Raw genomic sequence first — 115,343 nt, forward strand, 5'->3', positions numbered from 1 at the left:
AATAAGCAATGAAGGACACCGCTGAATTCAATAGTCCATAGCTCCCTATAGCCAGTTCACTTCCCGTTTGTACAAAGATGGTGATGGATATGATGAACATGAACGTTCCTTCCCGAAGCCCCTGAAAAAAATGGGCACGGGTGATCATACGCCAGTTCTTATCATTTTTTCTTTCTTTCCATACTCTCATAAAAAAGTATTTTCCGTGAGCAGGGCGTCTATTCAAGGAAAAGCTCAGAAAAACGGCAATGGTAAACAGTAATAATGATAAACCAAAAATGATTGTATACCCCGTGAACTTTTCGAGCCTTGATATAATAAACCCTGAAAGGATAGGACCAATCATGCCCCCAAAGGAATGTAGAGCCCCTAAAACACCGTTGAAGAAGTCTCTCGTATCCGGTTCAGTAATTTCAAAAGTCAAAACATTAAACGCTAGCCAATAAAACCCATAGCCAATCCCTAGCAAGGCCCCCAATAGAAAAAGAAAATCCGTGGCCCTCGTTCCTACCAAAAGGACTGTCAAATAAAACAAAGCCATGAAACTTACGCCTAACCTTAAAACGATAATTCGGTCGACCTTTTTGGCTAACCGTCCGGCAAATACAAAAGTAATTGGTTGGAAAAGAACCACACTTAAATTGTAAACGGCAATATCAATAATTTGACCGGATTGTTTCCACAGATACACATTAACAAATGTATTGGATAAAGCGACACTCAGGCTATATAATCCGCCAATCAGCAAGAGAAGCTGCAAATCCTTCTTCGCTCCCGCCTCTCCCTTCCATTTTACTAAAATACCCATTGTTTTAACTCCCCTTCAAATTCCACTCTAGTGTTTGAAAAAACAATGGCATTTATGTGAGAAAGGGAAAGAAAACTGATGAATCGGCGTTCCCAATCAGGCCTATCCCTTTAGATTATCCAAGAGGAATAAGTAAGTTGTAAACGATTAGTTCCCATAAAACAAATAAGGCGGAAATCCCCGAAAGGATTTCCGCCTTATTATTAGTGCGTATAATTATTTAGCTGCGCTGTAACGTTTTGCAACTTCATCCCAGTTAACAACATTCCAGAAAGAATTGATGTATTCAGGACGACGGTTTTGGTAGTTCAGGTAATAAGCATGTTCCCAAACATCTAATCCAAGAAGTGGAGTCTTTCCTTCAGATAATGGGTTGTCTTGGTTTGGTGTGCTAGTAACTTCTAATTCACCGTTGTTAACGGCAAGCCATGCCCAACCAGAACCGAAACGAGTAGTTGCCGCTTTAGCGAACTCCTCTTTAAAGCTGTCAAAGCTTCCAAATTTAGAAGTGATAGCGTCTGCTAATTCACCAGTTGGTTGTCCGCCACCGTTTGGTGAAAGGATTTCCCAGAATAATGAGTGGTTAGCATGTCCGCCACCGTTATTGCGTACAGCTGTACGTACAGCTTCTGGTACTGCGTCTAGGTTAGCAACGATTTCTTCAACGCTTTTGCTTTGAAGCTCTTCGTTTCCTTCTAGCGCCTTGTTTAAGTTTGTCACATACGTATTGTGATGTTTAGTGTGGTGAATGTTCATTGTTTCTTTGTCAATGTGTGGTTCTAACGCATCGTATGCGTAAGGTAATTGTGGAAGTTCGAAAGCCATAATAAAATTCCTCCCTATGTAAGCTGTTTTTTGGGGCTCTAGTCATCTTCAGATTCCTAAAGCTCGTTAGCATTAGATTACCAAATTTTCTTATCCGTTTCAAATCTTATGCCTATATTTATTTTCATTTTATAGTTCCTTAGGCGAAGATCACGAATAAAAAGTACCCAATCATCAAAAGTTGGATGATTCCTTTAGTGAAAATGCTGCTTATGAAGCCTACCACGGAACCAAGGCCGATTTTTGATGCCGTAACCACATCTTTTTTATGGAAAAGGATCTCGGCTAGGAATGCTCCAATGAAGGGCCCAATCAATATTCCCACAAATGGAATCACAAAAGGACCGACAATGAGCCCGATTGTACTGCCCCAAACACCCGCCTTAGTCCCTCCGTATTTTTTGATGCCGACCATATTCGCAATATAGTCCGCAGAAAATAAAAGAACGACAAACAAAACTTGGACCGTCCAGAAAAACCAACCAAAAGGCTCAAAGGAATAAAAAAGTCCATATAACAAAATCCCTGCGAATATGAATAATACGCTTGGGATGATGGGGAAAATCAAACCGACAAAACCGATGATGAACATCAGGATAATGATGATCCAAAATAGCGTATCCACAAATAAAACATCCCTTCTATTTTATACACCTTACCTCTTCATATTTGCCCGTTTATATGCGGTTGAAACCATTGAATGCTGATACAGGTTGTTTTATTCCATAACTCTAGTTAAAATTGAGGGGAATATCATAAGATAGGTGCTGAAATCATGAACATATTCAAACAACTATGGGTGAGCCTCTATTCACCGAAAGATATCGGTTCCTTTCAAAACCAGGGAATTGGTAAGACAATTTTATATGTATTTTTCTTGAGCCTCATATTCTTCCTTCCTTCCGCATTTTACTTAGGTACAATGATTACGAATGGAATAAACGCGATTTCAGAAACTGTCTCGGAGGAAATGCCTGATTTTGAAATTAAAAATGGAACGCTAACCTCTGCTGACAAAGAGCCATTCGTCTTGAAAAAAGACAACTACCAAATATTCGTGGATGGCACTGGTTCCTTAACTCCAAAAGATGTTTCCGAAAAAACGGATGAAGCAGTGGCCCTTTTAAAATCCGAACTTGTATTTGTATCGAATGGCAATATACAAACTTCTCCTTATTCACTCTTAGAAGGAAACAATGAAGATTTATACAAATGGATCCATTCCGTGGAATCCGTCCTACCGATCATCCTGCCGTTGCTTCTCCTGACTTTATATTTATTCACGGCTGCTGGAACATTCTTGAAAGTGACCATTCTTGCTGCATTCGGGACGATATTCCGGAGCACCATGGGGCGTTCAATATCGTATAGGCACCTATGGAGGATTGCCGCATATAGCATCACGCTGTCCACTATTTTCTTCACAATCATGGACGCCTTTCAAGCAGAAGTCCCCTTCGCTTCCTTCATTAGCTGGTTCGTGTCGTTAATTATGCTTCACTTATCCATTAAAGAAACGAATGATAATTCTGAAGAAATAGGATCATAAGAATAAATCAAAACCAGACTTGCTCTTGCCTGTCTGGTTTTTTGTACAGGGCGTTATTCCATATGACACCCCTGCTCCCTAACCATATGTGACTGTAGTCATCATTTTTCCCGTTCACCTAAAATCGACAAACTATTCCCGAACATATGCCTATAATAAGAGTTTAATCAGTATATAAGGGGTGAAATGGCATGACCAAAGGGATTTTTGAATGAACTTCAAAAAGGACTGCCCAAACAAACTCTATTTAAAAGACACTCAGGAAAACCTGCCCAATTTCAGGCATAATACACCATCCTCCCAAATATATATGTATGAAAGACCATATTGGGGGATGAAATAATGAAAAGGTTACTGATGTTTTTCTCAATTTGTTTCATTCTATTTATCATTTATTTCGACATGACTACAGGAACTTTACCCACCTCCCCATCGTCAGCAACTTCAGTTCAGCCATCCAAGCCCGTAAGTAAACCTTCGGCCCCTTCAATCGCATATAAAGAAGTCCTCATCAAACCTGGAGATACCTTACTCTCCATCATGGAAAATGAAAGGGGAGCATCAAACAAGCCAATTGAAGAAGTCATATCAGATTTCCAAAGTTTGAATGAAGGGTTAAAACCTGAAAATATGCAGATTGGTAAAACGTACAAAGTACCCACATACTAATAAACCGTAATGATATATCTATCTTATCCGATGCTGGGATTGATGTCTTCTAGAAATAGCCGAACTTCAATCGAGAAAATCTCGACTGAAAAGAGTATACTTACTTCATAATAAAAAAGTAATGCGTCCTATTCCTTGTCAAGCGGTATGGACATTGATACAATATTTTAGTGAACTAAATGAAAAATCAAAATTGATTTTTTCCTAAAGGAGAGAATTCCACTTGAGTGAAATCATACATCGTACTAAAACGCGGCCAATTAAAGTTGGAAACTTAACAATCGGCGGCAATAACGAAGTAATCATCCAAAGCATGACAACAACTAAAACACATGATGTTGAAGCAACCGTTGCAGAAATCCTTCGTCTTGAAGAAGCAGGTTGTCAAATTGTACGTGTGGCCTGCCCGGATGAAAGAGCGGCTGATGCCATCCCTGAAATTAAAAAACGCATCCATATTCCACTTGTGGTCGATATCCATTTTGACTATAAGCTAGCCTTGAAAGCGATCGAAGGCGGAGCGGACAAAATACGGATTAACCCTGGGAATATCGGACGCCGAGAAAAAGTGGAAGCAGTAGTAACAGCTGCCAAAGCTAAAGGCATTCCGATTCGTATCGGTGTCAATGCAGGTTCTCTTGAAAAGAAAATCCTCGACAAATATGGCTATCCAACAGCAGATGGAATGGTCGAAAGTGCATTGCACCACATCAAGATCCTGGAAGATCTTGATTTCCATGACATCATCGTGTCAATGAAGGCATCCGATGTTACTTTGGCAGTCGAAGCTTATGAAAAAGCTTCAAGAGCTTTTGATTATCCATTACATCTGGGAATTACTGAGTCGGGCACCCTCTTCTCCGGTACGGTTAAAAGTGCGGCTGGACTCGGCGCCATCCTTAGCCAGGGTATAGGTAGCACACTCCGCGTATCGTTGAGCGCAGACCCTGTAGAAGAAGTGAAAGTAGCAAGGGAGCTCCTTAAAGTATTCGGGCTTGCTTCTAATATGGCCACACTAATCTCTTGCCCTACTTGTGGACGAATTGAAATCGACCTTATCTCCATCGCAAATGAGGTCGAGGAGTATATCCAGACGATTAAAGCACCAATCAAGGTATCTGTCCTAGGTTGTGCAGTGAATGGTCCTGGTGAAGCACGTGAGGCTGATATAGGCATTGCCGGGGCACGAGGCGAAGGTTTACTGTTCAGAAAAGGTAAAATCGTCCGTAAAGTACCTGAAGAAACCATGGTTGAGGAATTAAAAATAGAAATCGACAAAATCGCCGAAGAGTATTATGCAAAGCAAAGAGCTGAAGCAGAAGAAGCGGCTAATGCGGTCATTAAATAGGTAAAAAAGCCCTGATTCTAATCAGGGCTTTTTTGTTTCCACAAAAAAGCTGTCTCCGCTTACAAATGGAAACAGCAAAAACATGCTCCTTAAAAGAACGGCAGGATGAATATGCCCACAATGATGGAAACTGCACTTATACCTATAGCCCATGAGCCCATACTCGATCCCCTTTTACGGGCTGAAAAACCAATAATGATCCCAAGGATCCCCAATATAAAGGGCATCATGAACAACGAGAGAATGGAAATGATTAACGCAATGGCCCCTATACCTGTTCCACCCGATGCTTTACCAGAAGCATCCGACCGTCCATTCATTTTACTTTCATTAGGAATGGTGGAAATCTCGGCAGAAGTTTCTTCCTGATAACGACTATCCTGGACTGAAGTATCGTTTCTTTTTTGATAAGCCCTTTGCTCTACCGCATTTTCTTCTGTATAGTACCGCTCATGATGTTCATCATCCACGACAACCACTGGATCTTTTCCCGCTTCAGTTGAATGATCCTTGTCAATAATGGAGTATTGATCTTCTTCCATTGATCCATCACTCACTTTCGTTTTTAGGAGCATTTATAGTATATGTATAATAGCGAATAACCCTCATGATAAAGGTTGCATGTCTTGGTTTAAATATGTATTGTTTCCAATGGCTTGTTTGAATATGATACACTAAAATAACTGTTGCTGAAAATGAGGAGAGAGTCATCATGAAAAAAAGATTTGGTATCGATATTGACGGGACCATAACAAGACCCGATACCCTAGTTCCCTATTTAAATAAAGCTTTTCAATTAAATTTAGCTTATGAAGACATTAATGAATATGATTTATTCCCTTTCGTCAATGTACCCAAAGAAGACTTCACAAAATGGTTCATCGAAACCGAACCGACCATTTATTCGGAATCCTTAATGGCTGAAGGGGCAAAGGACATTCTCGAGGACTGGATGAAGCACGCTGATTTATATTTCATCAGTGCCAGGAGTGACCGCCTTCTTGATGTAACAAAAGACTGGTTTACGAAGAACCAGGTCCAATACAGTCATCTGGAGTTAGTCGGTTCCCATGATAAAGTCGCCACAGCCAAAAAATACGCCGTGGATCTCTTTCTAGAGGACAAGTATGACAATGCGGTCGCCATTTCTGAAGAATGTAATATCCCTGTCCTTTTATTCAATACACCATATAATCAAGGACCGGTACCAGAAAGGGTTTTCAGGGTGGATAACTGGATGGAAGCTTCTCAGTGGGTCAACCATTGGCTCTCCGATAAGCCGTTAAGCTTAAAATAGGATCGTAAAAAAACCATTGACAGGAGTCAATGGTTTTTTTTACGATCCTACCGATATACAGACGGGACAACGACCATAAATTTCGAATTTATGACCTGAAACCTCATAGTCCTTCAAACTTTCCTGAAGCTCCTGCATCGGGCATACTTCGATTTCCTTTGTCTTACCACAATTCAAACAAATGAAATGGTGATGATGGGAAGAATGTCCACAAGTGAAGCGAAAATGCTTTTCACCTTCCAATTCAGTTGTCTCAAAGATTCCAAGCTCGACAAACAAGGAAAGATTTCGATAAATTGTATCGAAGCTTAAGCCAGGATAATCTCGCTTCATATTCTCCAGTACATCTTTAGCGGTTAAATATTTATCACTTGAAGAAAAAAGAGCCAGCATTTCCTCTCTTTTTCCTGTATGTTTAAACCCTTTATCTTTAAGTAATTGCATGGCAGTTGTTACGTTCAAAAAATCACCCCACCTATCGATTTTTCCACTTATCCAATAAAATTGATAAGACAAGTATTAGCACTGCGATGATCACGATCGTTCCTCCTGGAGCAAGATCCATATTATAGGATATGAATAGTCCTCCCACGACAGAAATTTCCCCGAATATGACGGAAAAGGCAATCATCTGCTTAAAGCCTTTTGCAAAGCGAAGGCTTGCTGCCACAGGCAATGTCATAAGTGAAGATACCAGTAATATCCCGATAATCTTCATCGATGCAGCAATCACCAATGCCACCATCACGATAAAAATAAAATGAATGGCTTGATATGGGATACCTGAAGCCTTGGCATGTTCTTCATCAAAGGATAGTAAAAATAATTCTTTATATAACAAGGCTAACATCAAAGCGACTGCAATGCCCACTCCCATGATGAGATACAAGTCTGTACGGCTTACTGCACTGACACTTCCGAATAAATAACTGTATAAGTCCGTATTAAAACCATCTGCAACGGAAATGAAAATGACGCTAAGCCCCATGCCGCCAGCCATGATGATGGGTATGGCAAGCTCTTGATAATGCTTGTACACCCCTCTTAACTTTTCAATGAATAACGATCCTCCAACAGAAAAGGCCATCCCTATATAAAGCGGATTCAATCCGGCAAGAGAAAGAAAACTTTTCTGAAGCAATAAACTGAATGCAATTCCTGCTAGCGCTACATGACTAAGTGCATCGGAAATCATCGACATCCGTCTTACCACGACAAAAACGCCTACAAGTGGCGCAATCGCTCCGATGATGATCCCAGTCAAAAAAGCGTTCTGCAGAAATTCAAATTGCAATATCCCCGATATCATTGGGCTATCCTCCAAAACTTATTAATGATTATGGTTTAAAAACTGAACGCCATGTCCGTAAATGGAAGACAATTCTTCCTCATTCAGGCCATTGTATTCGACGGCATCGCCATGAAAATGAAGCACCTTGTTCAAACAGGCAACATGTGTGACTTTATCGGTCACAGTACCGACATCATGTGTAACCAATATTAGGGTAATCCCCAATTTTTTATTTAGCATCTCAAGCATTTCGTAAAACTGATGGACATTTTTTGAATCAACACCAACAGTTGGTTCGTCCAAAATCAACAATTCAGGCTCACTGACAATTGACCGCGCAATAAACACCCTCTGCTGTTGACCTCCGGATAATTCACCGATGTTTCGGTTTTGATACTCGAGTATATCCACTGATTCCAGAGCATCCTTCACCTTTTTCTTGTCTTCTTTGCTTGCGAATTTGAACAGGCCGATTTTTTTTGTCAAACCGCTTTGAACCACTTCAAAAACGGTAGCAGGAAAACCGGAATTGAAGGAATTTGCCTTTTGAGAAACAAACCCTATCTTTTGCCAATCCCTAAAGCGTCGGATATCTTCCCCAAATAAATTAATTTTTCCTTTTTGGAGTTTAAATACACCAAGTAACAACTTCAACAGAGTGGATTTACCGGATCCATTCGGACCGACGATAGCTAAAAAGGCCCCTTTAGGTATTTCAAGTGATACATGCTCCAGCACTAAATCTTTTGTATATTTGTAAGATATATCTTCTAATTTAACGATGGGGTTGATTACATTGTCCAAAACTATCACCTTTTTTTTAAGAATCATTACGATTAACAAAGGTTAGTATAAATCAAAGATGTTCAGAAGTAAAGAATTCGCTCCAGACTTCACATGGTCTAACTGTTAACAAAAACCATACATCCGTAAATTTCCAACAATCCGTGAACTTTCGAGTTCACATACCCTATCTTTCTTCATATGTTTTAAAGGAGGAGGAGATCGTATGAAATTATTCGAAATGATGGTCAACCATAAAATAAATCAGATACGCCCGGATGAACTACTTTCCCTTGCTAAACAACATCAGATTAGTCTAACACAAAAACAGGCAAGTGATATTACTGCATTGCTGGCCGGTAGAAACATCAATATATTCGATATTCGCCAAAGGCAAAACGTTCTTGGTCAAATCACCCAAGTGGCAGGAGCGAATACGGCCCGGGCAATCGAAACCCTTTTCAACAACCTTACAGCCAATATGTAAACAAGGGTAGCCGGCATCATCTAATTTCCTATGTAAAATAAGGGACGATTCATCGACATGCCGATGGATCGTCCCTTCTACTACATTTGCAACATGATTTTTTCCAGTACACCCTCGTCGAATTGCTGGTTCTTAAGCATATCGATTTCGAATTTATACGGAGCCTTTTTATCCTTCTTGTCTTCTCCTACATAAGGAGTTTCCAGGATTTTTGGAACTTCGCTTAACTGAGGATGATGGACAATGTAATTCAACGCTTTAAAGCCGATATGTCCAAAACCAATATTCTCATGACGGTCCTTATGCGCACCACGGACATTTTTGCTGTCGTTGATATGGAGCACCTTGATCCGTTCAACGCCGATCAACTTATCAAATTCATTCAGGACTCCATCGAAATCTTCGACGATATTGTATCCAGCATCATGTGTATGACACGTATCGAAACATACAGATAGCTTATCGTTATGGATTACACCATCCATGATCATTGCCAATTCTTCGAAAGAACGGCCACATTCCGTACCTTTCCCTGCCATCGTTTCAAGGGCAATTTGCACTTTGTCATCTGTAGAAAGAACCTCATTTAAACCTTCAATGATTCTTTTAATTCCGATTTCAGTGCCTGCACCGACATGGGCACCAGGATGAAGGACGATCTGACCCGAACCGATTGCTTCCGTCCGATCGATTTCACTGCGCAAAAAATTGATACCCAAGTCGAAAGTAGCTGGATTTGTGGTATTGGCAATATTGATTATATATGGAGCATGTACAACAATATCCGTTATCCCATTCTCCTCCATATGCAGTCTACCTGCTTCAATATTCAAATCCTCTATTTTCTTGCGTCTTGTATTTTGCGGGGCTCCTGTATAAACCATGAATGTATTGGAACCATATAAAGCCGCTTCCTGACTCGCAGCAAGTAGCATATTTTTCCCGCTCATTGAAACATGCGACCCAATCTTCAGCATCTAATTACTCCCTTTTATTTCTTTCTTTGTATGCGGCGTTCGCGTTTTTTAAAGTTTTCCACGTCACGTTGAATTTTCTTCTTGTAACCAGGCTTAACTTTAGACGGCTTCTTAACATGCCTGCTTGCCTTTACATCTATCTCTGATTTTTGTTTCTTACGATTTTTCCGTTTGTTACGTTCGTCTATATCTACCCAATCGCCATTTTGAATATCGGCATCATGGAATTCTATCCCCATCTTTTCAAGGCGGTTCAATGCATCTTCATCAGATGTACCATATATCGTTGCTGCAATTCCTGAGTATCCGGCGCGGGCAGTTCTTCCCGTTCTATGAATGTAGAAGTCCAGGTCCGTCGGTAATTCATAGTTAATGATATGACTGACACCTTCAATATCAATTCCGCGAGAAGCCAAATCAGTAGCGACAATGAATTGATACTCCAGATCATTGATTTGCTTCATCATTTTCTTACGGTCACGAGGCGATAAATCTCCATGAATCCGGCCCACTTTCAATCCCTTTTCAATCAGGGAGTTGGCTACATGATCCGCCATTTTTTTCGTATTGGTGAAAACGATAGCCAAATACGGATTATAACGAACGATGATATCATGTAATAACTGCTCCCTGTTACGGTGACGAAGAGGTATCAGAACATGTTCAATCTTTGCGGCTGTCGCCTGTTTCGGATTAACTTGAACATATTTCGGGTTTTCCATATATTTATTCAAGAATGGCTTTAACTTTTCCGGAATGGTTGCCGAGAAAACAAGCATTTGAATTTTTTCCGCCATACGGGAAGCAAATTGGTCAACATCTTCAAGGAAGCCCATATCGAGCATAAGGTCCGCTTCATCAACAACAAGCATTGTAGCCGTATATACCTGAAGGGCTTGAGCCTCAACCAAATCCTTGATTCTTCCTGGAGTCCCAATGACCAACTGTGGCTGGGTCTTCAATTTATCGATCATACGCTGTTTATCGGTACCACCGATATAGCAACGTACTTGAATTTGCTCATCTTCAGGGAAATGGTCCGCAATTTTCAAAGCTTCTTTGTAGATTTGATTCGCTAACTCACGGGTTGGTGCGGAAATAACCGCTTGAACTTCATTTTTCCCAGCATCAAGCTTGTTCATAATCGGCAGCAAATAGGAATGAGTCTTCCCTGTACCTGTCTGCGACTGTCCAATTAAGCTACTTCCCTTTAAAAGCGACGGGAGCACGCGTTCCTGTATTTCCGTCGGCTTATCGAACCCTAAAGTACGAACTGCATCTAGAATGTAGCTTTTCAAATTAAATCGTTCAAATTGGTTTTGTTTCATCAAATATCTCCTTTATTCTTGTCTTTCATTAGACACGTCTTATTATTATAATAAATTTTATACAAAAAGCGCAAGCGTCTTGGTAGCTCGTGAAGAAAATAGGGATTGGCCCATAAGGCGCTTTTTGCCTTATGTGGTCCATCATCTTTTTCACAGCGAGCTAGACGCTGGAGCTGGATTATACAAAAAGCGCAAGCGTCTTGGTAGCTCGTGAAGAAAATAGGGATTGGCCCATAAGGCGTTTTTTGCCTTATGTGGTCCATCGTCTTTTTCACAGCGAGCTAGACGCTGGAGCTGGATTATACAAAAAGCGCAAGCGTCTTGGTAGCTCGTGAAGAAAATAGGGATTGGCTCATAAGGCGTTTTTTGCCTTATGTGGTCCGTCGTCTTTTTCACAGCGAGCTAGACGCTGGAGCTGGATTATACAAAAAGCGCAAGCGCCTTGGTCAGTTCTCTTAATGGACTCTTGCAAATGAAAAGCACCTGTCCTGGTCATAGCGTATCCCCCGCAGACATGGAGCAAAAAGACTACCGTTACCATCTTACCTTCTTTCCGACCACTTCACAACATTCCATCTATCCTTTCCTCAAACCTTTTTTACCATGCTGCATAATTTATAGGGAAGAACACATCAATACCTAAACCATAAAGAGGTGAAACCTATGTTCCAAGATAGAAACCGTTCCCCCGGTCCTGGATTCCAGCAACCTAATAATGGCCCAAGGATGCAGCAACCTAGACCCTTCAGGGGACCACAGTACCCAAACAGCAACCCTTTTCAGCCAATGAGGCCGCCTCAAGGAAGACCACAAGGACCACCGGGACCCCAACAAGGCTTCCGGGGAGGAGCCCCCTTCAATCAACAACAAAGACCAGAACAGCAACTTCCTAAGAAAGAAGGGATTTTAGCCAAGCTTCTAGGTAGGTCCAAACAACAAAATGCCGCTCCCCCAAACTTATTCGCACCAGCCAATTCCACTACCACTAGTTCTTCAAGAAGTAGTGGCGGCGGCATCCTGGAGAACTTAACCAAACCCGATTCACTCAACAATATGCTAAACAACACCCAAAAGGTATTGCAAGCGGCCGAGCAATTCACGCCAATGGTGCAGCAGTATGGGCCAGTAATTAAAAACCTCCCCTCCATGTGGAAGGTGTTCCGCAGCATATCATCAAGTGAAGAAACGGAAAAACCAGCAGAAGAAAACACCAATTTAACCACTTCTCCCAAGATTCAGGAACCCGAACCCGCTGTGAATAGCGATAAGCCAAAAATCGAATTAAACGTAGAACCGGCTGCCGAGGCTCTCCCCAAAAAGACAAGGAATCGATCATCCGGACCTAAACTTTATATTTAAACCATTATAAAATTGCGCCCGTGGCATCATTCATGAAATACGATATTTTGTAAAATCATCTATGGTCTTATATAATAGAAGGGAATACGCGTAAGTTTCTTGCCTTTGAAGGAGGACACATAGATGAAAGTAAATAAAATCTCCCCGCGGGGCTATTGCTATGGAGTAGTTGATGCCATGGTTATTGCCAGGAATGCGGCTTTAGATAAAACCTTGCCACGCCCTATTTACATTTTAGGAATGATCGTTCATAACAAGCACGTTACCGATGCTTTTGAAGAAGAGGGGATCATAACGCTAGATGGCAGTAACCGAAATGAAATCATCAATCAGGTGGAAACGGGAACTGTCATCTTTACCGCTCACGGCGTTTCCCCTGAGATTCGGAAGATTGCGAAGGAAAAAGGCCTTGTCACCCTTGATGCTACTTGTCCTGACGTTACCGCTACACATGACTTGATCAGGGAAAAAGAATCGGAAGGGTATCAAATCATCTATATCGGCAAAAAAGGACATCCTGAGCCAGAGGGAGCAGTTGGTGTAGCCCCTGATGTCGTTCACCTCGTGCAAAATGCTGAAGATGTCGAAGCCTTATCATTGAATAGTGAAAAGATCATTGTGACCAATCAAACGACAATGAGTCAATGGGATGTCCTGGACATCATGGAGAAGGTGAAGGAAAAGTTCCCCCATTCTGAGGTCCATAAAGAAATCTGTTTAGCCACACAGGTCCGTCAAGAGGCCGTAGCCCAACAAGCTGGAGAAGCGGATGTCCTTATCGTCGTCGGTGACCCAAAAAGCAATAACTCCAATCGGCTTGCACAAGTATCCGAAGAAATTGCAGGAACCACGGCTTATCGCATAGCCGATATTTCCGAGCTGAACCTCGAATGGGTAAAAGATGCCAAAACGGTGGCTGTCACTTCGGGAGCTTCCACTCCTACTCCCATAACGAAAGAGGTCATTAGATTCCTTGAACAATATGAACCTACTGACGAATCGACATGGGATACGGAAAAGAAAACACCCTTGCATAAAATCTTACCTAAAATCAAAGTAAAGAAAGCCTGAAAAAAGGCAGCCACAAATGGAAGTGGCTGCCTTTTTCTGTCCTTTTATATAAATGTAAAAGGATCTGTATTGAGCTCAGAAGGTATGAATTCTACATCCAAATTTTTATTGACGCACATCTCATTCAAGATTCGAGCTACACCTTTTTTCATCACTTTCTCAACATTATGGCCCGGATCCACGATATTCAATCCAATCATCATGGCGTCGTGAGCCGTATGATAATACATATCACCCGTTACATACACATCGGCACCTTTAAACTTAGCGGTCGTGAAGTATTTATTTCCATCACCGCCAAGAACGGCAACTTTTTTTATGGTACTGTTCAGGTCTCCAACTACACGGACATTCTCCACTTCGAGAGTCTCTTTAACATGCTCGGCAAATTGTCCAAGGGACATTTCTTCTGCAAGAACCCCGATTTTGCCTAGCCCCAAGGATTCGCCTTTGTTTTCCAACTTATAAATATCATAAGCCACTTCTTCATATGGATGGGCTTTGATCATCGCAGAAAGTATTTTTTTTTCAATGGGTTCGGGGAATATGGTTTCAATTCGCACTTCTGAAACCCTTTCAATCTTGCCTCGTGTACCAATCGACGGTTCACTGCCTTCCCCGGGTAAAAACCTGCCTGTACCCTCAACTGTAAACGAACAGTAGCTGTAATTCCCTAGCGAACCGGCTCCTGCCTTACCCAAGGCATCCCTTACCTTTTGTTCGTCCTCTTTTGGTACATACACCACTAATTTTCTTAGAGGGATTTCATGGGTAGGGACAAGGACCTCTGTATTTTGTAATTGCAATGCATCAGCAAGTAAATCATTTACACCGCCCTTGGCTACGTCCAAGTTAGTATGTGCGGCATAAACGGCAATATCATGCTTGATCAATTTCTCGATGATTCGGCCACTAGCCTGAGCTGTATCTATTTTCTTCAACGGCCGATAAATCAAGGGATGATGGGCAATGATCAGTTCGACACCTTTTTCTATCGCTTCATCCACCACTTCTTCCAGGACATCAAGTGCAATCATCACTTTTGAAACGGGCTTATTCAATTCCCCGACATGTAGTCCAATTGGATCCCCCTCCATTGCGTATCGTTTCGGAGAGAACTGTTCGAACATTTCAATAATCTGCATACCATTAGCTGTTTTCATCGTTTAAGCACCTCCTCAATGAATGAAATTTGCACTTCCATTTCCTTGCGCTTCGTTTCTAAGCCACTTCGGCCACTCGCATCCAATTGCTCAATGATTCTTTCGAAGTGCACCTTCTCATGTTGCCATTTCTTTATGAAAGTATCACTGAATTTCTTTAACAGGAATGGCCCGAACATAAGCCCAACTTGCTTATTTTCATGATAGGGCTGAAGAGGGTCCCCTTTTTTCGCAATCAAGATTTCATAGATCTTTCCATCTTCCTCCAGAATATCTTCATCGATTAATTCCCAACCGTTATCAATTAGCCAATTACGAACGTTTAGGGCTCCTACATTGGGCTGAAGAATGAGTCTCTCCACCTTCCCCAACTTTTTTTTCCCATTTTCCAATATACTAGCGATTAATGTACCGCCCATTCCTGCGATAGTAACACATGTAGCTTCATCCGGTTTTAATACCTCAAGCCCATCGCCTTTACGGACTTCTATGAGGTCCTCTAATCCCGTTCCCTTCACTTGTTTAAGGGCAGACTGATAGGGACCTTCCACAACTTCACCCGCTATCGCACGGTCACAGAGCCCATTGGATACAGCATAGCAAGGCAGGTAAGCATGATCGGAACCGATATCGGCCAGAATGCTCCCTTTCGGTATATGTAACGCGACATTTTCTAATCTCTTTGATAATTTCTCGTGATTCATTATACTATCAACTCTCTTATTTCAAATTCATATTTATATCATTTCATTTCCCATTCGATTATAACAAGTTCCAAGGAAAAATTACAGAACGAGGACAACATGGGGGGATCCATCAGGGAAAAGGAGGAGAATACCGAAGATAAAAGAAAAGCTGATTCAAAAACGAATGTACGTTTTGAATCAGCTTCCTGCTTATTTTAATCCGTGAATATACTTTGCCATGGCATCGAGATTCGATTCGTCAACTAAACCAGCAGGCATAGCTCCTCGTCCATTAGCGATGACTTCTTTGACTTCATCTTCGGATAAACGGTCGGCAACACCCTTAAGGGCAGGTCCGACTCCACCTTGATAGGCATCACCATGACATGAAATGCAATTCTGTTTATAAATGTCTTCAGGTGAGGATGAGGCACTTTCCGTTTCCTCTGTTTTTTCTCCGCCTTCTTTTTCTTTAGCAAGATCTTTGGCATCTCCTAAACCTTTGAATGAAAGTAAAAACATAAGTCCAATACCAAAAACCATGATAATAATAAAAGGCATAACTGGATTGCGATTCATAGTATTTCCTCCTCTATGTAGAACCTAAACTTACCATATTTAATATTATATACAAATTACTATATATTATTTTACTTGAAAAGAGTTTCAAGTAAAACCCCAAAAATAGAAGATATTATATTTTTTCTCAAATTTGTCAAAAATTTATGTATATTTACGAACAATTTTGACTTTTCTTGGATTATTTCCATAATACCCCTATTCATGATAAAACAAACAAGCATCTGTTTTTAATTATATCAATAAAAAGTAAGCTATTACAACTAATCCCAAAATTCCAGATATCGAAAAATAGAGCAGCTTATATTTTTGGCCAATCCATAACCATAACCCACAGTTGAAAAATAAGCCTATATACAGGATACTCCTCTTTCCAGCAGCGATTAGCTCGGTTACTTGCACTGTTTCCACTAACACTAACAATAACAATCCTATTAAAGATAATAGTAAAAGGAGTTTCGTGTTCTTAAAGCGTCGAAGAAAGAAAAGAAAAGCAAGGATGGAGAAAGTTGTCACGACTATTTGCATTGTGTTGGATATTTCAGTAAAATAATTCGAAAATATATTAATTAAAAAAAGAGCACCCATTGCAATCCCATTAATCCATTCTTTTTTACGGCTTTTGCTTTTCTGAGGGGTAACAGGTTGTGCCTCCCCCTGGCTATATAAGGCTAGTAAGTAATTGCAATATTGTTCTGGGAGCATGCGACTTTGCTTCCAAGAGTTAATTTCTTGAATGATGATTTTCTTTCTTGTTTCATCCATGAATACACTTCCTCATGCGTACTGTGCTTTTTTATTTTTCGGTTAATCCTGCCTGTCGGATTTGGTGTTGATTTCCTTTAAAGGATTATTCTCCACACCAATGGCTGAAAAAAAGAGCCACTCCCGAACGCTGGGCATTCAAAGAGGGCTCTGTAAAGGGCGTTATTCTATTCTAGGAAATCTTTCAAGCGTTTACTGCGGCTTGGATGTCTAAGCTTTCGTAGTGCCTTAGCTTCGATTTGACGGATACGCTCGCGGGTTACGCCAAACACCTTACCTACCTCTTCAAGAGTGCGTGTACGACCATCATCAAGTCCGAAGCGAAGTCTCAAGACATTCTCTTCACGATCAGTCAGTGTATCTAACACATCTTCAAGTTGTTCTTTCAACAATTCGTATGCAGCATGTTCAGATGGAGAAGTCGCATCTTGGTCTTCAATGAAATCACCTAAGTGTGAATCATCTTCTTCACCAATTGGGGTTTCCAATGAAACAGGCTCCTGAGCAATCTTCAAGATTTCACGAACCTTTTCCGGAGTTAAATCCATATCCTCTGCAATTTCCTCTGGAGATGGTTCACGTCCAAGATCTTGAAGAAGCTGTCTTTGTACCCTGATTAATTTATTGATGGTCTCAACCATATGCACCGGTATCCTGATCGTTCTTGCTTGGTCAGCAATCGCACGAGTGATGGCCTGACGAATCCACCAAGTTGCATAGGTACTGAACTTGTACCCTTTGCGGTAATCGAATTTCTCTACCGCTTTGATAAGACCCATATTTCCTTCTTGAATCAAGTCAAGGAAAAGCATACCGCGTCCTACGTAACGTTTGGCTATGCTGACTACCAGACGTAGATTGGCTTCGGCTAGACGGCGTTTTGCCTCTTCGTCCCCTTCCTCGATTCGCATCGCTAAAGAGATTTCCTCTTCTGCAGATAAAAGGTCGACCCGACCGATCTCTTTCAAGTACATCCGGACAGGATCATTAATCTTAACACCAGGAGGAACACTTAAGTCATTTAAGTCAAACTCTTCTTCTTTAGCAAGTTTTTTGGAATCCGGATCATCTTCATCCTCTTCTTCCTCACCATCCGTGAGAATCTCGATTCCATTTTCAGCTAGCACCTCATAGAACTCATCCATTTGATCGGAATCTAATTCGAAACCGCCAATTTTTTCGGCAATTTTTTCTAAGGTCAAAGAGCCTCTTTTCTTACCTAGCTCTATTAATTTTTCTTTAACCTGCTCAAGGCTAAATTCATTATCAACTTGTTTGGAACGTGCTGGTTTTTCAGCCATTAGTTCCCCTCCTTCCAGGTCTTACACCTAAACAACTACAACATTTTGCGCAACTTAATGATTTCCATTGCAATTCTGGCGGCAGCTTTAGGATCGCTGCGTCTCACTGCATCTTTTTCTTCTGCCTGTTTTTCTTTTATCTTTAACATCTTTTCATATTTCAACACTTGATTTATACAATCAGTCAGTTCTTTATCGGAAACTTCCTCATTAACTGACATCATTTCTATTTCCGAAACGATCCTTCTCAAGTTTGGATCCGGCAAATAAGTAAGGAAAAAGCTTGGATCAGGCTCGTGTCCATCTTCATAGAAAGCATATAAATAGGTGATGATGGCCTGATGTTCATCTACATGAAAGAGTGTTTGTCCAAGCAACTGTTGAATCTTATAAGTCATTTCCCTGCTTTTCAGCATATGGGCCATCAACTTAATTTCAGCATTGTGATGAGCAGGTTTTAATTTATGCTCATACTGAAGGGTCATTTTCTTTTGAGCAGCAGGTTGTGGCAGTGTACCCTTTTTACGTTCCGCAAAAAATACCTGTCGTTGCTGCTGTTCAAGCGCATCCAACGAAAGTGTAAACTCGGAGGATAGCTGCCTAAGATAATGATCCCGCTCCACTGCACTTGGCAAACGAGAAATTTCTTTAAGGACTTCTTCGATATATTGAATTCGATCTCCTTCATTATTTACATTTTTTCCTCGACGTAAATAATGCATCTTGAATGCCATGTAGGTTAAACTGGCCCCTATTACCTCAGAAACAAAGCTTTTCTCACCAAATTCCTTTATGTAGTCATCGGGGTCCATATTATCAGGCATAAGTGCTACCTTAACGGTAAAATCCGTTTCCTGTAGCATGTTAACTGCGCGGTTAGCTGCATTCAAACCAGCCGAATCCGAATCATAACAGATTAAAACCTGGTCCGTATTTCTTTTTAAAAGTTGAATGTGCTGATCGGTTAGAGCGGTCCCCATCGTAGCAACCGAATTCTCCACTCCGGCACGGACTGCGGAAATACAGTCGGCAAAACCTTCGAAAATTACAACTTGTTCCTTCTTGCGAATGTGCGGTCTTGCTTGATGGAAATTATATAAAGTTTTACTTTTATTAAAGATTGGGGTCTCGGGGCTATTCAAGTATTTGGGCTCATCGTCCCCCATTGCTCTACCCGAAAACGCAATCGTATTCCCTTGATGATCCATAATTGGAAACATGACTCTATTTCTAAAACGGTCAAAGTATGACTCATCTTTTTCCCTGTAAATAATCAACCCAGCCTGCTCCATAAATTCTGGCGGGAAACCCCTTTTTAAAAGAAACTTGGAAACAAAATCCCAAGAATCCAGTGAGTAACCAATTTGGAACTTTTCAATCGTTTCTTCGGTAAATCCTCTATTAAGGAGATACTCCAAAGCTTCTTGGCCTTCCTTGGTATTTACAAGAAGATGATGGTAAAACTTTCGAAGCAAGTCATGGGCTTCAAGCATCTGTTGAGAACCAGCCGGCATATTAGATCGTTGGGAGTCCTTATTTATTTCAATGTCCAAAGGTATATTCCCTTTTTCAGCCAGGACCTTTGCAGATTCCACAAAATTATACCCTTCGATATCCATTAAGAAAGTGAAAATATTTCCGCCTGCACCACAGCCGAAACAATGGAAAATCTGCTTCTCTGCGGAAACAGAAAATGATGGTGAGTTTTCACCATGGAAAGGACAAAGCCCGAAATAATTCCGTCCTTGCTTCTTCAGCTGGACATATTCTCCAATCAAGTCGACGATGTCCACTGCTTCTCGGATCTGATTTATCTTTTCATCTTCTATACGACCATTTGTCATTTTTTCACCTTGCGATTTTGGTGATAGTTTTTTAATTCGATATTGAATTCTGATTCCCTGCAAAATTCGACAAAATTTTCAAAAGTTTATTTGTAAAACATATTTTGTCATCCTTTGTAAAGGCTTTCGGTCCTTTCGTATGCTTCCCCTGCCTGCGAAGTTTCGCTGACTGGTAGCGCATATCGAGAAGCATGAAAATATTCTCATTTGTATATTCTTTTCCCCTCGGAGATAGAACATAAACGCTTTTAGGAAGCAGGGTACCAGCTAATCCAATATCAGCAGTAATAACAATATCACCCTTTTTTACAGAATTCACTATATAAAGATCTGCTGCTTCTTTATCTGCATCGACGTATACCCATTTGCCTTCAGGGTTGTTCATCATATTTTTATATGATGCAACAAAACAGACATCGACATCGCATTGTCTTGCACAATGAAGAATCTCATCTTTCACCGGACATGCATCGGCGTCAACATGTATTATTGGTTTATTTATCATACCTTTTAATTCTACATCATTCTGCATAATCCTTTTTTCTCCCCTAAACTTTATCGAGATATAATGAAACTTCCAAACACTTATCCTGAAGTCATTCGCAAGAATATACAAACGGTATCCTCTAAACAAGTGTTACACCCTATTTTGCCTCATCAATTATACTGAATGTGTCGAATTTTTTTATGATAAAAAACTTGACTTCTTATAATCCTTAGTTTATTCCTTAATAACCAAGTCTAAACCTCAAGATTACTTTTTTCTCACAATTTTTTATTATAATCTATTTTTTAAAAAGATGCTACCAATTAGATTCTGAATTTCAAACATCTAAAAAGTGGGTTGTGAATTGTTTAACAAAAGAGGAATTATGTAAGCGTCATCCATGTTTTACATTTAAAACCCAACAAACCTTGAGCATGAAAATGTGAGCCGACACTAAAAGTGTCCAGCTCACATTTTGATTAATCTCAATTTTAAGAATAAGAGAAATCTACCGATTTTTATTTTGAAGAATATTCATAATTAAGTTGGCCGTTTCTTCGACAGCTTTATTCGTAACATCAATGATTGGGCAGTCGAGCCTTGAAATAATTTTATCAAAGTATGTCAACTCTTCTTTGATTCGTTCCACATTCGCATATATAGCATGATCATTGAGTCCAAGTGACTTCAATCGCTCTTTCCGAATATGATTTAACTTTTCAGGACTTATTTTCAACCCAATGCATTTTTCAGGCGGGACCAGGAATAGTTCTTCTGGCGGCTCTACCTCTGGTACTAAAGGAACATTGGCCACTTTATAGCGTTTATGAGCTAAATATTGGGACAAAGGTGTTTTGGACGTGCGAGAAACACCAACCAACACGATATCCGCACGTAAAATCCCACGTGGATCCCGTCCATCGTCGTATTTTACAGCAAATTCAATGGCTTCCACACGTTTGAAATAATCATCGTCAAGTTTTCTTACGAGCCCCGGCTCATTAAGAGGTCCTTTAGATGTTCTTTCCTGAAGGATATCCATGAGCGGTCCTAAAATGTCATAAGCAGACAGGTTTTCTTTTTCCACCTGTGCTTTCATGTAGTCTCTAATAGCAGGCTTCACAAGAGTGTAGGCGATGATTGCCCCATCTAATTTGGCCAGTGAAATTACTTCATCCACGTTATGTTCATCTTCAATATACGGAATTCGTTTAATAGTAAAAGCGGAACTAGAAAACTGACTAGCCGCAGCTTTAGTAACTAACTCCGCTGTTTCCCCAACTGAATCCGATACAACATATATAATAGAACCGTTCATATTCTCCGTCATTCCTTTGCAAGCCCCCCTAATAGCCTTCATCAGCTAAAGCTACGAATGCTTTTGTTATATTGGTTTTCGTCACTCTTCCAATTACCTCATAGCCTTTTTCTGTTTCTTTGACGACAGGTAATGAATCAATTTGTTTCTCAATCAATTTTTTGGCAACATCGATCAATAAATCTTCTTTAGTACACATTGTAATGTTAGGCATCCTTGTCATGATGATATTGACCGGGATGGAATTCAGTTCTTGTTTCCCAATACTTGCACGGAGCAAGTCTTTTCTGGACAGTACCCCTACGAGTAAAGCATGCTTATCCACTACGAACATAGTGCCGACATCTTCTAAAAACATCATGACAATCGCATCGTAAACAGATATACCCTCGTCCACAACGACAGGGATCGATTGATGGTCCCGAACATACAGATGGTTCAGACTATCTGTCAATAGCTGTGTACCCGAGCGACCTGTATAGAAATACCCGACACGTGGACGTGCATCTAGAAAACCGGCCATCGTTAAGATAGCCAAATCCGGACGAAGCGTCGCCCTCGTTAAGCTTAACCTATCTGCAATATGCTCTCCAGTAATCGGTCCATTCTCTTTAACAATTTGTAAAATCTGTTCCTGACGTTTATTCAATTGAATTGTAATCACCACCCTACTGCTTTTCGCAGAGTAAAGTAACAAAGGATCTTCATATAACGATTATATACTATATCATTTGATAAAAGCAGTTTTCATCTCTATTAGTTGTAATAATCGGAAACCCTTCATAAAAAGGGTCCCGATCATTTCATTGGATTAAGAAAGGATTATTTTGTTCACAGCCCCAAAGCTGGAAACTAAATCACTAATTTCTTTCATAAGGGATAAACGATTATTACGTACGGCTTCATCTTCCGCCATGACCATTGTATGCTCGAAATAAGCCTCTATTTCGCTTTGAAGCGATATAAGCTGTTCGAAATGCTCCATCTCATCATTCGTTTCGGCATAGGCTGAAGCAACCGTTCCAAATTTCTCATACAACGCTTTTTCTTCTACATTTTCAAAAGCAGCCGGGTTCACTGTCACCTTATTATCGCATTTCCCAGCGATATTCATGACACGGCTTAACGCCTCAAGACTTTCTTTAAAGCCGGCTTCCTCTTTCTTTGCTTCTAATACCTGAGAGCGTTCAACAACAGAATGGATATAACCAATTTCATTAACCAAAACAGCATCGATTAAATCATAGCGAATGTGTAGTTCCTGAAGCAAATGCTTCACACGGGCTTTAAAGAATGTATGCATATCCGCTTTTACATCATCCATATCACGTTTCAAGAGGCCTTTTGCTTCAAGTCCTTTAAGACCCAAAGTGATAAGTTCCTCCAGTGTGATATCCCACTTTTTCTCCGCTAGAATTTGAACGACTCCACTTGCTTGTCTTCTTAAAGCATATGGATCCTGAGAACCGGTAGGGATCACTCCGATGGCGAAGAATGATGCCAGTGTATCAATTTTTTCCGCTACGCTCACAAGTGCCCCGATTAAGGATGGAGGTACATCGTCATCTGCATGTCGTGGCATATAATGTTCATTGATCGCTGTCGCCACTTCTTTCGCTTCACCTTTTAGAAGGGCATACTTTTCACCCATGTACCCTTGTAATTCAGGGAACTCATAAACCATATGACTCACTAAATCAAACTTGGCTATTTTTGCAGCACGTAGCGCCAATTCTTTATCCACTTTCAGTTTCAAGGCATCCACCAATGCTCCGGTTACCTCTGTTACACGTTCAGTTTTCTCGGCTAGAGTACCGATTTCTTCATGGTAAACGATGCTATCCAGCTTTTTCAAAGCATCAGCAATCTCTTTTTTCTGATCTTCTTTGTAGAAGAAAGCTGCATCCGATAAACGGGCACGCAATACTTTTTCGTTCCCTTTCGATACCATATCCAGGTGACGGTCATCCCCATTTCGAACAGTCACGAAGAAAGGAAGCAACTCTCCATCTTGATCTTTTACAGGGAAATACCGTTGATGTTCCTTCATCGATGTAATCAGCACCTGAGAAGGCAATTCAAGGAATTCTTCTTCAAAACGGCCAAATAACACCGTTGGATATTCAACCAAGTTATTTACCTCTTCCAGAAGATTTTCATCGACCGGGATGATCCAGCCATTCTCCTGTTCCAGGTTTTTGATTTGATCTAAGATCACGGTACGGCGTTTGTCTGGATTGACCATGACAAATTGTTCGTTAAGTGACTTTTCATACTGGTCAGGAGTTTCGATAACTGTACTTTCACCTAAAAAGCGATGACCTTTCGTTTCTCGGCCTGTTTCTACTTCAGCTATGGTAAAAGGTACTACTTCTTTACCGAACAAAGCAATTAACCATTTAATCGGACGGACGAAGCGAAGGTCCTGGTTGGCCCAACGCATATTTTTCGGGAAGGTCATGCCAGTTATGATCTCTTGTAGCTCCGCCAATAACTGAGCTGTCGGTTGCCCCTTGATGAATTTATTCACATGGACATATTCCACACCTTTAAGTTCTTTGAAATAAATATCCTCAGCCGTCATGCCTTGTCCTCTTACAAAACCTAACGCTGCTTTAGACCAGTTACCTTCGGCGTCCAAAGCGATCTTCTTAGCCGGTCCTTTTGCTTCTTCTTCAATGTCCTTTTGTGATTCCGCAACATCTTTTACCAATATCGCCAAACGTCTTGGTGTTGAAAATGCTTCGACTTCACCAAATTCAATCGCTTTTTGTGTCAACCACTTTTGTACTTTGTCGGATAACTGTTTCATAGAAGCTGTAACAAATCGAGCCGGTAGCTCCTCCAACCCAATTTCCAATAACAAATCACGCTTGCTCATTTGTTTTCTCCCCTTTCACTTTCAGGATCGGGAAGCCTAATTTTTCCCGCTCTTCATAAAAAGTTTTGGCAACCTTACGCGCTAAATTACGACAACGGGCAATATAACCCGTTCTTTCCGTTACTGAAATGGCACCTCTGGCATCCAGCAGATTGAACGTATGGGAACACTTCAATACATAGTCATAAGCAGGATGCACAAGACCTTCCTCCATTTGACGATGCGCTTCCTTTTCATACATCGTGAAAAGCTCGAACAGCATATCAAGGTTGGATGTCTCGAATGTATATTTCGAATGCTCGTATTCCGGTTGACCAAAGATGTCACGAACAGTAAATCCATCCGTCCATTCAAGTTCAAAGACATTTTCTTTGTCTTGGATGTAAGAAGCCAAACGTTCAATTCCGTATGTAATTTCGACGGAGACTGGTTTACACTCTAGTCCACCAACTTGTTGGAAATAGGTGAATTGGGTAATCTCCATTCCATCCAACCATACTTCCCATCCTAGACCCGCACAGCCAAGGGATGGATTTTCCCAGTTATCCTCAACAAAGCGAATGTCGTGCTCCAATGGATTGATGCCTAGCTTCCGTAATGACTCCAAATAAAGTTCTTGAATATTATCCGGAGAAGGCTTCATGATCACTTGAAATTGATGATGTTGATAAAGACGGTTAGGATTCTCTCCATACCGGCCGTCTGCAGGACGTCTTGAAGGCTCCACGTAAGCAACACTCCAGGGTTCTGGCCCAATTGCTCTAAGGAAGGTATAAGGACTCATCGTCCCGGCACCTTTTTCGACATCATAAGCATTCATTAAGATACAGCCTTGCTCAGACCAATGCTTTTGCAAAGTTAAAATCATATTTTGAATATTCATCGTACACCTCCAGATTATTTAAAGCGGCTTACTAAATTTCAGATTCAGGGGCGGGAAGCATCTTTTGCCTAGGATTCCTCAAGGCAAACAAAAAACTCCCGTCCCTATGCGTAATGCATAGGGACGAGAGTTTACCCGCGGTTCCACCCTAATTGCCGTTATGAAACGGCCTCTTTTCAAACCTAATCATGCTCCGGAACGCCCTTCCCTGTGTCTTCATATCCCGGCTTGCACCATCCCGGGTTCGCTTTTATGAATTAAAACAGGTACTCTCTTCCATCGACGCATTCTTCTTATTTTGATGATTAAAATTTTATACAAACAAAACCAGAATGTCAATAGTTCGAACCTAAAACATATCTTTCATCGAATCAATCTGTTTGAGAAACTTTTTGGACTTCAGATGTAATCCTGAATATTCCTCATAATAGGCATCAATGATTTTTGACAATTCCCTTTTAGTTTCCGGTTTAACAGATATGTTACCAAGCCTGGATAAATCAAAATAATAAAAGATCCTCAGAAGTTTCACCGCAGAAGGAGAAATTTTATAATGATAAGGGTCCTTGTCCAAACATCGGTGACAAATAAACCCGGCTTCCCTTAGGGAGAAAGCAAATTCCCCTTCGGTCTCCCCACAAACGGCACATTGGTTCAAAACCGGGTTGATTCCATTTACAGGAAGCATTTTCATTTCAAAAATGAATTTCAAAACCTCAGTGTCGTATTCTTCATTTATGTAATGTAAAGTTTGTGAAAGCAATTCAAACAGATATGGATTTGGTTTTTTATCGTCCACACTCTTATCGAGCAATTCGACGATATAGGAAGCATAGGCAGTGGCGAAAAGATCCTCCCTGATAAAACGAAGCGAGTCAACCATTTCCCCCTGCTGAAGGCTTCCAAGTCCACTAGATGTCGAAACAAGGAAATACCCGGAGCAAAAAAGCTGGGTCACGGCGGCAAGCCTGCTATTTGGCTTGCTCGCACCTCTAGCCATGACCCCTATTTTCCCTAGCTCTCGGGTATAAATCGTTATAATTTTATTGTTTTCTCCATATGCCGTCCTTCTAATGACAATGCCTTCACATTTCTGAAGCATAAAAGACACCACCCATACTCGCCTTAGCTAATCCTTAAGAAACAGGAAAATCAATATCAGCTAGCTCTTCATTCGATACTAATGGTCTTTCCTGCCTTTCGACTTCTATCTCCTTATAAAGTAAATAGGTGTCCACATTACCTGTCTCACTAAATAACTCCCAGGTAAAATCCAACATATAAAGCCCACCCTTCATTATGACTAGCAATATCAGATAAATATCCGTCCTTAATGATTAGCTTGACCGTTTTTCACACTTTCATGAAGCGTAAAATTTGTTAATTAATATTCTTTCTCATCAAATCCAAAATCACGTAGCTGACTAGCTTTATTACGCCAATCTTTCTGGACCTTGACCCATAGCTCAAGGAAAACCTTAGAGCCCAATAGGTTCTCAATGTCTACTCTCGCGCGACTACCGACTTCTTTCAGCATTTTCCCTTGCTTACCGATGACAATTCCTTTTTGGGAATCTCTCTCGACAATGATGGTCGCCATAACATTGATCGTGTCACTGTTATCCATTTTTTTGATCGAGTCAATCACAACAGCCACGGAATGTGGAATCTCTTCACGAGTCAAGTGCAGAACCTTTTCGCGGACCAATTCAGAAATGATGAAACGCTCCGGATGATCCGTTACTTGATCGGCTGGGTAAAACTGTGGCCCTTCAGGAAGATGTTCCTTGATTTGGGCAAGCAATGTATCGACATTATTACCTTCAAGAGCTGAAATAGGCACCACCGCTGCAAAAGGATACAGTTTTTGGTACTTTTCAATGATGGGCAGAAGGTCATCAGGATGCATCGTATCAATTTTATTGACTACAAGGAAAACGGGTGTATTAACCGATTGTAGCTTTTCAATGATGAACTCATCTCCACGACCGTAGCCTTCTTCAGCATTAATCATGAATAGAATCAGGTCGACCTCTTTCAAGGTATTCGTCGCAACCTTCATCATAAAGTCCCCAAGCTTATGCTTAGGTTTATGAATGCCCGGTGTATCAATGAAGATCATTTGTGAATCATTTTGTGTAAGTACACCTTGAACTTTATTTCTTGTCGTTTGAGGCTTGTCGCTCATGATTGCGATTTTTTGACCAATTACACGGTTCAAAAACGTGCTCTTGCCGACATTAGGACGGCCGATGATGGATATAAATCCTGATTTATATCCTTTTACCTGTGTATCGCTAACTAATTTATTCATTTAAATCCTCCGGTGAAAAAGCTCCTGGAAGCAATTCCTGTACTGTTAATTCTTTAGTATCACCATTCAAGTTGGTTAAAACAACCATCATATCCGGTTCACATAGTTCTGAAATGACTTGTCTGCAGGCTCCGCAAGGGGATACCGGTCGGTCCGTGTCCGCTACTACCGCAAGTTTGCTAAACTTCTTGTCATTATGTGCATAGGCACTGAATAATGCCGTTCTTTCCGCGCAGTTACACATGCTGTAAGCTGCATTTTCAATATTACAGCCATGATATACCTTACCATCGGCAGTCAATAAAGCAGCTCCCACTTTAAACTTTGAATAAGGGACATAAGCCTTTTCCCTAGCTTTTTTAGCTTCTTCAATCAATTCATTCGTATTCATTATACAATTCCCCCTCTACATTGGATGAATAAAAGAACCTACATACCCAACTTTGGTAAAAAAATAATCAATCCAACTATTATAGAAAATATAGCATATATGAATACAGCCCCGGCTGCAATATCTTTTGCCTGCTTGGCAAGAGGATGGATTTGGTCTGTCACTAAATCAACAACCCGTTCAATGGCCGAATTCACTAGTTCTAATGCAATCGTACCAGCAATTGCCGTCAAAATAAACAACCATTCCATTCCGTTCAATGAAAAATACCAACCAAAGAACACGACGGCTGCCATCACCACGAAATGGATCTGTATGTTTCGCTCGGTCCGTACCGCTTCCAAAATCCCTTGACAAGCAAATGAAAAGCTTTTTACGAGTGGATACCTTGGCTTACCCTTCTCTCGAGAGCCCATATTCCCCCAATATCTCCTTTTGTCTAGAAAACATCACTTTTTCATCTTCTTCAGTCATATGGTCATAGCCTAGCAAATGAAGAAAACCATGTAGGGCTAAAAAGCCAAGTTCACGGTCAAAAGAGTGTCCATACTCCTCGGCCTGCTCTTTTGTGCGTTCAATTGAAATGATGATATCACCAAGCATGCGAGGCATTTCCGCCCCGATAATCTCGACTTCTTCCTCCCCCATCTCTTCCAGTGCAAAAGAAATGACATCGGTAGCCGAATCCTTATTACGGTATTCTTTATTAATCTCCTGAATCCTTTTGTTGTCGACAAAAGTGACGGATAGTTCCGTACCTTCTTCGATCTTCTCTTTATTGGCGGCAAATTGCAAAATGCTTTCAACAAGCTGCTGCCCTTTTTCCGTCACTTCGTTCGTTTCATCGATTAAATCCATTGTTAAAATCATTTTTTCACCTTCTGTCCTAATTTATCCATGTCAGGATACTCGATCCTTGAGTGGAAGATACCATTCAGCGATTCACAAAGCGAATGCTTTACGATACTTAATTCTCTCATAGTAATGTCACATTCATCAAATTGACCGTCTTGAATCCGGTCACTGATTATGAAACTTACCAGTTCTTCGATCTTCTCGGGTGTAGGATGCTTCATCGACCTGACTGCAGCCTCAACACTATCTGCAATTCCAATGACGGCCACTTCCTTCATTTTCGCCATGGGCCCTGGATACCGGTAGTCGACTTCGCGTGTCGCTTCATCTTCCTTACATGCCTTATGATAGAAAAATTTCAATAAAGTCGTCCCATGATGTTGTTCCGCTATATCCACAATTTCCTTCGGGAACTTATGGTTGCGAAGCATCTCTCCGCCATCAACGGCATGGGCAATGATAATGTCCTTGCTCGTTACCGGTTGTAGCCTATCATGCGGATTTTCCTCATTTAACTGGTTCTCGATGAAAAAGTGCGGCCGCTTTGTCTTGCCTATATCGTGGTAATAAGATCCGACTCTTGCAAGTAACCCATTCGAGCCAATTGCTTCACATGCAGATTCCGCTAAATTGGCAACCATTACGCTATGGTGGTAGGTACCAGGTGCCTCAATCAAGATTTTTCGCAATAAAGGGTGATTGGGATTGGAAAGCTCGATCAACTTCATTGAAGATAAAATCCCGAATCCCGCCTCGAAAAATGGAAGCAGCCCCATCGTCAATACAGCAGAACCAAGCCCAGATCCTATAGCCGCTCCCGCATAATATAGATACTCCACTTTTGTGTAATGGCCATCCATAATGAAAATGAGCGAATAGACGAAAGCGATATTGATCACTGACATCATGAGACCCGCTACCAGTACTCTTGATTTGAAGTTGGAACGCGATAATATTATGATGGCCATCAATCCGCTAAAAATGATATAAAGCCCCATAGAGAAGTCAAGATTTCCTGGCGTATCGCCATTAAATATTATCGTACCATAAGATCCTAATAAAATTGTCATGGCAACAGCCAATTTATCATTTAATAATATCTTAATAAGCATCGCTGCCATGGCAGCAGGGAAAATATATTCCAAATTCGAATCTTTCAGTTCAGCGAATATGCTGACTGTTTTCATCGTTGCCATTGCAAAAATAAAAACAAGGCTGAAAACCAACAACTGATTGTACTTATTATCCCGTTTCGTTATGGAATAGTAAAAAAAGTAATAAAAAGCCGTAAAAGTTAAAAAGATATAAAGTAGGAGACCCACATATGGAAAGATTGTGGACTCAGTACTTAAAAACCCAGCCAATTCAAGCTGCCTGTACACGTCCCGATCCACTAATTGATTTTCTTCGACGATAATCTGCCCCTGTAGAATCCTGACTGGTTCCACACTTTCCACTGCTTTTCGGCGTTGTTCCTCCGTTTTATCTTTATCAAAAAAAACATTTTGAATAATCGCCGAACGGGCAAGTGATATGGAGACCTTCTTCATATCACTATTTATACTCATGTAGCTCAGTTCATCTACCACTTTTTTCTTTGCATTTTCAACATCGCTGGCCGAAATCCGCTCACTCATCACATTATTCACAGCGGTTATCGTGGAGTCCCTCGCTATCTCCAGTTCATCTTCATCCGCCTGAATCAATGCCATGAAAACAGATTCTTCTATATCTTTATTGACCTCATCCGTCAATTTTTCTTTCAAGATGGAAACCTTTTGGCCATCCGTCTTTTTAATTCCTTTTTTACCGCCTTTATTAGGATCTGTTTCTTTGTTCACTTCAATCGCAGAATCAAAAATTGAAGAGATCAAATCGACTTTATTTTTGGCATATTCCTTTTTTAATGTATAAACATCCGCCACCTGTTTTGAAATTTCTTCTTTTTCTTTCGTAGTCTTATATGTATCTTCTATAGTCTTGGTGGATCGTATCGTTTGTTCCGCTGGCTTAAAAAGCTCCACTTGGATCTTTTCAGGCTTAACGTTGGATAGCATTAACCCATATGCAAACAAACCAAGTACGACGAACAAGAGTACTTGAAAAAAGCGATGGACCAGCAGGCCTTTTATTTTGGTGAAAAATTTTTGGATACGGTTCAAAGAAGGTCCTCCTAAAAAAAGATGGTTAATATGCTAGATATGTAAAATGATAACAGTTTTCCCTCTACTTTTCATCATGTTATGATAAAACCCTTGCTTTTCACCACAATTTCACATTCCATTCATGATGGGCAAGCGAATCACCATGAAAAAATCCGCCATTTCATTGGCGGATTCCCTCTATTCTTTTGCCTGTTCATATGCGCTGATAATTTTGGCGACGAGCGGATGCCTGACTACATCACTCTGTTCAAAATACACAAATGAAAGGCCTTTGACATTCTTGAGAATCTCCTCAACCCGAATCAAACCTGACTTCATCCCTTTTGGAAGGTCGATTTGGGTACGATCTCCCGTAATGACCATTTTCGATCCAAAACCGAGCCTCGTTAAAAACATCTTCATTTGGGCTTCGGTAGTATTCTGTGCCTCATCCAAGATTACAAAGGCATCCTCGAGCGTACGTCCCCTCATATAGGCCAAGGGAGCGATTTCAATCGTCCCGCGTTCAATCATCCTTTGGGTCTGTTCCATCCCCAGTAGGTCATGAAGAGCGTCATATAACGGACGTAGGTACGGGTCTACCTTTTCTTTTAAGTCCCCAGGAAGGAATCCCAAACTTTCGCCAGCTTCAACGGCAGGTCTCGTCAAGATAATTCGTTTAACCTGTCCGTTTTTCAAGGCATTGATTGCCATCACTACAGCTAGATAGGTCTTCCCGGTCCCAGCAGGACCAATCCCGAATACTAAATCGAGCTTCTTTATGGCCTGAATATAATATCGCTGGCCAATTGTTTTGACCTTAATCGATTTACCTTTAGCCGTTTTAGCAATTTCTTCTTCATATAATTCTCCGAAATATTCCAATGTTCCCTTGCGAGCCAATTCTATAGCATACATTACATCCCTAGAACTTATCGTAATCCCTTTTCTGATCACAGATAACAGCGCCTTCAGGATATCCTGTCCCATCGTCACCCGCTCTAATTCACCGGCAACGCTTATACCTTCCCCGCGGGTGATGACCGAAATGCCCAGCTCGTCTTCAAGCACTTTTACATTAGAATCTCCATTGCCCAATAAAGCGACCGCTTCATTAGGTGATTCAATTTCCAACTTAATAACCTTCACTTCATCTGCCATTCGCTAGTCTCCTTGAATGATTGGTTGTCCTACAGCAATATCTTCAATAACTTGGTAATGTATAGATAATTTCACTTTACCATTCTCCATGCTTTCGTGCAAAACTTTTTCCCCTATAATTTGGTCTTCTTCTTCAAGAAGCTTCCGTAAGTCGGCCTGGGCCATCTTCTTCCCTTCCTTAATCGCTTCTTCCTTCGTATAACTCCGGACGATATCGTCTTTACTCCTTAATGTCTCGACTTTATAGGAAATGGGCAGTTCCCATTGCAGAAAATGAAACGGCCGATCAGTCGATTCTTTTTCCTGCTTTTTATAGCCCGGATCCTTAAACCCCCATATAGGTATAGATAAGCTGCTCACTTTTATATAATGCTTACTGGTTTCATTACCATTGTAGACGGAAAAATTGGTTTTCAGAGGGACTTCCACATTCGCCTTGTACCAAGTTTGCCCCATTACTTTCCCCTGCGCCGAAACAATTTCTGGTTTATCTTCCTTCCCAATCAACCCTGACACAAGAAGTTGTCCTTTACTTACATAATCATGCACATTGACTTTAGGTTGGCCTTTTTCAATGAACATATTGGTGATGACCGCCTTTTTTGAAGCAACCAAATTTTGTGAGGAGGTTTTCTCTATTTCCTTCGGCTGCCGTTTTTCCACCACCTGGAAATGGTAGGTTGTCCCCTTAAGCTCCACACCAACCCAGGTTAGGGCACCGATGCGATCAGAGAGCTTTCGCTGTATCGTATCCACATCGTCCACTAGAAATTGCACCTTTCCAATTTTCACGCCCATTTTGTCCAATTCTTTACGGATGGCATGTTCGGTTTCCGGTTTTGCCCCTTTAACTTCTATCCCCCACACCATATTGGAAAGTACAAAAATGCAAATAAGGAAGGCAATCAAACCCGCCAAGAATCCACTATTTTTCATCACCCGCTTCATGAGAAACGGAAACCCCCTGCCTTGGAGGAATTTCACTTTACAGTCGCTTTTTCGCAGGACCTGACGCAATTTTGAAATTTCCCTGAAATCCATATGGAAAATCAGGGATTCACTTCCTACACGCTTCACATCCCAGATATGAAGCCCTCTCCTTGTCAACATATTGATTAGCCTTTCGGTTCCTCTTCCATATGCCTTCACTTTTACATAGCCTGTATAATAGTTTGTCCATTGGTTTTTCATGGAAACCTCCCGGGATCATTCATTGATAAAATATACTTTGTCAATTTTGCCCTCTAACATGATTTCCTCCGGCAAGATGGTCTTGATGACAAAGCCAGTTCCCTTTATTAGCAGCTGGCCATTTTTAAGCATTAACCTCACTTCACTGTCAGTAAAGGCCAACAAGCCACGATGATTTTCAATATATATATGTAATTGTCCGATCATGGTAATTCGCGGCAGGTCCATCATGACATCTTGCGGAAGGTCCATTGTTTTGGTCATAAGCTGTTTCACTTTTTTTCCCCAATTGCGAGCCATAAAAAAGAACCCCCTTTCATCTCAATGTATGAAATGAAAGAGGGTTCTAGCACAAAATTATAAAGGTTCAATTTCTATTTTTTCATGTTGAACGAATGAACGCGGGATACAAGTTCTTCCGAATTATCTCCTTGACCTTTGCAAGCTACGCTTAGCCCTTGGAGGTCCGAGCACCTCAGACATAATGATTCCATCAATCAACTGTTTCTTAGTGAAGGAAGGACCTTTATGATAGACGGGACTGCTATCGTCAGAAATGGCTGTAGTAATTCGATCTGCCTTTTCTTTTTGTTCCACACGCTCTTGCTCATATTTCTGCTGCAGCCTTCTTAGTTCAGCAATCCTTTTTTCAGCCTGTGCTTTCGTTTCATCCACAGGCCCAGCAGAGTGTACGACACGCTTCTCTGCTTTTTGGGCAGATGCCGGAACAGGGGTTTGCCGTTGTTCCTTTTGTGGCATCTCGCCTTGAAGCTCCTGCATGATTTCCTGCCATTTCTTTTTCGGCGGGTTGTTTGGATTGTTTTGTTGCGGCTGTTTTTTCCTGCCGAACATGGATGTTGCAACAGCTATCAAGATAATCAGAAGGAATGGATTACTGAGAAAGAATTGAATGAGATCTCCCATTTAAAGGCCTCCCTTCTGGGAATTAATTGTTATCCTTGTCCTTTGGGTTATCCGATATCTTACTGATGGAATCCCGCATATCCGTATCCGCCGTGATATTTTGGATATTCATGTAGTCCATTACCCCTAGATTTCCGCTCTTCAGCGCTTCAGCCATAGCCAATGGCACTTCTGCCTCGGATTCTACAACCTTCGCTCTCATTTCTTGGACACGGGCTACCATTTCCTGTTCCAAGGCAACAGCCATCGCGCGACGTTCTTCCGCTTTTGCTTGGGCGATTTTCTTATCCGCTTCAGCCTGGTCAGTCTGTAGGATAGCCCCGATATTCTTCCCGATATCCACATCAGCGATATCAATCGATAGAATTTCAAATGCTGTACCTGAATCGAGACCTTTCGATAAAACGGTTCTAGAAATTAAATCCGGGTTTTCAAGGACATCCGTATGCCTTTTAGAAGCACCGATTGTCGAAACAATCCCTTCACCTACACGCGCGATGATCGTTTCTTCCCCAGCACCACCGACTAATCGTTCGATATTGGCACGAACGGTGATTCTTGCCTTTGCTTGCACTTCAATCCCATTCATCGCTACACCGGAGATGAATGGCGTTTCGATCACTTTAGGGTTAACGCTCATTTGAACCGCTTCCAGTACATCACGTCCTGCAAGATCGATGGCTGCCCCTCTTTCAAATGGCAATGCGATATTCGCACGTTCTGCTGCAATCAGTGCATTGACGACACGGTCAACATTCCCTCCTGCAAGGTAATGGCTCTCCAATTGATTCGTCGATACATTGATTCCCGCTTTGTGGGCTTTAATGAGCGGGTTAACTACCCTGCTTGGTATAACACGACGAAGCCTCATTCCCACTAATGTAAAGATACTGATTTTGACTCCAGCCGCTAAAGCTGAGATCCATAACATAACTGGTACAAATGTGAAAAATACCGATAAGATGATGATGGCCGCAATTACAGCCAACACGATAAATATTGTTCCTGAAGTTATCACCTAAACATTCACCCTTCCTATTTTCATTGATTTGATTCCGGAATTTGCCGAACGACTACTCTCGACCCTTCAGCTTTCACGACTTTGATGGATGTCCCTTTGGAAATAAAGCTTCCTTCTGTCACAACATCGACCCGTTCATCATTAATTAAAGCCGTTCCAGATGGCCTTAAGTCTGTCATTGCCTTACCTTCAACACCTAATAATTCCAAGCGATTCGGAGAACTGACATACCCTTGCTCTGTTTTTGTTGCATCGGTTAATATCATTTTTCTAAAAAAGTTCATTTTTTTACCAAGCACCTTTACAAATAGGATAGAAACCAAAATGGATGCGGTAATCGCAATTAACAAAGAAATGGTCATATGGACCGGATCTTCTGAAGCGAGAAATAAACTGCCTATAATTGCACTAAAGCCAAGCACCCCGATAATTCCTCCAGGGAGGAAAAACTCCAAGAGCACAAGGATGACTCCTAAGATGAATAGCGCTAACGACTCATAGCCCGTGATGCCTGCGACCAAATGTCCATAAAAGAACAATACGAGGCCAGTGATTCCAATAAAACCAGGAATGCCAAAACCAGGCGAAAACAACTCTACCACAATCCCGATGCCTGCTATCGTCAATAAGATGGGAATCACAAAAGGATTGGTCAAAAAGCGAGCTAACTTTTCTGGAAAGCTTTCCTCTATGGTTCGAATATCCGCATCTTCCACCCCGAGTATACTATATAACTCAGCTTTCCCCGAAACGGTCCCTTCACTGTAGCCGGCCTTTTTTGCCTGATCAGCAGTGAATGTCAGTAATTTTCCTTTTTCGGCTCCGTATTTTGGAAGGTCGATATCCTCATCAGCCATCGCTTGTGCATAAATGGGATCGCGTCCATTCTGTTCGGCTGCCGTTTTCATTGCAGCCAACCAATAAGATTCCGCTTTTTTTCCCGCTGCATTTCCCGAAGAGTCAATCACCGCAGCTGAACCCATTGTAGCACTGGGGACCATATAAATTTCATCGGCACTGAGCGAAATATAGGCACCCGCAGATAAAGCACGATTATTGACGTAAGCCACTGTTTTTACTGAGGAATTAGACAGTAACTTGGCTATCTCCCCTGCCGCATCTACGGCACCACCTGGGGTATTCACCTCGAAAATTACAAGATCTGCGTTATTCACTTCTGCAATCGATAGTGCCCGTTGCAAAAAGGCGGCCAAACCCTTTTCCACCGTTTCTTGAATGGGAACCTGGTAAACAATCTTCTCCTTTGCAGAAGCACCCGGCACCAAGAAAGACACTATAAGCAGCAATCCGAATAAGAGAACAGATAGACCACGCCATATTTTCAATGGAACGCCTCCTTTCCCGTATTAAGCGCCTGTAAGCCGGCCTTTCCATTACCTAAAAGGCATATTTCACCCTTGCTAATCGAATCCACTTATTATCGTCACTTACTTAGTTAATACGTATGTATATGAAAAAGGTTTCATTTAAAAAGCAATTAATTTATATAAAACCAATCGGCTGCCCTTTCACTAGTTACTATACGTCTAAAAGAGGCGAAATAATCACGTAAACACACAAAAACCACAGGCTAATGCCTGCGGTTAGGTTTCGAGTTTAAGATAGATGTTGTTGTACTAACTTGTTTACTAGAGAACCATCTGCTTTACCTTTAACTTTAGGCATTAAAGCTCCCATAACTCTCCCCATATCTGCTTTGGATGTTGCATTGACTTCCTCAATTGTTGATTTAACAATTTCAGAAATCTCTTCTTCTGATAGTTGCTCAGGCATATATGCCTCTACGTATCCCAATTCGGTGCGGACTTTATCCACGAGATCGGAACGACCTGCGTTTTCAAACTCCTGGAGGGAGTCTTTGCGTTGTTTTAATTCGCGAGAGAGCACTGTCAATTCTTCATCATCTGTTAAATCTTGTCTCTGTTTTAGGGCTTCGTTTTGAAGCGAAGCTTTCAACATACGAATAACAGATAGTTTGTCCTTTTCCTTGTTCTTCATCGCTTGTTTCATATCATTATTTAAACGCTCGAGAAGACTCATCTTTCCACCCTCTCTTAGAATTTACGTTTTCTTGCAGCTTCAGACTTTTTCTTACGTTTTACGCTTGGCTTTTCATAAAATTCACGCTTCCTAGCTTCCTGAAGCGATCCTGCTTTAGATACAGTACGTTTGAAACGACGAAGAGCATCTTCAAGCGATTCGTTTTTACGAACGACGGTTTTAGACATCTCTTTCCCTCCCTCCGAAAACAACACACTAACTCAAGTTGTCAACATGTTATACATGTACTAAACAATTATAATATATCATCTTTGACAGGTCAACCAATAAAACGAAACTTATTTGAAATATTATCATGTTGTTACCATATTTTTTTCTAATTGCAACTTTGAAGCTTTTTATAGCATGTCTCTCCCCTATGGGCCATAGACTGTTCAAGAGGTGTTGGTCATGTACGAGTTACTTTTATTCCTTTTATTCATCACTTTATTTTTAGCGGGTATGGCCGTTTTACGCATCGGCTTATTCAACCTGTCCGGCGCTAAATTAAAATCCTTTCTTTCTAAGGTGACCGATAAACCATGGAAAGGTTTTTTTGCAGGTACGATTTTCACAGGCATCCTTCAAAGCAGCTCGGCGGTCATGGTCATGACTGTGGGTCTCGTTTCCGCCGGCAGTTTATCCTTTCCACAGACGATTGGCATCATTTTAGGAACGAATATCGGTTCGACCTTTACAGCTGAATTCATGACCTTTTCATTGGACCGCTGGATCATTCCAGGAGTCTTATGCGGTGCCGCTCTTTGCTTTATGCCCAAAATCGCATTAAAAAGCGCCGGAATGTCCCTTATAGGCATCTCTGCCATTTTCGCGGCGATGAGCGGTTTTAAGATGCTCTCCAAGCCCATCGCTGCCTATCCATCGGTTCAGCATGTACTCAGTGGCATAGAAAGCCATCTTAGTTATGCTTTGTTGGCAGGTATCCTGTTAACGGCGCTGATTCACTCTAGCTCCGCGACCATCGGAATCGCCATGAGTTTTTTAATGAGTGGGGAGCTATCCGTCTCTTCTTCCATCATCATGATGCTCGGTTCTAATATCGGTACGTGTATCACAGGCTATATGGCTAGCATCGGTTCAGGTAGACAAGCTGCCTTTACAGCATATGCACATATATGGCTGAATGTGATTGGTGTGGCTGCCTTCCTTCCTCTTGTGGACGTTCTAGAACGAACGGCTGCCTTTTTCACTGAAAATAAAGCGACCCAGCTTGCACATGCTAGTGTCATTTTTAATATTACGACTTCTTTGATCGTTTTACCTTTCGCAAGCCAATTTTCCAACTTCATTTTAATGCTGCATCGTCCTCAAAAAAAATAAGCCGCATTCCTAAGAATGCGGCCATGAAAATTAATAATCAGAATCAGCTGTTAAGCCTTTTACAATGGATACACCAGCACTTGCACCAATTCTAGATGCTCCTGCTTCAATGATTTTCTCAGCATCGCTCGTGTTACGAACCCCACCTGAAGCTTTAACGCCGATATTCGGTCCAACCGTTTTTCTCATAAGCGCTACATCTTCAACCGTAGCACCACCTGTTGAGAATCCTGTTGAAGTTTTAACAAAATCCGTTCCCGCTTTAACAGCTATTTCGCAAGCACGCACTTTTTCTTCCTCTGACAATAATGATGTTTCAATAATGACCTTTGAAAGGGCCTTACCAGTCGCTGCAGCGACAACGGCACGAATGTCCCGCTCAACCAATTCATCATCCTTGTCCTTCAAAGCACCGATGTTGACTACCATATCAACTTCATGCGCACCGTTGCTGATGGCATCTTTTGTTTCGAAGGCTTTAGTTTCAGGAGTGGACGCTCCTAGAGGGAAACCTATTACCGTACAAACCTTTACCTCTGAACCTTCCAATAACTCACTAGCATACTTCACCCAAGTTGGGTTCACGCATACTGATGCGAATTTATATTCTCTTGCTTCTTCACATAAAACTTTTATTTGTTCTTTCGTTGCATCCGCTTTTAATAAAGTGTGATCGATTAAACCTGCTACATTTTGTGTCATTTAGTAATCCTCCTTAATATTCATAAAAAAACTAGTTGTCCGTACCTCTCATGATACCATAATAATTTCAAAATGACGATATATATAAACTATACCCTTATGTTCCGTTATCACTCTAAAAAGAAGAAAAAAAAGACAGCGATAAATCGCCGTCTTAAAGATTAGCTGCTTGTTGTAATGGAAGATCTTTCACAATAGTAACAAACTGTCCTTCACTATGTGGATAGCCGGATTGTGTAATTTTCACTTTTACGATTTCTCCAACCATTTCTTCAGTAGCCGGGAAAATAACCTTCATATAATTATCGGAGTACCCCTCATAAAGCCCATTTTCCAATGGTGTTTCAGGAATCACTTCCAGTACTTCTCCTTCGAATTGAGAAGCATACTCTTTTGCCAGCTGATCGGACAAAGAGATCAGGCGATGAACACGTTCGTTTTTCACATCTTCATCCACTTGATCATCCATGCGTGCCGCTGGGGTCCCTGTACGTTTCGAGTATGGGAATACATGTAATTCAGAGAACTTATATTTCTTGATGAAATTATATGTCTCCATGAATTCCTCTTCGGTTTCTCCAGGGAAACCTACAATGACATCAGAAGTAACGGCAAGGCCGGGAAGTGCCACTTTTAATTTTTCGATACGGTCCCCGAAGAAATCCATCGTATATTTACGTCTCATCCGTTTTAACACAGTATCTGATCCTGATTGAATCGGAATATGCAAATGGCGAACCACTTTTTTGGACTTCGTAAGCACTTCAATGATTTCATCCGTTATTTGACTCGCTTCAATGGAAGATATGCGGATCCGTTTAAGTCCCTCGACCTTTTCCAAATCACGCAAGAGCATCGCCAAATTATAATCCTTCAAGTCGTCACCATAACCACCTGTATGAATGCCAGTCAACACAAGTTCCTTATACCCTGCTTCGACAAGCTGTTCAGCTTGATGGAGGACTTCCTTTGGATCACGGGAACGCATTAAACCACGTGCCCATGGAATGATGCAGAACGTGCAGAAGTTGTTACAACCTTCCTGGATCTTTAAAGAAGCTCGGGTTCTGTCGGTAAAAGCTGGTACATCCAATTCTTCGTATACACGGTTTTTCATAATGTTTCCTACTGCATTAATCGGTTCGCGTTCCACCTTGAATTGTTCGATGTATGCTAACAGTTTTCCCCTGTCCTGTGTGCCCACCACGATATCGACGCCCGGGATTGCCATGATTTCAGCAGGCGACGTCTGTGCGTAACATCCTGTTACTGCAATGACGGCATTCGGGTTTTTACGGATAGCACGACGGATGACCTGGCGGCTTTTCTTATCGCCCGTATTCGTTACGGTACACGTATTGATGACATACACATCCGATGTGTTTTCGAATTCAACACGGTCATATCCTTCTGTCTTAAATAATTGCCAAATAGCTTCTGTTTCATAATGGTTTACTTTACAGCCTAATGTATGGAAAGCGACCGTTGCCATTTTTCATCACCTCAAAAGTTCTACATGATAAGAAACAGCGGAAAGTGCATATAAAGGTGCTGTTTCAGTTCTTAATATTCTAGGTCCAAGTCCACATGCTACAAAACCGGAAGATGTTAATTTCTCGATTTCTTTTTCCGCTAGGCCCCCTTCAGGCCCAAAAACGAAAAGAATCGACTGTCTAGCCCTGATGTTTTCCAACACCGACGCTAGCACGGATGTTTCACCGCGCTTTGCCTCTTCTTCAAATGCGATTAACGAATGATCGTATTCAGAAGCAAGCTCCGTTAGTTGAGCGATTGACATCGGTTCGGTCACGGAAGGGACAACTGTACGGTGGGACTGCTCGGCCGCCTCCTTAGAAATCTTTTGGAGTCTTTCTAGTTTCTTGCCGACCTTTTTGTGGTCCCATTTTACCACCGAACGAGCCGCAATAAAAGGGATAAACTTGTAAGCGCCCAATTCCGTCCCCTTTTGAACGATATACTCCAGCTTATCCCCTTTAGGCAGACCGCTCGCTATCGTCACCTGGACGGGAAGCTCTTTTTCTTCATTCTTCCATTCCAAAATGTTTCCTATAACTGTATCACTCGTAATTTCCGAGATTTCCGTGACTGCAGCCATGCCACTGCCCTTTACAGTTATGATTCGCTCTCCAGGTTCCATTCTCATGACTCTGGCAATATGGTGAAAATCATCACCTGTAATGGTCACGGTTTGTCCCTGAAAGTCCATTTCATTAAGAAAATATCGTTGCACAGTGCCACCTACTCCGTCTAGTCTAGAAAAACTCACAGGCTAGCAGTCAAAGGCATCTTCCCTTGAATGCTTTGTGCCTTGCCAAGGTTTGAGCGTAAAAAAAGGTACTCTGATTACCTGTGGATAAGATAATCAGAGTAACTCATCATTCAATCATTTCTTTTAGCAATGAACGCAACCCAATCTTCCATCTGGATGGTTTCCACAATTATGAATCCGGAAGCTTGAATCGCTTCCTTCACATCTTGTTTTTTAGGTTGAATGATTCCAGAGGCAATGAAATGCCCACCAGGTTTCACGATTTTCGCAACATCGTCCGTAAAGCGCATAATCACTTCGGCCAAAATATTGGCTACTACGACATCCGCCCGTTCATCTACTCCATCCAATAAGTTACCTTGCGAAACAGAGACCTTTTCCTGAACATTGTTCAGTTCAACATTTTGAATGGCCGACCGAACAGCCACTTCATCCAAATCAAGTGCCTGAACTCGTTTTGCATCCAACAATGCGGACGCTATGCTCAAGACTCCAGAACCCGTTCCAACATCCACCACAAGATCACCCGGTACAACAGTACGTTCGAGGGCTTGGATACACATGACGGTTGTCGGGTGGGTACCCGTCCCGAATGCCATGCCCGGATCCAGTTCTATGATCAATTCATCACTGCTTACTGGCGTATAGTCTTCCCAAGTAGGGACAATGGTGAATCGCTCGGATATCTTGACTGGATTATAATATTTCTTCCAGGCAGTTGCCCATTCTTCCTCATTCACTTCACTGATTGAAACAAGGTTCTTCCCTAGGTCTATTTCAAATTGCAGGAGATTATTGATGGATTCCTTAATAGCATCAACCGTTTCACCAAGAAAGCTATTAACCGGCAAGTACGCCTTGATCAAAACACCTTCGTCCGGATAATCATCTGGGTTCAGGTGGTAGATTTCGCCAAAGACATTTTCACGTTCTTTGACTAATTCAAGAGGATCCTCAATGACAACACCGCTTGCACCTGCCTCATGAAGGATATTTGAAACAGGTTCAACCGCTTCATTTGTTGTGTGGATTGCAAATTCAGACCACTTCATAACCTACCAACTCCCGATCTCTTCTTTTACTTTTAGTCATCTATCTTTAAAAGCACGCTTTACCTTCGAGAAAAAGCCATCTTCTTGTTCATCAATGCCTGATTGGCCACTGATTTCGCTGAACTCACGAAGAAGTTCTTTTTGTTTTTCCGTCAATTTCTTTGGAGTGACCACCAATACGATTACATGCTGGTCGCCTTGTCCATAGCCCCTGACATTCGAAACGCCTTTTCCTTTTAAACGGAAACGCGTACCAGTTTGTGTACCGGCAGGAATCTTCAATTTAACTTTGCCATGCAAGGTTGGGACTTCAATTTCGTCTCCTAACGCAGATTGGGCAAATGTAATCGGCATTTCGCAATAAATATCATCGCCATCCCGTTCAAAGAATTCATGAGTACGGACATGGAAGACTACATATAGATCTCCGGATGGGCCACCATTGATTCCAGGCTCCCCTTGACCGGAAACTCGAAGCTGTTGTCCGTCATCGATACCTGCAGGTACTTTGATTTGAATTTTTTTACGTTTTTGAACTTTTCCTTCACCTTTACACGTTGAACATTTATTCGGAATGATTTTACCTGTTCCTTGACAATGGTGACAAGCTCTCCGGTTAACGATACGCCCGAAAGCTGTATTTTGTTCAACATTTAACTGACCAGTTCCGTGACAGTGTGAACAGTTTTCGACTTTTGTACCAGGCTTTGCACCTGAGCCCTTACATGTATCACAATTCTCTTCACGTGGAATTTCAATCTCTGTATCTTTCCCAAATGCGGCTTCTTCAAAAGAAAGCGTCATCGTATATTGCAGATCGGCCCCTTGACGAGGAGCATTAGGATCTCTTCTACGACCTCCACCACCAAAGAAACTACTGAAAATATCTTCGAATCCGCCAAAACCACCAAAGTCTTGACCACCACCGAAGCCTTGGTTCGGATCAGTATGCCCAAATTGATCATAATGGGCTTTTTTCTGTTCATCGCTTAATACTTCGTAAGCTTCCTTAATTTCCTTGAATTTATCCGCAGCATCGTCTGCTTTATTAATATCAGGGTGATATTGTTTGGAGAGCTTTCGATACGCTTTCTTGATTTCATCCTTCGAAGCACTCTTCGAAAGGCCTAACACCTCATAATAATCGCGTTTACTCATATCTAAATCCACTCCCGATTCGATTCACATAAAGATTATATTATCACTGTAGGAAGATAATAATCAACTAGAAAAGCACAAACAGTTTGAACACCCTTCCATAAAAGAAGTGGGAATGTCCCCTCAAACTGTCATTTCATCTCTTTATAGCCCTATCATTCCTATATTTAGCTCCATCCATTGTAAAAAAAGCCAAAGCCAAGATAACCTGACTTTGACTTTTCTACTTCAGGCAGCATTTCACTACCCACTATTTCAGCATCCCAAAAGGGTTACTTTTTATTTTTTTCGTCTTCGTTCACTTCTGTAAATTCTGCATCAACGACGTTATCGTCTTGAGCTCCAGCTCCAGCTTCACCAGCACCCTCTTGGGCAGCTTGCTGTGCTTTAGCCGCTTCTTCGTAAAGCTTCATAGTTAAAGCTTGAACGATTTCGTTTAGAGCATCTTTTTTCGTACGGATTTCTTCAAGCTCATCTTTCTCGATTGCAGCTTTCAGTTCATCCTTCGCTTCGTTCGCTTTTGTTACTTCCGCTTCATCTACTTTACCTTCTAGATCTTTAAGCGTTTTTTCCGTTTGGAAGACAAGTTGGTCAGCTTCATTACGAAGTTCCACTTCTTCTTTACGTTGTTTATCAGCATCGGCATTTTCTTCTGCTTCGCGTACCATACGCTCGATTTCTTCATCAGAAAGACCTGAAGATGATTTGATTGTGATGGCTTGCTCTTTGTTTGTACCAAGATCTTTTGCACGAACATTAACAATACCATTTTTATCAATATCGAATGTTACTTCTACTTGAGGAATTCCTCGTGGTGCAGGTGGAATATCGCTTAATTGGAAACGGCCAAGCGTTTTATTATCCGCTGACATTGGACGTTCACCTTGAAGAACATGGATATCCACAGCTGTTTGGTTATCTGCTGCTGTTGAGAACACTTGAGATTTACTTGTCGGAATCGTTGTATTACGGTCGATTAACTTAGTGAATACACCGCCCATTGTTTCAATTCCAAGTGAAAGTGGAGTTACGTCTAAAAGAACCACGTCTTTAACGTCTCCAGTTAACACGCCACCTTGAATAGCAGCACCCATTGCTACTACTTCATCAGGGTTAACGCCTTTGCTAGGTTCTTGACCGATTTCCTTTTTGATTGCTTCCACTACTGCAGGAATACGAGTAGATCCACCAACAAGGATGACTTTATCGATTTCTGAAGCTGAAAGTCCAGCATCTTTCAATGCTTGACGAGTAGGTCCCATCGTACGTTCAACAAGACTTGATGAAAGCTCATCAAATTTAGCTCTAGTCATCGTTACGTCCAAGTGAAGTGGGCCAGCATCTCCAGCTGTGATGAATGGTAATGAAATTTGAGTAGAAGTTACACCTGAAAGGTCTTTTTTCGCCTTTTCAGCTGCATCTTTCAAACGTTGAACAGCCATTTTGTCTTTAGAAAGATCGATGCCATTCTCTTTTTTGAATGCTTCTACTAAATAATCAATGATTACTTGGTCGAAGTCGTCTCCACCTAGGCGGTTGTCACCAGCTGTTGAACGTACTTCGAATACTCCGTCTCCAAGTTCCATGATGGATACGTCAAATGTACCGCCACCAAGGTCGAATACAAGGATTGTTTGGTCTTCTTCTGTTTTATCCAATCCATAAGCAAGTGCTGCAGCTGTAGGTTCATTGATAATACGTTCCACTTCAAGACCAGCAATTTGACCAGCGTCTTTAGTTGCTTGACGTTCAGCGTCATTAAAGTAAGCAGGCACGGTGATAACCGCTTTTGTTACTTTTTCTCCAAGATATTCTTCAGCATAAGATTTCAAGTATTGAAGGATGATTGCAGATACTTCCTGCGGTGAATATTCTTTTCCATCAATTACTTCCTTATGGTTAGTACCCATATGACGTTTAATGGAAATGATTGTGTTCGGGTTCGTAATTGCTTGGCGTTTTGCCACTTCCCCTACTTGACGTTCCCCATTTTTAAATGCCACAACAGAAGGTGTTGTACGGTTTCCTTCTGGATTCGGGATAACTTTTGGTTCCCCGCCTTCAAGTACAGATACGCAAGAGTTTGTAGTACCTAAGTCAATACCAATAATTTTGCTCATTGTTACACTACCTCCCAATATTTATATGTAATGATTTCTTTATTCGTTTACCTTTACCATGGCCGGGCGAATCACTCGGTCCTTAAGAAGATATCCTTTTTGGAATTCTTCCACAACGATGTTCGAACCGAAGTTCTCATCTTGAACTTGCATGACGGCTTGATGCAAACGAGGATCGAATTCTTCACCGACAGAATTGATCGGTTCGATGCCTTCTTTCGCCAATGCACCAATAATGCCTTTATAGACCATTTCCATGCCTTGAAGAAGGGACTTTGTTTGCTCATTATCCGCTTCGATTTTAGTCGCTCTTTCAAAGTTATCAAGAGCCTCGACCAAATTCCCGGCAATATCTTGCACTCTATATTTTTGAGCCGCTTCCATATCAAGCTTTGCACGGCGTCTAGAATTATCGAAATCAGCTTGCAAACGAAGGTAACGGTTATCCATTTCTTCGATTTTAGCTTCTAGTTCCTGAATCTTTTCTTGAGCCAACTGTAGCTCATCTTTTTCTACCGGAGTTTCCTCCTGAGTTTCTTCCGATGAATTCACTTCTTCAGCAAAAACCGCTTCTTCCGTGCTTTCCTCGATTGTTTCATTATTTAATGTCTGTTCATTGTTTTTATTTTCCACAATCTCACCTCCCCTAAAGGATTATACAAATTTATGCTTAAGTAATAGGTTGGGCGGTGGTAACCCTTTTACCGCCACCTTACTATTACCTTTGCTCCTATTTTTGATACAGCTTTGTCATCAACGTCGTTAAATCCTTCGAGAAAAAAGAAAGGAGACTGATTACTCTCGAATATTCCATTCGAGTTGGACCCAATATTGCCAAGGTGCCCACTTGTTCCTGCCCGATTGAATACGTCGCGGTAATCAAACTACAATCTTCAAGGACGGTATTTTGATTTTCCCGGCCAATCTTGACATGAATGCCAGATGGGTTTTTCGTAATGAGATCATAAAATCCTTGTTCCTGTTCGATCATGGATAAAAGTGTGCTGACTTTTGCAATGTCATGGAACTCAGGCTGCCTCAAGATATTCGTTTTACCACCGAAAAATATTTTTTCCGGTTTCGTATCCGTGAGGGTGTCCGCAAGAACAGAAACGACCGATCCATAATTATGGATGTGATGGCTCAATAAGACCGCCACTTCCTTATAGATCTTATCCTTCAGCTCGACAAGCGGTACATCCACTAACCGGGCATTTAAAATATTGACTACCTTCTCAATTTCATTGATATCGAAAGAAGGAGGCAGGGAAATCATTCGATTTTCAACATGGCCTGTGTCAGTGATGATGATCGCAATTGCCGTTTCAGGACTCAATGGAATGATTTGAATCTTTTTCAGCTTATGTTCATTGACTTTGGGGCCAAGAACGATTGCCGTGTAATTCGTCAATTCAGAGAGTATCTTAGCTGATTTTTGGACAATCTTTTCCAGTTCATAAATGCGCTCCACGAACACGGATTTCAACAATTTCATTTCATTCTTTTTTGGAGCTTGAGGAGAAAGTAAATGATCCACATAATATCTATACCCTTTTTCAGAAGGAACCCTTCCTGAAGATGTATGAGTTTTTTCTAAAAAACCCAATTCTTCAAGATCAGACATTTCATTGCGAATAGTGGCCGAGCTGAACGTAATTTCATCTTTCTTCGACAAGCTTCGCGACCCGACAGGCTGGGCTGAATGGATAAAATCCTCGATTATCACTTGCAGAATCAATAATTGACGATCAGTTAGCATGTATGATCACCTCTGTTAGCACTCTAACTTCCTGAGTGCTAATATACTAATAAATTATCAAATGAAGCTGATGATGTCAATAATGAAAACCGCTAAATTACCGTTTATAGGACAAGAGATTTCCATCAATCCGTATCAACCACTCCCAAAAACGATTGAAACACTTCATTACCAAGCAATTTGCCACGCTCAGTCAGGCTTACGAACCCGTCCTCAATCGTGAGTAACCCCTTTTTCATTTGTTCTTCGAGCGATTCCCCGAAAATCTCCTTCATTTCTACAGAAAATTTACTTTTGAATGTTTCTAGGGAGACGCCTTTTGTTTTCCGGAGCCCCAAAAACATCTCTTCTTCCATTTTTTCATAGAGCGGCACAGGATGTTCATCTAAAACAGGCAATTCACCTTTTAGCAAAGGAGTGATGTATTTTTTTACCGGACCATGATTGGCCACTCTTTTGCCACCCGTATATCCATGAGCTCCAGCACCGATGCCATAATACTCTTTATTGTCCCAGTATGTCAGGTTATGCTTACTTTCAAAACCAGGCCGAGCAAAATTACTGATTTCATATTGATGCATTCCATGCCTCTCCATCTCTTCCATCAGCCGCTCATACATGGAAGCCTCTAGTTCCTGTGGAGGGAGATTCAATGTACCTTTACGCATTTGGTTGTAAAAGACCGTCTTTGGTTCGACGATCAAGGAATAACTGGAATAGTGAGGAAGTTGCAGGGCAAGGGCTTTTGCGAGTGTATCCTCGAAATCTTCCATAGTTTGCCCCGGTAATCCATAAATCAAGTCAATCGTAATATTGGTGAAGCCCACATCCTGAGCCAACTGAATGGTTTCATACACCTCGGATGCCCGATGTGTTCGGCCGATGCGCTTCAATAATTCGTCATTAAAGCTTTGTACCCCAAAACTTAGCCTATTCACGCCTGCTTGAAAGAGGATTTCAAGCTTTTCTCTCGAAAGGTCCCCGGGATTGGCTTCAAACGTATACTCAGCCTGTTTGGCATCGAAAGGGAGGGTCTCATTGATGGCCTCACAAAGAAAGGATAGCTGCTTTTCATCAAGTGAGGTAGGTGTTCCCCCACCAACAAAGACCGTATCCAGTTCCGTTGTCGGATATTTAGCAAGTTGCATTTCCATTTCCCTTTTCATCATCCGTAAATATTCATCAACGGGCTGCCCTTGTAAGAAAACTTTATTAAAATCACAATAGTGGCAAATATGTTCACAAAACGGGATATGCAGGTAAGCACTTTTAATCATTAAGTTCACAACCTTTATTTAATCGAATGGACCGATAGAAAAAGAGGCTAGATCCTGTCTACCCTCTTTTTTCTACTATCATTTATTTTTTTGGAGTCGTATCATCCATTTTCAGGACAGCCATGAAGGCTTCTTGTGGCACTTCAACGGAACCCACTTGTTTCATCCGCTTTTTACCTTGTTTTTGTTTTTCAAGCAATTTACGTTTACGGGAAATATCGCCACCGTAACATTTAGCCAATACGTTTTTACGCATGGCACTAATGGATGAACGGGCCACGATTTTTTGTCCGATAGCCGCTTGGATCGGCACTTCGAATTGCTGTCTTGGAATCAATTTCTTCAATTTTTCAACGATGATTTTTCCACGTTCATAAGCAAAGTCCTTATGGACGATGAAACTTAATGCATCGACCGTTTCGCCATTCAACAAGATATCCATTTTGACAAGTTTGGATGGCTTATATCCGATTAACTCATAATCGAATGAAGCATACCCTCTTGTATTGGATTTCAATTGATCAAAGAAATCATAGACGATTTCTGACAACGGAATCTCATAATGGATACTTACGCGCGTTTCATCCACGTATTCCATATCGATGAAATTCCCACGTTTGTTTTGGCAGATTTCCATGATGGTTCCCGTAAATTCAGTTGGTGCCATCATGGTCGCCTTAACATAAGGTTCTTCGACGTTTTCGATTTTTTGTGGATCCGGCATATTGGATGGATTATCCACCTTCATGGACGTTCCATCTGTAAGGATAACGTCATATATAACACTTGGTGCTGTCGTGATTAAATCAATTTTGAATTCACGCTCGATACGTTCTTGAATGATTTCCATATGAAGAAGGCCAAGGAAGCCACAACGGAAACCAAATCCTAGCGCTTGAGAAGACTCTGCCTCAAATTGCAATGCTGAATCATTCAACTCCAGTTTTTCTAAAGCATCACGTAAATCATTGAATTTAGATGCATCAATCGGGTATAAACCGCAATAAACCATCGGATTCATCTTCCGGTAACCAGGCAAGGCTTCTGTCGCGGGATTATTGGCACTCGTAATCGTATCCCCTACAGTCGTATCACTGACATTCTTAATGGCTGCGGTCAGGAAACCTACATCCCCCACTGTCAGTTCATCAAGCATTTGGACTTTCGGATTGAAGACGCCCAATTCGGTCACATCAAATTCCTTACCAGTGGACATCATTTTGATTTTATCGCCCACTTTTATAGAACCCTCAACAACCCGGATGTAAGCTACTACACCGCGATAAGCATCAAATACGGAGTCAAAAATAAGTGCTTTAAACGGTCCGTCCGGATCACCCTGAGGTGCAGGAACCAATTCTACGACCTGTTCTAAAATATCCTCAATTCCAATTCCAGCTTTAGCTGAGCATAAAACGGCATCAGATGCATCAAGACCGATTACATCCTCGATTTCACCACGGACCCGCTCAGGGTCGGCACTTGGCAAGTCAATCTTATTGATGACAGGTAAAATTTCCAGGTTATTGTCCAATGCTAAATAAACATTGGCAAGCGTCTGGGCCTCGATGCCTTGAGCAGCATCCACGACAAGGACTGCACCTTCACACGCAGCAAGGCTTCGTGAAACCTCGTAAGTGAAATCTACGTGCCCCGGTGTATCGATAAGATGGAAGATATATTCTTCGCCATCTTTCGCCTTATATTTCAATTGAATCGCATTCAATTTAATCGTAATTCCACGCTCACGCTCTAAGTCCATAGAATCTAACAATTGACTCTTCATTTCACGTTGAGTCATGGCGTTCGTCTTTTCTATGATACGATCCGCCAATGTTGATTTACCATGATCAATATGAGCGATGATGGAAAAGTTACGAATCTTTGATTGTCTTTTTAATTTCTCTTCTCTATTCATAACGTTCACTCCCAATAGTCGACACAATACACTATTTTTCATTATATCAATAGAAAATGCAAGATTCAACAGAATAGTTACAAGGACAGTCCATTATGTAGAAGGAGATAGCAAAAAAGGCTGCATTCAATTTGAATGGAGCCTTTTTCTAGAACTTTCTACCGGCTTATCCTACTACTAAATCATATTAAAGAGTGCGTTAAAAGCTGCTGATACGGTTTCACCCAGACTCTTGCCAAGGGAGGAGAAAAAATTATAAGCTTTCATTTCCTCCAGCTTTTCTTTTTTCGTCTCTATATCATGACTCGTCACTTTTTGCCCAAGGATATCCGCTTCCATTTCTCCCTGCTCCGATTGGTTAATGGTGAAAGCACTATTTAAAGCGGGGTCTTCATACCCTTTCATTTTTTTCATGCCGTCGTTTGCCTGCTGCATCCCGATAAGTACACCTAAAAACAAAATAAGTAAAACGCCCGTGCATTTCAACCAAAATCGAACCATGATAGAGGCTCCTTCCAAATTACTTTGCTTCCGATTCTCCCTTGATGCCATCCACAGCCTTAGCATCCCAATACAATTCGCTGAACACATCAGTGAATGCGTCGACCGTTAAATACATTTCCTCGAATGTATTATCGACGCCTCCAATTTCCAAAAGCATTGCATTACCCGTCAAATCCTGATTGTAAACTCCATTATTTCTTGCCCCGCCCTGTTTCATGACCCCACGCGAGATACCAGGGTATTTTTTTTCTAACGCTTTATGCATTTTATTGGCAAGTGCCGCATTTTTTTCATAATTCGGGTTGTCCCCTCCCACAACAAAAGCTATCTTGGCGTATTGTTTGCCATTAATGGTGATCGTCGTATGTTTTTTCCTTTTGGAATCACGATGGATATCGATGAGATATTCTATATCCTTATTATTCGCCATTGCCGTCTGAACGGTTTTACGTGATTCCTGGTACGCTTTTGCAAAATTCAAGCCCTTGCTATTCAAGTTCCCCATCACATCCGTTTTATTTAGAGAGGCTCCTATACCTTTATCCGCGAGATCGGCGGTCATCCGTGTTCCGAGTTTTGTAATATTGATTTCAGAATGATACGCAAGATCTGGGTCGGTGACACCCTTTAGATAAGGCAGGTACGACTCCCGATTATGGCTATGATATATTTCTACCACCTTGCGGCCATTGGTCGTTTGCTTGGGTTGATTGGGCGTTGTCTTCTTATCAGGTTCTTCTATTTCATCCAGATTTTGCAGAGATGCATCTCTTTCATCATTCATCACCTCTAAAGGTGGTGGAGATTCATACGGCATATTCGTATAGTTCGTTCCTTCACCTGCGACAAGGATCTCGTTATCAAAAATCGAGAACCCTGGTAATTCCCGACCTAGCAAACTACGGGGATCCTCCATTGAGATGTTGGTCGAAAGCTTTACTAACTGCTCCATGACAATCGATTGTTCTTTTCCTTCAGGCAAGGCACTGAAGAAGTAATGGTTTTCATTGGCCAGCATCGAAAATAGCATTTTACCTGAAAATTGGTTAGCGACAGTATGTACGGAATTCGAGGTAATGCGATATTCCGGCCGTAATGAAGTCATGACCCCGCTGACGGAAAAAACAAAAAGAAGCAAGGCTAGGATACCTAGAAACGTTTTTACAATTGTTGATCCGTGAATAGCTGTAATAATACCTGGAGATTTTCTCCTTTTCATCCGTCCACCCTCTCTATAGCTTGTCTACTAATACTTATGACTTTGCTAGAGAGGGTAGAACACCATTTTTGGGCACTAATACCGTTTAGCGGGTGTAGAAGCCCGCATTACCTTGATTGATTGATTCATGTAACGCCGCATTCAAACCGTTGGCTATCAGATTGGCCATATCTTCAATGAATACATCGACTTCCTTTGGTGTAACCATTAAATTATGACCTAGTGGCGAGAGCACTTCATAAATCAATTTACGCTTCTCTTCATCCGGAAGCACACCGACCATTCCCAAGAAAGTTTCTCGTTCCTTCTCTCCTGGCATATCCTCATCTTTTAGCTTTTTCCTTTTTCCGAAGCTGAATCCAGCGGGGGCCAAGGCGCGTGAAGGCCGACCGCCTTCTTTCAGTTCCTTGCCAAAATGCTTCAGGATATAATCGATTGTGTCGCTCGTGATCGATACGGCATCGACGACAGTAGGGATCCCAATGGCGATAACAGGGACGCCTAATGTTTCCTGGCTCAATTCTTTGCGTTTGTTCCCTACCCCTGAACCGGGATGGATGCCCGTATCCGTTATTTGAATGGTTGAATTCACCCGGTCAATGGAACGAGCCGCCAAGGCATCTACAATGATAAGGAAATCCGGCTTGCTTTTTTCAATGACGCCTTTGATGATGTCACTCGTCTCGATCCCCGTGATTCCCATCACCCCGGGAGAAATTGCGCTGACCGGACGATATCCTTCCTTTACCGACTCCGGCTGCAACTCGAATAAATGTCTCGTAACGACCAAGTTTTCGATGACAGCCGGTCCGAGTGCATCAGGGGTGACATTCCAGTTACCCAGACCAACGACTAAGCAACCGCTTTCCTTTGTGAGCTTGTTCCTTTTCAAAAAATACGCTAACTCGTTGGCGAATACCTTTTCCACCCGTTGCTGCGTATCCGTATCCTGTTGGCGGATCCCTTGGACCTCTATCGTTAGGTAACTCCCCTCTTTCTTGCCAATCTCCTTTTCCCCTTCCGCCGTGACCTCAACTAGGGAAATCTTCAAATCATCCACTTCTTTTTCTTTAATGATCACACCTTCAATATGGGAGACATCCTTCTCTTCGACGACACCTTTCATTTCAAGGGCAATTTCTTTCGCTTCAATTGCCAGATCTGTCCGAATACTATAATTACTTAGGTCCAAATGTTTCACCATAGCGCCTCCTGCTGTTTATATGAGTCAAATCTAGTATTTTAATCATCTCTCTTAAACATTCTTTCATTTTAGCTTTTGTATTATTCATTTTTTTGGTACAATACATTATGACGAGATGAATTAATTTCAGAAATTATAATTACTTTTCGATTCTCAATCTGGAGTATTGCATAATCTTAAGCAGTCTGATAGAATATCATTTGTGCTATTTGATATGGATTTGAAAAGTCGAGTTCATATAATCTCGATTTCTTTGTAGGAGGTGAACGGAATGCCAAACATTAAATCTGCTATTAAACGTGTGAAAACTAACGACACAAAACGCGTTCATAACATTACAGTTCGATCTACTATGCGTACTACAGTGAAAAACGCTGAAGTTGCTTTAGCTGGAGAAAACGTTGAAGCTGCTAAAGAAGCTCTTTTAACAGCTGCTGTAAAATTAGACAAAGCTGCATCTAAAGGATTAATCCATAAAAATGCGGCAGCCCGTAAAAAATCTCGTTTAGCGAAAAGACTTAACGCTCTTAACGCTTAATGAAAACGAAACGACCTTCCGGGTCGTTTTTTTTTATGCCCAAAAAGGGGAAAGAATCATTCCATCCCCTCCCCTTTAAGCCTTCATCTGAATTTCAGTAGTAGTAATTCTAAAGTGATTGCTTTATCAGCCTGACCAGTTTTCATCCGATAATCCGCCTCAGCCAAGTCATCTATAATGCTAAGCAGCTCTTTCACCTGAAATTTCCCTGTCTTTTCAAGGGCCAGTTTCACCCTGTATGGATGCACCCTCAATTGTCCCGCGATTTTTTGCTGACTATACCCTTGTCGAGATAGTTCCTTCACTTGATACATGAGCCTCACTTGTCCAGCCATCACACTCAAAATCTTAATGGGCTCTTCATTTTGCCGAAGTAGATCATGGAGAATGGTCATGGCACTTTCCATTTTTCGTTGCAAGACCGAATCAACCAGGGTAAAGATATTCTGTTCAAGCGATTTAGCCACTAACTTTTCGACAACTTCCGTCGATATCCGCTTCTCATCTTCTACATACAATGCCATTTTATCCAGTTCGTTCGTCAGCATCATCAAGTTTGTACCCGCAAGCTCCAAAAGGAGTTCCGTGGCTTGATCATCGATCTGCACCTGATATTCTGCGACCCGTTCTTTGACCCATACCTTAAGCTCACGGTCGCCCAGCTTCTTCGCCTCAATGAGGACGGCCTTACGCTTCAGTTCCTTGGTGATTTTTTTCCGCTCGTCCAGCTTCTCGTAAGGGGCCGTCAAGACCACAATGGAATAAGGAACAGGGTCCGAGAGGTAGGCTTCTAATCTTTTCACATTATGTTCTACCTTGGACTTTGATTTTTCCGCTGTCAGGAAAAATGGGTTCTGCATGAAAACAAGACGCCTTTCCCCAATGAAAGGGAGGGTCTCCACGTCTTCAAGAGCCGTTTCGACCGGTGTCTCCTCTAAATCAAATTGAGAAAAGTTAAAGTCCATTTCATCTTCATGAAGGACATGCTCTATCAAGAGTTGCTTCGTTTCATTAATTAAATAGGCTTCTGTTCCATATACCAAATATACGGGAGCGAATTGCCCTTTTTTTATATTCTTCCAAACGTCTAATACCAATAGAATCCGCCTCTTTTTTATGTATTCTTCTCTAATGGTATAGTGGGAGGAACCATTTGACAAGCTATAAAGGGAACTAGCCCCTAAGGTCTAGTTCCGGATCTATATGAACGCTCTCAAGAAAGGCCCTAGGAAAACTTCCTTGAAAACGATAACCATTCATGTAGAACAATTACGTGCTTGCTTTGTTTGTACTTTTATTTTGACCTCAATTAAGCAAACTATTTGTGACAACTCTTGTCAGTAAAGGAAATGAAGAATGTGACCTGTGGATTTTTTTTTGGTAATGTTTTATACTATTAGCAGAAATAGGAGGGGTAAACAATGAACGAATTCGAAAAGAATGTCCAATCGAAGACTGATGACGTCGCTGATTCCGCAATCGGATTCATCGCTTCATTTGTATTTTTCGCTGCCATGTTCACCATTGCTGTCGTCGTTAAAGCAGTAGGATCCTAATTTTCATGCACTTATTTTTCCCTGATGGAGGCTGCTGATGCAGTCTCTTTCTTTTGGATTTCTACATACTATGGAAGAATCTTCCGAAAGGTTCCTCCCTTTTTAGTATATTTGTAAATGACGGCTCCATCTTCGTCCGTCCTGAACACCATGATTTTATTTGCTTTCATCGACTCCAACACCTGGCCGTGTGGATGGCCATATCTATTCTCCTTTCCTACGGAAATGATGGCAGCTTTAGGGTGTAATTGCTCTAGGAAGGGGATCGAAGAAGATGTTTTACTTCCATGGTGGCCCACCTTCAAAATATCTGCCCGTAGTTTGGGAAATGCATCGATGAGCTCCATTTCCCCCGGTTCACCCATATCACCCGTGAAGACCCAGGAAAGCCCACCCATCTCGGCATACAAAACAACGGAGGCCTCATTCGTATTTTCTTCCTTCTTGTGGGGATTCAACACATAAAATTTAGCTTCCCCAACGCTCCAAGAGTCGCCTCTTTTCACCATCTTGATTCTTATACCCTTGTCTCGGGCGACAGGTATAAAGTCTTTATCCCGATACTGCTCCTCGCCCCAGCTACCAATAATTACTTCCTCCACCTTGAAATTCTCGATCAACTTTTTTGCACTTCCCATATGATCAGCATCCGCATGCGTTAAAATCAGCTTGTCCAAATGATGGATTCCTTTACTTTTCAATAGCGGGATTATAGTATCTTCTGCTGTATTATAGGTCTTTCGCTTCTTCTTCCATTCCTCCAGTGGAAATGTGATTTGCCCCCCTGTATCAATTAAATAATTCCCGGCGTTAAACGGCAGGGTAATCAAAATCGAGTCACCCTGGCCAATATCAATGATCTGCACTTCACCGAAGGGAGATAGCTTTTGAATATTGAATTGAAGAAGTAAAAGTAAAATGAACATCCCCCACCAAGTTTTACTTGCGCGAAAAGAAGTCTCCCAATTCACAAACAAGCCCAAAATCGATACAAGTAGGAACAATAGCATGATAAAGCCTGGTTTACCAAACGAGACCGAGGCCAGGGGAAAATCAGAAGCCAAGTCGGCGGCACGATTGCAGAGCGTGAAGGTCACATTAAGGAGTGTTATGAGTGGGTGGCCGAGAGCTGGCTCTAAAAGATTCACAACGACCGTTATTAATGAAAATGGAAGCAATATCACGGAATAAAGAGGTACATACAAGACATTCAACAGGACACCCAGGAGGGAAACTTCGTAAAAGTGGAAAAGCAATATCGGGAGGGCCGCCAATTGACAGCTTGTGCTAATGATGAGGAGCTGCATGATCTTTTGGGGATAGTGCAAGAAGATGCCCGAGGACATGATGATGGAAAATGTGACAGCGAAGGACAGCTGAAAGCCAATGTTATAAAGCATGTTTGGCTGAAGAAATAACAAAACCAGATAAATGACGCCAATTGTGACACTCGCTGAAAGCCTTTTTTTAAAGAGCATCAGGATAAAGAACAACATGGCCATCAAACAGGAACGCATGACAGAAGGACTTCCGCCGGATAATAGTGTATACATCGGCAAAAAGACCAGGATGAGGATTATCATTCTTTCGCGGGTGATGCCGATACGAATTCCCAAATAAAATAACATGCCCGTTAACAGGCTTACATGAAGCCCCGAAATTGCCAAAAGATGCACCAAACCAAGCCGCTGGTAATTGGTAAGGTCCTCTTCATCGATTTCACTCTGATCTCCAAAAATCAGGGCTGTGACAAAGCCACTCGATTCTTTAGGAAAGTGTTTTTTGATGTAGGAAATCCCTTTCATCCGAAAATTGCGAATCGAGACGACAAGAGAAGCCTTTGACATTTTACATTTTGAAAAAGAGATCGAATCGGCTTTTACTATCCAGTGGGTGTTCTGACGGGAAAGATACTGCTGGTAATCGAAGCCGTTTTCATTACGGTGTGGCTCAGGGACCTGCAAACTTCCCTGTATCGGACAGGATATTCCCGTGCGCAAGTGTTGATTTAAACCTTCCTTTTCTTGTTCGGAAGCGATAGTATATCGTAAGAGGAGTTGTTCGCCTTGTTCACTTGTGACGAACCCTTTTAGCAAATTCCCATCGAGTTTTGGCTGGGAAGTAAATGTTACGAGGAAGTGACTTTCCGATTCATCATATATGGACTTGTTTCGAATTTCGGTTATGGAAGCGGAGCTTATAAAGATCCCCATGATGACAATATGAAGGATGAGGACCTTCCACTTTCCACCGCTCCAGTAAAAAAGAAAACATAAGAAAAACAAAATGCAGATTAAAAGCTTCATGCTTAAATTCGAATGGGCTGTAACGCCCAACGTGGCAGAAACCGCTAAGAAAAGAAGGTGTCTGGTCATGCCCGCCCTCCTTTTCATTTACTAATCAAATAACCGCTTGGCCTGCTTTTCCAGGTCCAAAACTACCTCTTTTCCAAGACCGTTTTGTTCCAGTTGACTTAACAAAGATAAAACAAAGTCCTGCTTCTCTTTGCCATTCACGTCGATGGCCCCTTTTGCTTCAACCTTTTCCATCTTAACTCCGGCTTGTTCGAACAATTCAATAGCATAAGGATGGTTTTTGTAATCCTCTGCATAGTAAACAGCCTTTATCCCGGCCTGTATCAGCGATTTACAGCATTGTAAACACGGAAAATGCGTCACATAAATTTCTGCTCCCGCTGTCGGCACGCCAAATTTGGCACATTGTAAAAGCGCGTTCATTTCAGCATGAATCGTTCTGACACAATGATTATCGATGACATAACAGCCATCATCGATACAATGGGTGCCACCCGCAATCGAGCCGTTATACCCACCCGCAATAATCCGGTTATCCCGCACAATAGTTGCCCCCACAGTTAGACGAGTACACGTGCTTCTTAACGCTAACAAATGGCTTTGAGCCATGAAATATTGATCCCAGCTAATCCGATTCATGTGTTGTCGTCCCCTTTGACTCAGTAAATTTCTTTCTTCAATTTTACCTTCTTCCCGTCCTTTTGTGTACCCATTCTCATTATTTATTGAACCGTAATCGAATCCTTTAACTTTTCAAACGTTTTATCCCCGATACCAGAAACGTTTTTTAAATCCTCCACCTGCTTGAATTTCCCGATTGTCTCCCTATATTCAAGGATGGCTGTGGCTTTTGACGGACCGATTCCAGAAAGCGTTTCTAAGTCCGCTTGTGTGGCTGCATTCAAGTTCACTTGACCTCCCGTACTACTAGAAGCCATGGAACCAGTTGGAGCGGTAGCAACATTCGCAGGACCCTCTACATCTTCTTCGCCTATCTTCGGTACGTAAATGACCATTTGGTCCTCCACAAGCTGTGCCAGGTTTACTTTATCCATATCAGCCTTATCCGTGAAACTTCCTGCTTCGGTAATCAAGTCAATTACCCTATCGCCAGCTTGTGCCGTAAATACACCAGGAGCCCGGACGGCCCCCTTCACATCGACTTTCATAATTCTGGGTTCCGATTCGGCTTCTGGCTTCGTTTCTTCTTCCATCTCTTCGTTTGCGGAAGCGGCAAAGATATCTTCTGTGCCAGCCGTTTCGTCTTCTGGTTGAAAAAAAAGATAAAAACCTATTACCACAATAACGATGGCAACGGCTACCACTGTTAGTTTCTTTTTGAGGATTGTCTCCATAATTAATTGAGCTCCTTCCGTATCATTTCATCATTCCATTGTCATAGGACAGGGTAAACGGCCATAGTGTTTATTGAGAAGTTGTGCTTCTTTGAAGGGAGTTGTAGTCATGAAGAAAATCGGTGTGATCGGTACCGGAAATATGGGGACGATTTTAATAGAATCGTGGCTTGAAGCGGAGGTATTGAAGCCAAAGGATTTAATCATTACCAATCGAACGCTTTCCAAAGCCTCAGTATTGAAGGAAAAGCATCCTGGCATCCAATTGGCGGCAAGTGCAGTTGAAGTCGTCCATCAAGCTGATTTTATCTTTCTCTGCGTAAAACCTTTACAAATCCATAGCCTATTGCAGGGCATCAAACATCATATAAAAAAGGAACAATTACTCATATCCATCACAAGCCCTCTCTCTGTCTCTCAGCTTGAAGCAGAAGTTAAGGGGCCATGCGCACGCTTTATTCCCAGCATAACGAACCGGGTCGGTTCAGGGGTATCGTTACTGAGCTTCAGTGAAACGTGCAGCAAGGAGATGCAGGAGTCGCTACAGAAGCTTGCCTCATCCATCTCAGAGCCAACCATCATCGATAATGACATCACCCGTGTAGCCTCTGACATAGTCAGCTGTGGCCCTGCATTCTTTAGCTATTTAGCACAGGCATTTATTGAAGGGGCGGTAGACACGACGAAAATCGATAAAAAAACGGCAACGATTTTAACGGAGAACATGTTGATAGGATTGGGGGAACTGCTGGGTAAAGGCATTTACACCTTACCGACCTTACAGGAAAAGGTGTGTGTAAAAGGCGGGATAACAGGTGAGGGAATCAAAGTTTTAGAAGCAGAAACCGGAGAGATGTTTCATCACCTTTTTCATGCAACACATGAAAAATTCGCAGAAGATCTTGAAGAAGTCGAAAAACAATTTGGCCATCCCTACTAAATATTCGAGAACCAAAATCAAAACTCCTTCCCAATAAAAAATAAAATAAGGGTCAGACCCCCTTTCGTGCATCGCTGTGCGAAAGGGGGTCTGACCCTTATTATTTCCCATATTATTTCCTGGCTACAAAAAGGATTCGTTCAGTTTCGTTAACGGGCGGTTTTTCTTCTAGGTCCGCGAGTATTTCGAGGGTTTCGAATCCTGCTTGCTGCAACCATTGTTTGTATTGTTGAATCGGATAGGTCCGCTGGTAATGTAATTCATCGAAACGGTCATATAAACCGCTTTGATCGTCCCTGACAAAAAAGCTAAGGTCATGCTCGACACTGTATGGTTCTTCCCCCGGGAAACTGTCCCAAATGTAGGAGACTTCTTCATCATTGACGGCAAACGTATTATTGTAAAAGATCTCTTCCATCTTATAAATCGAATGGACATCGAACATGAATAATCCGCCTTCCTTCAAATGATCATGAACCCGGCTGAAAGTTTTTACAATATCCGCTTCCTCGCGAAGGTAGTTCAGCGAATCACAAAAAATCGTGACACAGTCATATAGACCAAGCCCTTCGAGTTCTGCCATATCCTGCTGAAATAAAGGAATCGATAATCCTTGCTTCGCCGCTTTTTCATTGGCAACCATCAGCATTTCATCAGATAAGTCCACACCGGATACATCAAAACCATGCTGCGCCAGTTCAACGGTAATCTCACCGGTACCACAGGCCAAATCCAGTACTTTCTTTCCTTCTATCCCATATTGCTCTAGCTTCGCCGTCAGAATTAACAACCATTTTTCATAGGGAGCATCCTTCATTAATTCATCGTATACATAGGCAAAGCGTTCGTACGTCATTGAGTCAGTTCACCCTCAAGATCTTCGAAAGGTGCATCTCCCCATAGACGTTCAAGGTTATAATAGTTTCTTTCATCTTTATGGAAAACGTGTGCAACCACATCACCTAGGTCAACAAGTACCCATTTCGCTTCATCAAAACCTTCAAGGCGCTTAATATTGATGCCCGCTTCGTCCGCTTTGCTCTTCATTTCACGTGCGATGGCTTGTACTTGTTTTTCGGAATTACCATGACAAATCAAAAAGTAATCCGCCACCAAGGAAATTCCCTTCATATTTAAGGCAACGATATCTTCCGCTCTTTTATCGTCCGCCGCTTTTGCTGTAATTGTTAGAAGTTCACGTTCAGTCATTACATCTTCTCCTTCAAATTCATGATTAGATCATTATATGTCTTAAATGTATCAGGGTAAATGGCCTGATTTCTTTTCATTAAAAAGGCCACTGTATTTCGCAAAGCCTGTATGACAGCCTGATCCAGGTTTTCCTTGGCTGTCTGCCTCACTTCGTCGACCCCTGGGAAAGAACGCCCTGGTTCAATATAGTCGGCAAGATAGACGACCTTATCCAAAAGGCTCATTCCCACCCGGCCTGACGTGTGATAGGCGATTGCATCAAGTATTTCACGATCGGTGATCCCGGCCTCTTTTTCTACCAGGTAAGCACCAACCGGGGCATGCCAAAGCTCCATATTGTATTCCAATAGGTCCGGTGCCATTTTTTCAGAGATGATGATTTGCTCCATTTCCTCTTTCGGACGAAATTTTGCATAATCGTGAAAAATGGCTGCGAGTTCCGCCTTTTTGACGTCGGCACCATATCGTCCTGCAAGTTCAATCGCAGACTCGACCACGCCCAAAGTATGAATATATCTACGCTCGGTGATTTGTTCTCTGACAAGCGCTAATGCTTCCTCACGATTCATATAAGTCATTCCCTTTTATATACTTCACCACTGGATCGGCTAATAAGTATTTCACGGTTTTCCCTGTCCTTAACTTCCTTCGGATCATGGAGGAGGAGATGAACATCTGTGGGACTTGAACCATCGTAATAGGGTAGTCCGTTTTTTCGTTATAGCCCGGCCTTTTCACCCCGACAAAGTTCACAAGCTTGACTAGCTCGTCAATACGATGCCATTTAGGTAAATACTCGATCATATCCGCACCAATGATGAAAAAGAATTCTGTGTCAGGTTCACGCTCTTTCAGCAATTTCATTGTATCATGTGTATAGGATGTGCCTTTTCTTTCAATTTCAATACCTTCTATATAAAAAGAGGGATGCCCGGCTATAGCATCTTCAAGCATAGCCATCCTGTCCAAATCGGTAACTTCCTCCGTTTTTTCCTTATGGGGAGGAACATGATTGGGCATAAATCTGACTTCATCTAACTCTAGAGCATCTAGCACTTCATTAGCAATAATTAAATGTCCGATATGTGGAGGATTGAATGTACCGCCAAGAATTCCAATTTTTTTCATAAGATAGGTAGGTCCCTTACGGTAATTTAATTTGTTTGTTTTCTCTTGATTCTTTATATAATACGATTGTATTACCGATAATTTGAACCAATTCCGCTCTTGCACCTTTTGATAAAGCACGTCCTACTTCATTACGTTCCTCATCACAGTTTTGCAGGATGCTCACTTTAATCAATTCGCGTACTTCTAGCGCCTCACCAATTTGCTTGATGAGATTGTCATTGACCCCGCCTTTTCCAACTTGGAAAATTGGATTTAGATGATGGGCCTTTGAACGTAAAAATCTTTTCTGCTTTCCTGTTAACATGTGTTACCTCCTAGTTTGTTCAAGACAATATCTGTCATTCTTGTTGTGTCCGGCTTGATTCCGGTCCAAATCTCGAAAGCATACGCAGCTTGGTTGACGAACATGCCAAGTCCATTAAGCGTTACCGCTCCTTTTTCCTTGGCTTCACGTAGAAACTGCGTTTGCAAAGGATTATAGATAATGTCACTGACAAATGCACCGGCCTTAAGCTGGTCTAACTTCATTGGGGATTGATCCAACTTCGGACTCATCCCGCAAGATGTTGTTTGGATGATCAAATCATATTGTGATAAGCTTTGTTCCGCCTCGTCAATCGTGAGCGCCTTTGATTCTTTATCATATGGGCAATCAGAAACAAGGTGGGCTGCCCGGTCCTTCGTCCGGTTCGCGATATCAACTTGCTTTACCCCTTCTTTAACAAGGGTAAAGTAAATGGCACGTGCAGCACCGCCCGCTCCGATCACTAACGTTTTTTTAGCCTTAATGTCACCTGATATTTCATCGCATAAAGATCTATAAAATCCTATTCCGTCTGTATTATACCCTATAAAGCGGCCTTTTTCGTTAAAAACTGTATTTACTGCCCCGATGGCAAGCGCCAATTCGTCTACCTCATCGAGTAGGGGAATGACTGGGGTCTTATGTGGAATCGTTATGTTAAACCCTGATACACCAAGGGCTTTCATGCCTTTTATCGCATCGGGCAAACTATCTGGTTTGACATGAAAATGATGATAAACGGCCTGTATATTTTCTTTTTCAAAAGCATCATTATGAATGTCCGGAGACATCGAATGAGCAATTGGATCCCCTATTACACCAAATATCTTCTTCATGGAATCCCTTCCCCTATGGATTAGATTAATGATTTACGGACGATTACGTTAACGCCTTTCGGTACATGCGCAACGACCTTTGCTCCTGGTTCATTGACTGTAACCCAGCCAAGACCTGAAAACACAATATCCATTTTACCTTCTTTTAAAGTAAACTCATGCGGAATCAATTTCGGGAATTCTTCCAATTGAGCCGGACGTGGAGGCGTCAGCATTTCTCCAGCATGATTCTTATATAATTCATCCGCTTTCTCCAATTTCGTACGGTGAATGTTCAATTCATTGGAAAGATAACATGTCAGAGAGCGTCTGCCTCCTGATACATAATCCAAACGAGCCAATCCGCCAAAAAACAACGTTTGAGCTTCATTCAACTGATAAACCCTCGGTTTGATTTCCTTCTTTGGCATGATAACCTTGAAATCACGTGTATCAACATAGTGGGCCATTTGATGGTGGTTGATGATTCCTGGTGTATCAATCAAAGCTTGTCCGTCATCCAACGGGATCTCAATCATATCCAAAGTCGTTCCAGGGAAATGCGAAGTCGTGATGATATCCCCTTCACCGCTCACTTCTTTAATGAGGCGATTGATGAAAGTTGATTTCCCGACGTTCGTACAACCGACGACATATACGTCCTTACCATTCCGATATTTTTCTATCGCATCAGCCGCTTCAAGGATATGTTTTCCCTTTTCTGCACTGACAAGCAGGACATCGACTGGATTCAATCCCAATTCCTTCGAAGATTTCTTCATCCAATTAATCAGTTTATTCGGCTTTACCGATTTTGGAAGCAAGTCTACCTTGTTTCCAATCAATAGTACGTCATTATGTCCGACAAATCGGTGCAATCCAGGCAACCAACTTCCATTGAAATCGAAGATATCGACGATTTTAACAATCAAAGAATCGGTTTCTCCCACTTTATTCAAGATTTTCAAAAAGTCATCGTCCGTTAAAGAAACATCTTGAACCTCATTATAATGTTTTAATTTAAAGCAACGCTGACAAATGATGCTTTCTTTTTCCAGTGCGGATTGAGGGGCGTAGCCCAATTCCTTGGGATGTTCTGACTGGACTGTCACACCGCACCCGATGCATACTAATTCTTGTTGGCTGTTCAATTGTGTTCCTCCCATTCTATCATTCCTTTTCGTTTAAAGAACGCCATGATCTTTCTTTCGAAATAGCGGTTAATTTTCGTTCTGAATTCATCCGTTTGTGCGACCGGTACGACGAGGATCGTATGGAATCCTCCCCTATTTCCTCCCAATACATCCGTCATCAGCTGATCTCCGATTACTACCGTCTCTTCCAACTTCAAGCCCATTGCCTTCCGTGCTTTATGGAAGGCTCTTGCCATCGGTTTTCTCGCCTGATGAATAAAGGGAATCTGAAGGGGGTCGGAAAAAGAACGAACGCGTTTCTCATTATTATTCGATACAATCGTCACTAAAATCCCGTGGGCCCGTAATTTATCGATCCAGATAATCAATTCAGGGGTAGCGGTGGGCCTATCCCACTCCACCAATGTATTATCTAAATCAGTGATCACTCCTTTTATTCCCTTTTCTTTCAACTTTTCAGGATCTATATCAAAAATGCTTTGAACATGTTCACTCGGCAAAAATAATTTAAGCATACTGACACCTCTGTATTTTCTTTGAAATTTACCGTCTCTATCATATCGAATTTTCGGCTTACTTTCAAAAAATTCGTGAAAGAAGGGCTAATCGTAAAGAAACATCATAATGTATGTTTTCTAATATGAAAAGGCATTTTTCCAACAAGCTAAAGAAATCGATAACTTGAATCCATGAGTCACCCTAAAAATTACCAATAGTTTTCGACAAATATTGCCTACAACCAACCTGTGGATAACTTTACTAACATTTTCCATACTGATATGTAACATCTCACTTACTTTGTAAACAACTTAACCACAGGTTATCCACTTTCGGTTGTGGATAACAGAACGATTGTTCTCCAAGTTTATTTCTGATACAGTAGGGGTACATCAAAGATGACTTAATAATATATGTCTAGAAATGCAAAGTATTCCTCGCATTCCAACTGGAGGTGGCAGCCGTAAATGGCGTTCTAATGCAAAAACTATCCGATGATTTGTTGCTTGAATCCTATTTTAAAGCAAGGAATTTAAAGCTGAGCTCTGATTTCATCCGTCTAATTGAAACAGAAATCCATCGAAGGTCCTTAACACATAGAATTCGCTCATTATTTTAATATGGGATACATAGGCTGACAAATCCTGTTAGCCTTTTTATTTTCATACCCCTTCTTGCTTGGCCGCCAAATGTCCAATCGTTTCACCGACCCTGACATCAGCAGGAACGGATAAGCTTTCGGCGAGTCTAAAGCGATCCTTTTCAAAGAGCAGAACGACGGTTGAACCGAAACTGAAATAAGAAAATTCCTGTCCTTTTTTCAATTGCCTTGAATCATCCGTTATGACGATGGAATTGATAAACATGGCGCCGACCTTGACCATGGTTATGCACCCTTCCTCGCTTTGTAATTCTGTAATCGTACGATAATTTTTGGCCAAGGGCTCCTTACCATACTTCATCCCCCATTTATTGACAGGGTATGACTTTTTCCCAAGTGTCCACCTTTTGATTACAGAACCGGAAATGGGCGCATGAATCCTATGATAATGGCTCGGGCTTAAGTATAACACGAGATATTTACCGCCTAGGTATTTTTCTAGAAACAGAGCATCCCCCACCATTTCTTCCATAGAATATACCTTTCCCTTAACGACGATTTTTTTATCAGTACGAATTTCTCCCGCGTCCTCGAGAACGCCATCGACCGGACACGCCACCGCAGAGCTGTCGGTCGTAACCGGTCTCGTCCCCTGTTTTAGCTGCCTTGTAAATAAATCATGCAAATTCGTATAGGCATTCATGTCATTGTTGAACTCTTGTTGATCAAGGTTGAATTTTTTCACATATAGAGGAATCAAGGGCCTACTCCATCGTGATTGGCTGAACTGTTTTAATAGGCCTGAAGATACTCTTCCATTCGTGAGTTCTATAAGAATACGATAAAATGTTTGATACAACTATACCACTCCAACTTGTTAAAAAATTCAAAAAGCACTTGCATAAATTGCGTTCATTCCAATATTATTATATAATAAATACTTATGTTTACTATTCTTTACTTTATTTTGCTTTTTTTGAAGGGAGGGAAAAGATGTTTTTATTACATGCCCTAGATCAAACCATAAAAAAATTGAAAACCCAAACAGCCAATATTATAACTCTAATGAACTTATCCCTCGGTGGATTTGCCATAATAGCCGTGATACACGACCAATTAAATCTTAGCTTGCTTTTAATTTTCCTGGCTGCCCTAGCAGATCGATTTGATGGTATGGTTGCGAGGAAGTTTAACATTGAATCGGAATTAGGTAAAGAGCTTGATTCCATGTGTGATATTATTTCTTTTGGAGTCGCACCCGCTCTACTATTATACCAAGGAATATTAATAGAATTCGGTGCCCCAGGAACATTTTTAACTGTTTTTTATATCGGTTGCGGAGCATACCGCCTTGCACGCTTCAATATAAGTGAGAATAATGGATATTTTACCGGCGTACCGATTACCGTCGTTGGCTGTGTGGCCACACTTAGCTACCTGGCGATCCCTTATTTACACCCGGTCTTTTTCTTATTTCTTATGATTCTATTATCTTTACTTATGATCAGTCCATTTAAATTGAGAAAAGTTTAATTGCTGAAGGAAGCGGGCGCCCTAATCGGGCACCCTTTTTTTTGCAATTTTCCGCTTCATGCCTTTCGAACAAGTGGATCCGTCAAACGCATAAATTCCTCAACATCCTGCATACAGGTAGAAACCGCTTCTTGCCAAAAACCTCGTGTGGTTATATCGACACCCAAATGCTTCTTAGCCAAGGATTCCACATTCATCGAACCTGTATCCTGAAGCAGGGCGATATACTTCTCTTCGAATCCAGCAGGTTCATTCAGAGCTTTCGCATAGATACCTAACGAAAATAGGTAACCGAATGTGTACGGGAAATTATAAAATGGAACATCGGTGATATAAAAGTGAAGCTTCGAGGCCCAGAATGTCGGGTGATACTCATCTAACGCATCCCCATATGCCTCTTTCTGAGCATCGACCATCAGCTCATTTAAACGCTCAGCACTTACATATCCTTGTTTTCTTTCCTCATAAAACCTAGATTCAAATAGAAAACGGGCATGGATATTCATTAATAACGCCACGGAGCGCTGAATTTTATCTTCTAGAAGAATCAGCTTCTCTTCCTCACTGGATGCTTCTTTCAAAGCTGCATCCGCTACGACCATCTCAGCGAATGTAGAAGCTGTTTCAGCCACGTTCATGGCATATGAGCGATTTAATGGATGGATATTCCCCATCACATGGGAATGGAAGGCATGTCCCAACTCATGGGCCAATGTCGATACATTCGAAGGCGTTCCCGAATAGGTCATAAATATCCGGGATTGATGATCCAGTGGGAAGCCTGTACAAAAACCGCCTGGTCTCTTGCCTGGTCTATCCTCCGCTTCAATCCAGCTGTCTTTGAATGCCTTTTGGGTGAAATCCGCCAATTGACTTCCGAATTTCGAGAATTGTCCAATAATGAAGTCTGCCCCTTCTTGATACTCCATTACTTTCGATGTGGCCGTAACAGCAATAGGTGCATCCAAGTCAGCCCAACTCAGTTTTCCCACTTCAAGCATTTCAGCCTTTCTATGTAAAAACCGCACAAGTGGTTCTTTATTGTCAGCTATGACCTGCCACATGCTTTCAAGCGTCTCTTTCTTCATCCTGCAGATTTCCAGGGGTTCCTTCAAAATATCGTTCCAGCCCCTTTTTTCATTCACGCTAATCCGAAAGCCCGCCAAATGATTCAAGGTCCTTGCAAACAGTTCACCCTTTTCTTCCCATGCACGTTCCCAAGCTGTAAATAATTCGTTTCGGACACTTTGGTCCGGACTGGAAAATTTATTTGCCGCCTGACCGATAGAAAGCTCTTCCCCTTTAAACGGAACCGTCATCGAACCGACGAGCGTATCATACATTTGGCTCCATCCTTCAAATCCGTCCATGGACAACTGGGTGATCAGCGACTCTTCCTGGACCGAAAGTTTCTCTTTAGCATGGTCTCGACGCTCATTCAATACATAGGCCAGTTCATTCAACGGTTCTTTCTTGAAGACATTCTCGAACCAATCATCATTTAACTGGACCAGTTTTTCATCCAGTCTACTTAAAGCGACTTTCAAGGATGCTTCCACCTTCATCAGTTTGACCCTTAACTGACCTGCTTTTTTATCCTGAACATTTTGGGCCTCAAGGCAACCGATAAAAGCCCCTGCTTGTTCCATTTTCATTTTGGTGACTTTGTAAAGATCGAGAGCCTTGATCAAAGTCTTTTCACTACCCTCTGAATTCAACAGACACACAGCTTGATCCAATTCCGTCACTTCTTGTTTGATTTCATCCATTAGGAGCAGAAATTCCGCTGAAGAGCTTCCCCCTTTAAAAAAGACATCCAAATCCCACGTTAAAGAATATCCCATACATAATTCCTCCTTATTATCAACAACACCATTATAGAGGGTCCATCCATTTTTTCCTATTCATAAGGAAGATTAAGTAGATTTTTGTCTAATTGTTTTCCCGCTTTCCATTTTATAAGCATGATATGATTGATGTACGTATTAATCGAAAAGTTGGTGGTCCTTTTTGAAGTTCATTATCCACTTTTCAGTCATTGCCCTTCTCCTCTGGACACTGCCCCATTCCTACCAGCAGCATACTCCATTGACCCTTGAAGAGGGCCATGACGTACACCTTTTGAAGAAAATCGAGAAGAAGTTTGCACTGATACCTTTCTTGAAAGTCAGCCTAATCCTCATCGTTTTGCTAGTGAAAGAATCATGGATATTCCTGTTCCTTTATTTCCTCTCTGCCTTCCGCCGACGTTTTTTCAATCCTGTCTTTTATCAGGCGAATTACATAGCTTCTCTCACTCACTGATTTTACAAAAAAAATCGAGGAGTGATGGATATGTGGTTCCGCCTAATCATGATTGGAATCTTTTCGTTAACTGCATCACGTCTATTTCTGTTCCAGGGCATTGAAATCTACCATGCCTTTGCAGACCTGATTCGCAATAAATAAAAAAACGAAGAGAGTGCGGAAGCAAGAATCCGCACTCTCTTCGTTTTACATCCCATTATCTTTGGCCTTCTTTTCCTTCTCTTTCTCCGCACGATAAAATTCATGGAACATCTTCATCAAGGCACGCTTTTCAATTCTTGATACATAGCTACGAGATATGCCCAGTTCTTTAGCAATCTCTCTTTGCGTCTTCTCTTTCTTTAAATCTAGTCCAAACCTTCCAACGATGACTTCCTTTTCACGCTCATCCAAAACACCAATATACTTCTTCACTTTTTCTATTTCCATATTAAGCTGAATCGTGTCAATGACATCCTCTGATTCTGATTTCAATACATCAATTAAACTGATTTCATTTCCTTCTTTATCTTGACCGATTGGATCATGCAGGGAAATATCCTTTTTCGTTTTTTTTGTTGCACGTAAATGCATCAGGATTTCATTTTCAATACAACGTGCTGCGTAAGTGGCAAGCTTCGTGCCTTTACCGTCGGAATAGCTTTCAATAGCCTTTATCAATCCAATGGTCCCGATTGATATCAGATCTTCAGTATCTTCACCGGTATTCTCGAATTTCTTGACGATATGGGCCACTAGCCTAAGATTATGCTCGATGAGAATATTACGGGCTTCCCCATCCCCTTCACTCATAAGCTTCAGATACTTCTTCTCATCTTGTGAAGATAATGGCTGGGGAAAAGCATTATTTTTCACATAGGAAACTAATAAGTAAAATTCCTTGATGAGATAACCGACTGCAGTAAGTATTCCAGGCATTGGTTTCATCCTCCCGCCTCATTGGGTGTTTCCTTATCCATACCTATGCGGTTGTGGGCTTGTTCTTGTCTGTACCACAAAAAGAAATCCTCCGCTTGGTTCATTACGTTGCTAGAGAGTGTCTACCTGCATGGATTTTCTCTGGAATATCCATGATTTTAGGATTCAAGGATTGATGAACCTGTCTACAAGATGCCCACAAAAGCACCTAAGCGATTAATAGAAAATATGGGAGGGAAATCATTCAAGAAAACTCCTTTTAAAATCCCAATCAAACATAGACAAACTTACATATAATGATAGGGAATTTAAGCGGAAGGGAGGGATTTGTATGGGATACGGCTATGGACCATACGGATATAATTACGGTGCTCCATGCCCAGCACCTTGTTATGGCGGAGGTGGATTCGGTCTTGGAATCGCCTTGATCGTCGTCCTCGTCATCTTACTGCTGTTATTCGGATTCTGGTTCATTCCTGGTGGATTCGGATTCGGGGGCTGCGGAGGACCGGGGCCATGCTGTTAAAATAGAAAAAACTCGGCCAAGTGCCGAGTTTTTTCTATTTTACATAGTCCATGATGCTGTGCAGCGGTTTATCGGCATCGACAGAAACATTTACAGCGATTACTGTTCCAATGACAGTCGTAACAACCAGTACCATTACGATTGAGAACATTCTGAATCACTCCTTATAATTGAACCTGTCTTCAATTTACCACGTTAATGTGATTGCCGACCGCTGCTATTATGAACACTTTTCATACAATCCATGGCGATACTGTGAAGATTGCCTTACCTTCGTTAGCCGGTATCCTTCTCCTGCCAGTAGCAACACTTTTCCCCTTTTATAATAGCCCATTTAATCATATTGATCTCCACCTTTCATTTTAATATTTCCTACGTGCCCCTTAGATTAGAAAAAAGGACGATGCCTCATTGCTTTATCTAGGTGCTGCTCACGTAACTTCCTGATTCGATCTTCTTGCAAACATTCCTCAGCAGTCATTTTCCTCATTTTGATCGTGATTGTAAAAAACAGCATATTCAGTGTCATAATATCACCTCCTTTAAGGGGGCGGCTTACCAAAAAGGCATAAAAAGGCCGCAGAAAGTTCCTTCCTCCTGCGGGATTTTAAAAAATATAAAAAGGCCGCAGGGTAAAAGGATTCTCCCTGCGGCCATTATGTCTGAATGATTAATAAAGCCCATTTGCTTTAAGAATATTCCGCATGGCACAGGTCGAATAGTATATGATTGTTTGTTGGCAAGATCCAGCTAATCAGCTTAATGTTGATTTCAAGTAAATATGTTCTCATCTTCTTCGACCTCCTTTGGAATATTATTTGGTAAGTATATCCAATAAATAACGTTTTGTAAATAGACTTTTTGTAATTTTTAGAAATTTTTTCTGTTCCAGAATATAAGGTAATAAAAAAAGCCTGATTCCCCAGTTACACTAGGAGAATCAGGCTTGATTGCTATTGTTGTAAAAAATCTTGGTCATCCCTTTCGTCCAAGATTTTTTTATATTTTTTGGATATAAGGAAAAAGAGGATGGACAAACCGAGGAAGAGTACAGTCGCTCCCATATAGACATTGGTGGAAAGGTCCGTTTTTCCGGTTGTAGGCAGTATCGTTCCTAAATAAAAGAACGCTCCTACACATAATAAGGTGATCGCAAATTGTTTAAAATCCGCCATTTTGGAACGTAGAGCAGACGCCGTTTGATTTTTACGGTTTTTCATCCCATTCACCCCTTCTTTCTTCTAGTAAACAATCTATATCTCATTCTACCATATTAATTCCAAATGGTTGGGTGTAAATAATGGCAGGAAGCTGTGTGGATGATGGTTCTATCCTTCTAACGCCTGTTCTAGATCTTCCAAGAGGTCTTCCACATCTTCCAGCCCTAAGGATATTCGGATTAGTCCATCCGTGATGCCTAAGTTTGCGCGTCGTTCGGCTGGAATCGAGGCATGAGTCATCAAGGCCGGAACCGATATAAGGCTCTCCACAGCCCCAAGGCTTTCAGCAAGGGTGAAGTATTTCACTTTTTGAAGCACCCGTTCTGCCTTCTCACCACTGCCGACATCGAATGAGACCATGCCACCAAAACCCCGGGATTGCTTTTTGGCAATTTCATGGTTGGGATGATTGACGAGGCCTGGATAATACACTTTTGAAATTGATTCATGCCCGGTTAGGAAACGGACAATTGCCGAGGTGTTCCTTTCGTGTTCTTCCATTCGAATGCCGAGTGTTTTCATTCCGCGCATCAACAACCAGGAATCTTGAGGCCCCAGCACGCCTCCTGTGGAGTTCTGGACAAAGTGAAGGTCTTCCCCTAATTTTTCGTCATTCACGACGGCAAGACCAGCCACAACGTCACTGTGGCCCCCAAGATACTTCGTTGCACTATGGAGAACGATATCTGCCCCGAGCGTAAGCGGATTTTGCCAATATGGAGTACTGAACGTATTATCCACAATGGTTAGCAGGCTGTGTGCCTTCGCTATTTTAGCTATTTCTTCAAGATCGGTGATTTTCAATAAAGGATTGGTCGGGGATTCAATGAACAGCGCTTTTGTATTCTGCTTAATCCCTTTTTCTATAGAGTCTATATCACTCGTATCGATAAAGGTGGCCTCCAGCCCAAAACGGTTCAGGATTTTTGTCATCACCCGAAAAGAGCCTCCATAAACGTCATCAGTCAGCAAGACATGATCCCCTTGATTAAAGAGCATCATCACAGCCGTCATTGCCGCCATTCCGGAACCAAAGGCAAATCCCCGTTTCCCCCCTTCAAGCTCCTTGATCAATTCCTCGAGAGCATGGCGGGTCGGATTGCCGGTACGGGAGTACTCATAGCCCCTGTGCTTTCCAGGCCCATCCTGTTTGTATGTGCTTACCTGATAGATTGGCACCGATACGGCCCCTGTTTTTTGATCGCCAAAAATGCCTCCATGAATCAATTGCGTCTTCTTCCTCACTTCATAGGCCTCCCCGATAAATATTTTTGCTTAAATAACGCTCGCTGGAATCCGGAAAAACGACGACGATATTTGTACCTGCCCGGGCCTTTTCCGCTTCCATCAAGGCCGCGGCAAACGCAGCACCAGAGGAACTCCCGACGAGCAGTCCTTCTTTCAAGGCTAATTCTTTCACCTTGGCAAAGGCCTCTTGATCGCTTATCGTATGAATCTGATTAAAATACGCCTCATCCATGTAAGCGGGTAAAAACTCCATGCCGATTCCTTCCGTTTTATGGGGTCCCGTTTTCCCGCCGTTTAAGATGGATCCCTCCGGTTCGACGATGACGGTTTTGACTGCAGGGTTTTGTTCTTTTAAATATCGGGATGTCCCCATGAAGGTTCCTCCAGTTCCCGCACCGGCAACAAATACATCGATCCTGCCATTGAGCTGCTCCCAAATTTCCGGACCAAGTGTTTTATAATATGTCTCCGGATTCGAGGGATTGGCAAACTGTTGAGGACAGTATGCATCAGGAATTTCGGCAAGAAGTTCCTTTGATTTGGCAATGGCTCCTTTCATGCCGTCTTCAGTGGGGGTTTGCACAACTTTTGCCCCAAGAGCACGCATCAGCTCCTGCTTCTCGCTACTGAATTGCTCCGGTACACAAAAAACCACATCGACACCCTGGTTAATCGCTGCCAAGGCTAAACCTATCCCTGTATTTCCAGCGGTCGGTTCGATAATGGTCCCACCTCTTTTTAATGCTCCCGTGGCAAACGCTTGCTTCAAAAGTTCTTGGCCAAGGCGATCCTTCACGCTTCCCCCAGGATTGAGGAATTCCAATTTGGCATAAATCCGGACATCATTCGGAATCGTGAAAGAAGTGATTTCCATCATGGGCGTCTTGCCAATCAAATCATGTATGTTGTGAATGACCTTCATAGTGGACATCCTCTCTAAGTTTTCTTAGAAGCTTAGTTGGTTTAAAGGTGGAGATAAAGAATAATCAGCGGAATGGCTTCCGCTGATCACTAGCTGTTTTGTGGCTTATTTCATTTTTTCAACCATTTTCAGAATCAGTTCTGCTGAATGAAGCGCCGCCGTTTCCAGGAATTGATCAAAGGAAACATTGGACTCCTTGCCAGCGATATCCGAAAGCGAGCGAATAATAACAAACGGTGTCTGGAATTGATGTGCAACCTGAGCGATTGCTGCCGCTTCCATTTCTACCGCATATAAATTAGAGAATTTACCTCTGACGAATTCGACACGAACCGGATCATTCATGAACGAATCACCCGTCACGATCAATCCTTTTGCCACTTGGATATCTTTAATTTCTTTAGCCGCTTCTTCTGCTATTGTGAATAGCTTTTCATCCGGGATGAAAGCAGCAGGCAGCTGTGGCACTTGACCATATTCATAGCCAAAAATCGTTACATCCACATCATGATGGCGCACTTCAGTTGAAATGACGACATCGCCGACATTCAAATCAGGGTGATATCCACCTGCAGATCCCGTATTAATGACTGCATCCGGTTTGAACTTTTCCAAAAGGATTGCGGTCGACATGGCCGCATTCACTTTTCCGATTCCTGATTTAAGCAAAATGACATCGATTCCATTCAATGACCCTGTATTGAATTCCGAACCGGCAATCGTCACCTGTTCCAGCCCTTCCAATTTATCGCGTAAAATCGTAACTTCTTCTTCCATTGCTCCGATTATGGCTACCTTCATTAGTAAAAACCTCTTCCTATATTTTTTCCGCCTCCATAATCCAAACAAATGAGTTGCAACGCTCAAAATTCACAGTGAACCCATGTTTTACAAGCACTTTTTCCAAAAAAGGAATCGTCGTGTAATATTCTGTTTGCAAATCCTTCGCCAAATTATGAAAGCCTGCATCCTCTGCATCCCGAATCGCTTGATCATGCGCTTCTTTTGATTGATACATGGTATCCGCAAACACTATTCTACCACCAGCATTCAGTAACTTTCCATAGTTGGCAATGGCTTTTTCTTTTTCTTCATCCGTTAAATGGTGAAAAGCATACGTACTAACGATTGAATCGACCTGTTTCGGCATCGGAAAGTCGATGAAATCACCATCCACGATTTCCGTTTTATCCTGTAACTTTCTGATTGCTATTTCTCTCATGGCTGGAGATGGTTCGATCCCAGATACCGTGAGACCGGCTTTTATCATCCGTTCCGTCAAGTTCCCCGTTCCCACCCCAAACTCCAATACATGACCATGGGACCGGCTCGCGACACTATCCAATATTTTGTCATAGTGCTTAAAAACCTCTTGATATTCAATATCCTGTCCCTTGACGGATTCATCATACGATTTAGACCATTCATCAAATAGTTCCAAAAACTCTCTGCCCATATTAATCACCTTTTTATGAGAAATAATCATACCTATGAACAGAATATGAGAGTAAACAAAAACGGTTCGCATTTTTTAGGCAGTTTCACCAGATTTGATGGTACACTAACACTATCAAAACCTTGGAGGAATATAGTATGGATTTTCAACTTGATTTAAATTTATTCGAAGATAAAATTGAATTTTTCGAAGCGGAAAGCATCAAGAGCCTAGAAGAAAAAGTCCAATCCCAAATTGAGATCAACAAAGCGATCTTGCTACAGGTGCACTCCGTATCACACCAAATGTATGTCAGTGAAGAAGGACGCCGCTTCTATAGCGCCGTCGTCCATTTTAAAGCGAAAAAATGAAAAAAATCCCGGAAAGCCATCGCTTTTCGGGATTTTCATGTTACTTTTTATCATTCACTTTCAATTCTTCGACTTTGACTGGTCTCCATCCAGATCCGTCCACCCACTCGATATGTACACGATATGTTTGTGATTCGTTTCCATCTGAAACAGTGCCGATGGCCGTACTCGGAGATCCACCGTTTTGTAACCACCATAACTTCATGCTGCCTTCGTCCACACCAGCTCCAAGGGCAATCGCCTTACGCATTTCATTCCAGTCAACCGAATCCTTTTCGAAGCTTGTCGTATGTTCACCCGATTGCTCTGTACCAACCGGTTTCCAGCCCTCACTCGTATAAGCCTTCTCGACATTGCCATCTCCGCTTGCCTCCACTTCTACAAGCTCAGCATCCTTGTCCTTTTCTTCCTCAGTCGTATCTGTCGCTTCTGAATCTTCCTCAGCTGTTTTTTCTTCCTCGACTCCTGGTGCATCTTCTTTTTTCTCTGTTTTCTCAGCTTTCTTCTGTTGTTTTTCAGTGGTTTGTTTCGGCTCGGTTGTCGCTTTTTCTGTGGAATCGTCATCACTAAGGAAAATCGTGGCTGCCACAATGACAATGAGAATGGATACGATGGTAATCGCGATATTATAAATTTTATTTAATTTTCGTTTTTGATCTCTCTGATTGAATCTAGAACTCAAGGTCCATTCCTCCCTACCTTTACTTTCAGCCTCATTCTATCATGATTCAGCTGGAGATAGAAGGGGAAGGTTTCCTACACTTTTCGTCAATTCTCGCGTATATTCTGGTCCTTGCTATATAGAACATTTACAATATCTGAAAATAGAGGCGTCATGCTGGAACTACTTTCATTTGTTTCAAAATTCACCGTAACCAGTGCATATTTGGGATTTTCATACGGAAAATAACCAGCAAACCATTTATTGAGCTCCCCTTTCTCAATGTTAGTCTGTGCAGTCCCCGATTTCCCTGCGACCTCAACAGGAAGGTTCTTTAGAGAAGCACCGGTCCCTTTCACTTCCGTTACCACCTTTCGTAAAAGATGTTGCAATTTCATCGCCGTATAAGGCTTCACTGTATCTCCCGCCATCGTTTGTGTAGGAAAGTCGACTACTGTCGTGCCGTTGTCGAATTCTACCTTCGAAACAGCTTTGACCTGTTCTTTCTTCCCCCCTCTTGCAATGGTCGCCATCATATTGGCAATGGCAAGTGGTGTGGTTTGGACATCCTGTTGACCAATGGATGTCTTGGCAATCATTTTCGGATCCTTTTTCAATTGTTCATCATGCCATACCTTTCCTTTTTGTTCATGATACAACTGGGTGACGGCCGTATGATAAACATCCCCCTGCCATCCGGATTGACCAACCAACCCCAACATTTCAGCATATTTATCCAAAAAGTCCGGATCCTTTACGGCAATTTCCTTCGATAATTCGGCAAATGTCCTGTTACAGCTCTGGGCAAAGCTATTCTCAAAATTCAGCCTGCCTAGCTCCCTCTGTTTATCGGCTTCCCCTTCAATCGTTTTATCACAGTCAAACGTTCTAGTCGGGCTCGCAGCCTCGTAATCAATGACAGCTGCTGCCGTTACCGTTTTAAAAACGGATCCAGGCGTTTTTTGAGTGAGCATCGTATTGATGGCACCTTCGCCATTGGGGTCCTTTTTATTAAGGGCGGGGCGGGATACCATGGCCACGATTTCACTTTTTTCAATATCAATCAGCACTAGTCCACCTTTTTTAATCCCGCGCTCATCCACGAGTTTCTCGGCTTCTTCTTGAATGTTCTTATCGATGGTCGTGATCACTTTGACGGGATAAAGAGGGTTGGCTGGTTCCACGTATTTTACGTCCACGCCAAACATCGGACCCCCACTGGCATCGACATGAAATACAAGCTTTGATTCCCCATCGGAAAGCAAGAACTCGTCAAATGTCCTTTGCAAACCCGTATTGCCAATTTTCGTATCTGCAGAAAGCTGGATATCCGGGTAACGCTTTTTCTTTTCGGCATCCGATATATTCGTTGTACCAATCAATTGTGCAGCGGGTACTTGATCATGATATAGCTTTTCGTTCACCGCAAATACGCCAGGGATTTTCAATTCATTGATAGCCTTGGACTGATCCAAGGTTAGCTCGATCGGGTCATCCCCACCAAAAACAAAGGGATCTTTCGCTTCTGCGATCGACTGTCTCAGTTCCCATTCCGTCCTGCCGATTATGGAGGCGACTTGATCTATAGGCCAGTTCATCTTATTTAAAAACGGAAACAAAACAAGTGTCGGGATTTCTTCATGGGCAAGTGGAATGCCATTTCGGTCGTAAAACTTCCCCCGTCCGTCGTCAATCTTTAAAATTTGCGAGCGTTGGTTTACACTTGCTTCTATTAAATTCACATCATGCTTGGAAAAGGATTCTGTAGACACTAGTTGGATATAAGCTATTCGGCCAATGAGCATCAGCATGAACATAGCCAAGACAACTGCAAGTATCCTCATTCGTTTCTTTTTCATATAGAAACACCTCGTTACCATTGTTGACGAGGTTCGGATTTTTAAACACTAAAAAGAGGATGCCCTCATGGACATCCTCCTGGAAAACGCTATTAGCTAATAGAAACGATTTTGACGCTCATTTCGCCGCCTGGCGTTAGGATTGATACTTTGTCGCCAACCTTTTTCCCAATCAAGCTTTTGGCAATGGGAGAATCATTCGAGATCTTGCCTTCGAATGGATCTGCTTCAACGCTACCCACGATGGAATACGTTTCTTCATCACCATTTGGAAGTTCTATGAATGTTACAGACTTACCAAGAGTTACTGTATCTGTATTCAAATCATTGTCTTCAATGATTTTAGCATTACGAATCATGTTTTCGATGGTAGTGATACGACCTTCAACAAATGCTTGCTCTTCTTTTGCAGAATCATACTCAGAGTTCTCTGAAAGATCGCCAAAACTACGGGCGATTTTGATTCTTTCCACCACTTCTTTACGTTTAACCGACTTTAAATGTTCTAGTTCCTGTTCTAACTTCGCTTTACCTTCGTTAGTCATTGGATATACTTTTTCAATTGCCAAAACCCTTCACTCCTTCAAATTCTTCACAGCTGACATCCCGCCGTGACCAGTTTATGTACTCTATAAGTGCTTACCCGAAAAAAAATATATATAATCACATGCCACTACGGAACAACCGTCCCTTAGTATATAAACCGACTGCATTAAGCAGCCGGTTCGTTCTGTATCAAGAATAGATTATTGTGTTTTCCAACATTTGTCCAGTCTTTCCCTATAAATAATTGGGATTTTTATATATATGAGGTAAAATGGCACCTATCATTATTTATGCTATGTTATTACAAAAAAGACTTTTGTTCAAGGATTGTTTGTATTTTTGTTACCATGAGGTCAATTGCCACATGGTTTTGCCCACCTTCAGGAATGATGATATCGGCATATCGTTTCGTCGGTTCGATGAACTGATTATGCATCGGGCGAACGACGCTGATATATTGATCGATGACAGAATCCAAGGAACGGCCACGCTCTTTAATATCACGAGTCATACGTCGAAGGATTCGCAAATCTGCATCTGTATCCACATAGAGCTTCATATCCATCAAGTCTCTTAGGCGTTGGTCTTCCAATACCAAGATTCCTTCAAGAATGATGACGTCTTGTGGTTCAACCGTTATGATTTCATCTGACCGCGTATGATTCGCGTAATCATAAACCGGTTTCTGAATCGTTTCATATTTCAATAATGCATTGATGTGTTCAATCAATAAGTCATTATCGAATGCAAACGGATGATCATAATTCGTTTTCAAGCGTTCCTCAAACGGCAAGTGGCTTTGATCTTTATAATAATAATCTTGTTCGAGCATCAAGATGGAATGTCCATTGAAGAATTCAAAAATTGAGCGTGTTACACTTGTTTTACCTGATCCCGACCCACCGGTAACTCCGATGACTACTGGTTTTTTCCTTGTCATGTTAATTCTCCTTACGCATCATATTGTTCACATATACCGGCTTATCTACTTGAATGCGGACAATTTGAAGCGGATGACGTGCTGCGTCCAACTCTTTACCCATTTCATCCCAGATAATGCCGATTTTTTGAGTAAAGTTCTCAATCTCGGGTCCGAAGAATTCCACTTCATCACCAGGCTTGAAGAAGTTACGCTGCTGTAAGGTAGCAATTTGAGTTTCCTCATTATAATCAAGTACCAATCCAGCGAAGTCAAAGCGAGTCTTTACGGTATGATTCCCGAACATTTGTTGTTTATACCCAGGGATTTCCCCCTCCATGAACGATGAAGCCGTCTCACGATTTGCACATTTATCAAGCTCTTCCAACCATTCAGGTTGAATCTCGTAATGATCCGGATCTGCGCAATACGCATCAATCACTTTACGGTAGACACTGATTACCGTTGCGATGTAGTGAATGGATTTCATCCGGCCTTCGACTTTTAAACTATCAATCCCAATTTCAATCATGCCTGGCAAGGATTCGATCAACTTCAAATCTTTCGGACTCATCGCGAATGGTGCATCTTCTTTATCGAATAACGCTTTCTCCCCATCCTGATTCAATTCGTACAAGTCATAATCCCAACGGCAAGACTGACAGCATCCTCCCCGGTTGGAGTCACGTGCCGTCATATGGTTGGAAAGTGTGCAACGGCCTGAATAGGCAATACACATTGCCCCATGTATGAAGGTTTCAATTTCGATGTCGACTTTTTCTTTCATTTCACGGATTTCATCAGCACTCGTCTCACGAGCTAGCACGACACGCTCCAGACCTTCTTCTTTCCAATACTGGACAGCCTTCCAGTTCGTAAGCGATTGTTGCGTGCTCAGATGAATTTCTACTTCCGGAGCCACACGCTTACACGTTTCGATGATCAATGGATCTGCCACGATAATTCCATGAATCCCCGTATCACGAAGGCCTTCCATATATTCTTCAAGACCATCGATATTTTCATTATGGGCATAGATATTCGTAGTCACATATATTTTCGCACCATACTTTTTAGCGAACTCGACGCCTTCCTTCATTTCTTCAAACGTGAAGTTTCCGGCATTCGAACGGAGACCATATTCCTGTCCACCAATGAATACGGCATCTGCGCCATAATGGACAGCGATTTTTAGTTTTTCCAGATTACCAGCAGGAGCCAGCAATTCAGGTTTTTTTACAATGACTCTCTTTCCATCAACTATCTTGGAAATTTTATCAGCAATAGCATTCAAGGCTATTCCTCCTCTTTCCCTTACTTAATAAACCGATTCTTTAAAGAAGAATCCGGTATCTAACTCACGGTTATCAGGTTGAATCGCTTGGATTTTTTCGAACAATTCCATTTTGACATCCTCATAGCGATCTGGATCATCCGCACATAAATCTATCGCCTCACGGTATAATCTTGTGACGGCCACAATGTATTCGGGCGTTTTCAGGACCCCATCGATTTTCAGGGAATCCATTTCCGCTTCCATCAATTCCTGAAGTTCATCAATCATGCACATATCATTCGGACTCATGATATGTGTACCGTTTTCATCTTCATATATCGGGTATTTATTTTCACGTTCCGTATCATGCAGGAACATATTCTTTTGTTCTGTTCGGTTTCCGACTTCCAACGCCTTGCCTTGGTATTCGAAATAGTTGCCAAGTAGCGTACGCTTCGACTGGAACATACATGTCATGCCGTGAACTTGAACTTCAATTTCAACTTCGGCATGCTCCTTCATTTCGATGATTTCGTCCAAGCTGATTTCACGGGCTGCAACGGCCCGCACCGCTCCGCGTTTCCCCCAGTAATTACAAGTGTACCAGTTGGTAACCGTCATCTCTGCGTTCCAATGTAATGGCATATCAGGGGCAACAGCCCTTACAGCCATCAGGACTGCGGGGTCACCGTAGATAATCCGGTCAGCTCCTGCTTCTTGTAGGAAAGCTATATAGTCTTCAAGCTCGTCCACTTTATCATTATGAAAGATTGCATTCATGGACACGTATACTTTTTTACCTGCAGTATGCGCCATTTCAATTGCCTTCTTAACGTCCACACGAGTGAACTCTCCCGCTAAACGAAGCGCATAACGCTGCTCACCGATTACAAATGCATCAGCACCCGCTTCGATCAGTTCAGCTAGATGTGCGATATTTATCGGAGTCACCAGTAATTCAGGCTTTTTCATGTTTGTCACCTCTATGTTTACTAATAGCTACACCATCACCAATCGGTAAAATCACGGTATCGTAATGAGGATGGTCATGCAGCCAGATATTAAAGTCTTTTATTTTTCTAATAAGCGCTCGCTTACGTCTCGTCATTTCCATCTCTTCGATGTTTTCAGCAACCAAGCCTTTAAATAATACATTATCAGTAATGATTATGCCAGCTTCATTCAGGAAAGGTTCGAACAGCTCAAAGAAACGCTTGTACTGTCCTTTCGCTGCATCCACAAAGATGATGTCGAACGGGCCATGATCCTTCACGTGAAGCCCTGCTTCTAGTGCATCGCCTTCTATGAGTGTGATTCGCTCCGAAAGACCAGACTTGGCTATGTTCGCCTTCGCCTGTTCAATACGCGCTTCATTCCGTTCCAGCGTGACAATACGCACATCCGGTAAGGTTTCTGCCATTCTAATCGCCGAATATCCGATTGCTGCGCCCACTTCCAATATGGCCTTCGGTTGGTGAAGCCTCAAAATCTGTAGCAGCACCTCTATTCCTTCAGGCTCCATGATCGGTACATTATGTTCCCTTGCAAAATCCTCTAGCTCCTTAATCAATCCGGTACGTTCCGGAAGTAAGTCGTGAAGATATTGGTCTATTTTTCCGTTCAAGACATTTCCTCCAATGATAAAAAAAACGAAAGCGTCTTGGCCGGCTCTCAATGAAATTCCGCATCATATACAAAACGAACTAGAACCAGCATCACTTGACTATCTACGTTTCCTTATCTTTTCAAAATAAAACCCGGCAAAAGCCGAGTTACAGTCATCAATAAAATCGGATCTGAAATTTTTACGTTTACTATTCTATCATAAAAACAAGGGGAAAGTAATATCCCTCTCCCCTTAGTCCCTATTGCCCTTGCCATTTATTTATTGGTAATATGCTGTGCCTTTTTATTATTGTGCTCTTCCAGTGTTTTGGAATATAGAACTTCTCCTTCAGGTGTAGCCAAGAAATAAAGGTAATCGGTCTTCTTAGGCTTTAAGACCGCTTCAATCGAGGACTTTCCGGCGTTAGCGATCGGACCTGGAGTCAGGCCTTTGTTTTTGTACGTATTATATGGTGATTTCACCTCAAGGTCTTTGTATAGGACCCTGTCTTTGTGTGAGCCTTTTGCATACAAAACGGTAGGATCCGTTTGTAATGGCATATCTTCCTTGAGTCGATTATAAAAGACCGAAGCTATGGTTTTGCGATCGACCTGAGCTGTTGCTTCTTCTTCAACGAGTGAGGCAAACGTCAGTAACTGGTGGGCCGTATACTCTTTTTTCTCCATCAGTGATTCGAATGGCTGAAGGGTTTCCTCCGTTTTCTGGAGCATCTCCACTACCATGGATTCAATAGATGGTTTTTCTTCATAAAAGTCATAGGTTGCCGGATACAGGTACCCTTCAAGTGGATATACGACATTTTCATTATCGATTTCCGATGTCAGAAGCTCAGGGAATCTCGTTTGCATGGATTTTACGAATTCCTCATTATTCAATTTCTTAAATATCTCTTTAGAGTCTTGATCTGTCTTCACAGCGATAATATCGGCTATTTGGACTAGCTGCTTGCCTTCCGGAATCGTTATCCTAAGGACGGCCTCTTTCATCAGTTTCCCGGTTTTGATGCTCGTCACAATATCCTTGATTGGCATCGATGGAGAGAGCTTATACTCTCCTGCCTGAAAGCCGGATTCATTTCGGAACTTAATATAATATTTGAAAACACGCGCGTCTTTGATGATTTCCTGCTCTTCAAGCAAAATCGAAATATCACTAATGGATGAACCAATCGGTATTTTCACCGTCTTGATCGTATCATCCTCTGGATCAAAGGGCTTCATCGCCGAGTTAATATAGAAGAATCCCACAAGGACGACTATCCCTACAATTAAAATAAGTGCAGCAATCGTAATCATGATAATTTTACGGACAAGCTTGGCCTCCCCTTGTTGTTCTAGCATTTTCATTCGAATATGTTGTTTTTTAGATAGTTTTTGATCCTTTTCATCCATTTCCATTCCCCCTGCAAACTGCACACCCACTACAGATTGTTTCTAGAAGATGCTTTCTCTAAGAATAACTTTGCTTCGAATATTATACTAAAACCTACAAATAAATACATGTTTTTTGTATAACTACCTTCGTTCCTACTCTATTTATGGCAAAAGAAGGCTAGTTTTGTCAATAGAAGGTGGTTATTTTATAGGAATAAAGTGATAGGTTCCCGTCTATATAAATACAATGAATTTTCCGAACTTCGTTGTATCAGTTCCTTTAATTCATACAACTATTTGGATATTCATGATAAAATCCTTTTAGTGTGGAAGGGTGTGAAAAAAATGGATAATTCCTATGTCATGGGGTGGGGCACATTAGCATTAATCAATGCCGGAATTGCCCAGGGTAAAAACAGAACGGGTTTAAATTGGTTTCTATTATCATTAGTTTTAGGTCCAGTCGCTACTTTTATTCTCTTGTTTGTGGAGAAAAGATAAGGGAATGGGGACATACTAAAAAAAACTGGCCTTGGGATACAAGGCCAGTTTTTGAGAAATTATCTTCCTTCTTCTTCTGCTTCTTCATTATCAAGGAATGTATTCAACATTTCCTCGACTAGATCCCACTCTTCTTCAGTTTCGATTGGAGCAAGCTCACCATCTTTGCTGTCTTCACTTGGTGTGAATGATGAAGCGTGGATTTCAATTTCTTCCTCGTCATCTTCAGCAGACATTGGGTAATAAAGTACGTAAGATTTGTTGAATTTCTCAGAGTCAAATGTGAATAAGATCTCACAAAGCTGTTCGTTACCATTCTCATCTACTACTGTAATATTGTTTTCACCGTGTTCCATTTATCTTCACCTCATATTGAATTTGTTTGTCTGTCCAAGAACCCTTGTAGAATCATGACAGCTGCCATTTTATCAATGACTTTCTTGCGTTTACTTCGGCTCACGTCCGCCTCGAGAAGGACACGTTCAGCTGCCATCGTTGTCAACCGTTCGTCCCAGAGAAACACTGGCAGCTTGAATTTCCATTCTAAGCGCTTGGCGAATTCTTGACTGATTTCGCCGCGCGGGCCAATGGTTCCGTTCATGTTTTTCGGGAGACCAATGACAATCTTAGAAACTTCGTATTCTTGTATGATTTCCTTGAGACGTTTTAAGCCGAATTCGTTTCCAGCTTCGTTAATTTTGATTGTTTCCAATCCTTGTGCAGTCCAACCCATCGCGTCACTCACGGCGACACCGATGGTTTTTGAACCTAAATCAAGACCCATTGTGCGCATTAGTATTCCTCTCGATGGTTCTTAAGATACGATTTGACCAATTCTTCAATGATTTCATCGCGTTCCAGCTTGCGGATTAAGTTGCGAGCATCCATATGGCGCGGGATATAGGCCGGGTCACCTGATAATAAATAACCGACAATCTGGTTAATCGGATTATACCCTTTTTCCTGGAGAGCCACATACACTTTTGACAAGACTTGCTGAACATCTCTTTCGAATGGTTCTTCAGGGAAATTGAACTTCATCGTTTTATCAAAGGAACTCATTATCATACACCTCTCCTCAGCGTCTTAGAATTCCATCATTACCTCATTGTACAACACTTTTCACTGATTATGAAATCGTTAGGACCCATTCTTCAACAAAATTAAGTGCCGCATCCAATTTTTCTGGGTCTTTCCCACCTGCTTGTGCCATATCTGGGCGTCCACCGCCTCCGCCACCGCAACGTGTAGCGACTTCTTTAATCAATTTACCTGCATGGAAACCGCGATCGATGTAATCTTTCGTAACGCCGGCTATTAAGTTGACTTTATCTCCTTGAGCCGATCCCAACACGATAATGACTGAATCAAGTTTTTGTTTTAACTCATCTGCCATCGCACGTAAATTATTCATGTCAGTAGCTTGGACTTTGGCCACAAGGACTTTCACGCCATTGATTTCTTTTACGTTCGAAACAAGGCTTCCCGCTTCGATATTGCTTAATTTAGCAGCAAGGCTGTCGTTCTCACGTTGAAGTTCTTTAGCATCCGCCAAAATGGTTTCGATTCTTGCAGGAACATCTTTCATATTCGTTTTCAATTTAGACGCTGCATCCTTCAATACATGAATCTGTTCAGCCATCAAGTTGTAGGCTCCCGCTCCTGTAACGGCTTCAATCCGGCGTGTACCTGCCCCGATGCCACTTTCAGAAACAATTTTGAATAAGCCGATCACTGCTGTATTCGGTACATGGACACCACCACATAGCTCAAGGCTATAGTCGCCTATTTGAACGACACGGACAATCTTGCCATATTTCTCACCGAATAGGGCCATCGCACCCATCGCTTTTGCTTCTTCGATATTTTTATATTCCGTATTCACTTGTAAGCTTTGCCAAATTTTTTCGTTTACAATCGTTTCGATTTGTTCAATTTCTTCTGCCGTAATCTGACCGAAGTGTGAGAAGTCAAAACGAAGGCGTTCCGCTTGTACAAGCGAGCCGGCTTGATTGACATGCGTTCCTAAGACATCCTTCAAAGCTTGGTGTAGAAGATGTGTAGCCGTGTGGTTTTTCGTAATCTGGATGCGGTTTTCTTGATTGACCGCTGCCATGACTGTTGCATCAGTTGTTAATGTACCCGCAGTAACCGTGACACGGTGTAGGTTTTGGCCATTCGGTGCTTTTTGCACATCAAGGACATCCACTTTCACCAATTCACTCACAAGCGTTCCTTTATCGGCAATCTGCCCGCCACTTTCCGCATAGAATGGCGTTTTATCCAGGATTACCTGTACATCTTCGCCTTCATGTGCTTCCGTCGTAAGCTCACCATTTTTCACGATGGCTACGATTTTCGCTTCAATTGAAGCTTGATCATATCCGACAAATTCACTTTCGACTTTAATCTCACCTAATATTCCACCTTGGATTTGCATGGAGTCTACATCTTGACGAGCAGAGCGTGCACGTTCGCGTTGTGCTTCCATCTCTTTTGTGAAGCCATCTTGGTCAACTGTCATGCCTTCTTCTTCCGCATATTCCTCCGTCAATTCAATCGGGAAGCCGTATGTATCATACAAACGGAATGCATCGCTACCAGGAATGACCGTGTTGCCTTTTTCTTTTTCCTTCTTGATGACTTCAGAAAGGATTGCAAGACCATCATGAAGCGTTTCATGGAAACGTTCTTCTTCATTTTTGACCACTTTCGCAATGAAGTCCTTCTTGTCGAGAACTTCTGGGTAGAAATCCTTCATGATTTCGCCCACCACTGTCACAAGTTCAAACATGAATGGACGGTTGATGTTGATTTGCTTAGCATAACGAACCGCTCTGCGCAGTAAACGGCGTAATACATAGCCTCTTCCTTCATTGGATGGAAGTGCCCCATCCCCAACAGCGAATGCCACGGTCCGGATATGGTCGGCGATGACTTTGAATGCCACATCTTTCTCGGGATCGACACCATATTTCACATCGGCGATTTCTTCTACCGCATGAATGATCGGCGTGAAGAGGTCCGTATCATAGTTGGTTGCTACATTCTGCACGACAGAAGCCATACGCTCAAGCCCCATGCCTGTATCTATATTTTTCTTTGGAAGCGGTGTGTAAGAACCGTCCGGATTATGGTTGAATTGAGAGAACACAAGGTTCCAGACTTCTAGATGACGTTCATTTTCGCCACCTGGGAATAATTCTGGGTCATTCGGGTCATCTCCATATTCAGGTCCACGATCATAAAAAATCTCCGTATTCGGGCCACTCGGACCTTCACCGATATCCCAGAAGTTTTCTTCCAGACGAATGATTCGTTCAGCAGGAATGCCGATTTTCTTGTTCCAAATCTCGAATGCTTCTTCATCTTCCGGATGGATGGTTACGGCTAACTTTTCTTTGTCGAAACCAATCCACTTTTCGTCGGTCAGGAATTCCCAAGCCCATGTGATCGCTTCTTCTTTAAAGTACTCACCAATGGAGAAGTTACCAAGCATTTCAAAGAATGTATGATGACGTGCTGTTTTCCCCACGTTCTCGATATCATTTGTACGGATTGCTTTTTGAGCATTCGTAATTCTTGGATTCTCAGGAATCACCCGTCCGTCAAAATATTTTTTCAATGTGGCTACCCCGGAATTGATCCATAGCAATGATGGATCTTCATGCGGAACCAATGACGCGCTTGGTTCGATATTATGACCTTTTTCACTAAAGAAATCTAAATACATTTGGCGGATTTGAGCACCAGTTAAATACTTCATCTATATATCCTCCTCTAAAAAATATGTAATTTTGCGCACGACAAAAACTCCCATCCCAAAAACAGGGACGAGAGTCAACTCGCGGTACCACCCTGATTATGGACACATAAAACACCTTGTCCATCACCTTCATAAATGCCTTAACGCGGCAAGACGGCAGGTATTAACTGCTCTCCGGACTAGCTTTCTGCTGCTCTTCACCTCGCCATCCCTTTCAGCCTAAGGGGATGCCTCTCTTTTAGATGGTCTTCAGCATACTTCGTCCTTCAACGAATTATCTTATGTATTGGATTATATTCACAAGAGTTTTATTTGTCAACAAGCGGCGGCCTCTTTCTGAAATGAACCCTGGCATGCTGCACGAAAACTTTCAAAATGGCCAAAATCGGGATCGCAAGCACCATTCCAATAATTCCGCCTACCTCACCACCAGCCAGGAGGGCAAACATGATGAAAAGTGGGTGCATATGAAGGCTTTTCCCGACAATGAGTGGCGACAAAATATTCCCTTCAAGAAATTGCAGGATGGCCACGATGACAACGACGATGATCACCATTTTGACAGAAATGGTAGCGGCTATGATGACCGCTGGAATGGCCCCGATGATAGGACCAAAATAAGGGATTACGTTCGTTATCCCGATGATTGCACCCAATAATAAAGGATATTCCATCCCGGTGATCCAAAAAAGCAAGGATGAAATCACGCCGATTGCAGCACATACGATAATCTGTCCCCGGATATATCCCCCAAGAGAAGCATCGACATCTTGGACAAAGGCACGGCCCTGCTTGCGCCACCTTTTCGGCGTCATGTACCAGGCCATCCTTTTCAAAGAAGCAAAATCTTTCAGGATATAAAAAGCGATGAATGGGATGATGCCAATTAAAAGGACAAAATCGAATAGTTTCAAGGCGAAGTCCATCAGCTTTTCCGGCATTTCACTTAACCAATTTTCAAAAAGGACAACGCCTTCCTCGAATCGTTCGTGGATCCCGAACGGCCAGTCTGCCGTTTGATGATTAAGCTTTTCCACCCTGCTCCGATATTGTTCAACCAGTTCCGGAACACTCTCCGAAAGTTCCCGTACTTGACTGGTCATCATGGGAATTCCCTTATATACCACAAATCCGATTCCTCCGAAAAAAACCAAATAAATAATCACAATCGATAGCCAACGGCGCAACCCTTTTTTGTTCAAAAATTCCACGACCGGATGCAGCAAGTAACTAATGAACGCTCCGATGAAAAATGGCAGTAGGACCGTTAAAACCACCGTAACGACGGGCCCCCACATAGGCTTCAGTTTCATAAAAATATAGATGATGAAAAATAAGAGCAACAAAAAGCCGAGCCGATAAAACCATTTCATGCGAATACTCACCTTACCCACCTCCCTAGCCCACTTATTATTCGAAGGGGAAGGGTTTTTCATACCCATATACTAGAAAAGCGATGCAATCAATGTGATTACATCGCTTTTTAAATGGGGTTAGAGCATCGATTTTATTTTCTTTCGAATTCTCTTCATTTTTTTGTTTATCGTTTTAGAATTCATCATGTTCATGAATCGTCTAGCCATAACATGCACCTCTTCCGTTAATTACATTTGAAGCGGCGGTCATTTTCCTCGAACAAATCATCCAAAGAACTTAAGCTTCCATCTTCTTCGACCTGATGCGTGTTGATCAAACCTTCAGAAATGGTCATTTCTATAAAACAATTCCAACAATAAAATTGGTTTACGCCAATTTTCCCGACATCCTTACTGCGACAATTCGGACATTGTATTTCCAAAATGGACACCTCACTGTTCATAAACTGAAACAATGATGGCATCCTTCCCTAAAGTAGGTGGTTGTTTTGACTCAATCACTGTCGATTCCGAGAAAAAACCATCCGTTGTTTCATACGCTATAATCGTGCCCATTTTTTCCAGAAAATATACGTCCTGCAGTAAGCCTAGCTCGTCGCCCATTTCTGAAAGAAGCATTCGACCCACTACCTCATCCTTTGAAAACCAGATGGAATCGTCCATCATTTTCTTTGGTGTCATATCCTGTTGCAGGACGACCCCATCGGGACCAAAGGAAAAGACATCTTCCAGTGCCAGAAGAAGATCCTTCTTGAATAATGCTTGCCGATGGATGACCAGACCGTTCACCAGCCCAGCATCTGATAGTGATAAATCGTGAACCATCCCGATTTTCTCACCCTGGGCAGTAAAGACCGGCAACCCCTTCAATACAGAAAACGTCCGCAAAGTCATCCCGCCCCTCCGAACATTTTTAGTATTTCTTCCTCCCCTCCATTAGATGTACTGAAAGGTTTTCCATTCCTTTTTTCAGCAAAAAAAAAAAACGGTTTCCCGATCTATACTTTTTTATGGCTTGTACAATGTGGACGTTGATTTCCACTCCAGGTACTCGCTTTCCGCGGGCGGTCCGCGAGCCTCCTCGGCTTTCGCCTGCGGGGTCTCCCGTAGACACGCTTTTCCCGCAGGAGTCTCGTACCTCCCGTCCCAATCAACTTTGTTTTAACTCATAGATAAAACCCTATTCCCCCTAAGTCATGATTGTTTTACAATAGAATTATAAAACTTGAGACGATGAGGATACTTTCTAAACACGAGTATATTCAGCGAGCTCGACTTGATATGATTACGGAAAAATCAACTGGTGGCATCGAACATTTGGTTCATAAAATGGAGGCTGCCCTGAATGTATAGAAGATGCCCAATTGGACATGGCAAGTTTAGGCAAAGATTCGAAAGGAATTTCAAAAGGGGAGCGGAACTTAATAATTCCACCCCCCTTTTGTCTACACTCTGAAGACCGGTTTCCCGGTCCTGCCTTTCTACCAACCCCTGCTGGAACCTCCGCCTCCCGAGCTTCCTCCGCCTCCGCCTCGAGGACCGCCACCGCCACGGCCGCCCCCTCCGCCTCCGCGACTGATGAACATCAAGAGGATATTGAGTAAGGTTTGAAGGAAAAATCCTTTGAAAAGTTTAGCATCCAAAAAGACCACAATAATCGCTACGATGATGATGAGGAAAATCTGAATGCCCGATAGCTGAGTGTTTTCTTCCGGTTGTACGGCATAATCTTGATAAAAGTCTTCCCCTAGATTGTACTCTTGTAAAACCTCATTATAGACGGCCTTATATGTTTCAGTCAGAGCAAGATTGTATTGATTCGCCTTCAAATGCGGAATGGCCACATTGTCCAATATCTGTCCTGATTGGATATCCGTAATGGCCCCTTCCAATCCGTACCCCACTTCGATCCGAATTTTCTTTTCCTCGACAGCGAGGACAATAAGGACTCCATTGTTCAATTCCGCATCGCCGAGTTTGAATGACCTTAAAGCTTCCACAGAATATTCTTCGATTTCGGAGCCTTCCATGGAATCGACGGTCAACACGGCAACCTGTGCTTTGCTGGCATCCTCCAACCTTTTTCCCAACTCAATTAACTCGGCTTTTTCCTGATCATTCAAGACGCCGGCAAAGTCCTGGACATAGATGTCACCAACTGGTTTTGGGATATTCGGTTCTGCTGAGACTACGTTTGCAAAGTTGAAAGTGAAAAGGAAAAGGAGCGCAAACACAGCAAGCTTTTTCATTACTTATCGCTCCCGAAATCAACCTTTGGTGTTTCTTTGTCTTGTTCACTCACTTCATAATACGGTCTCGCATCAAAGCCAAATGCACCTGCCATCATGTTCTTTGGAAAACGTTTAATTTCCTTGTTATACGAGGTGACCTGGTCGTTATAATCTTTTCTCGCCACAGTCAAGCGGTTCTCCGTTCCTTCCAAGCTATCCATAAGACTTTTGAAATTCTCATTGGCCTTAAGGTTTGGATACTTCTCCACTACCACCAAGAGGCGGCTCAATGCCCCGCTCAGTTCTTGATCAGCACCGATCGCATCCTCGGTGGTATTGGCACCGGCTAACTTCGCGCGGGCATCACTGACCGCTTTAATGGCCTCCGTTTCATGTGAGGCATAACCTTTTACCGTTTCCACAAGGTTCGGGATTAAATCCGCCCTTCGTTTTAATTGGTTATCCACCTGTGACCACTTATTGTCCACATCTTCACTGCTGCTGACGAGGCTGTTATAGGAAGTCGCGCCAAAAATGATAAGCAGGACCACGACAACTAGTCCGATTAACCAACCTTTTTTCATACTGTTTCCCCCTTATTTTGTTTCTAAGTATAATTACATTCTATATTTATTCCACTAAAACTATGAGTTATAAACTAAATCTAGACAAAAAGCCGAAGATTTAATCTTCGGCTACATAAAATCATATGGCGTAACATTGCCCATACCGATCATTGGATCTGCATGCAGGAGTACATCAAGATAGCTTTCCTCATGTTCCGGCACTCCTGCTTTTCCATCCAATCCTACAACTTCCTTAACAGAGAAATCCCCATCCAAGGTTTCCCGGAGCTTTTCAAGCAAGGTCGTTTTCCTGCGCATTTCATCGTTGCGCTCGATACCCAGGCGGAAAGCATCTTCTTCACCACACAGGATCAGGAAGCTTTTGCTTCGCGTTATGGCTGTATACAATAAGTTCCGGCGTAGCATCCGGTAGTAACTTTTCACGACAGGTAAAATCACGATCGGAAATTCGCTTCCCTGTGATTTATGGATGGAACAGCAATACGCGTGCGTAATCTGGTTCAGGTCCTGCTTCGTGTAGGTCACTTCAATGCCTTCAAACGAGATGATCACCTTATCTACATGATCCGTATTTTCCTTTGCGAACAGAATCGAGATGATTTCACCCATATCTCCATTGAAGACGCCCTCCTCCGGCTGATTCACCAGCTGGAGAACCTTGTCACCCGTCCGGTAGACGACATCACCGAATTTGATTTCGCGACGCTTTTCATCCTTATTGCTATTGAATACTTCTTGCAGCATCTTATTCAAAGCGTCAATTCCTGCAGGCCCCCGGTACATCGGCGCCAGCACCTGAATATCCTTGGCCGTGAAGCCCTTCGTCCTGGCATTCGCGACGACCTTCTCGATCACCTGAGCGATTTGTCCGGTCTGACAACGAATGAACGAGCGATCCGCCTGCTGCTTCGTCACATCGTCAGGAAGCCGGCCTTTTTTAATATCATGAGCGAGTTCAATGATCGATGAACCATCTGCCTGACGGTAAATATGTTCAAGACTGACAGTGGGCACACACTTTGACCCGAGCAGATCCTTGAGCACTTGACCTGGTCCCACCGATGGAAGCTGATCTTCATCGCCCACCAAAATCAGCTGGACATTTTCCGGCAACGCTTTAAATAACTTCTGAGCCAACCACGTATCCACCATGGACACTTCATCAATGATGACAATTCGTCCTTCGAGTGGATTATCTTCATCATGAGCAAAACCCTCGCTTCCGTTCCATCCAAGCAATCGGTGAATGGTCACCGCCGGAAGTCCAGTGGACTCTGCCATCCGTTTTGCCGCTCGACCTGTAGGAGCCGCTAGGACGAATGGAAAAGGATCTGCCCCTTCTTTTTTATAATCGTGGATGTCCATCGAAACCCCATGAAGTTCCGCATACAACTCGACGATTCCTTTAATGACAGTCGTCTTCCCCGTACCTGGACCACCCGTCAAAATCAACATCGGCGATTGGAGCGCCGTTTGGATCGCTTCTTTTTGTGCAGGAGCATAGGAAACATTGAGCCGTTCTTCCAGCTTTCCAAGCGCAAGTAGGAATTCCGATTCTGGAAACTGGTCTTCGTACTCCGTTTGGGCTAGCAAGCGCTTTATGTTCGCTACGATTCCCTTCTCCGAATAGTAGAGGGACGGCAAGTAAATACGTTGGTCTTCAACAATAATTTTGCCCAGCTCGGTCAATTCGATTATTTCCGAGGAAATATTCGTAAACTCTATTCGGTCCCGCTTATTTTCCTCTAGCAACCGTTTGACGGCTTCTAATAACCGCTCGGCCTCTATGTAGATGTTTCCATCCTGTAAGCATTGAGATTCAAGCGTATATAAGCAGGCAGCCTTGATGCGATCGGGATGGCTTCCTGAAATGCCTAGCTGATGGCCAAGCTCATCGGCACGTCCAAAACCAATCCCTTCTATATCCTCCACAAGCTTGTAGGGATTCCCTTGAAGCATTGTGACGGTATCCTGTTTATACGTTTGATAAATCTTCATCGATAACTGTGGACCAAAGCCATATTGATTCAGGGCAATCATCACCTGCTCGAGGCCCTGGTGCTCGACCAATGTATCGTAAAGACTTTTCGCCTTTTCACCTGTCAGCTTCGGAATATCATCAAGAATGGATGGCTGGGCCAGAATTTTGGAAATGGCATTCTCCCCCAGCTTTTCAACAATGCTCTCGGCAGTCTTTTTCCCGATGCCCTTGAATAGTTCACCGGATAAATAACTGACGACGCCTTCCTTGGATCGGGGAAGGTCTTTCCGGAATTGTTCCACATGGAATTGAAGGCCAAACCTGGGATGCTCCTTCAGGGCCCCATAGAATATATACACCTCGTCCTCATGCATCCTCGGAAAATACCCGGTAACGACCGCTTCCTTCTCATCATAATTCAAATTTGTTTCATCCAAACGGATTCTGACAACCGAATACATATTATCTTCGTTATGAAAAATCGTCACCAAATGACGGCCTTTCATAAACATCTTCTCTTCAGAAAACAAATCCATCGAATCCTGCTGAGCCAACGCTTCTCCCCACCCTTCCCATGCTTTTTTCCATTCTATTTATTCAGCAGCCATTTCTTCCATCAGCTTCTTACCATGGGCCGCTAGCATATGATCTGGCTGTGCTTCCAGTGCCTTTTCAAAATAACCGATGGCAGCCTTGGAATCTTCCTTATGCCCTGCATATGCCACACCTAGATTATAATAGGCATCTGCATGACCAGGATCTTGTTCCACCACGATATTCAACTGCTTGATTAACTCATCATATAATTCCGCATTGGCCAGGCAAAGCGCGAATTGGAATCTTGCATCCACATCCTCGGGACTCAATTCAACCGTTCTTTGCAGATAAGGCATCGCCAATTTTGGCTGGTCCAACGCCATCAATGTCAGTCCGAGCATAAAGTAAGCATCACTGTTATCAAGGCCCAAACGGATTGCCTTTTCAAACATATCCTTCGCTTCAACCAACTTAGAATCCACTTCGTAATATAAGTTCCCTAATGAATAATAAGCAGCCGCTGCATTTTCATCGAGTTCGATTGCCTTTTTATAGAACTTAACGGCTTTATCCGTCTCGTCAACCGCAGTCAGCACATTTCCAAAGTTTATGTAAGCAACTGGCTCAGTCGGGTTTTCCTCAATTGCCTCATTAAAAACCTTCGCCGCTTCCTCATATTTTCCTTGCTGCATAAACTCAATACCTTGTTGATTCTTATCCATCCTAATTCACGCTCCATTTTTTATTGAAAAGTATAGCATATGCTATCACATTTTTTATGTATATCATTGACGCCATTTCAGGTCTTTCTACAATGCAAACAAAATCCCCAACCGCAAATACAGCTGGGGACATGCTTATTTTACCCTACGTAGGTCAGTTTTTCACCTTTTTTAAACACTTCATCAATCGTACCGCCGCCTAGGCATACTTCACCGTCATAGAATACGACGGATTGCCCTGGCGTAATTGCCCGGACCGGCTCGTCAAATACGACTTCGACATCCCCGTTTTCCAGGACTTTCACCGAAACGCCGCTATCCACTTGGCGGTACCGGAATTTAGCCGTACACGTAAATTCAGTGGCTGGCATGTGTTCGGCAACCCAGCTCATCTTCACAGCTTTCAGTGAATCAGAGTAAAGCACATCATTGTTAAAGCCTTGGCACACATATAAAACATTGCGTTTCAAGTCTTTACCCGCTACGAACCAAGGCTCGCCGCTTCCACCAATACCAAGACCATGGCGCTGACCGATTGTATAATACATCAAGCCATCATGTGTACCCATGACCTTTCCGTCCATCGTGGTCATTTGACCAGGCTGTGCCGGTAGATATGTGCTCAAGAAGCCTTTAAAATCCCGTTCCCCGATAAAGCAAATACCGGTTGAGTCTTTCTTCGTTGCCGTCGCAAGACCCGCTTCCTTCGCAATTTCACGGACTTCCTTCTTATCGATATGTCCAAGAGGGAACATGACTTTTTCCAGCTGTGTTTGCGTTAACTGGTTCAAGAAGTATGTTTGGTCCTTATTATTATCCACGCCGCGAAGCATCTTGTACTCGCCATCTTGGTACTTGACCTGTGCATAGTGACCTGTGGCTACATAATCGGCACCCAGGCTCACCGCGTGCTCAAGAAAAGCCTTGAACTTGATTTCCTTATTGCACATCACGTCCGGATTCGGTGTCCGGCCCGCCTTGTACTCCTCCAAGAAGTATGTGAAAACCTTATCCCAATACTGCTTTTCAAAGTTGACCGCATAATAAGGAATACCGATTTGGTTACAAACCGCAATCACATCATTGTAATCTTCCGTTGCTGTACAGACCCCGTTTTCATCCGTATCATCCCAGTTTTTCATGAAAATCCCGACCACGTCATAGCCTTGATTTTTCAAAAGCAGGGCAGACACAGAAGAATCGACGCCCCCTGACATCCCAACGACGACGCGGGTGTCTTGTGGTGCTTTCTTCATTCTGTCACCTCATCTATTTACAAAAATTTATTGTTGTACTAATCTTTTAACGATCTTCACGGTTATTTCTGCCGCTTCCCTGACTTCCTGCTCGGTATTGTTCAGACCAAAGCTGAAACGAATCGCATTCTTCGTCCGCTCCGAGCCTTTTCCAAACATCGCGACTAAAACATGCGAAGGTTCAATGGACCCCGCCGTACAAGCAGATCCGCTTGATACCGCGACGCCGGCCAAGTCCAAATTAACGAGCATCGATTCAACATTCGTACCAGGAAAACTGACATTCAACACATGTGGAAGTGCGTGCTCCCTCGATCCGTTAATTTCATATTGTACCTCTGCCTTGTCAAAAACGGCAAGCAATACGTCTTTGAAAGAGTTGTATTGCTCCGTTTTACTCTTCATCGTACTTTGGGCAATGGAAACGGCCTCGGAAAAACCAGCGATTGCCGGGACACTTTCCGTACCAGCGCGCCGTTTCCGTTCCTGTTCCCCACCGTATAAATGAGGGGCGAACTTCAATCCATCACGCATATATAAGAAACCGGTTCCTTTTGGTCCATTGATTTTATGAGCGGAAACACTCAATAAATCCACGCCCAGCTCCCGGACATCGATAGGAATCAAACCATAAGCCTGCACCGCATCCGTATGGAAAAGGGCCTGGTGCTCCCTTAAGAGTTGTCCGATTTCAGCAATCGGCTGGATCGAACCCACTTCATTATTGCCAAACATGACGGAAACCAAAATCGTATCGTCCCGCAATGCCGCTTTTAAATCAGCAATCGAAATGAGCCCCTCTTCATTCACAGGTAAATACGTGACCTCAAAGCCAGACTTCTCAAGGAATTGACAGGTATGCAGAATTGCATGATGTTCAATCTCTGTTGTAATGATGTGCTTGCCTTTTTTCTCATTCGCATGCGCAGCCCCGATAATTGCCGTATTATCCGCTTCCGTTCCACCACTTGTAAAAATGATCTCATTCCGTCCCGCATTGATACTTGCGGCAATATTCGAACGCGCTTCATCTAAAACATGACGTGCCTCCCTCCCGAACGCATGAATGCTCGACGGATTCCCAAAGTCATGGCTCATGACCGTCATCATCTTATCAATCACATTCGGATGCATCGGTGAAGTCGCAGCATGATCTAAATATATTCTGTTCACTTTTTTGTCGCCTCCATAGAATAGTTAGGCAATGCTCTATGATTAACCTGACTCTCGTGTTTACTAATAAAATGAAACTTGCAAAAAAATGCCTATTCACATAGGATTTTACCTTTAAATCAACCGGTAGTCCAATAATGGTTGTAAGATAGAACCCTTTTGAATAGGTATTTTTGCTTCATATTAAACTGTGGCCCCAATTAAATATAGTACATATAATCGTTTGTTTCACCATTGTCCTTGTAATTCGCCAAATCCACGAGCGTCGTATTATCAAGGACTTCTTTAACCGCATCGCGAATCCGGATCCAAAGCTGGCGTTTCACCGGCTCTTCATCCTCAATTCCTTCAACCGGGGTAATCGGTCCTTCCAACACGCGAATCACATCACCAGAAGTAATCTCATGAGGATCTTTCGACAAGACATATCCGCCATATGCACCACGAACACTCTTCACCAATCCTGCATTGCGAAGGGGCGCAATCAACTGCTCCAAATAATGCTCAGACAAATTATGCGTTTGAGCGATCGACTTCAAACTCTTCGGACCTTCACCATAATGCTTAGCAAGCTCAATCATGATCGTTAAGCCATACCGGCCTTTAGTAGATATCTTCATTTATATACACCTCAAATTATTAATCCGTTACTAAATTCTCTTGAAATTATAGCATATACCCAGTAGAAATGCATTCACCCACCCTCCATTTGTCAAATTATTCTAATTGGAAAGGTAGGTAAAGGGGTTGGATGGTAATGCCGGTGGTTGGATTATTGTCCTGTGTGGTCGAATTATCTTTAGTTGTGGTTGATTTACTCCCTTGCGTGGTTGAATTATCAACTAAGGTGGTCGAATTCCTAACTCGTTCTAAAATTTGACATATTTACTTTTGAAAAGAATAGGAAAAAAGGTAAGAATTGAAGAATCTATAGGTAAACGATTGAGAGGAGAAATTACTTTGATTGTTAAAGATTGCGAGATTCCTATAAAACTTCAGATGATACAGGCGCTTATTAAACGATTGCCCATCACCCATCCAATTCACCCCGTCCTAAGTTCAGACTTTAACAGAAACATGGCAGGTTACAAAGGCGAACATCGAGTGATTCATGCTCTAAAATCCCTTCCTGAAAAAAAGTATCTAATCTTTCATGACCTTCGTCTACTCGCCTCTCCCTATCCCTTTCAAATGGACATTTTGCTACTCACTCCATGCTTTATCCTAATTCTTGAAGTGAAGAACATTGCTGGTGAGCTATACTTTGACAAAGGGTTCAATCAACTAATCCGCACTAAGTCAGATGGTCAAAGAGAGGCCTTTGATGACCCTATTTTACAAGTGAATCGCCAGCGCTCCCTACTAATCGAGTGGTTAAAAACAAAAAACTGGTCAATCCCAATCGAAACTTTAGTAGTTAGTTCGAACTCATCCTCAGTAGTAACTGCTGAAAATAAAGATATTACTTCTAAAGTAGTCATACGCCGAGATTTTCTATATCATAAAATTAGAGAGTTCATAAAAAAGCATGACGAAGAGAAATTAACAAAAAAAGAGCTGAAAAAAGTTACCAATCATTTATTGAAGGCCCATACACCTCTTATACCCAATCTTCTGGAGAACTATAAAATTCCTATAACCGATCTAAAAACAGGCGTTTTCTGCCCTCGATGTTCGTCCTATCCAATGAAAAGGAAAAATGGAATCTGGATCTGCCATTCCTGCTCAAACAAATCAAAAGATGCTCACCTTTCATCGCTTCAAGATTATTTCTTCCTCATAAAGCCCACCATTACTAACCAACAATTAAGGGAATTTCTCCATATCCATTCTGCATCAACTGCAAATAAACTGCTTAAGTCTATGGACTTGCCTCATACAGGTGTTACGAAAGGACGAGTATACCATTTAAAATTGAAGACTTAACATCGTGGTTGAATTATATTCTTCCGTGGTTGAATTACTGCCTCACGTGGTCGAATTATCTCTTGTTGTGGTTGAATTATTGCCTCACGTGGTCGAATTCTCCCCCACAACCGTCGAATTCCCCTCCCCAAACGCATATTCTGAGCATTTTCCCCTTTGTTTGTGATACCTTATATAAAAAGGAGAGGTGCGTCATGAATATTAAACCGCTTGCTTTCCGGATGCGGCCCCGTTCGATTGATGAAGTCATCGGGCAGGAGCATCTCGTCGGTGAAGGGAAAATCATCGCGAGGATGGTCAAGGCCAAACAGCTATCTTCGATGATTCTGTACGGTCCTCCCGGCATCGGCAAGACGTCCATTGCGAGCGCCATTGCCGGCAGCACGAAGTTTGCCTTCCGGACACTGAATGCTGTAACCAATAATAAAAAAGACATGGAAATCGTCGCTGCCGAAGCCAAGATGTCCGGCAAAGTGATCCTGCTGCTCGATGAGGTCCACCGCCTGGATAAAGCGAAACAGGATTTCCTCCTTCCCTACCTTGAAAATGGGATGATCACCTTGATTGGTGCGACGACAAGCAATCCTTATCATGCAATCAACCCGGCCATCCGCAGCAGGTGCCAGATTTTCGAACTAAAGTCTCTGGAAGTCACTGATATCATCAAAGCCCTCGAACGTGGATTACAAGATGAGGAACGTGGTCTCGGTCACTATCAAACAGATGTCAGCACCGATGCTCTGGCACATTTTGCGACAGCTTCGAACGGGGACGTCCGCAGCGCCCTTAACGCTCTAGAGCTCGCGGTCATTTCTACTGAGCCTGACGAATCCGAAACGATTGTCATCGATGTAAAAATTGCCGAAGAGTGCATGCAGAAAAAGAGCTTTTCGCATGACAAGGATGGTGATGCCCATTATGACGTCCTATCTGCCTTCCAAAAATCAATCCGTGGCAGCGACGTGAATGCGGCCCTCCATTATTTGGGCCGATTGATAGAAGCCGGTGACCTTGTCAGCATCGCCCGTCGCTTGGTCGTCATCGCGTATGAGGACATTGGCCTGGCGAACCCTCAAGCTGGTCCTCGCGCCCTTTCTGCAGTCGAGGCAGCCGAGCGTCTCGGTTTTCCGGAAGCCCGGATCCCGCTTAGCAATTCGGTGATTGAGCTTTGTCTATCGCCTAAATCGAATACCGCCTATAAAGCAATTGACGCGGCACTCGCCGATATCCGCGCCGGCCATAGCGGCGATGTACCCGATCACCTTAAAGATGCCCATTATAAAGGGGCTACCGACCTGGGCCGCGGCGTCGACTATCTCTATCCGCACGATTATGAAAGCGGATGGGTGAAACAACAGTACCTACCGAACAAACTACGCAACAAAAAATACTATCAACCGAAAAAGAGTGGGAAATTCGAACAAGCCCTCGCATCGGTCTATGAGAATATAGAGAAAAAGAAATAACTCCGGATCGTAGTAGATCCGGAGTTATTCATTGTGGAAACTGAAAGCTCTTCACATGCCGCATATTTACATAAAACTCTTCGCCTTGAGCATCCATCATATGGATGAGACCATCCTTCAATTGTATGATTCTCCCTATGTCCATCGGGTGCTGCCCTAAATCGAGTACCACCAATTTATTTGTCAATTTTTTCAGTTGTTCCTCCAAAGTACGCGCCCAGCTTAGACTGGAAACTTGAAGAAGCTGCTCGCTTTTACTCAATCCGTATGGCCCCTTTTCATCATCACAGACCGTTAGCCACTTTACATGCTCCATGGAGATGAACATCGTTTTATAGGCAGGAGAATGAAAAATGAAATAATTATTCATGATACCCACGATATAGCCATGGATGGGTTTGTTTTTCGTGAGCAAAATCTCAACAAAGAGCCCTTTCGCATTCATCAGCATCTTACGAAATGACGTCTCACTGATTTCCGGGTCCTCTCCTCCTTCAATCCCTTCATCTATTATGGGAAAAGAATAATTCTTAATGTGTCGCTGCGGTACATAACGGTACACCTCTCCCGTGTATAGGACTAAGATATCCGTACTTTCTTCTATTAAATTCCCAAACACAAGAATATTTCCTGAGAGTTCTAGCTCCATATACTGTCCAATATATTTAGAAAACAAATATAATCCACCTTTCCTTCCTTATGGCGAGGAATCGTTCTTGAATCCTGTCCTAATTTGGGACACTCCGACTTGTTTCAGAGATTCGCTATAGGAATCACCCCTAGGTCTAGTCCAATAATCGCCCATGCCCTTGATCACCTTTTGGACAACCCATATGCCTGTCCCTTTTTAATAAGAAGGCACAACAACTTCATTGGTTGCTGTACCTGTGTGGTCGATTCTTTATAGAGTTGTCTTTGAAACTTTAATTAGGTTCTCAAGCCAGATTTTCTTAAACGTATTGACACGCGTACGGTTTTTATCCTTTCTATGACGGCGACGACGTTTCTTACATTCATCTGAACTTTCAGGTGAGCTGCTGCTTTCACATGAGGATGAACTTTCAAACGAGCTGCTGCTCTCACATGAGGATGAACTTTCATACGAACTACTGCTCTCACATGATGATGAACTCTCATAAGAGCTGCTTTCACTTGATGAACTTTCAGGGGCTATACATTCACATGAAGAACTTTCATGAGAGCTACTTTCACATGATGATGAACTTTCATAGGAACTGCTTTCACTTGATGAACTTTCACTGGAACTGCTTTCACTTGATGAACTTTCACTGGAACTGCTTTCACTTGATGAACTTTCATGAGAGCTACTTTCTCTCGAGGAACTCTCATGGGAAGAGCTTTCTTTGTTTTTATCTTTGTCCTTATCTTTCCCCCCACCATCATTCTCCCTTGGGAAAAATAGTCCGATGGATTGGATTTGATCTGTCGTGATATAAAATATTTCGTCTTTATTCACGACAACAATATAGTCTTCTTCAACTTGTATCAAGACACCCTCAACCTTTTCAGGGCCACCTGCATGAACCGAAATCCAGGAGTAAATCAATTGAGTAAGAGCTCCATTCAGGGTATCGTTAGGAACATCCGGAAACTCCGGCCATGTGGAACGGAAGGAAACCTCCACAATCGCTACGCTCTTAATAAGAGCAATCGGGAATAGAACGAGCCCGTCCTTCTTAGTCGATAACACGATATATTCTGTAGTTACCTCGACGATCTGGCCGATTTTTGAAGCTGGGCCACCGCCGTTCACCTGAACGAATCGGTTATCTAATGTTTCCAATAAGCCGACGAACGTTGGCGGAAATGCATAGCCATCATCAAAAGGAGGGAGTACATCCTCTTGAGATTTTTTTGCATTAACAACCACGATTTTCAGTTGGGCAATCGTATAATACACGAGTTGCTTCTCTTCAGTCAGAAGGACGATATACTCATCATTCACTTCTATCAGCCTGCCTTCTCTTGAATCAGGCCCGCCTTTAAATACTCTTACAAATTTCCCCTGCAAAGCTTGAAGGTACGGTAAACTAATTATTTCTGCCATTTTTCCTTTAGCCTCCAATAGTTATTTATACTTTAGTGATATCCGTACTGCATATATATGCGCCTTCTTTCTATTGCGGACTCTTCTAAGCACCCATTTTCTAGTAAATCGTCGTTTACCTAGAGAGATTACACGTAAAATAACCATGAACAGGCCTTCCTAAAAAAAATGACCCCGGATTTTCATCCGAGGTCACCTCTTATTTTTCTTTTTTATAGGAAACAGCCACTCTCCCGCTTTCCTGCTGTCCTGACTTGGTTACTGTCACGTACACTTTGCCCGATTTCTTACCGAGCTGCTTTATAGAAAGAGTTAGCTTTTTGCCTTTCGCCGTCCCTTTCACCAACATGCTTCCTTTGCTTTTTGCCTTGTAAATCTTCACGACATCGCCTTTGGCAAGGGAACTGATGACCACGGTATCGGCTTTTCCCTTATGATTCGTCACCTTGACCTGACTTGTTTTCACAGAAGGCGAGGTTTCGCCCTTAAACGTTTGGGCGACACGATCACTTTCCCTCAAGGGTGATTTCATCACGGTCACGTAGACCTTACCTGTCTTTTTGCCAAGCTGGCTGACCTTAAAACTCACTGAAGTGCCTTTCGCCGTCGTTTTCGCTATGACATTCCCTTTACTTTTCACATCATACACCGTGACGACATCACCTTTTTTCAGGCTGCTTACCTTTACACTATCCGCTTTGCCTGTATTGTTCGTCACATTGATTTGGGAAGCCTTTAATGAACTGGTCCTATCTGAAATCGTAAACTCGTACGGAACATCGACGGAATCATCATAGTTTTCCATCACGAAGTAATAGGTCCCTTTTTTCATATAGGTTGTGAGACTTCCATTTTCATTCGAATTTAATTCTGCCAACTTTTTATTGGAACGATCTTGGATAGATCCACGCCATATCGTGTCCCGTTTTTGTTTCATATTCAATGTGACATTTCCATTTTGCGGAACGACGAATCTAAAGTAATCGCGATCATCAGAGTGACTAATGACCCCTTTATATGTGGCATTCAGGTTGATGGCATTCGCTGTAGCTACCTTATCATTGGACTCTTTTTCGTAATACTGGCTTTTTGTATATTTCGTGGAAAATTGATAATCCGCTTTGGAGCCTTGCCCGCCACTATTGTTGATCCGCACATAATACGTCCCTTTAGGCAAACCTACTTGCACTTCATCAAACCCGTATGTATCATCCTGTCTTTTCGTATAAACGAACGTATAGATGTAGCCTTTACTATTCTGGATATGTCCCTCAAAAGAGGTCTTGGCATTCCGTTTGATCGATAACGTGACATTTCCCGGCTCAGTTAAAATTACTTTATACAAAATCTCCTTCTTATTAGCTAAAGAACCCTTATACATCTTGTTCATGTTAATCGTTTTAGCTTGATTCACGGTCGAAGCCGCATGTACATCCGCTTTTCCTGCCACTGAGAACATAAAGATGCAAGCACCAAACATCATCAAAAACCTTATATACCTCTGTTTCCGCACACGTTTCATTTCCCTTCATATGTAAATTAGTAGTTAAATGATATTAGTTATATTTTCCTATTAATCCATAAGTTTATCAACATTTTCTTATGTGGTAATTATACCCAAAAGCTTTTTTACAATAAAAAGACCCCAAATCCTCATTTGGAGTCCTACTAATCACCTATAATGTGCTTTCATCCATCCCACTACCGATTCCCCGTTTCTTTCACGGATGCCTTCCACTTCCTCTTTGGCAATGATTTGCCCATCCTGGATCAATAGCACTTCATCCAGGACCTTCTCGATATCATCGATTTCGTGCGTCGTGATGATGACCGTTTGTTTTTCAAAATCAATATACGTAAGCAGGCTGCGAACAATCTCTTCACGAACCATCACATCCAAGCCTGAAAATGGTTCATCCAATAATACGATTGGTGCCTCCCGTGACAACGCCAGCACCAATTTAAGACGGCCCCTGTTTCCCTTCGACATAGAACTGACTTTCTTTGAAACATCCAGCTTCATGAATGCCAGCATTTCCATGGCCTTTTTATGATTGAAATCCGTAAACTGCGAAGCATGAAAATCAATATAATGACCAACCGTAAACGCGGGGTAGAAAAAATCTAACTCCGTCAAATACGACACGCAAGAGGCAATCCTCCTGCTTACCTTATCTCCCTCGACCGTCACCTCACCATGATCCGGTTTCACCAAACCGGCAATCAGTTTGAGCAGGGTCGACTTACCGCTTCCATTGGCCCCTAACACACCATAAATCTTTCCTACATCAAACGAAAGTGAAACACGATCCAGTGCCACAATTTTTCCATACTTCTTCGTCACTTCCTGCATTTCAATCATCATTCCACATCACCCCGTTCTGTCAAAAATGCCTGTACCGCCGTGAGCATTTCCGGCTTTGACAAGCCAATCTCTTTCATATTTTCCACGAACGTTTCCATGATTTCCGTTTGGATCCGCACCCGTAACGAAGCGATCAAGGTTGGATCATTTTTAACGAATGTTCCCTGCCCCCTTTTTGTCTCCACAATTCCATCCCTTTCAATCTCAGCATACGTGCGCTGTATCGTATTTGGATTAACGCCTGTTTGAATAGCCATCTCCCGAACCGATGGTAGCTTTTCACCACTTTTTATCTCCCCGCGGACAATCGAATAACAAATTCGATCCGCTACCTGTAAATAAATCGGCTTTGTCGCATGAAACTCCTCTGTCATACACTTACACCTCGATCTTTCGGTCCAGCAGCCAACATGAAGCTAGGAATAATAACACTAACGTGATGATATCCAACCCGGTTGTCAGAAGGGATATGCCTCCCGTATTTAGATAAAATTTCAAATTATCAGCCGACATGGTAAATGAAGAGTCACTCAAAACGTCCACGACCCAGACCGTATCCATTTGTTGATAAACAGCCGTACTTTCATACCAGCTCCCCACCATGACCATCCCTATAAATAGAAGGGAAACGATCAGCCAACGAAACGGTTTAATGGCTGACACCCGAGCCAATGCATGGTAAACCACCCATAAAAATAACATGACCAGGGCAAGGAAAAGACTGACCGCCATCAAGAAAATACCCATTTGGAGTAAATTATAGAATGACATCATACTCTCCGTGTGAAAACTCACACCAAAATTGCTCGTCGGAATCCTCATGGTCACAAAAGTGAGCAGGCAGGCAAACAGCAATGACATCCCCTGGAACAGTACACTGATCAACAATTTACTACCTAGTAGCATCCCGGAAGACTGTGGATTATACAACCAGACTTGTGCCTTCCCTTCCACATTCAAACGACTACATATAAGGAAAATCATTATCAGCGGATGCATCAACATGACCATCGGTGAACTGATGTAAAACAAACCAGCCACTTCGAAATACTTCGCAAGTAAATAGGCAACAAACACTAACCCCGCCTGGGCCAGCAGCAACCAAAGAAGAACCGACTTCCCGATCAGCCACTCCTTTTGCATCAATCCTCTAAACGCTTTCACTTCCCCATCCCCTTTACCACTGTGTTAGTTAAATAGTACACGACTACACATGCATTGTCAAATATACTATAAAATACCAAAAATCCTATTATTTAAATAACTAATTTATTATAATAGATTAAGTGATTATAAAGTGAGGAAGGAAGTAGACGATGAGACATGAAAAGAAGAAAAAAAAGAAACGAACATGGCCAAAAGTAGTCGGCATTATCGTCCTTCTTTTTATACTAGCCGGGGGGACTTTTGCATTCTCCGTATGGAATTCCTTAACAAAGACAGTCGAAACCATGCATACACCTATAGAGCGCAGTACAGATAAACGGACCAAAGAACTCGTATTATCGGATTATGAGCCTTTTTCCATGCTGATGCTCGGTGTCGATGAACGGGAAGGCGACAAAGGCCGCTCGGATACGATGATTGTCTTGACCGTCAATCCAAAATTGAAGTCCGTGAAGATGCTGAGCATCCCACGAGATACTCGTACTGAGATTGTCGGACATGGCACCCAGGATAAAATCAATCACGCCTTTGCATTCGGTGGCGCCGCGATGGCGATGGATACGGTCGAGAATTTCCTTGATATCCCGATCGACTATTATATGAAGATCAATATGGAAGGCTTTAAAGATATCGTGGACGCAGTTGGCGGTGTCACCGTCCAAAATGATTTGAACTTCACTGAAGAGGGGACGACCTTCAACAAAGGCATGATCGAACTGAACGGTAAAGAGGCGTTGAGCTATGCCAGAATGAGATATGAAGATCCAAATGGTGATTTCGGGCGTCAATCCAGACAACGTGCCATTATCGAAGCTGTCATTAAAGAAGGGGCGAGCGTATCGACCTTAACGAGTTACGACGACGTATTCGACGCACTAAGTAAAAATATCCAGACTAATTTGACGTTTGATGACATGATGGACATTCAAAAGAACTATAGAGACGCAAGCAATGACATTTCCCAATCATCCATAACCGGTACCGGAACGAAAATCGACGGAATCTACTACTATATCGTGTCGGAAGAAGAACAAAAAAAGATTCAAACAGAATTAAAGGAACATTTAACCGTCAAATAACGCAAAACGAAAAAGCTGCCTGGACCGCATCCAGACAGCTTTTTCATTTTACCCATCCAACATTCTGACAAAAAACGGACACCCATTGTAGAGATTTGTTGGAATTTTTGTTGTTTATTAGAGGGGAAAAGACGGTATAATCTAATAAGAGCTAAGAAATTCCTTCTTCCCCTTGAACCTTTCATTACGAGAATCAACTTTCATTAGACACAAGGTCATGTGAATCATCATGCTTAGATTTAAACATTTCAAACAAATAAAAGGAGTGGATTGTATGAAAATCAAGGCAGGTAGTTGGGCAATGTTAAGCAAACAAGACAAAATGTTTATTCTGAAGGCCATCAGTGATCGCTCTAGAATGAAATATGCTTCATGATTAATACTTTAATCCGTCAATTCCCTTATAAATATCCTCTCCCTTTTCGATAAAAGGAGCGAAATGTTGAAAAAGGAGAGGCATCTATTCAAATCGATAATCCCAAAACAGACGCCATTCGTCTTTTTCCTTCACTACATAACAATCCTGTTCGATGGTAAACACACCAAAGTGAGACTCAAACATCTGTGTGACAGGAACCCTGTACGCTGTTTTATGGACCTTGCCACCTTTCCCCATGCTCCAATCCTTCACTTTCTTTGAACGTCCCACTTCATACTGAAAGGTTTCCACATCCATATGCTGCAAGAAGACATGAGCCCGATTTTGCACATAATCAGCACGAACCGGAAACCGCAGCTTCATTTCAGCACTCAATAAATCCCACGACTTCCCGAATTCCGCCTCACTCTCGTACGCATAGAACTCATCCACTAATCGTTCTGGTCCACTGGGCCAAAGGAAAACAATACAGCCACCGAAAGCTACAATCAGGGAAAAAAGAGCCATCATTCCTGCCATTTTCCTATTATGTCTTCTTATCTTCATCACCTTCAGAAAGGCTATCCTATCCTTACATTATATCCATGAGAAAAACGACAAAAAAAGAAGCTTGCTTATTAAACATACTTCTTACGGCGCCTCCACCATCTATTGACTATAAAAAAACACAAAATACCTAACAGTCCCCCGAACGTATCGATTATAACATCCTGCATCAAAGGCGTTCGCCCACCGGTGAATTTTTGATGCAATTCATCAGCACTCGCATAAAATAGCACGCAAACAAGTGCACCCGAAAGGCTAATAAACTTATTCTTCACAAAATCCCGCCAAACACCAAATGTCAAAAATCCGAATACAAAAAAGATAAAAAGATGCGCACCCTTTCGAATGAAAAACTCGAAAAAACCATCCACCCCAGCGGTATGAGCACTCACCTCAACACCACCATACAAAAAGGAAATACCCTCAAGCAATTCATACCAATAGGGCGTATTGAACCGTCCTAAAAAAGAAGCAAGACTCTGTTCTTCATATGTCTGTGAGGAAAAGGAGAAAATCAGCATTGCCCATAAAATAAGCAAAGCCGGGAATACCCACTTACGATTCATCATTTGATAGTCCTTCCATGAACTCTTTTAGTTTTATCCTTCAATCTTAATTCAACTTTTGAGAGCATCTATTAAATAAAAGTTAACTTCTAAAAAAATTTGGGAGTGTCAAAGAGGTCTTATGTATGGTTAATTACGGAAACGATTATTTAAATCTCTTTGAAAGCGGCGAACTTTACCCTAGCTAAACTTTCGGTGATTATGATTTTTCTGCCATCTATCTCCTCTGAAAATGAGAATGTCAAGTATTTAAAAAATCCCTCTGCCATTGCAGTCTTTTTTATCGTTATTTTAGTTTAATTTACCATTTTTTGATTTTCATAACAATAATATTGTTTTTGAATATCATGGCATTAAAAAACCATCTATTACATTTCCCTGAATTTAATCTTTCACTATTAACTAATTTTTATTGTCCAATTTACCCGGACTGTTAGTAGTATAGTTGCCTATTTCACCTTGCATGGTTGAATTATTGCTGTTTGCGTGGTTGAGTTATCCTTTTATTTATGAAGTGACAATGTTTAATCATCTTATATTAAACAGCCCCCGGTTAATTCCGGAGGCTGTTTCTGTTTATTTTTTCGCTTTGACCACAGTTACGGTTCTTGCTTTGCTGGAATATCCCGCTTTGCTTTTGGCCGTAACGGAAAGCTTGGTTCCTGCTTTTTGTTTTGTCTTCATCGTAACTTTAAATGTTCCCGCACTGTTGGTTTTTGCTTTTCCGAGCTGGCTGCTTCCTTTTTTAACGGTAACGGTCGAGCCTTTTTCAGCTTTTCCTGTAATTGTTTTAGCATTGTCCTTGACTGTATGAACGGTTGGCTTTGCGACGTAGTTCACGGCCCTTTTGGCATTTATACGCCCATTTCCGTAAAGATCGTCTTTTCCCTTTTTACCCAGATCATCGGACGTGCTGAATAGGCGTTCTTCGACCTGCGTATTCTTCAAGGTGGGCTTGTTCCCCCAGACCAAGGCTGCGACCCCAGTGACGATAGGCGCGGCCATCGAGGTTCCTGTCATATACCCATACGATTTATAAGGAAGCGTTGAATAAATCGAATCACCTGGTGCAGCCAAGTCAATATTGGTTCCATAATTGGAATAGTCGGCAATTCGATCTTTCTTTGACGTCGCACTGACGGAAATGACGTTCTCATAGGAAGCGGGATAACTGTTCCAGTAAGTATCTTCATTTCCAGCTGCGGCAACGATGACCAATCCCATATCATGGGCATACTGGATGGCTTGATCTTCACTATAAGAATAATTGAAGCCTCCTAAACTCATATTGATAATATTGGCCCCATATTCCACGGCATAATAAATGGCATAGATGAGATCAGAGGAATAGCCATATTCTCCCCTAAATATATTGATTGGCATGATTCTAGTATTCGGGGCGACACCCGTTCCGCCAGCTCCATTATTCATCGTAGCCGCAATGATTCCGGCCACATGTGTTCCATGTTCTCCTGCCGGCAAATGGGGGCTAAAGTTCACCATGTTATAGGGAGCAAAGAATTTTCCTTTTAAATCGGGATGATTAAGGTCTGCCCCGTTGTCAATGACGGCCACTATAATACTTTTCGAGCCCTTCGTCTTGTCCCAGGCTTTCTCGGTTTGGATCAACTTGTGATGATATTGCTTCGTATAATGGGGATCACTCGGTTTTTTCATCAATTGAATGAGATGATCTGGTTCCACGTACTCAATATTTTTATCTTTTTCTAGCTTCCTTATAAAACCAACTAGGCTTGTGTCATCCGGGACTTCCATCGTTTTCAACAGACCCTGTTGATCTATCGTTTTCTCGCTCACCTTGTACTTTTTCAAACTACCTTCTTTGGCTGAAGGCTTCATCTTGACAATGACCCGATCTGTTTCAATCGCGGTTGGATTGGCTTGTTCAGCTGCTAGTGTAGGTGGACCGTTACCAACGCCAATTTGGATGCAAAAGGCGATGATAACCAATAAAGAAAACATCCGCTTCATACTCATCCCCTCTTCCCCGTACTCATGAACTATAAATTTACCAAGTTATCAACTAATGCATATACTTATTTCACGGTATTTAGTACAAAAAAACCTCCAAGATTCTCGGAGGCTTCCTTTCTATTATAATTTTACTTTTTCACGGTCACTTTTCTTGACTTACTTGCATTCTTTGCCTCGTCTTTTGCGTAGACATACACGATTTTCCCGGCACTTTGCTTGGCAATCTTGACCGTGAAGCTACCTTTGTTCGTAGCTTTGGCAGAGCCAATGACTTTGCCCGATGCTTTGACATATACGGTGGAGCTTGCTTCTGCCTTCCCTGTCACCTTTGTTGTTTTAGGCGTGACTTTATTGACTGTCGGCATGCTTGGGGCGGTTTTATCCTTGACCGTCACCTTTTTGGCAGGGCTTTTGTTTCCTGCTTTATCGGTTGCGATTAAAGTCAGCACTTTTCCAGCCTTTTGCTTTTTCGTCATCGTCACGGTGAATGTGCCTGAGCTGTTAGTGGTTGCCTTTCCAAGCGTAGTGGTTCCCGTTTGGACGGTCACTTTGGAACTCGCTTCCGCTTTCCCCGTCACCTTTGTCGTATTGTCACCCACAGCATTTACTGTCGGCTTAGGTGGTGCGGTTTTATCGGTAACGGTAAGGAAGACCGGCACGCTTTTATTACCTGTTTTATCGACTAATCGTACATACACTTTCTGGCCAGCCTTCTGTTTTTCAACCGTCGCTGAAAATGTCTTTTCCCCGTTGATTTTCACCGTGGCTAGTGTTATTTTCTTCGTATAAATGGAGACGGTTCCGGTTGTAAACTGGCTAGGTATCGTCCCTTTAATCTTTGTATCCCTATCTGAGATGCCTGTCACAGAAGGTCTACTGAGGGTCTTCATCTCAAGTGCCTTTTTTGCATTGACACGCCCGTTACCATAATAGACATCTTTTCCTTTTGTGCCTAGATCGACAGCCGAGTCATATAATCGATATTCCACCGCTAATTGGGAAAGTTTCGGTTCATTGGACCAAATCAATGCGGCTACACCGGTAACAACGGGTGTCGCCATGGACGTTCCGCTCATAAAGGCATATCGATTATAAGGAAACGTTGAAAGGATTTTATCCCCGGGGGCTGTAATATCCACCGATGAATCGTAATTGGAATAAGTGGCGCGCTTATCTTTTGATGTGGTGGCACCCACCGAAATGACATGACTGAATGCGGCAGGGTATACACGTTTGTTGCTCTTTTTCAAATCCCCTTCATTTCCAGCCGCCGCAATAATCAGAACCCCTTCTTTATACGCCTCCTGGACCGCTTTATCTAGCGCTTTTGAATAATAGGTCTCTCCTAGACTCATATTAATTATGTCGGCTCCGTTTTCGATTGCATAATGGATGGCTTCTATGATATCGACCGTATCTGCATATTTCCCATCAAAAACGTTAATCGGCATAATTTTTATAGTAGGGGCCACACCTGCGCCTCCTAGTTTATTGTTAGCAGAGCCGGCAATGATGCCCGCAACATGCGTTCCATGTTCTCCTTTGGGCAGGATATTCATTCTCTCACGCACAGTATCATAACCTTTATAAATCTTCCCTTTTAAATCTTCATGATTACGGTCAATGCCATCATCAATGATGGCCACGATCATTTCTTTTGAGCCCATGGTCTTTTTCCATGCAGCTTTCGTCCCGATTTTTTGATGATGCCATTGATCCTTAAAAATGGGGTCAGACAGACTTTCCATCTTTTTAAAAAGATAGTTTGGCTCTGCATACTCTACCTTTTTCTGATCTTCAAGCTTCTCTATTAGTTTTTCTGTGGTTTGCCCTTTAGGGATGTCTACCGTTTCAATTAATTCGCTGATAGGCTCATCATTTGTTTCTCTATATTTTACAATGACACCATCGGCATTAGGAGCTTCCTCTGCAAAAACGGCTTCTGGCTGTTGAATCGGCAAAAATGTTAAAAGAAGTGCGATAGGTACGATGGACCGAAATAACTTTTGCATGGAATCACTCCAATAGATTATTATGGGTACTTTTCATTAGTTCCCTCTATCTAAATTGTATACTGATAGATATAGATTTACTAATCTTTTCATCTAGTCAATATGAATCATTTCCATTTTTATCAAAAGAAAAAACCGCAATTTGCGGTTTCAGTGTCCTCCTAAATAGGCATTCTTTA

General features: G+C 42.2%; 122 protein-coding genes and 1 other annotated feature (2 of these 123 only partly in view). Of the genes, 20 read left to right on the forward strand and 102 right to left on the reverse strand.

The window, feature by feature from the left end; all coding sequences use genetic code 11:
• From ACIQXU_RS01215 to ACIQXU_RS01225, 3 genes are all read right to left on the reverse strand, one after another.
• Positions 1 to 808, reverse strand: the 5' portion of a protein-coding gene (locus tag ACIQXU_RS01215) for an MFS transporter (RefSeq protein ID WP_402986265.1). Its footprint begins 413 nt before the window's first position; the window shows 808 of its 1,221 coding nt (coding positions 1-808); its start codon is at positions 806 to 808; the stop codon falls past the left edge of the window.
• A 216-nt stretch (positions 809 to 1,024) separates the two neighbouring features.
• A complete protein-coding gene (sodA, locus tag ACIQXU_RS01220) occupies positions 1,025 to 1,633 on the reverse strand; it encodes a superoxide dismutase SodA (RefSeq protein WP_402869526.1) in 609 nt (202 codons plus the stop codon).
• Between the two features lie 139 nt (positions 1,634 to 1,772).
• Entirely contained in the window at positions 1,773 to 2,258 is a 486-nt protein-coding gene (locus tag ACIQXU_RS01225) for a DUF456 domain-containing protein (protein ID WP_402869528.1), read from the reverse strand.
• A 150-nt stretch (positions 2,259 to 2,408) separates the two neighbouring features.
• On the opposite strand from ACIQXU_RS01225, the gene ACIQXU_RS01230 reads away from it, so the two are divergent.
• The 3 genes from ACIQXU_RS01230 (at position 2,409) to ispG (ending at position 5,199) form a co-directional block, all read left to right on the forward strand.
• Complete coding sequence (locus ACIQXU_RS01230) at positions 2,409 to 3,182, forward strand: DUF1189 domain-containing protein (RefSeq protein ID WP_402986268.1); 774 nt, start codon at positions 2,409 to 2,411, stop codon at positions 3,180 to 3,182.
• A gap of 342 nt (positions 3,183 to 3,524) precedes the next feature.
• Positions 3,525 to 3,851 carry a LysM peptidoglycan-binding domain-containing protein gene (locus tag ACIQXU_RS01235; protein ID WP_402869532.1) on the forward strand — a complete coding sequence of 109 codons (327 nt, stop codon included), beginning with the start codon at positions 3,525 to 3,527 and terminating at the stop codon, positions 3,849 to 3,851.
• A gap of 232 nt (positions 3,852 to 4,083) precedes the next feature.
• The gene (gene ispG, locus ACIQXU_RS01240) at positions 4,084 to 5,199 is read left to right on the forward strand and encodes a flavodoxin-dependent (E)-4-hydroxy-3-methylbut-2-enyl-diphosphate synthase (protein WP_402869891.1); all 1,116 of its coding nucleotides are present in this window, start codon (positions 4,084 to 4,086) and stop codon (positions 5,197 to 5,199) included.
• An 89-nt stretch (positions 5,200 to 5,288) separates the two neighbouring features.
• Here the strand turns inward: ispG and ACIQXU_RS01245 are convergent, their stop codons facing one another.
• The gene (locus tag ACIQXU_RS01245) at positions 5,289 to 5,741 is read right to left on the reverse strand and encodes a DUF4190 domain-containing protein (RefSeq protein ID WP_402986271.1); all 453 of its coding nucleotides are present in this window, start codon (positions 5,739 to 5,741) and stop codon (positions 5,289 to 5,291) included.
• A 170-nt stretch (positions 5,742 to 5,911) separates the two neighbouring features.
• Between ACIQXU_RS01245 and ACIQXU_RS01250 the strand changes: the two genes are divergently transcribed.
• Positions 5,912 to 6,496, forward strand: coding sequence for a 5' nucleotidase, NT5C type (locus tag ACIQXU_RS01250; protein ID WP_402986274.1), 585 nt, complete (start codon positions 5,912 to 5,914; stop codon positions 6,494 to 6,496).
• Positions 6,497 to 6,535: 39 nt separating this feature from the next.
• On the opposite strand, the gene ACIQXU_RS01255 is transcribed toward ACIQXU_RS01250, so the two are convergent.
• From ACIQXU_RS01255 to ACIQXU_RS01265, 3 genes are read right to left on the reverse strand one after another with little or no spacing between them, the layout of a single operon-like run.
• Positions 6,536 to 6,958, reverse strand: coding sequence for a Fur family transcriptional regulator (locus tag ACIQXU_RS01255; RefSeq protein ID WP_402869538.1), 423 nt, complete (start codon positions 6,956 to 6,958; stop codon positions 6,536 to 6,538).
• Between the two features lie 13 nt (positions 6,959 to 6,971).
• Positions 6,972 to 7,805 (reverse strand): metal ABC transporter permease, encoded by an 834-nt coding sequence (locus ACIQXU_RS01260; protein WP_402869540.1) that lies wholly within the window; start codon positions 7,803 to 7,805, stop codon positions 6,972 to 6,974.
• Positions 7,806 to 7,826: 21 nt separating this feature from the next.
• Positions 7,827 to 8,591 carry a metal ABC transporter ATP-binding protein gene (locus ACIQXU_RS01265; RefSeq protein ID WP_402986277.1) on the reverse strand — a complete coding sequence of 255 codons (765 nt, stop codon included), beginning with the start codon at positions 8,589 to 8,591 and terminating at the stop codon, positions 7,827 to 7,829.
• Positions 8,592 to 8,796: 205 nt separating this feature from the next.
• Here ACIQXU_RS01265 and ACIQXU_RS01270 point away from each other — a divergent pair, with 205 nt between their 5' ends.
• Positions 8,797 to 9,057 (forward strand): DUF2624 family protein, encoded by a 261-nt coding sequence (locus ACIQXU_RS01270; protein WP_402869544.1) that lies wholly within the window; start codon positions 8,797 to 8,799, stop codon positions 9,055 to 9,057.
• Between the two features lie 80 nt (positions 9,058 to 9,137).
• Here ACIQXU_RS01270 and ACIQXU_RS01275 read toward each other — a convergent pair whose 3' ends face one another.
• Entirely contained in the window at positions 9,138 to 10,034 is an 897-nt protein-coding gene (locus ACIQXU_RS01275) for a deoxyribonuclease IV (RefSeq protein WP_402958431.1), read from the reverse strand.
• 14 nt (positions 10,035 to 10,048) lie between these two features.
• The gene (locus ACIQXU_RS01280) at positions 10,049 to 11,362 is read right to left on the reverse strand and encodes a DEAD/DEAH box helicase (protein ID WP_402986280.1); all 1,314 of its coding nucleotides are present in this window, start codon (positions 11,360 to 11,362) and stop codon (positions 10,049 to 10,051) included.
• Between the two features lie 663 nt (positions 11,363 to 12,025).
• Between ACIQXU_RS01280 and vrrA the strand changes: the two genes are divergently transcribed.
• Together vrrA and ACIQXU_RS01290 are read left to right on the forward strand one after the other, a co-directional pair.
• The gene (gene vrrA, locus ACIQXU_RS01285) at positions 12,026 to 12,721 is read left to right on the forward strand and encodes a VrrA/YqfQ family protein (protein ID WP_402869552.1); all 696 of its coding nucleotides are present in this window, start codon (positions 12,026 to 12,028) and stop codon (positions 12,719 to 12,721) included.
• Between the two features lie 123 nt (positions 12,722 to 12,844).
• A complete protein-coding gene (locus tag ACIQXU_RS01290; protein WP_402986282.1) occupies positions 12,845 to 13,792 on the forward strand; it encodes a 4-hydroxy-3-methylbut-2-enyl diphosphate reductase in 948 nt (315 codons plus the stop codon).
• Between the two features lie 44 nt (positions 13,793 to 13,836).
• Here the strand turns inward: ACIQXU_RS01290 and ACIQXU_RS01295 are convergent, their stop codons facing one another.
• The 26 genes from ACIQXU_RS01295 to rpsU form a co-directional block, all read right to left on the reverse strand.
• On the reverse strand, positions 13,837 to 14,955 hold the full coding sequence (locus tag ACIQXU_RS01295) for a Nif3-like dinuclear metal center hexameric protein (protein ID WP_402986284.1): 1,119 nt from the start codon (positions 14,953 to 14,955) through the stop codon (positions 13,837 to 13,839).
• Positions 14,952 to 15,659 (reverse strand): tRNA (adenine(22)-N(1))-methyltransferase, encoded by a 708-nt coding sequence (locus ACIQXU_RS01300; RefSeq protein ID WP_402986286.1) that lies wholly within the window; start codon positions 15,657 to 15,659, stop codon positions 14,952 to 14,954. The genes ACIQXU_RS01295 and ACIQXU_RS01300 overlap by 4 nt, the downstream gene beginning before the upstream one ends.
• A 192-nt stretch (positions 15,660 to 15,851) precedes the next feature.
• Positions 15,852 to 16,220: a cytochrome c550 gene (gene cccA / locus ACIQXU_RS01305; protein ID WP_402869559.1), complete on the reverse strand. Its 369-nt coding sequence runs from the start codon at positions 16,218 to 16,220 to the stop codon at positions 15,852 to 15,854.
• Positions 16,221 to 16,454: 234 nt separating this feature from the next.
• Complete coding sequence (locus ACIQXU_RS01310; protein ID WP_402986288.1) at positions 16,455 to 16,985, reverse strand: hypothetical protein; 531 nt, start codon at positions 16,983 to 16,985, stop codon at positions 16,455 to 16,457.
• Between the two features lie 167 nt (positions 16,986 to 17,152).
• Positions 17,153 to 18,286: an RNA polymerase sigma factor RpoD gene (gene rpoD / locus ACIQXU_RS01315; protein ID WP_402869563.1), complete on the reverse strand. Its 1,134-nt coding sequence runs from the start codon at positions 18,284 to 18,286 to the stop codon at positions 17,153 to 17,155.
• Between the two features lie 35 nt (positions 18,287 to 18,321).
• Positions 18,322 to 20,130, reverse strand: a complete 1,809-nt coding sequence (dnaG, locus tag ACIQXU_RS01320; RefSeq protein WP_402986291.1) for a DNA primase — start codon at positions 20,128 to 20,130, stop codon at positions 18,322 to 18,324.
• 31 nt (positions 20,131 to 20,161) lie between these two features.
• Positions 20,162 to 20,635: a YaiI/YqxD family protein gene (locus tag ACIQXU_RS01325; protein ID WP_402987336.1), complete on the reverse strand. Its 474-nt coding sequence runs from the start codon at positions 20,633 to 20,635 to the stop codon at positions 20,162 to 20,164.
• A gap of 490 nt (positions 20,636 to 21,125) precedes the next feature.
• On the reverse strand, positions 21,126 to 21,947 hold the full coding sequence (locus ACIQXU_RS01330; RefSeq protein ID WP_402869568.1) for a pyruvate, water dikinase regulatory protein: 822 nt from the start codon (positions 21,945 to 21,947) through the stop codon (positions 21,126 to 21,128).
• Between the two features lie 16 nt (positions 21,948 to 21,963).
• Positions 21,964 to 22,602 (reverse strand): transcriptional regulator CcpN, encoded by a 639-nt coding sequence (ccpN, locus tag ACIQXU_RS01335; RefSeq protein ID WP_402869892.1) that lies wholly within the window; start codon positions 22,600 to 22,602, stop codon positions 21,964 to 21,966.
• 144 nt (positions 22,603 to 22,746) lie between these two features.
• On the reverse strand, positions 22,747 to 24,816 hold the full coding sequence (gene glyS / locus ACIQXU_RS01340) for a glycine--tRNA ligase subunit beta (protein ID WP_402986293.1): 2,070 nt from the start codon (positions 24,814 to 24,816) through the stop codon (positions 22,747 to 22,749).
• Positions 24,803 to 25,699 carry a glycine--tRNA ligase subunit alpha gene (gene glyQ / locus ACIQXU_RS01345; protein WP_402869572.1) on the reverse strand — a complete coding sequence of 299 codons (897 nt, stop codon included), beginning with the start codon at positions 25,697 to 25,699 and terminating at the stop codon, positions 24,803 to 24,805. The genes glyS and glyQ overlap by 14 nt, the downstream gene beginning before the upstream one ends.
• Positions 25,700 to 25,815: 116 nt before the next feature.
• Positions 25,816 to 25,991: a binding site (T-box leader), on the reverse strand.
• Between the two features lie 57 nt (positions 25,992 to 26,048).
• Entirely contained in the window at positions 26,049 to 26,801 is a 753-nt protein-coding gene (gene recO, locus ACIQXU_RS01350) for a DNA repair protein RecO (protein WP_402958417.1), read from the reverse strand.
• Between the two features lie 34 nt (positions 26,802 to 26,835).
• The gene (locus ACIQXU_RS01355; RefSeq protein ID WP_402869576.1) at positions 26,836 to 26,979 is read right to left on the reverse strand and encodes a YqzL family protein; all 144 of its coding nucleotides are present in this window, start codon (positions 26,977 to 26,979) and stop codon (positions 26,836 to 26,838) included.
• A gap of 104 nt (positions 26,980 to 27,083) precedes the next feature.
• Positions 27,084 to 28,013 carry a GTPase Era gene (era, locus tag ACIQXU_RS01360; protein ID WP_402869578.1) on the reverse strand — a complete coding sequence of 310 codons (930 nt, stop codon included), beginning with the start codon at positions 28,011 to 28,013 and terminating at the stop codon, positions 27,084 to 27,086.
• Entirely contained in the window at positions 28,006 to 28,404 is a 399-nt protein-coding gene (locus tag ACIQXU_RS01365; protein ID WP_402869580.1) for a cytidine deaminase, read from the reverse strand. Before ACIQXU_RS01365 ends, era begins: the two co-directional genes overlap by 8 nt.
• Positions 28,405 to 28,442: 38 nt before the next feature.
• Entirely contained in the window at positions 28,443 to 28,820 is a 378-nt protein-coding gene (locus ACIQXU_RS01370) for a diacylglycerol kinase family protein (protein WP_402958411.1), read from the reverse strand.
• Positions 28,798 to 29,274 carry an rRNA maturation RNase YbeY gene (gene ybeY / locus ACIQXU_RS01375; RefSeq protein ID WP_402986295.1) on the reverse strand — a complete coding sequence of 159 codons (477 nt, stop codon included), beginning with the start codon at positions 29,272 to 29,274 and terminating at the stop codon, positions 28,798 to 28,800. Before ybeY ends, ACIQXU_RS01370 begins: the two co-directional genes overlap by 23 nt.
• Positions 29,271 to 31,421, reverse strand: coding sequence for an HD family phosphohydrolase (locus tag ACIQXU_RS01380; RefSeq protein ID WP_402986297.1), 2,151 nt, complete (start codon positions 31,419 to 31,421; stop codon positions 29,271 to 29,273). Before ACIQXU_RS01380 ends, ybeY begins: the two co-directional genes overlap by 4 nt.
• A 180-nt stretch (positions 31,422 to 31,601) precedes the next feature.
• A complete protein-coding gene (locus ACIQXU_RS01385) occupies positions 31,602 to 32,564 on the reverse strand; it encodes a PhoH family protein (protein WP_402869587.1) in 963 nt (320 codons plus the stop codon).
• Positions 32,565 to 32,567: 3 nt separating this feature from the next.
• Positions 32,568 to 33,755 carry a sporulation protein YqfD gene (gene yqfD / locus ACIQXU_RS01390; protein WP_402958405.1) on the reverse strand — a complete coding sequence of 396 codons (1,188 nt, stop codon included), beginning with the start codon at positions 33,753 to 33,755 and terminating at the stop codon, positions 32,568 to 32,570.
• Positions 33,756 to 33,770: 15 nt separating this feature from the next.
• Entirely contained in the window at positions 33,771 to 34,055 is a 285-nt protein-coding gene (yqfC, locus tag ACIQXU_RS01395; RefSeq protein WP_402869591.1) for a sporulation protein YqfC, read from the reverse strand.
• A 123-nt stretch (positions 34,056 to 34,178) separates the two neighbouring features.
• Entirely contained in the window at positions 34,179 to 34,679 is a 501-nt protein-coding gene (locus ACIQXU_RS01400) for a hypothetical protein (protein ID WP_402986299.1), read from the reverse strand.
• A gap of 22 nt (positions 34,680 to 34,701) precedes the next feature.
• Entirely contained in the window at positions 34,702 to 35,679 is a 978-nt protein-coding gene (gene floA, locus ACIQXU_RS01405) for a flotillin-like protein FloA (protein WP_402869894.1), read from the reverse strand.
• A gap of 41 nt (positions 35,680 to 35,720) precedes the next feature.
• A complete protein-coding gene (locus tag ACIQXU_RS01410) occupies positions 35,721 to 37,046 on the reverse strand; it encodes an NfeD family protein (RefSeq protein ID WP_402986301.1) in 1,326 nt (441 codons plus the stop codon).
• A 271-nt stretch (positions 37,047 to 37,317) separates the two neighbouring features.
• Positions 37,318 to 37,761 carry a GatB/YqeY domain-containing protein gene (locus ACIQXU_RS01415; protein ID WP_402869597.1) on the reverse strand — a complete coding sequence of 148 codons (444 nt, stop codon included), beginning with the start codon at positions 37,759 to 37,761 and terminating at the stop codon, positions 37,318 to 37,320.
• 14 nt (positions 37,762 to 37,775) lie between these two features.
• Positions 37,776 to 37,949 carry a 30S ribosomal protein S21 gene (gene rpsU / locus ACIQXU_RS01420; protein ID WP_028391853.1) on the reverse strand — a complete coding sequence of 58 codons (174 nt, stop codon included), beginning with the start codon at positions 37,947 to 37,949 and terminating at the stop codon, positions 37,776 to 37,778.
• 223 nt (positions 37,950 to 38,172) lie between these two features.
• Between rpsU and ACIQXU_RS01425 the strand changes: the two genes are divergently transcribed.
• Positions 38,173 to 39,102, forward strand: a complete 930-nt coding sequence (locus ACIQXU_RS01425) for a Na/Pi symporter (protein ID WP_402958399.1) — start codon at positions 38,173 to 38,175, stop codon at positions 39,100 to 39,102.
• A 30-nt stretch (positions 39,103 to 39,132) separates the two neighbouring features.
• On the opposite strand, the gene deoC is transcribed toward ACIQXU_RS01425, so the two are convergent.
• From deoC to gpr, 13 genes are all read right to left on the reverse strand, one after another.
• On the reverse strand, positions 39,133 to 39,804 hold the full coding sequence (gene deoC, locus ACIQXU_RS01430; RefSeq protein WP_402986302.1) for a deoxyribose-phosphate aldolase: 672 nt from the start codon (positions 39,802 to 39,804) through the stop codon (positions 39,133 to 39,135).
• 154 nt (positions 39,805 to 39,958) lie between these two features.
• Positions 39,959 to 41,296, reverse strand: a complete 1,338-nt coding sequence (gene mtaB / locus ACIQXU_RS01435) for a tRNA (N(6)-L-threonylcarbamoyladenosine(37)-C(2))-methylthiotransferase MtaB (protein ID WP_402986304.1) — start codon at positions 41,294 to 41,296, stop codon at positions 39,959 to 39,961.
• Positions 41,297 to 41,302: 6 nt separating this feature from the next.
• Positions 41,303 to 42,055 (reverse strand): 16S rRNA (uracil(1498)-N(3))-methyltransferase, encoded by a 753-nt coding sequence (locus ACIQXU_RS01440; RefSeq protein ID WP_402986306.1) that lies wholly within the window; start codon positions 42,053 to 42,055, stop codon positions 41,303 to 41,305.
• Positions 42,056 to 42,204: 149 nt separating this feature from the next.
• Entirely contained in the window at positions 42,205 to 43,146 is a 942-nt protein-coding gene (prmA, locus tag ACIQXU_RS01445) for a 50S ribosomal protein L11 methyltransferase (protein WP_402869603.1), read from the reverse strand.
• Positions 43,147 to 43,182: 36 nt separating this feature from the next.
• Entirely contained in the window at positions 43,183 to 44,304 is a 1,122-nt protein-coding gene (gene dnaJ / locus ACIQXU_RS01450) for a molecular chaperone DnaJ (RefSeq protein ID WP_402869605.1), read from the reverse strand.
• Between the two features lie 272 nt (positions 44,305 to 44,576).
• A complete protein-coding gene (gene dnaK / locus ACIQXU_RS01455; protein ID WP_402986309.1) occupies positions 44,577 to 46,424 on the reverse strand; it encodes a molecular chaperone DnaK in 1,848 nt (615 codons plus the stop codon).
• 39 nt (positions 46,425 to 46,463) lie between these two features.
• Positions 46,464 to 47,060: a nucleotide exchange factor GrpE gene (gene grpE / locus ACIQXU_RS01460; RefSeq protein ID WP_402869898.1), complete on the reverse strand. Its 597-nt coding sequence runs from the start codon at positions 47,058 to 47,060 to the stop codon at positions 46,464 to 46,466.
• A 94-nt stretch (positions 47,061 to 47,154) separates the two neighbouring features.
• A complete protein-coding gene (gene hrcA / locus ACIQXU_RS01465; protein ID WP_402869608.1) occupies positions 47,155 to 48,183 on the reverse strand; it encodes a heat-inducible transcriptional repressor HrcA in 1,029 nt (342 codons plus the stop codon).
• A 125-nt stretch (positions 48,184 to 48,308) separates the two neighbouring features.
• Positions 48,309 to 49,460, reverse strand: coding sequence for a radical SAM family heme chaperone HemW (gene hemW, locus ACIQXU_RS01470; RefSeq protein ID WP_402986311.1), 1,152 nt, complete (start codon positions 49,458 to 49,460; stop codon positions 48,309 to 48,311).
• Positions 49,461 to 49,542: 82 nt separating this feature from the next.
• Entirely contained in the window at positions 49,543 to 51,378 is a 1,836-nt protein-coding gene (gene lepA, locus ACIQXU_RS01475) for a translation elongation factor 4 (RefSeq protein ID WP_402986313.1), read from the reverse strand.
• Between the two features lie 177 nt (positions 51,379 to 51,555).
• Positions 51,556 to 51,879: a YqxA family protein gene (locus ACIQXU_RS01480; RefSeq protein ID WP_402986315.1), complete on the reverse strand. Its 324-nt coding sequence runs from the start codon at positions 51,877 to 51,879 to the stop codon at positions 51,556 to 51,558.
• A gap of 19 nt (positions 51,880 to 51,898) precedes the next feature.
• Positions 51,899 to 53,101, reverse strand: coding sequence for a stage II sporulation protein P (gene spoIIP / locus ACIQXU_RS01485; RefSeq protein WP_402958387.1), 1,203 nt, complete (start codon positions 53,099 to 53,101; stop codon positions 51,899 to 51,901).
• 85 nt (positions 53,102 to 53,186) lie between these two features.
• Positions 53,187 to 54,305 (reverse strand): GPR endopeptidase, encoded by a 1,119-nt coding sequence (gene gpr, locus ACIQXU_RS01490; RefSeq protein ID WP_402869619.1) that lies wholly within the window; start codon positions 54,303 to 54,305, stop codon positions 53,187 to 53,189.
• A 271-nt stretch (positions 54,306 to 54,576) separates the two neighbouring features.
• On the opposite strand from gpr, the gene rpsT reads away from it, so the two are divergent.
• Complete coding sequence (rpsT, locus tag ACIQXU_RS01495) at positions 54,577 to 54,843, forward strand: 30S ribosomal protein S20 (protein WP_402869621.1); 267 nt, start codon at positions 54,577 to 54,579, stop codon at positions 54,841 to 54,843.
• An 83-nt stretch (positions 54,844 to 54,926) separates the two neighbouring features.
• Here rpsT and holA read toward each other — a convergent pair whose 3' ends face one another.
• On the reverse strand, positions 54,927 to 55,940 hold the full coding sequence (gene holA, locus ACIQXU_RS01500) for a DNA polymerase III subunit delta (RefSeq protein ID WP_402958385.1): 1,014 nt from the start codon (positions 55,938 to 55,940) through the stop codon (positions 54,927 to 54,929).
• A gap of 324 nt (positions 55,941 to 56,264) precedes the next feature.
• Here holA and ACIQXU_RS01505 point away from each other — a divergent pair, with 324 nt between their 5' ends.
• A complete protein-coding gene (locus ACIQXU_RS01505; protein ID WP_402869625.1) occupies positions 56,265 to 56,399 on the forward strand; it encodes a YqzM family protein in 135 nt (44 codons plus the stop codon).
• Positions 56,400 to 56,467: 68 nt separating this feature from the next.
• Here the strand turns inward: ACIQXU_RS01505 and ACIQXU_RS01510 are convergent, their stop codons facing one another.
• From ACIQXU_RS01510 to ACIQXU_RS01520, 3 genes are all read right to left on the reverse strand, one after another.
• Positions 56,468 to 58,774 (reverse strand): DNA internalization-related competence protein ComEC/Rec2, encoded by a 2,307-nt coding sequence (locus ACIQXU_RS01510; RefSeq protein WP_402986317.1) that lies wholly within the window; start codon positions 58,772 to 58,774, stop codon positions 56,468 to 56,470.
• Between the two features lie 21 nt (positions 58,775 to 58,795).
• Positions 58,796 to 59,353 carry a ComE operon protein 2 gene (locus tag ACIQXU_RS01515; protein WP_402958381.1) on the reverse strand — a complete coding sequence of 186 codons (558 nt, stop codon included), beginning with the start codon at positions 59,351 to 59,353 and terminating at the stop codon, positions 58,796 to 58,798.
• A gap of 83 nt (positions 59,354 to 59,436) precedes the next feature.
• Entirely contained in the window at positions 59,437 to 60,069 is a 633-nt protein-coding gene (locus ACIQXU_RS01520) for a helix-hairpin-helix domain-containing protein (protein WP_402986320.1), read from the reverse strand.
• A 109-nt stretch (positions 60,070 to 60,178) separates the two neighbouring features.
• Between ACIQXU_RS01520 and comER the strand changes: the two genes are divergently transcribed.
• Complete coding sequence (gene comER / locus ACIQXU_RS01525) at positions 60,179 to 61,009, forward strand: late competence protein ComER (RefSeq protein ID WP_402958376.1); 831 nt, start codon at positions 60,179 to 60,181, stop codon at positions 61,007 to 61,009.
• A 112-nt stretch (positions 61,010 to 61,121) separates the two neighbouring features.
• Here the strand turns inward: comER and ACIQXU_RS01530 are convergent, their stop codons facing one another.
• The 8 genes from ACIQXU_RS01530 to ACIQXU_RS01565 are packed head-to-tail and all read right to left on the reverse strand — an operon-like array spanning position 61,122 to position 66,140.
• Positions 61,122 to 61,865 (reverse strand): class I SAM-dependent DNA methyltransferase, encoded by a 744-nt coding sequence (locus ACIQXU_RS01530; RefSeq protein WP_402986323.1) that lies wholly within the window; start codon positions 61,863 to 61,865, stop codon positions 61,122 to 61,124.
• Positions 61,862 to 62,218, reverse strand: a complete 357-nt coding sequence (gene rsfS / locus ACIQXU_RS01535; protein ID WP_402986325.1) for a ribosome silencing factor — start codon at positions 62,216 to 62,218, stop codon at positions 61,862 to 61,864. The genes ACIQXU_RS01530 and rsfS overlap by 4 nt, the downstream gene beginning before the upstream one ends.
• Complete coding sequence (gene yqeK, locus ACIQXU_RS01540) at positions 62,218 to 62,790, reverse strand: bis(5'-nucleosyl)-tetraphosphatase (symmetrical) YqeK (RefSeq protein WP_402958372.1); 573 nt, start codon at positions 62,788 to 62,790, stop codon at positions 62,218 to 62,220. Before yqeK ends, rsfS begins: the two co-directional genes overlap by 1 nt.
• On the reverse strand, positions 62,780 to 63,349 hold the full coding sequence (locus tag ACIQXU_RS01545) for a nicotinate-nucleotide adenylyltransferase (protein WP_402869641.1): 570 nt from the start codon (positions 63,347 to 63,349) through the stop codon (positions 62,780 to 62,782). The genes yqeK and ACIQXU_RS01545 overlap by 11 nt, the downstream gene beginning before the upstream one ends.
• A gap of 16 nt (positions 63,350 to 63,365) precedes the next feature.
• Entirely contained in the window at positions 63,366 to 63,656 is a 291-nt protein-coding gene (gene yhbY / locus ACIQXU_RS01550; protein WP_402869643.1) for a ribosome assembly RNA-binding protein YhbY, read from the reverse strand.
• Positions 63,650 to 64,492 carry a shikimate dehydrogenase gene (aroE, locus tag ACIQXU_RS01555; protein ID WP_402958370.1) on the reverse strand — a complete coding sequence of 281 codons (843 nt, stop codon included), beginning with the start codon at positions 64,490 to 64,492 and terminating at the stop codon, positions 63,650 to 63,652. The genes yhbY and aroE overlap by 7 nt, the downstream gene beginning before the upstream one ends.
• A gap of 20 nt (positions 64,493 to 64,512) precedes the next feature.
• The gene (gene yqeH / locus ACIQXU_RS01560; RefSeq protein ID WP_402986327.1) at positions 64,513 to 65,622 is read right to left on the reverse strand and encodes a ribosome biogenesis GTPase YqeH; all 1,110 of its coding nucleotides are present in this window, start codon (positions 65,620 to 65,622) and stop codon (positions 64,513 to 64,515) included.
• Positions 65,619 to 66,140, reverse strand: a complete 522-nt coding sequence (locus tag ACIQXU_RS01565) for a YqeG family HAD IIIA-type phosphatase (RefSeq protein ID WP_402869649.1) — start codon at positions 66,138 to 66,140, stop codon at positions 65,619 to 65,621. Before ACIQXU_RS01565 ends, yqeH begins: the two co-directional genes overlap by 4 nt.
• Before the next feature lie 461 nt (positions 66,141 to 66,601).
• On the opposite strand from ACIQXU_RS01565, the gene ACIQXU_RS01570 reads away from it, so the two are divergent.
• Positions 66,602 to 66,742, forward strand: coding sequence for a sporulation histidine kinase inhibitor Sda (locus ACIQXU_RS01570; protein ID WP_402869651.1), 141 nt, complete (start codon positions 66,602 to 66,604; stop codon positions 66,740 to 66,742).
• A 43-nt stretch (positions 66,743 to 66,785) separates the two neighbouring features.
• Here the strand turns inward: ACIQXU_RS01570 and ACIQXU_RS01575 are convergent, their stop codons facing one another.
• A complete protein-coding gene (locus tag ACIQXU_RS01575) occupies positions 66,786 to 67,583 on the reverse strand; it encodes a phosphatidylserine decarboxylase (protein WP_402958365.1) in 798 nt (265 codons plus the stop codon).
• A gap of 134 nt (positions 67,584 to 67,717) precedes the next feature.
• Here ACIQXU_RS01575 and pssA point away from each other — a divergent pair, with 134 nt between their 5' ends.
• Positions 67,718 to 68,257: a CDP-diacylglycerol--serine O-phosphatidyltransferase gene (pssA, locus tag ACIQXU_RS01580; protein WP_402958363.1), complete on the forward strand. Its 540-nt coding sequence runs from the start codon at positions 67,718 to 67,720 to the stop codon at positions 68,255 to 68,257.
• A 56-nt stretch (positions 68,258 to 68,313) separates the two neighbouring features.
• On the opposite strand, the gene ACIQXU_RS01585 is transcribed toward pssA, so the two are convergent.
• A complete protein-coding gene (locus ACIQXU_RS01585) occupies positions 68,314 to 70,101 on the reverse strand; it encodes a M3 family oligoendopeptidase (protein ID WP_402986330.1) in 1,788 nt (595 codons plus the stop codon).
• A 166-nt stretch (positions 70,102 to 70,267) separates the two neighbouring features.
• On the opposite strand from ACIQXU_RS01585, the gene ACIQXU_RS01590 reads away from it, so the two are divergent.
• Positions 70,268 to 70,561, forward strand: a complete 294-nt coding sequence (locus ACIQXU_RS01590; RefSeq protein WP_402986333.1) for a hypothetical protein — start codon at positions 70,268 to 70,270, stop codon at positions 70,559 to 70,561.
• Positions 70,562 to 70,750: 189 nt separating this feature from the next.
• On the opposite strand, the gene sigK is transcribed toward ACIQXU_RS01590, so the two are convergent.
• Positions 70,751 to 71,482: an RNA polymerase sporulation sigma factor SigK gene (gene sigK / locus ACIQXU_RS01595; protein WP_402869661.1), complete on the reverse strand. Its 732-nt coding sequence runs from the start codon at positions 71,480 to 71,482 to the stop codon at positions 70,751 to 70,753.
• Positions 71,483 to 71,813: 331 nt separating this feature from the next.
• Between sigK and ACIQXU_RS01600 the strand changes: the two genes are divergently transcribed.
• Complete coding sequence (locus ACIQXU_RS01600; RefSeq protein WP_402869663.1) at positions 71,814 to 72,008, forward strand: sporulation protein YjcZ; 195 nt, start codon at positions 71,814 to 71,816, stop codon at positions 72,006 to 72,008.
• Between the two features lie 388 nt (positions 72,009 to 72,396).
• On the opposite strand, the gene ACIQXU_RS01605 is transcribed toward ACIQXU_RS01600, so the two are convergent.
• The 6 genes from ACIQXU_RS01605 to ACIQXU_RS01630 form a co-directional block, all read right to left on the reverse strand.
• Complete coding sequence (locus tag ACIQXU_RS01605) at positions 72,397 to 72,537, reverse strand: YrzI family small protein (RefSeq protein WP_402958356.1); 141 nt, start codon at positions 72,535 to 72,537, stop codon at positions 72,397 to 72,399.
• Positions 72,538 to 72,961: 424 nt separating this feature from the next.
• Entirely contained in the window at positions 72,962 to 73,228 is a 267-nt protein-coding gene (locus ACIQXU_RS01610; protein WP_402986336.1) for a YrhC family protein, read from the reverse strand.
• A 108-nt stretch (positions 73,229 to 73,336) separates the two neighbouring features.
• Entirely contained in the window at positions 73,337 to 74,473 is a 1,137-nt protein-coding gene (locus ACIQXU_RS01615) for a bifunctional cystathionine gamma-lyase/homocysteine desulfhydrase (protein WP_402986339.1), read from the reverse strand.
• Between the two features lies 1 nt (position 74,474).
• Positions 74,475 to 75,398, reverse strand: coding sequence for a PLP-dependent cysteine synthase family protein (locus tag ACIQXU_RS01620; protein WP_402986342.1), 924 nt, complete (start codon positions 75,396 to 75,398; stop codon positions 74,475 to 74,477).
• 105 nt (positions 75,399 to 75,503) lie between these two features.
• Positions 75,504 to 76,199, reverse strand: coding sequence for a 5'-methylthioadenosine/S-adenosylhomocysteine nucleosidase (gene mtnN, locus ACIQXU_RS01625; RefSeq protein ID WP_402869673.1), 696 nt, complete (start codon positions 76,197 to 76,199; stop codon positions 75,504 to 75,506).
• A gap of 16 nt (positions 76,200 to 76,215) precedes the next feature.
• Positions 76,216 to 76,854, reverse strand: coding sequence for a class I SAM-dependent DNA methyltransferase (locus ACIQXU_RS01630; protein WP_402958346.1), 639 nt, complete (start codon positions 76,852 to 76,854; stop codon positions 76,216 to 76,218).
• Between the two features lie 137 nt (positions 76,855 to 76,991).
• Between ACIQXU_RS01630 and ACIQXU_RS01635 the strand changes: the two genes are divergently transcribed.
• The gene (locus ACIQXU_RS01635) at positions 76,992 to 77,204 is read left to right on the forward strand and encodes a DUF2536 family protein (RefSeq protein WP_402869677.1); all 213 of its coding nucleotides are present in this window, start codon (positions 76,992 to 76,994) and stop codon (positions 77,202 to 77,204) included.
• Between the two features lie 40 nt (positions 77,205 to 77,244).
• On the opposite strand, the gene ACIQXU_RS01640 is transcribed toward ACIQXU_RS01635, so the two are convergent.
• From ACIQXU_RS01640 to mltG, 8 genes are all read right to left on the reverse strand, one after another.
• Positions 77,245 to 77,886: a YrrS family protein gene (locus tag ACIQXU_RS01640; RefSeq protein WP_402986345.1), complete on the reverse strand. Its 642-nt coding sequence runs from the start codon at positions 77,884 to 77,886 to the stop codon at positions 77,245 to 77,247.
• An 86-nt stretch (positions 77,887 to 77,972) separates the two neighbouring features.
• Positions 77,973 to 79,724 carry a peptidoglycan D,D-transpeptidase FtsI family protein gene (locus ACIQXU_RS01645; RefSeq protein WP_402986348.1) on the reverse strand — a complete coding sequence of 584 codons (1,752 nt, stop codon included), beginning with the start codon at positions 79,722 to 79,724 and terminating at the stop codon, positions 77,973 to 77,975.
• 92 nt (positions 79,725 to 79,816) lie between these two features.
• Positions 79,817 to 80,293: a transcription elongation factor GreA gene (gene greA, locus ACIQXU_RS01650; protein WP_402869683.1), complete on the reverse strand. Its 477-nt coding sequence runs from the start codon at positions 80,291 to 80,293 to the stop codon at positions 79,817 to 79,819.
• A 278-nt stretch (positions 80,294 to 80,571) separates the two neighbouring features.
• Positions 80,572 to 81,210, reverse strand: coding sequence for a uridine kinase (gene udk / locus ACIQXU_RS01655; RefSeq protein ID WP_402869685.1), 639 nt, complete (start codon positions 81,208 to 81,210; stop codon positions 80,572 to 80,574).
• 1 nt (position 81,211) lies between these two features.
• A complete protein-coding gene (locus tag ACIQXU_RS01660) occupies positions 81,212 to 82,483 on the reverse strand; it encodes a peptidase U32 family protein (protein WP_402869687.1) in 1,272 nt (423 codons plus the stop codon).
• 24 nt (positions 82,484 to 82,507) lie between these two features.
• Positions 82,508 to 83,437: a peptidase U32 family protein gene (locus tag ACIQXU_RS01665; protein WP_402986351.1), complete on the reverse strand. Its 930-nt coding sequence runs from the start codon at positions 83,435 to 83,437 to the stop codon at positions 82,508 to 82,510.
• Positions 83,424 to 84,089: an O-methyltransferase gene (locus ACIQXU_RS01670; RefSeq protein ID WP_402986354.1), complete on the reverse strand. Its 666-nt coding sequence runs from the start codon at positions 84,087 to 84,089 to the stop codon at positions 83,424 to 83,426. Before ACIQXU_RS01670 ends, ACIQXU_RS01665 begins: the two co-directional genes overlap by 14 nt.
• A gap of 257 nt (positions 84,090 to 84,346) precedes the next feature.
• Positions 84,347 to 85,483, reverse strand: a complete 1,137-nt coding sequence (gene mltG, locus ACIQXU_RS01675) for an endolytic transglycosylase MltG (protein ID WP_402869693.1) — start codon at positions 85,481 to 85,483, stop codon at positions 84,347 to 84,349.
• A 327-nt stretch (positions 85,484 to 85,810) separates the two neighbouring features.
• Between mltG and ACIQXU_RS01680 the strand changes: the two genes are divergently transcribed.
• Positions 85,811 to 85,966, forward strand: coding sequence for a hypothetical protein (locus tag ACIQXU_RS01680; protein WP_402869695.1), 156 nt, complete (start codon positions 85,811 to 85,813; stop codon positions 85,964 to 85,966).
• A gap of 59 nt (positions 85,967 to 86,025) precedes the next feature.
• On the opposite strand, the gene ACIQXU_RS01685 is transcribed toward ACIQXU_RS01680, so the two are convergent.
• The 14 genes from ACIQXU_RS01685 to cymR all read right to left on the reverse strand — a co-directional run bounded on the left by ACIQXU_RS01685 (position 86,026) and on the right by cymR (position 100,215).
• Positions 86,026 to 86,322: a DUF1292 domain-containing protein gene (locus tag ACIQXU_RS01685; protein WP_402869697.1), complete on the reverse strand. Its 297-nt coding sequence runs from the start codon at positions 86,320 to 86,322 to the stop codon at positions 86,026 to 86,028.
• Positions 86,323 to 86,333: 11 nt separating this feature from the next.
• Positions 86,334 to 86,759 carry a Holliday junction resolvase RuvX gene (gene ruvX, locus ACIQXU_RS01690; RefSeq protein WP_402869699.1) on the reverse strand — a complete coding sequence of 142 codons (426 nt, stop codon included), beginning with the start codon at positions 86,757 to 86,759 and terminating at the stop codon, positions 86,334 to 86,336.
• Entirely contained in the window at positions 86,759 to 87,028 is a 270-nt protein-coding gene (locus tag ACIQXU_RS01695) for an IreB family regulatory phosphoprotein (protein WP_402869701.1), read from the reverse strand. Before ACIQXU_RS01695 ends, ruvX begins: the two co-directional genes overlap by 1 nt.
• A gap of 67 nt (positions 87,029 to 87,095) precedes the next feature.
• Complete coding sequence (gene alaS / locus ACIQXU_RS01700; RefSeq protein WP_402986356.1) at positions 87,096 to 89,732, reverse strand: alanine--tRNA ligase; 2,637 nt, start codon at positions 89,730 to 89,732, stop codon at positions 87,096 to 87,098.
• Between the two features lie 308 nt (positions 89,733 to 90,040).
• Positions 90,041 to 91,117, reverse strand: a complete 1,077-nt coding sequence (locus tag ACIQXU_RS01705) for an AI-2E family transporter (protein ID WP_402958331.1) — start codon at positions 91,115 to 91,117, stop codon at positions 90,041 to 90,043.
• A gap of 215 nt (positions 91,118 to 91,332) precedes the next feature.
• Positions 91,333 to 91,551, reverse strand: coding sequence for a hypothetical protein (locus ACIQXU_RS01710; RefSeq protein WP_402869707.1), 219 nt, complete (start codon positions 91,549 to 91,551; stop codon positions 91,333 to 91,335).
• Complete coding sequence (locus ACIQXU_RS01715; RefSeq protein WP_402986358.1) at positions 91,541 to 92,002, reverse strand: PRC-barrel domain-containing protein; 462 nt, start codon at positions 92,000 to 92,002, stop codon at positions 91,541 to 91,543. Before ACIQXU_RS01715 ends, ACIQXU_RS01710 begins: the two co-directional genes overlap by 11 nt.
• Before the next feature lie 587 nt (positions 92,003 to 92,589).
• A complete protein-coding gene (locus ACIQXU_RS01720; RefSeq protein WP_402986360.1) occupies positions 92,590 to 93,357 on the reverse strand; it encodes a TPM domain-containing protein in 768 nt (255 codons plus the stop codon).
• Entirely contained in the window at positions 93,357 to 93,923 is a 567-nt protein-coding gene (locus ACIQXU_RS01725; RefSeq protein ID WP_402986363.1) for a LemA family protein, read from the reverse strand. The genes ACIQXU_RS01720 and ACIQXU_RS01725 overlap by 1 nt, the downstream gene beginning before the upstream one ends.
• A gap of 111 nt (positions 93,924 to 94,034) precedes the next feature.
• Positions 94,035 to 96,461 carry an SF1B family DNA helicase RecD2 gene (gene recD2, locus ACIQXU_RS01730; RefSeq protein WP_402986366.1) on the reverse strand — a complete coding sequence of 809 codons (2,427 nt, stop codon included), beginning with the start codon at positions 96,459 to 96,461 and terminating at the stop codon, positions 94,035 to 94,037.
• A 39-nt stretch (positions 96,462 to 96,500) separates the two neighbouring features.
• Complete coding sequence (locus ACIQXU_RS01735; protein WP_402986368.1) at positions 96,501 to 97,166, reverse strand: tetratricopeptide repeat protein; 666 nt, start codon at positions 97,164 to 97,166, stop codon at positions 96,501 to 96,503.
• Positions 97,167 to 97,306: 140 nt separating this feature from the next.
• A complete protein-coding gene (mnmA, locus tag ACIQXU_RS01740; RefSeq protein ID WP_402986370.1) occupies positions 97,307 to 98,422 on the reverse strand; it encodes a tRNA 2-thiouridine(34) synthase MnmA in 1,116 nt (371 codons plus the stop codon).
• A 27-nt stretch (positions 98,423 to 98,449) separates the two neighbouring features.
• On the reverse strand, positions 98,450 to 99,595 hold the full coding sequence (locus ACIQXU_RS01745; RefSeq protein ID WP_402958319.1) for a cysteine desulfurase family protein: 1,146 nt from the start codon (positions 99,593 to 99,595) through the stop codon (positions 98,450 to 98,452).
• A gap of 200 nt (positions 99,596 to 99,795) precedes the next feature.
• Positions 99,796 to 100,215, reverse strand: a complete 420-nt coding sequence (cymR, locus tag ACIQXU_RS01750) for a cysteine metabolism transcriptional regulator CymR (RefSeq protein WP_402869723.1) — start codon at positions 100,213 to 100,215, stop codon at positions 99,796 to 99,798.
• A 340-nt stretch (positions 100,216 to 100,555) separates the two neighbouring features.
• On the opposite strand from cymR, the gene ACIQXU_RS01755 reads away from it, so the two are divergent.
• Together ACIQXU_RS01755 and ACIQXU_RS01760 are read left to right on the forward strand one after the other, a co-directional pair.
• Positions 100,556 to 101,521 (forward strand): nuclease-related domain-containing protein, encoded by a 966-nt coding sequence (locus ACIQXU_RS01755; protein ID WP_402986373.1) that lies wholly within the window; start codon positions 100,556 to 100,558, stop codon positions 101,519 to 101,521.
• 194 nt (positions 101,522 to 101,715) lie between these two features.
• Positions 101,716 to 102,987 carry a replication-associated recombination protein A gene (locus ACIQXU_RS01760; protein ID WP_402986376.1) on the forward strand — a complete coding sequence of 424 codons (1,272 nt, stop codon included), beginning with the start codon at positions 101,716 to 101,718 and terminating at the stop codon, positions 102,985 to 102,987.
• A gap of 28 nt (positions 102,988 to 103,015) precedes the next feature.
• On the opposite strand, the gene ACIQXU_RS01765 is transcribed toward ACIQXU_RS01760, so the two are convergent.
• The 6 genes from ACIQXU_RS01765 to ACIQXU_RS01790 all read right to left on the reverse strand — a co-directional run bounded on the left by ACIQXU_RS01765 (position 103,016) and on the right by ACIQXU_RS01790 (position 108,584).
• Positions 103,016 to 103,663, reverse strand: a complete 648-nt coding sequence (locus ACIQXU_RS01765; protein ID WP_402986379.1) for a DUF2642 domain-containing protein — start codon at positions 103,661 to 103,663, stop codon at positions 103,016 to 103,018.
• Positions 103,664 to 103,888: 225 nt separating this feature from the next.
• The gene (locus ACIQXU_RS01770) at positions 103,889 to 105,055 is read right to left on the reverse strand and encodes a DUF2642 domain-containing protein (RefSeq protein ID WP_402986382.1); all 1,167 of its coding nucleotides are present in this window, start codon (positions 105,053 to 105,055) and stop codon (positions 103,889 to 103,891) included.
• A 199-nt stretch (positions 105,056 to 105,254) separates the two neighbouring features.
• A complete protein-coding gene (locus ACIQXU_RS01775) occupies positions 105,255 to 106,538 on the reverse strand; it encodes a hypothetical protein (RefSeq protein WP_402986384.1) in 1,284 nt (427 codons plus the stop codon).
• A gap of 189 nt (positions 106,539 to 106,727) precedes the next feature.
• Entirely contained in the window at positions 106,728 to 107,417 is a 690-nt protein-coding gene (locus ACIQXU_RS01780) for an ABC transporter ATP-binding protein (RefSeq protein ID WP_402987339.1), read from the reverse strand.
• Positions 107,417 to 107,794 carry a GntR family transcriptional regulator gene (locus ACIQXU_RS01785; protein WP_402986387.1) on the reverse strand — a complete coding sequence of 126 codons (378 nt, stop codon included), beginning with the start codon at positions 107,792 to 107,794 and terminating at the stop codon, positions 107,417 to 107,419. The genes ACIQXU_RS01780 and ACIQXU_RS01785 overlap by 1 nt, the downstream gene beginning before the upstream one ends.
• Before the next feature lie 4 nt (positions 107,795 to 107,798).
• On the reverse strand, positions 107,799 to 108,584 hold the full coding sequence (locus ACIQXU_RS01790; protein WP_402986389.1) for a hypothetical protein: 786 nt from the start codon (positions 108,582 to 108,584) through the stop codon (positions 107,799 to 107,801).
• 152 nt (positions 108,585 to 108,736) lie between these two features.
• On the opposite strand from ACIQXU_RS01790, the gene tagU reads away from it, so the two are divergent.
• The gene (gene tagU / locus ACIQXU_RS01795; protein ID WP_402986391.1) at positions 108,737 to 109,666 is read left to right on the forward strand and encodes a polyisoprenyl-teichoic acid--peptidoglycan teichoic acid transferase TagU; all 930 of its coding nucleotides are present in this window, start codon (positions 108,737 to 108,739) and stop codon (positions 109,664 to 109,666) included.
• Between the two features lie 460 nt (positions 109,667 to 110,126).
• Here the strand turns inward: tagU and ACIQXU_RS01800 are convergent, their stop codons facing one another.
• The 5 genes from ACIQXU_RS01800 to ACIQXU_RS01820 form a co-directional block, all read right to left on the reverse strand.
• Positions 110,127 to 110,555 carry a hypothetical protein gene (locus ACIQXU_RS01800; RefSeq protein WP_402986394.1) on the reverse strand — a complete coding sequence of 143 codons (429 nt, stop codon included), beginning with the start codon at positions 110,553 to 110,555 and terminating at the stop codon, positions 110,127 to 110,129.
• Between the two features lie 107 nt (positions 110,556 to 110,662).
• Positions 110,663 to 111,160, reverse strand: a complete 498-nt coding sequence (locus ACIQXU_RS01805; RefSeq protein ID WP_402986397.1) for a VanZ family protein — start codon at positions 111,158 to 111,160, stop codon at positions 110,663 to 110,665.
• A gap of 573 nt (positions 111,161 to 111,733) precedes the next feature.
• Positions 111,734 to 113,149, reverse strand: a complete 1,416-nt coding sequence (locus ACIQXU_RS01810) for a S8 family peptidase (RefSeq protein ID WP_402986400.1) — start codon at positions 113,147 to 113,149, stop codon at positions 111,734 to 111,736.
• Positions 113,150 to 113,280: 131 nt separating this feature from the next.
• A complete protein-coding gene (locus tag ACIQXU_RS01815) occupies positions 113,281 to 115,164 on the reverse strand; it encodes a S8 family serine peptidase (RefSeq protein ID WP_402986403.1) in 1,884 nt (627 codons plus the stop codon).
• Positions 115,165 to 115,314: 150 nt separating this feature from the next.
• Positions 115,315 to 115,343 carry the end of an ABC transporter ATP-binding protein gene (locus ACIQXU_RS01820; RefSeq protein WP_402869791.1) on the reverse strand. The gene runs 679 nt beyond the window's last position, so the window shows 29 of its 708 coding nt (coding positions 680-708); its start codon lies off the right edge, out of view; its stop codon occupies positions 115,315 to 115,317.

The sequence above is a fragment of the Peribacillus sp. NPDC097284 genome (assembly GCF_044761765.1).
In the GTDB taxonomy this organism is placed as follows: domain Bacteria; phylum Bacillota; class Bacilli; order Bacillales; family DSM-1321; genus Peribacillus.

Coding starts and splice junctions, on each gene's coding strand:
- ACIQXU_RS01515 (WP_402958381.1), bottom strand. CDS start 59,353: ATGAATCGGATTAGCTGGGATCAATATTTCATGGCTCAAAGCCATTTG.
- sigK (WP_402869661.1), bottom strand. CDS start 71,482: ATGCCTGGAATACTTACTGCAGTCGGTTATCTCATCAAGGAATTTTAC.
- dnaK (WP_402986309.1), bottom strand. CDS start 46,424: ATGAGCAAAATTATTGGTATTGACTTAGGTACTACAAACTCTTGCGTA.
- dnaJ (WP_402869605.1), bottom strand. CDS start 44,304: ATGAGTAAACGCGATTATTATGAGGTGTTAGGCCTTTCGAAGAGTGCT.
- ACIQXU_RS01715 (WP_402986358.1), bottom strand. CDS start 92,002: ATGACTTTGCGGACGTTTTCTGTATTGAAGGGGTTGCCGGTCTTTACT.
- ACIQXU_RS01425 (WP_402958399.1), top strand. CDS start 38,173: ATGTACGAGTTACTTTTATTCCTTTTATTCATCACTTTATTTTTAGCG.
- yqfD (WP_402958405.1), bottom strand. CDS start 33,755: ATGAAAAACCAATGGACAAACTATTATACAGGCTATGTAAAAGTGAAG.
- gpr (WP_402869619.1), bottom strand. CDS start 54,305: ATGGTGAAACATTTGGACCTAAGTAATTATAGTATTCGGACAGATCTG.
- ACIQXU_RS01545 (WP_402869641.1), bottom strand. CDS start 63,349: ATGAAAAAAATTGGAATTCTTGGCGGTACATTCAATCCTCCACATATC.
- ACIQXU_RS01260 (WP_402869540.1), bottom strand. CDS start 7,805: ATGATATCGGGGATATTGCAATTTGAATTTCTGCAGAACGCTTTTTTG.
- rsfS (WP_402986325.1), bottom strand. CDS start 62,218: ATGACTGAACGTGAACTTCTAACAATTACAGCAAAAGCGGCGGACGAT.
- ACIQXU_RS01480 (WP_402986315.1), bottom strand. CDS start 51,879: ATGGTTCGATTTTGGTTGAAATGCACGGGCGTTTTACTTATTTTGTTT.
- ACIQXU_RS01680 (WP_402869695.1), top strand. CDS start 85,811: ATGGATAATTCCTATGTCATGGGGTGGGGCACATTAGCATTAATCAAT.
- ACIQXU_RS01605 (WP_402958356.1), bottom strand. CDS start 72,537: ATGACACTGAATATGCTGTTTTTTACAATCACGATCAAAATGAGGAAA.
- ACIQXU_RS01520 (WP_402986320.1), bottom strand. CDS start 60,069: ATGGAGACAATCCTCAAAAAGAAACTAACAGTGGTAGCCGTTGCCATC.
- ACIQXU_RS01810 (WP_402986400.1), bottom strand. CDS start 113,149: ATGAAGCGGATGTTTTCTTTATTGGTTATCATCGCCTTTTGCATCCAA.
- ACIQXU_RS01290 (WP_402986282.1), top strand. CDS start 12,845: ATGAAAGTAAATAAAATCTCCCCGCGGGGCTATTGCTATGGAGTAGTT.
- ACIQXU_RS01300 (WP_402986286.1), bottom strand. CDS start 15,659: ATGAATCACGAGAAATTATCAAAGAGATTAGAAAATGTCGCGTTACAT.
- ACIQXU_RS01330 (WP_402869568.1), bottom strand. CDS start 21,947: ATGACGGAGAATATGAACGGTTCTATTATATATGTTGTATCGGATTCA.
- alaS (WP_402986356.1), bottom strand. CDS start 89,732: ATGAAGTATTTAACTGGTGCTCAAATCCGCCAAATGTATTTAGATTTC.
- ACIQXU_RS01510 (WP_402986317.1), bottom strand. CDS start 58,774: ATGACCAGACACCTTCTTTTCTTAGCGGTTTCTGCCACGTTGGGCGTT.
- aroE (WP_402958370.1), bottom strand. CDS start 64,492: ATGAAGAAGATATTTGGTGTAATAGGGGATCCAATTGCTCATTCGATG.
- ACIQXU_RS01530 (WP_402986323.1), bottom strand. CDS start 61,865: ATGACGTACGAACGCTTTGCCTATGTATACGATGAATTAATGAAGGAT.
- ACIQXU_RS01785 (WP_402986387.1), bottom strand. CDS start 107,794: ATGACAGAGGAGTTTCATGCGACAAAGCCGATTTATTTACAGGTAGCG.
- ACIQXU_RS01735 (WP_402986368.1), bottom strand. CDS start 97,166: ATGGATAAGAATCAACAAGGTATTGAGTTTATGCAGCAAGGAAAATAT.
- ACIQXU_RS01610 (WP_402986336.1), bottom strand. CDS start 73,228: ATGAAAAACCGTAAAAATCAAACGGCGTCTGCTCTACGTTCCAAAATG.
- ACIQXU_RS01400 (WP_402986299.1), bottom strand. CDS start 34,679: ATGGGAGATCTCATTCAATTCTTTCTCAGTAATCCATTCCTTCTGATT.
- ACIQXU_RS01295 (WP_402986284.1), bottom strand. CDS start 14,955: ATGAAAACAGCTAATGGTATGCAGATTATTGAAATGTTCGAACAGTTC.
- vrrA (WP_402869552.1), top strand. CDS start 12,026: ATGTTCCAAGATAGAAACCGTTCCCCCGGTCCTGGATTCCAGCAACCT.
- ACIQXU_RS01310 (WP_402986288.1), bottom strand. CDS start 16,985: ATGGATGAAACAAGAAAGAAAATCATCATTCAAGAAATTAACTCTTGG.
- udk (WP_402869685.1), bottom strand. CDS start 81,210: ATGACAAGGAAAAAACCAGTAGTCATCGGAGTTACCGGTGGGTCGGGA.
- ACIQXU_RS01230 (WP_402986268.1), top strand. CDS start 2,409: ATGAACATATTCAAACAACTATGGGTGAGCCTCTATTCACCGAAAGAT.
- glyS (WP_402986293.1), bottom strand. CDS start 24,816: ATGAGCAAGCGTGATTTGTTATTGGAAATTGGGTTGGAGGAGCTACCG.
- ACIQXU_RS01635 (WP_402869677.1), top strand. CDS start 76,992: ATGGATTTTCAACTTGATTTAAATTTATTCGAAGATAAAATTGAATTT.
- ACIQXU_RS01780 (WP_402987339.1), bottom strand. CDS start 107,417: ATGATTGAAATGCAGGAAGTGACGAAGAAGTATGGAAAAATTGTGGCA.
- ACIQXU_RS01355 (WP_402869576.1), bottom strand. CDS start 26,979: ATGTTGGATTTTACCTGGGAGTTATTTAGTGAGACAGGTAATGTGGAC.
- ACIQXU_RS01645 (WP_402986348.1), bottom strand. CDS start 79,724: ATGAAAAAGAAACGAATGAGGATACTTGCAGTTGTCTTGGCTATGTTC.
- mltG (WP_402869693.1), bottom strand. CDS start 85,483: ATGGATGAAAAGGATCAAAAACTATCTAAAAAACAACATATTCGAATG.
- cymR (WP_402869723.1), bottom strand. CDS start 100,215: ATGAAGATATCTACTAAAGGCCGGTATGGCTTAACGATCATGATTGAG.
- prmA (WP_402869603.1), bottom strand. CDS start 43,146: ATGAAGTGGTCTGAATTTGCAATCCACACAACAAATGAAGCGGTTGAA.
- ACIQXU_RS01385 (WP_402869587.1), bottom strand. CDS start 32,564: ATGGCAGATGAAGTGAAGGTTATTAAGTTGGAAATTGAATCACCTAAT.
- ACIQXU_RS01720 (WP_402986360.1), bottom strand. CDS start 93,357: ATGAAAAAGCTTGCTGTGTTTGCGCTCCTTTTCCTTTTCACTTTCAAC.
- ACIQXU_RS01370 (WP_402958411.1), bottom strand. CDS start 28,820: ATGGGCTCTCGAGAGAAGGGTAAGCCAAGGTATCCACTCGTAAAAAGC.
- ACIQXU_RS01620 (WP_402986342.1), bottom strand. CDS start 75,398: ATGAAGGTCATTCACAACATACATGATTTGATTGGCAAGACGCCCATG.
- ACIQXU_RS01275 (WP_402958431.1), bottom strand. CDS start 10,034: ATGCTGAAGATTGGGTCGCATGTTTCAATGAGCGGGAAAAATATGCTA.
- ACIQXU_RS01600 (WP_402869663.1), top strand. CDS start 71,814: ATGGGATACGGCTATGGACCATACGGATATAATTACGGTGCTCCATGC.
- dnaG (WP_402986291.1), bottom strand. CDS start 20,130: ATGACAAATGGTCGTATAGAAGATGAAAAGATAAATCAGATCCGAGAA.
- recO (WP_402958417.1), bottom strand. CDS start 26,801: ATGCTTCAGAAATGTGAAGGCATTGTCATTAGAAGGACGGCATATGGA.
- mtnN (WP_402869673.1), bottom strand. CDS start 76,199: ATGAAGGTAGCCATAATCGGAGCAATGGAAGAAGAAGTTACGATTTTA.
- ACIQXU_RS01695 (WP_402869701.1), bottom strand. CDS start 87,028: ATGAGTTCCTTTGATAAAACGATGAAGTTCAATTTCCCTGAAGAACCA.
- ACIQXU_RS01280 (WP_402986280.1), bottom strand. CDS start 11,362: ATGAAACAAAACCAATTTGAACGATTTAATTTGAAAAGCTACATTCTA.
- ACIQXU_RS01775 (WP_402986384.1), bottom strand. CDS start 106,538: ATGATGTTTGGTGCTTGCATCTTTATGTTCTCAGTGGCAGGAAAAGCG.
- ruvX (WP_402869699.1), bottom strand. CDS start 86,759: ATGCGCACAATGGGTCTTGATTTAGGTTCAAAAACCATCGGTGTCGCC.
- ACIQXU_RS01245 (WP_402986271.1), bottom strand. CDS start 5,741: ATGGAAGAAGATCAATACTCCATTATTGACAAGGATCATTCAACTGAA.
- ACIQXU_RS01235 (WP_402869532.1), top strand. CDS start 3,525: ATGAAAAGGTTACTGATGTTTTTCTCAATTTGTTTCATTCTATTTATC.
- glyQ (WP_402869572.1), bottom strand. CDS start 25,699: ATGAATATTCAAAATATGATTTTAACTTTGCAAAAGCATTGGTCTGAG.
- cccA (WP_402869559.1), bottom strand. CDS start 16,220: ATGAATCGCAATCCAGTTATGCCTTTTATTATTATCATGGTTTTTGGT.
- ACIQXU_RS01415 (WP_402869597.1), bottom strand. CDS start 37,761: ATGAGTCTTCTCGAGCGTTTAAATAATGATATGAAACAAGCGATGAAG.
- ACIQXU_RS01770 (WP_402986382.1), bottom strand. CDS start 105,055: ATGGCAGAAATAATTAGTTTACCGTACCTTCAAGCTTTGCAGGGGAAA.
- yqeK (WP_402958372.1), bottom strand. CDS start 62,790: ATGAATCGTGAGGAAGCATTAGCGCTTGTCAGAGAACAAATCACCGAG.
- ACIQXU_RS01365 (WP_402869580.1), bottom strand. CDS start 28,404: ATGAATACGAATGAATTGATTGAAGAAGCTAAAAAAGCTAGGGAAAAG.
- ACIQXU_RS01565 (WP_402869649.1), bottom strand. CDS start 66,140: ATGCTTAAATTATTTTTGCCGAGTGAACATGTTCAAAGCATTTTTGAT.
- ACIQXU_RS01585 (WP_402986330.1), bottom strand. CDS start 70,101: ATGGGATATTCTTTAACGTGGGATTTGGATGTCTTTTTTAAAGGGGGA.
- ACIQXU_RS01815 (WP_402986403.1), bottom strand. CDS start 115,164: ATGCAAAAGTTATTTCGGTCCATCGTACCTATCGCACTTCTTTTAACA.
- tagU (WP_402986391.1), top strand. CDS start 108,737: ATGAGACATGAAAAGAAGAAAAAAAAGAAACGAACATGGCCAAAAGTA.
- hemW (WP_402986311.1), bottom strand. CDS start 49,460: ATGATTAAAAGTGCTTACCTGCATATCCCGTTTTGTGAACATATTTGC.
- ACIQXU_RS01325 (WP_402987336.1), bottom strand. CDS start 20,635: ATGATAAATAAACCAATAATACATGTTGACGCCGATGCATGTCCGGTG.
- yqfC (WP_402869591.1), bottom strand. CDS start 34,055: ATGGCTCGCAATTGGGGAAAAAAAGTGAAACAGCTTATGACCAAAACA.
- ACIQXU_RS01270 (WP_402869544.1), top strand. CDS start 8,797: ATGAAATTATTCGAAATGATGGTCAACCATAAAATAAATCAGATACGC.
- ACIQXU_RS01685 (WP_402869697.1), bottom strand. CDS start 86,322: ATGGAACACGGTGAAAACAATATTACAGTAGTAGATGAGAATGGTAAC.
- mtaB (WP_402986304.1), bottom strand. CDS start 41,296: ATGGCAACGGTCGCTTTCCATACATTAGGCTGTAAAGTAAACCATTAT.
- lepA (WP_402986313.1), bottom strand. CDS start 51,378: ATGAATAGAGAAGAGAAATTAAAAAGACAATCAAAGATTCGTAACTTT.
- mnmA (WP_402986370.1), bottom strand. CDS start 98,422: ATGAAGAAAGCACCACAAGACACCCGCGTCGTCGTTGGGATGTCAGGG.
- deoC (WP_402986302.1), bottom strand. CDS start 39,804: ATGACACAAAATGTAGCAGGTTTAATCGATCACACTTTATTAAAAGCG.
- ACIQXU_RS01250 (WP_402986274.1), top strand. CDS start 5,912: ATGAAAAAAAGATTTGGTATCGATATTGACGGGACCATAACAAGACCC.
- ACIQXU_RS01570 (WP_402869651.1), top strand. CDS start 66,602: ATGCAAAAACTATCCGATGATTTGTTGCTTGAATCCTATTTTAAAGCA.
- ACIQXU_RS01725 (WP_402986363.1), bottom strand. CDS start 93,923: ATGAAAAAAGGTTGGTTAATCGGACTAGTTGTCGTGGTCCTGCTTATC.
- sodA (WP_402869526.1), bottom strand. CDS start 1,633: ATGGCTTTCGAACTTCCACAATTACCTTACGCATACGATGCGTTAGAA.
- ACIQXU_RS01800 (WP_402986394.1), bottom strand. CDS start 110,555: ATGATGGCTCTTTTTTCCCTGATTGTAGCTTTCGGTGGCTGTATTGTT.
- ACIQXU_RS01630 (WP_402958346.1), bottom strand. CDS start 76,854: ATGGGCAGAGAGTTTTTGGAACTATTTGATGAATGGTCTAAATCGTAT.
- rpsU (WP_028391853.1), bottom strand. CDS start 37,949: ATGTCTAAAACCGTCGTTCGTAAAAACGAATCGCTTGAAGATGCTCTT.
- pssA (WP_402958363.1), top strand. CDS start 67,718: ATGTTTTTATTACATGCCCTAGATCAAACCATAAAAAAATTGAAAACC.
- ACIQXU_RS01710 (WP_402869707.1), bottom strand. CDS start 91,551: ATGAACAGTGAGGTGTCCATTTTGGAAATACAATGTCCGAATTGTCGC.
- ACIQXU_RS01805 (WP_402986397.1), bottom strand. CDS start 111,160: ATGATGAATCGTAAGTGGGTATTCCCGGCTTTGCTTATTTTATGGGCA.
- era (WP_402869578.1), bottom strand. CDS start 28,013: ATGAATAAATTAGTTAGCGATACACAGGTAAAAGGATATAAATCAGGA.
- yhbY (WP_402869643.1), bottom strand. CDS start 63,656: ATGTTAACAGGAAAGCAGAAAAGATTTTTACGTTCAAAGGCCCATCAT.
- ACIQXU_RS01665 (WP_402986351.1), bottom strand. CDS start 83,437: ATGAAAAAGCCTGAATTACTGGTGACTCCGATAAATATCGCACATCTA.
- rpsT (WP_402869621.1), top strand. CDS start 54,577: ATGCCAAACATTAAATCTGCTATTAAACGTGTGAAAACTAACGACACA.
- comER (WP_402958376.1), top strand. CDS start 60,179: ATGAAGAAAATCGGTGTGATCGGTACCGGAAATATGGGGACGATTTTA.
- spoIIP (WP_402958387.1), bottom strand. CDS start 53,101: ATGAAAAGGAGAAAATCTCCAGGTATTATTACAGCTATTCACGGATCA.
- ACIQXU_RS01505 (WP_402869625.1), top strand. CDS start 56,265: ATGAACGAATTCGAAAAGAATGTCCAATCGAAGACTGATGACGTCGCT.
- ybeY (WP_402986295.1), bottom strand. CDS start 29,274: ATGATTTTAACAATGGATTTAATCGATGAAACGAACGAAGTGACGGAA.
- hrcA (WP_402869608.1), bottom strand. CDS start 48,183: ATGCTAACTGATCGTCAATTATTGATTCTGCAAGTGATAATCGAGGAT.
- rpoD (WP_402869563.1), bottom strand. CDS start 18,286: ATGGCTGAAAAACCAGCACGTTCCAAACAAGTTGATAATGAATTTAGC.
- ACIQXU_RS01760 (WP_402986376.1), top strand. CDS start 101,716: ATGAATATTAAACCGCTTGCTTTCCGGATGCGGCCCCGTTCGATTGAT.